Annotated in this window: 104 protein-coding genes and 1 tRNA gene; 73 read left to right on the top strand and 32 right to left on the bottom strand. The window is 44.3% G+C overall.

Annotated elements, in window-relative coordinates; all coding sequences use genetic code 11:
- The first annotated feature begins 316 nt into the window (after positions 1–316).
- The 3 genes from B5G33_RS12920 to B5G33_RS21140 all read left to right on the top strand — a co-directional run bounded on the left by B5G33_RS12920 (position 317) and on the right by B5G33_RS21140 (position 5,702).
- Positions 317–4,000 carry an ABC transporter permease gene (locus B5G33_RS12920; protein ID WP_087417918.1) on the top strand — a complete coding sequence of 1,228 codons (3,684 nt, stop codon included), beginning with the start codon at positions 317–319 and terminating at the stop codon, positions 3,998–4,000.
- A gap of 320 nt (positions 4,001–4,320) precedes the next feature.
- Positions 4,321–5,541, top strand: coding sequence for a polysaccharide deacetylase family protein (locus B5G33_RS12915; RefSeq protein ID WP_242974699.1), 1,221 nt, complete (start codon positions 4,321–4,323; stop codon positions 5,539–5,541).
- Between the two features lie 11 nt (positions 5,542–5,552).
- Positions 5,553–5,702 carry an ATP-binding protein gene (locus B5G33_RS21140; RefSeq protein WP_162614063.1) on the top strand — a complete coding sequence of 50 codons (150 nt, stop codon included), beginning with the start codon at positions 5,553–5,555 and terminating at the stop codon, positions 5,700–5,702.
- Between the two features lie 259 nt (positions 5,703–5,961).
- Here B5G33_RS21140 and B5G33_RS12910 read toward each other — a convergent pair whose 3' ends face one another.
- Positions 5,962–6,567, bottom strand: a complete 606-nt coding sequence (locus tag B5G33_RS12910; RefSeq protein ID WP_087417917.1) for a helix-turn-helix domain-containing protein — start codon at positions 6,565–6,567, stop codon at positions 5,962–5,964.
- Positions 6,568–6,725: 158 nt separating this feature from the next.
- On the opposite strand from B5G33_RS12910, the gene B5G33_RS21370 reads away from it, so the two are divergent.
- The 7 genes from B5G33_RS21370 (at position 6,726) to B5G33_RS12880 (ending at position 11,434) form a co-directional block, all read left to right on the top strand.
- Complete coding sequence (locus B5G33_RS21370; RefSeq protein ID WP_158229619.1) at positions 6,726–6,971, top strand: hypothetical protein; 246 nt, start codon at positions 6,726–6,728, stop codon at positions 6,969–6,971.
- 413 nt (positions 6,972–7,384) lie between these two features.
- Positions 7,385–8,116 (top strand): histidine phosphatase family protein, encoded by a 732-nt coding sequence (locus B5G33_RS12905; RefSeq protein ID WP_087417916.1) that lies wholly within the window; start codon positions 7,385–7,387, stop codon positions 8,114–8,116.
- On the top strand, positions 8,109–9,173 hold the full coding sequence (locus B5G33_RS12900; RefSeq protein ID WP_204247389.1) for a DUF3878 family protein: 1,065 nt from the start codon (positions 8,109–8,111) through the stop codon (positions 9,171–9,173). The genes B5G33_RS12905 and B5G33_RS12900 overlap by 8 nt, the downstream gene beginning before the upstream one ends.
- A gap of 312 nt (positions 9,174–9,485) precedes the next feature.
- A complete protein-coding gene (locus B5G33_RS21695; protein ID WP_204247388.1) occupies positions 9,486–9,629 on the top strand; it encodes a hypothetical protein in 144 nt (47 codons plus the stop codon).
- A gap of 202 nt (positions 9,630–9,831) precedes the next feature.
- A complete protein-coding gene (locus tag B5G33_RS12890; protein ID WP_242974698.1) occupies positions 9,832–10,335 on the top strand; it encodes an RNA polymerase sigma factor in 504 nt (167 codons plus the stop codon).
- Entirely contained in the window at positions 10,328–10,888 is a 561-nt protein-coding gene (locus B5G33_RS12885; protein ID WP_087417913.1) for a hypothetical protein, read from the top strand. The genes B5G33_RS12890 and B5G33_RS12885 overlap by 8 nt, the downstream gene beginning before the upstream one ends.
- Positions 10,889–10,999: 111 nt before the next feature.
- Complete coding sequence (locus tag B5G33_RS12880) at positions 11,000–11,434, top strand: hypothetical protein (protein ID WP_242974697.1); 435 nt, start codon at positions 11,000–11,002, stop codon at positions 11,432–11,434.
- Between the two features lie 19 nt (positions 11,435–11,453).
- Here the strand turns inward: B5G33_RS12880 and B5G33_RS12875 are convergent, their stop codons facing one another.
- On the bottom strand, positions 11,454–11,813 hold the full coding sequence (locus tag B5G33_RS12875) for a helix-turn-helix domain-containing protein (protein ID WP_087269287.1): 360 nt from the start codon (positions 11,811–11,813) through the stop codon (positions 11,454–11,456).
- 192 nt (positions 11,814–12,005) lie between these two features.
- On the opposite strand from B5G33_RS12875, the gene recQ reads away from it, so the two are divergent.
- The 19 genes from recQ (at position 12,006) to B5G33_RS12780 (ending at position 31,520) form a co-directional block, all read left to right on the top strand.
- Complete coding sequence (recQ, locus tag B5G33_RS12870) at positions 12,006–13,856, top strand: DNA helicase RecQ (RefSeq protein ID WP_087417912.1); 1,851 nt, start codon at positions 12,006–12,008, stop codon at positions 13,854–13,856.
- A 56-nt stretch (positions 13,857–13,912) separates the two neighbouring features.
- Entirely contained in the window at positions 13,913–15,253 is a 1,341-nt protein-coding gene (locus tag B5G33_RS12865; RefSeq protein ID WP_087269293.1) for an MATE family efflux transporter, read from the top strand.
- A gap of 6 nt (positions 15,254–15,259) precedes the next feature.
- Positions 15,260–16,075: a DNA-3-methyladenine glycosylase family protein gene (locus B5G33_RS12860; protein ID WP_087269296.1), complete on the top strand. Its 816-nt coding sequence runs from the start codon at positions 15,260–15,262 to the stop codon at positions 16,073–16,075.
- A 40-nt stretch (positions 16,076–16,115) separates the two neighbouring features.
- On the top strand, positions 16,116–18,770 hold the full coding sequence (gene mgtA, locus B5G33_RS12855) for a magnesium-translocating P-type ATPase (RefSeq protein ID WP_087417911.1): 2,655 nt from the start codon (positions 16,116–16,118) through the stop codon (positions 18,768–18,770).
- 18 nt (positions 18,771–18,788) lie between these two features.
- Positions 18,789–19,286 (top strand): winged helix-turn-helix domain-containing protein, encoded by a 498-nt coding sequence (locus B5G33_RS12850; RefSeq protein WP_087269302.1) that lies wholly within the window; start codon positions 18,789–18,791, stop codon positions 19,284–19,286.
- A 109-nt stretch (positions 19,287–19,395) separates the two neighbouring features.
- Entirely contained in the window at positions 19,396–22,164 is a 2,769-nt protein-coding gene (gene mgtA / locus B5G33_RS12845) for a magnesium-translocating P-type ATPase (protein WP_087417910.1), read from the top strand.
- A 62-nt stretch (positions 22,165–22,226) separates the two neighbouring features.
- The gene (locus B5G33_RS12840) at positions 22,227–22,757 is read left to right on the top strand and encodes a spore maturation protein (protein WP_087417909.1); all 531 of its coding nucleotides are present in this window, start codon (positions 22,227–22,229) and stop codon (positions 22,755–22,757) included.
- A 191-nt stretch (positions 22,758–22,948) separates the two neighbouring features.
- Positions 22,949–24,166, top strand: a complete 1,218-nt coding sequence (hisZ, locus tag B5G33_RS12835) for an ATP phosphoribosyltransferase regulatory subunit (RefSeq protein WP_087417908.1) — start codon at positions 22,949–22,951, stop codon at positions 24,164–24,166.
- Complete coding sequence (gene hisG, locus B5G33_RS12830; RefSeq protein ID WP_087269314.1) at positions 24,153–24,797, top strand: ATP phosphoribosyltransferase; 645 nt, start codon at positions 24,153–24,155, stop codon at positions 24,795–24,797. Before hisZ ends, hisG begins: the two co-directional genes overlap by 14 nt.
- Before the next feature lie 14 nt (positions 24,798–24,811).
- A complete protein-coding gene (locus B5G33_RS12825) occupies positions 24,812–25,864 on the top strand; it encodes a pyridoxal phosphate-dependent aminotransferase (RefSeq protein ID WP_087417907.1) in 1,053 nt (350 codons plus the stop codon).
- 21 nt (positions 25,865–25,885) lie between these two features.
- A complete protein-coding gene (gene hisB / locus B5G33_RS12820) occupies positions 25,886–26,464 on the top strand; it encodes an imidazoleglycerol-phosphate dehydratase HisB (protein WP_087269320.1) in 579 nt (192 codons plus the stop codon).
- On the top strand, positions 26,464–27,069 hold the full coding sequence (gene hisH, locus B5G33_RS12815) for an imidazole glycerol phosphate synthase subunit HisH (RefSeq protein ID WP_087269323.1): 606 nt from the start codon (positions 26,464–26,466) through the stop codon (positions 27,067–27,069). Before hisB ends, hisH begins: the two co-directional genes overlap by 1 nt.
- Positions 27,066–27,785 carry a 1-(5-phosphoribosyl)-5-[(5-phosphoribosylamino)methylideneamino]imidazole-4-carboxamide isomerase gene (hisA, locus tag B5G33_RS12810; protein WP_087269326.1) on the top strand — a complete coding sequence of 240 codons (720 nt, stop codon included), beginning with the start codon at positions 27,066–27,068 and terminating at the stop codon, positions 27,783–27,785. Before hisH ends, hisA begins: the two co-directional genes overlap by 4 nt.
- Positions 27,785–28,546, top strand: a complete 762-nt coding sequence (gene hisF, locus B5G33_RS12805; RefSeq protein WP_087269330.1) for an imidazole glycerol phosphate synthase subunit HisF — start codon at positions 27,785–27,787, stop codon at positions 28,544–28,546. The genes hisA and hisF overlap by 1 nt, the downstream gene beginning before the upstream one ends.
- A gap of 2 nt (positions 28,547–28,548) precedes the next feature.
- The gene (gene hisI / locus B5G33_RS12800; RefSeq protein ID WP_087417906.1) at positions 28,549–28,881 is read left to right on the top strand and encodes a phosphoribosyl-AMP cyclohydrolase; all 333 of its coding nucleotides are present in this window, start codon (positions 28,549–28,551) and stop codon (positions 28,879–28,881) included.
- Positions 28,878–29,204, top strand: a complete 327-nt coding sequence (gene hisE, locus B5G33_RS12795; RefSeq protein ID WP_191385956.1) for a phosphoribosyl-ATP diphosphatase — start codon at positions 28,878–28,880, stop codon at positions 29,202–29,204. The genes hisI and hisE overlap by 4 nt, the downstream gene beginning before the upstream one ends.
- Before the next feature lie 103 nt (positions 29,205–29,307).
- Positions 29,308–29,985: a hypothetical protein gene (locus tag B5G33_RS12790; protein ID WP_242974696.1), complete on the top strand. Its 678-nt coding sequence runs from the start codon at positions 29,308–29,310 to the stop codon at positions 29,983–29,985.
- Between the two features lie 181 nt (positions 29,986–30,166).
- Positions 30,167–30,739: a PduL/EutD family phosphate acyltransferase gene (locus tag B5G33_RS12785; protein ID WP_087269335.1), complete on the top strand. Its 573-nt coding sequence runs from the start codon at positions 30,167–30,169 to the stop codon at positions 30,737–30,739.
- Positions 30,740–31,082: 343 nt separating this feature from the next.
- Positions 31,083–31,520 (top strand): MarR family winged helix-turn-helix transcriptional regulator, encoded by a 438-nt coding sequence (locus tag B5G33_RS12780; RefSeq protein ID WP_087417905.1) that lies wholly within the window; start codon positions 31,083–31,085, stop codon positions 31,518–31,520.
- A 78-nt stretch (positions 31,521–31,598) separates the two neighbouring features.
- Here B5G33_RS12780 and B5G33_RS12775 read toward each other — a convergent pair whose 3' ends face one another.
- Positions 31,599–33,374 carry a DUF885 domain-containing protein gene (locus B5G33_RS12775; RefSeq protein WP_087417904.1) on the bottom strand — a complete coding sequence of 592 codons (1,776 nt, stop codon included), beginning with the start codon at positions 33,372–33,374 and terminating at the stop codon, positions 31,599–31,601.
- 124 nt (positions 33,375–33,498) lie between these two features.
- Between B5G33_RS12775 and B5G33_RS12770 the strand changes: the two genes are divergently transcribed.
- From B5G33_RS12770 to B5G33_RS12760, 3 genes are all read left to right on the top strand, one after another.
- Complete coding sequence (locus B5G33_RS12770) at positions 33,499–34,779, top strand: galactokinase (RefSeq protein WP_087269344.1); 1,281 nt, start codon at positions 33,499–33,501, stop codon at positions 34,777–34,779.
- A gap of 123 nt (positions 34,780–34,902) precedes the next feature.
- Positions 34,903–35,151 (top strand): hypothetical protein, encoded by a 249-nt coding sequence (locus B5G33_RS12765; RefSeq protein ID WP_087269346.1) that lies wholly within the window; start codon positions 34,903–34,905, stop codon positions 35,149–35,151.
- A 254-nt stretch (positions 35,152–35,405) separates the two neighbouring features.
- Complete coding sequence (locus B5G33_RS12760) at positions 35,406–37,634, top strand: alpha-galactosidase (protein WP_087417903.1); 2,229 nt, start codon at positions 35,406–35,408, stop codon at positions 37,632–37,634.
- Positions 37,635–37,703: 69 nt separating this feature from the next.
- Here the strand turns inward: B5G33_RS12760 and B5G33_RS12755 are convergent, their stop codons facing one another.
- Positions 37,704–38,336: a YesL family protein gene (locus tag B5G33_RS12755; protein WP_087417902.1), complete on the bottom strand. Its 633-nt coding sequence runs from the start codon at positions 38,334–38,336 to the stop codon at positions 37,704–37,706.
- Positions 38,337–38,742: 406 nt separating this feature from the next.
- On the opposite strand from B5G33_RS12755, the gene B5G33_RS12750 reads away from it, so the two are divergent.
- The 11 genes from B5G33_RS12750 (at position 38,743) to B5G33_RS12700 (ending at position 49,188) form a co-directional block, all read left to right on the top strand.
- Complete coding sequence (locus tag B5G33_RS12750; RefSeq protein ID WP_087417901.1) at positions 38,743–40,029, top strand: ABC transporter substrate-binding protein; 1,287 nt, start codon at positions 38,743–38,745, stop codon at positions 40,027–40,029.
- Positions 40,030–40,089: 60 nt separating this feature from the next.
- Positions 40,090–40,986 carry a carbohydrate ABC transporter permease gene (locus B5G33_RS12745; RefSeq protein WP_087417900.1) on the top strand — a complete coding sequence of 299 codons (897 nt, stop codon included), beginning with the start codon at positions 40,090–40,092 and terminating at the stop codon, positions 40,984–40,986.
- 14 nt (positions 40,987–41,000) lie between these two features.
- Entirely contained in the window at positions 41,001–41,831 is an 831-nt protein-coding gene (locus B5G33_RS12740; RefSeq protein WP_087417899.1) for a carbohydrate ABC transporter permease, read from the top strand.
- A 108-nt stretch (positions 41,832–41,939) separates the two neighbouring features.
- Positions 41,940–42,836, top strand: a complete 897-nt coding sequence (locus tag B5G33_RS12735; RefSeq protein WP_242974700.1) for an AraC family transcriptional regulator — start codon at positions 41,940–41,942, stop codon at positions 42,834–42,836.
- A gap of 12 nt (positions 42,837–42,848) precedes the next feature.
- Positions 42,849–44,171: an alpha-glucosidase/alpha-galactosidase gene (locus B5G33_RS12730; protein ID WP_087417897.1), complete on the top strand. Its 1,323-nt coding sequence runs from the start codon at positions 42,849–42,851 to the stop codon at positions 44,169–44,171.
- Between the two features lie 501 nt (positions 44,172–44,672).
- Entirely contained in the window at positions 44,673–44,894 is a 222-nt protein-coding gene (locus tag B5G33_RS22755) for a glycosyltransferase (RefSeq protein WP_087417896.1), read from the top strand.
- A complete protein-coding gene (locus B5G33_RS12720) occupies positions 44,818–45,081 on the top strand; it encodes a glycosyltransferase family 4 protein (RefSeq protein ID WP_330396694.1) in 264 nt (87 codons plus the stop codon). The genes B5G33_RS22755 and B5G33_RS12720 overlap by 77 nt, the downstream gene beginning before the upstream one ends.
- 70 nt (positions 45,082–45,151) lie before the next feature.
- Positions 45,152–45,955, top strand: coding sequence for an ABC transporter ATP-binding protein (locus B5G33_RS12715; RefSeq protein WP_087417894.1), 804 nt, complete (start codon positions 45,152–45,154; stop codon positions 45,953–45,955).
- Positions 45,955–46,743 carry an ABC transporter permease gene (locus B5G33_RS12710; RefSeq protein ID WP_087417893.1) on the top strand — a complete coding sequence of 263 codons (789 nt, stop codon included), beginning with the start codon at positions 45,955–45,957 and terminating at the stop codon, positions 46,741–46,743. Before B5G33_RS12715 ends, B5G33_RS12710 begins: the two co-directional genes overlap by 1 nt.
- Positions 46,744–46,745: 2 nt before the next feature.
- Positions 46,746–47,549, top strand: a complete 804-nt coding sequence (locus B5G33_RS12705; protein WP_087417892.1) for an ABC transporter permease — start codon at positions 46,746–46,748, stop codon at positions 47,547–47,549.
- A 19-nt stretch (positions 47,550–47,568) separates the two neighbouring features.
- Positions 47,569–49,188: an alpha-galactosidase gene (locus tag B5G33_RS12700; RefSeq protein WP_087417921.1), complete on the top strand. Its 1,620-nt coding sequence runs from the start codon at positions 47,569–47,571 to the stop codon at positions 49,186–49,188.
- A gap of 166 nt (positions 49,189–49,354) precedes the next feature.
- On the opposite strand, the gene B5G33_RS12695 is transcribed toward B5G33_RS12700, so the two are convergent.
- A complete protein-coding gene (locus B5G33_RS12695; RefSeq protein ID WP_087417891.1) occupies positions 49,355–50,041 on the bottom strand; it encodes a YczE/YyaS/YitT family protein in 687 nt (228 codons plus the stop codon).
- 147 nt (positions 50,042–50,188) lie between these two features.
- Between B5G33_RS12695 and B5G33_RS12690 the strand changes: the two genes are divergently transcribed.
- From B5G33_RS12690 to B5G33_RS12625, 14 genes are all read left to right on the top strand, one after another.
- Positions 50,189–51,094 carry an AraC family transcriptional regulator gene (locus B5G33_RS12690; protein ID WP_087417890.1) on the top strand — a complete coding sequence of 302 codons (906 nt, stop codon included), beginning with the start codon at positions 50,189–50,191 and terminating at the stop codon, positions 51,092–51,094.
- 259 nt (positions 51,095–51,353) lie between these two features.
- Positions 51,354–52,298, top strand: coding sequence for a substrate-binding domain-containing protein (locus B5G33_RS12685; RefSeq protein WP_204247387.1), 945 nt, complete (start codon positions 51,354–51,356; stop codon positions 52,296–52,298).
- Between the two features lie 37 nt (positions 52,299–52,335).
- On the top strand, positions 52,336–53,208 hold the full coding sequence (gene pstC / locus B5G33_RS12680; protein WP_087269386.1) for a phosphate ABC transporter permease subunit PstC: 873 nt from the start codon (positions 52,336–52,338) through the stop codon (positions 53,206–53,208).
- Positions 53,201–54,079 (top strand): phosphate ABC transporter permease PstA, encoded by an 879-nt coding sequence (pstA, locus tag B5G33_RS12675; RefSeq protein WP_087417888.1) that lies wholly within the window; start codon positions 53,201–53,203, stop codon positions 54,077–54,079. The genes pstC and pstA overlap by 8 nt, the downstream gene beginning before the upstream one ends.
- A 9-nt stretch (positions 54,080–54,088) precedes the next feature.
- Positions 54,089–54,850 (top strand): phosphate ABC transporter ATP-binding protein PstB, encoded by a 762-nt coding sequence (pstB, locus tag B5G33_RS12670; protein ID WP_087417887.1) that lies wholly within the window; start codon positions 54,089–54,091, stop codon positions 54,848–54,850.
- Complete coding sequence (phoU, locus tag B5G33_RS12665) at positions 54,850–55,506, top strand: phosphate signaling complex protein PhoU (protein WP_087269394.1); 657 nt, start codon at positions 54,850–54,852, stop codon at positions 55,504–55,506. Before pstB ends, phoU begins: the two co-directional genes overlap by 1 nt.
- A gap of 7 nt (positions 55,507–55,513) precedes the next feature.
- Positions 55,514–56,191 (top strand): winged helix-turn-helix domain-containing protein, encoded by a 678-nt coding sequence (locus B5G33_RS12660; protein ID WP_087269397.1) that lies wholly within the window; start codon positions 55,514–55,516, stop codon positions 56,189–56,191.
- Entirely contained in the window at positions 56,188–57,843 is a 1,656-nt protein-coding gene (locus B5G33_RS12655) for a sensor histidine kinase (RefSeq protein ID WP_087269400.1), read from the top strand. Before B5G33_RS12660 ends, B5G33_RS12655 begins: the two co-directional genes overlap by 4 nt.
- Positions 57,844–58,093: 250 nt before the next feature.
- Positions 58,094–58,930: a cell division protein FtsQ gene (locus B5G33_RS12650; protein ID WP_087417886.1), complete on the top strand. Its 837-nt coding sequence runs from the start codon at positions 58,094–58,096 to the stop codon at positions 58,928–58,930.
- An 11-nt stretch (positions 58,931–58,941) separates the two neighbouring features.
- Positions 58,942–60,633, top strand: a complete 1,692-nt coding sequence (locus B5G33_RS12645) for an ABC transporter ATP-binding protein (RefSeq protein ID WP_087269406.1) — start codon at positions 58,942–58,944, stop codon at positions 60,631–60,633.
- A gap of 4 nt (positions 60,634–60,637) precedes the next feature.
- Positions 60,638–61,474: an energy-coupling factor transporter transmembrane component T family protein gene (locus B5G33_RS12640; RefSeq protein ID WP_087417885.1), complete on the top strand. Its 837-nt coding sequence runs from the start codon at positions 60,638–60,640 to the stop codon at positions 61,472–61,474.
- A 14-nt stretch (positions 61,475–61,488) separates the two neighbouring features.
- Complete coding sequence (locus B5G33_RS12635) at positions 61,489–62,277, top strand: PHP domain-containing protein (RefSeq protein WP_087269411.1); 789 nt, start codon at positions 61,489–61,491, stop codon at positions 62,275–62,277.
- 73 nt (positions 62,278–62,350) lie between these two features.
- Positions 62,351–63,109 carry an inositol monophosphatase family protein gene (locus B5G33_RS12630; RefSeq protein WP_158229616.1) on the top strand — a complete coding sequence of 253 codons (759 nt, stop codon included), beginning with the start codon at positions 62,351–62,353 and terminating at the stop codon, positions 63,107–63,109.
- On the top strand, positions 63,106–63,933 hold the full coding sequence (locus B5G33_RS12625; protein ID WP_087417883.1) for a MurR/RpiR family transcriptional regulator: 828 nt from the start codon (positions 63,106–63,108) through the stop codon (positions 63,931–63,933). Before B5G33_RS12630 ends, B5G33_RS12625 begins: the two co-directional genes overlap by 4 nt.
- A gap of 221 nt (positions 63,934–64,154) precedes the next feature.
- Here the strand turns inward: B5G33_RS12625 and B5G33_RS12620 are convergent, their stop codons facing one another.
- Genes B5G33_RS12620 through B5G33_RS12580 form a run of 9 tightly spaced genes read right to left on the bottom strand, consistent with a single transcriptional unit; the run spans position 64,155 to position 72,708 of the window.
- Positions 64,155–64,772: a V-type ATP synthase subunit D gene (locus B5G33_RS12620; protein WP_087269421.1), complete on the bottom strand. Its 618-nt coding sequence runs from the start codon at positions 64,770–64,772 to the stop codon at positions 64,155–64,157.
- Positions 64,773–64,802: 30 nt separating this feature from the next.
- The gene (locus B5G33_RS12615; protein WP_087417882.1) at positions 64,803–66,188 is read right to left on the bottom strand and encodes a V-type ATP synthase subunit B; all 1,386 of its coding nucleotides are present in this window, start codon (positions 66,186–66,188) and stop codon (positions 64,803–64,805) included.
- 13 nt (positions 66,189–66,201) lie between these two features.
- Entirely contained in the window at positions 66,202–67,968 is a 1,767-nt protein-coding gene (locus tag B5G33_RS12610) for a V-type ATP synthase subunit A (RefSeq protein WP_087417881.1), read from the bottom strand.
- Positions 67,961–68,548, bottom strand: a complete 588-nt coding sequence (locus B5G33_RS12605; protein WP_087269430.1) for a V-type ATP synthase subunit E — start codon at positions 68,546–68,548, stop codon at positions 67,961–67,963. The genes B5G33_RS12610 and B5G33_RS12605 overlap by 8 nt, the downstream gene beginning before the upstream one ends.
- A 16-nt stretch (positions 68,549–68,564) precedes the next feature.
- Entirely contained in the window at positions 68,565–68,873 is a 309-nt protein-coding gene (locus B5G33_RS12600; RefSeq protein ID WP_087417880.1) for a V-type ATP synthase subunit F, read from the bottom strand.
- Between the two features lie 23 nt (positions 68,874–68,896).
- Positions 68,897–69,334 (bottom strand): ATP synthase subunit C, encoded by a 438-nt coding sequence (locus tag B5G33_RS12595; RefSeq protein ID WP_087269436.1) that lies wholly within the window; start codon positions 69,332–69,334, stop codon positions 68,897–68,899.
- Positions 69,335–69,374: 40 nt separating this feature from the next.
- On the bottom strand, positions 69,375–71,333 hold the full coding sequence (locus B5G33_RS12590; RefSeq protein ID WP_087417879.1) for a V-type ATP synthase subunit I: 1,959 nt from the start codon (positions 71,331–71,333) through the stop codon (positions 69,375–69,377).
- A gap of 18 nt (positions 71,334–71,351) precedes the next feature.
- A complete protein-coding gene (locus tag B5G33_RS12585) occupies positions 71,352–72,392 on the bottom strand; it encodes a V0D/AC39 family V-type ATPase subunit (RefSeq protein WP_087417878.1) in 1,041 nt (346 codons plus the stop codon).
- A 4-nt stretch (positions 72,393–72,396) separates the two neighbouring features.
- Positions 72,397–72,708, bottom strand: coding sequence for a hypothetical protein (locus B5G33_RS12580; RefSeq protein WP_087269445.1), 312 nt, complete (start codon positions 72,706–72,708; stop codon positions 72,397–72,399).
- 213 nt (positions 72,709–72,921) lie between these two features.
- Between B5G33_RS12580 and trmB the strand changes: the two genes are divergently transcribed.
- The 7 genes from trmB (at position 72,922) to B5G33_RS12555 (ending at position 76,768) form a co-directional block, all read left to right on the top strand.
- Positions 72,922–73,575: a tRNA (guanosine(46)-N7)-methyltransferase TrmB gene (gene trmB, locus B5G33_RS12575; protein ID WP_087269448.1), complete on the top strand. Its 654-nt coding sequence runs from the start codon at positions 72,922–72,924 to the stop codon at positions 73,573–73,575.
- Positions 73,576–73,687: 112 nt separating this feature from the next.
- The gene (locus tag B5G33_RS21690) at positions 73,688–73,837 is read left to right on the top strand and encodes a hypothetical protein (RefSeq protein ID WP_164496686.1); all 150 of its coding nucleotides are present in this window, start codon (positions 73,688–73,690) and stop codon (positions 73,835–73,837) included.
- 100 nt (positions 73,838–73,937) lie between these two features.
- Positions 73,938–74,010: transfer RNA gene (locus B5G33_RS12570), tRNA-Lys, on the top strand.
- A gap of 240 nt (positions 74,011–74,250) precedes the next feature.
- Positions 74,251–74,382 carry a hypothetical protein gene (locus B5G33_RS22225; RefSeq protein WP_275532362.1) on the top strand — a complete coding sequence of 44 codons (132 nt, stop codon included), beginning with the start codon at positions 74,251–74,253 and terminating at the stop codon, positions 74,380–74,382.
- 286 nt (positions 74,383–74,668) lie between these two features.
- Positions 74,669–75,463 (top strand): SagB/ThcOx family dehydrogenase, encoded by a 795-nt coding sequence (locus tag B5G33_RS12565; protein WP_087269451.1) that lies wholly within the window; start codon positions 74,669–74,671, stop codon positions 75,461–75,463.
- Positions 75,460–76,125, top strand: coding sequence for a cytochrome c biogenesis CcdA family protein (locus tag B5G33_RS12560; protein WP_087417877.1), 666 nt, complete (start codon positions 75,460–75,462; stop codon positions 76,123–76,125). Before B5G33_RS12565 ends, B5G33_RS12560 begins: the two co-directional genes overlap by 4 nt.
- A gap of 13 nt (positions 76,126–76,138) precedes the next feature.
- Positions 76,139–76,768 carry a TlpA family protein disulfide reductase gene (locus B5G33_RS12555; protein WP_087417876.1) on the top strand — a complete coding sequence of 210 codons (630 nt, stop codon included), beginning with the start codon at positions 76,139–76,141 and terminating at the stop codon, positions 76,766–76,768.
- 183 nt (positions 76,769–76,951) lie between these two features.
- Here the strand turns inward: B5G33_RS12555 and B5G33_RS12550 are convergent, their stop codons facing one another.
- Together B5G33_RS12550 and B5G33_RS12545 are read right to left on the bottom strand one after the other, a co-directional pair.
- Complete coding sequence (locus B5G33_RS12550; protein ID WP_087269460.1) at positions 76,952–77,398, bottom strand: GatB/YqeY domain-containing protein; 447 nt, start codon at positions 77,396–77,398, stop codon at positions 76,952–76,954.
- A gap of 77 nt (positions 77,399–77,475) precedes the next feature.
- Positions 77,476–78,114: a trimeric intracellular cation channel family protein gene (locus B5G33_RS12545; RefSeq protein WP_087417875.1), complete on the bottom strand. Its 639-nt coding sequence runs from the start codon at positions 78,112–78,114 to the stop codon at positions 77,476–77,478.
- Positions 78,115–78,311: 197 nt separating this feature from the next.
- Between B5G33_RS12545 and B5G33_RS21365 the strand changes: the two genes are divergently transcribed.
- Entirely contained in the window at positions 78,312–78,488 is a 177-nt protein-coding gene (locus B5G33_RS21365; RefSeq protein ID WP_158229615.1) for a hypothetical protein, read from the top strand.
- Between the two features lie 60 nt (positions 78,489–78,548).
- Here B5G33_RS21365 and B5G33_RS12535 read toward each other — a convergent pair whose 3' ends face one another.
- Positions 78,549–79,556 carry an acyltransferase family protein gene (locus tag B5G33_RS12535; RefSeq protein ID WP_087417873.1) on the bottom strand — a complete coding sequence of 336 codons (1,008 nt, stop codon included), beginning with the start codon at positions 79,554–79,556 and terminating at the stop codon, positions 78,549–78,551.
- 183 nt (positions 79,557–79,739) lie between these two features.
- On the opposite strand from B5G33_RS12535, the gene B5G33_RS12530 reads away from it, so the two are divergent.
- Entirely contained in the window at positions 79,740–81,326 is a 1,587-nt protein-coding gene (locus B5G33_RS12530) for a CapA family protein (protein ID WP_087417872.1), read from the top strand.
- A 136-nt stretch (positions 81,327–81,462) separates the two neighbouring features.
- On the opposite strand, the gene B5G33_RS12525 is transcribed toward B5G33_RS12530, so the two are convergent.
- Entirely contained in the window at positions 81,463–81,663 is a 201-nt protein-coding gene (locus B5G33_RS12525; RefSeq protein WP_087269472.1) for a GTPase, read from the bottom strand.
- Between the two features lie 77 nt (positions 81,664–81,740).
- On the opposite strand from B5G33_RS12525, the gene ybaK reads away from it, so the two are divergent.
- A complete protein-coding gene (gene ybaK, locus B5G33_RS12520; protein WP_087269475.1) occupies positions 81,741–82,229 on the top strand; it encodes a Cys-tRNA(Pro) deacylase in 489 nt (162 codons plus the stop codon).
- A gap of 13 nt (positions 82,230–82,242) precedes the next feature.
- Here the strand turns inward: ybaK and B5G33_RS12515 are convergent, their stop codons facing one another.
- From B5G33_RS12515 to B5G33_RS12460, 12 genes are all read right to left on the bottom strand, one after another.
- Positions 82,243–82,857, bottom strand: a complete 615-nt coding sequence (locus B5G33_RS12515) for an SGNH/GDSL hydrolase family protein (protein WP_087417871.1) — start codon at positions 82,855–82,857, stop codon at positions 82,243–82,245.
- 80 nt (positions 82,858–82,937) lie between these two features.
- Entirely contained in the window at positions 82,938–84,317 is a 1,380-nt protein-coding gene (locus tag B5G33_RS12510) for a DUF6382 domain-containing protein (RefSeq protein ID WP_158229614.1), read from the bottom strand.
- A 17-nt stretch (positions 84,318–84,334) separates the two neighbouring features.
- The gene (locus tag B5G33_RS12505) at positions 84,335–84,760 is read right to left on the bottom strand and encodes a hypothetical protein (protein WP_242974695.1); all 426 of its coding nucleotides are present in this window, start codon (positions 84,758–84,760) and stop codon (positions 84,335–84,337) included.
- The gene (locus B5G33_RS12500; RefSeq protein ID WP_087417869.1) at positions 84,745–85,194 is read right to left on the bottom strand and encodes a prepilin peptidase; all 450 of its coding nucleotides are present in this window, start codon (positions 85,192–85,194) and stop codon (positions 84,745–84,747) included. The genes B5G33_RS12505 and B5G33_RS12500 overlap by 16 nt, the downstream gene beginning before the upstream one ends.
- A gap of 13 nt (positions 85,195–85,207) precedes the next feature.
- On the bottom strand, positions 85,208–86,038 hold the full coding sequence (locus B5G33_RS12495; RefSeq protein ID WP_087417868.1) for a hypothetical protein: 831 nt from the start codon (positions 86,036–86,038) through the stop codon (positions 85,208–85,210).
- A gap of 13 nt (positions 86,039–86,051) precedes the next feature.
- The gene (locus B5G33_RS12490; RefSeq protein ID WP_087417867.1) at positions 86,052–87,422 is read right to left on the bottom strand and encodes a DUF5702 domain-containing protein; all 1,371 of its coding nucleotides are present in this window, start codon (positions 87,420–87,422) and stop codon (positions 86,052–86,054) included.
- A 33-nt stretch (positions 87,423–87,455) separates the two neighbouring features.
- Entirely contained in the window at positions 87,456–87,623 is a 168-nt protein-coding gene (locus tag B5G33_RS12485; protein ID WP_087269495.1) for a Flp1 family type IVb pilin, read from the bottom strand.
- A gap of 28 nt (positions 87,624–87,651) precedes the next feature.
- The gene (locus B5G33_RS12480) at positions 87,652–88,875 is read right to left on the bottom strand and encodes a type II secretion protein F (protein WP_242974694.1); all 1,224 of its coding nucleotides are present in this window, start codon (positions 88,873–88,875) and stop codon (positions 87,652–87,654) included.
- Positions 88,865–89,605: a type II secretion system F family protein gene (locus B5G33_RS12475; RefSeq protein ID WP_087417866.1), complete on the bottom strand. Its 741-nt coding sequence runs from the start codon at positions 89,603–89,605 to the stop codon at positions 88,865–88,867. The genes B5G33_RS12480 and B5G33_RS12475 overlap by 11 nt, the downstream gene beginning before the upstream one ends.
- Positions 89,592–90,791 (bottom strand): CpaF family protein, encoded by a 1,200-nt coding sequence (locus tag B5G33_RS12470; RefSeq protein WP_087269501.1) that lies wholly within the window; start codon positions 90,789–90,791, stop codon positions 89,592–89,594. Before B5G33_RS12470 ends, B5G33_RS12475 begins: the two co-directional genes overlap by 14 nt.
- Entirely contained in the window at positions 90,784–91,785 is a 1,002-nt protein-coding gene (locus tag B5G33_RS12465) for a hypothetical protein (protein ID WP_087417865.1), read from the bottom strand. Before B5G33_RS12465 ends, B5G33_RS12470 begins: the two co-directional genes overlap by 8 nt.
- Positions 91,782–92,291 (bottom strand): A24 family peptidase, encoded by a 510-nt coding sequence (locus B5G33_RS12460; protein ID WP_275532363.1) that lies wholly within the window; start codon positions 92,289–92,291, stop codon positions 91,782–91,784. The genes B5G33_RS12465 and B5G33_RS12460 overlap by 4 nt, the downstream gene beginning before the upstream one ends.
- 346 nt (positions 92,292–92,637) lie before the next feature.
- Here B5G33_RS12460 and B5G33_RS12455 point away from each other — a divergent pair, with 346 nt between their 5' ends.
- Positions 92,638–93,198 (top strand): rhomboid family intramembrane serine protease, encoded by a 561-nt coding sequence (locus tag B5G33_RS12455; protein ID WP_242974693.1) that lies wholly within the window; start codon positions 92,638–92,640, stop codon positions 93,196–93,198.
- Here B5G33_RS12455 and B5G33_RS12450 read toward each other — a convergent pair.
- Positions 93,191–93,919, bottom strand: coding sequence for a sensor histidine kinase (locus B5G33_RS12450; protein ID WP_087269511.1), 729 nt, complete (start codon positions 93,917–93,919; stop codon positions 93,191–93,193). The two genes, B5G33_RS12455 and B5G33_RS12450, sit on opposite strands and share 8 nt — an antisense overlap.
- Before the next feature lie 154 nt (positions 93,920–94,073).
- Here B5G33_RS12450 and B5G33_RS12445 point away from each other — a divergent pair, with 154 nt between their 5' ends.
- A complete protein-coding gene (locus tag B5G33_RS12445; RefSeq protein WP_087269514.1) occupies positions 94,074–94,481 on the top strand; it encodes an HIT family protein in 408 nt (135 codons plus the stop codon).
- 18 nt (positions 94,482–94,499) lie between these two features.
- The gene (locus B5G33_RS12440; protein WP_087269517.1) at positions 94,500–95,057 is read left to right on the top strand and encodes an RNA polymerase sigma factor; all 558 of its coding nucleotides are present in this window, start codon (positions 94,500–94,502) and stop codon (positions 95,055–95,057) included.
- Here the strand turns inward: B5G33_RS12440 and B5G33_RS12435 are convergent, their stop codons facing one another.
- The gene (locus tag B5G33_RS12435) at positions 95,058–96,122 is read right to left on the bottom strand and encodes an undecaprenyldiphospho-muramoylpentapeptide beta-N-acetylglucosaminyltransferase (protein WP_087269520.1); all 1,065 of its coding nucleotides are present in this window, start codon (positions 96,120–96,122) and stop codon (positions 95,058–95,060) included.
- Positions 96,123–96,204: 82 nt separating this feature from the next.
- On the opposite strand from B5G33_RS12435, the gene B5G33_RS12430 reads away from it, so the two are divergent.
- From B5G33_RS12430 to B5G33_RS12420, 3 genes are all read left to right on the top strand, one after another.
- A complete protein-coding gene (locus B5G33_RS12430; protein ID WP_087417863.1) occupies positions 96,205–97,173 on the top strand; it encodes a DUF4367 domain-containing protein in 969 nt (322 codons plus the stop codon).
- Positions 97,174–97,186: 13 nt separating this feature from the next.
- Positions 97,187–97,678, top strand: coding sequence for a DUF6147 family protein (locus tag B5G33_RS12425; protein ID WP_087417862.1), 492 nt, complete (start codon positions 97,187–97,189; stop codon positions 97,676–97,678).
- 138 nt (positions 97,679–97,816) lie between these two features.
- The coding region (locus tag B5G33_RS12420; RefSeq protein ID WP_204247386.1) for a transposase at positions 97,817–98,032 on the top strand (216 nt) is incomplete at its 3' end.

The following is a 98,032-nucleotide window of genomic DNA, read 5'->3' as shown; positions in this document are numbered from 1 at the left end:
TACTGCTGTCAGAAGGAGAGATAACCATACCACGGATGTATGAAAGAGTAAATATCAACTGTGCAGGAGTAAACTCTACACCCCATTAAGGGAGTGGAATTTAAAATTTCATTTTAGGATTATAAAAATTTTATAGTTCTTTACTCGACAAAAAGGGAAAAAAAGTTTAAAATTTTAATATAGATAATATATCTTAACAGGCATAAAAATGTAATAAATGTAAAATACAGGGGGCAGTAAAGTATATATTAAATTTATCATTTATATAACTTTATAGGGCCCCTTTTACTATGATAGCGGGAAGGAAGGATGGCGGGTGAGAAAGAAAGCATTACATAAAGATATACGCCAGGAAATCAAAAGGACTTTACCCAGGTTCCTTTCCCTGTTCCTTATGTCGGCGCTGGGAGTGTCCTTTTTTTCAGGGGTGAGGGCCTCCATGCCGGATATGCTCAGCACTACAGACGGATATCTGGATGATACGGGATTATTTGATCTCCAGGCAGTAAGTACCATGGGCCTTCAGGAGGAAGATCTGGAGGCTGTGCTGGACACAGAAGGAGTGCAGGAAGCAGAACTGTCTTATTCCTCGGACTATCTGTGCGACAGTGAAGGAGAACAGTATGTAGTCCATCTGATGGCTCAGAGTGATATGGCAAAGTGCCAGGCAGAGGAAGGCAGGCTGCCGGAAAAGGCAGACGAAATATTTTTGGATACGGAACTTGCCCAGGCCCTTGGCTGTCAGATCGGAGACAAAATCACTCTTTATGAGGAAGAGCAGGAGGGAGATAAACCGGAAGGGCTGGCATATGGGGAGTTTGAGATCACCGGTATAGGGTCCAGCCCTATGTATCTCTCAATAAACAGGGGCAGCGCCTCTGTAGGAAATGGCCAGGTCACCGGATTTGCCGTGGTTCTGCCGGAGGCCTTTGATATGGAGGTCTATACCCAGATGAATATCCGGCTGGAAGGCGCAGGAACCCTGGAATGTTACTCCGATGAATACAAGGAGCTGGTGAGCAGCGTCCAGGATACTCTGGAAGGGACGGCAGGGGTCCAGTGCCAGTGGAGATATGACCAGATTTATGATGAGGCACAGGGTGAGCTTGCGGATGCCAGAGCCGAGCTGGAAGATGGAAGGGCTACTGCCCAGCAGGAGCTTGCAGATGCCAGAAAGACCCTGGATGATGGCTGGGCCAAGGTCAATGATGGAGAGAAGCAGCTGGCAGATGGAAAACAGCAGCTGGCAGACAGCGAAGCTCAGCTGAACCAGAGCCAGCAGGAGATTAACGATGCAAAAGCCCAGATGGAATCAGCCAAAGCCCAGGCGGAAGAAGGTGCAGCTCAGGTAAGGGCCGGGTGGGCAGAGATTGAGGCAAATGAAGCCCAGCTTAATGATTCAGAACAGCTGCTGTCAGAGAAAAAGGCTGAACTGGAACAGGGAGCGGCAGAATTAGAGGCCGGGAAGGCCCAGCTGTCTGCCCAGGAGGAGGTCTTAAATCAGTCTCAGTCAGAACTGGAAGCCGGAAAGACTCAGCTTGCACAGATGGAAGGGGCACTGGAAACTCTCAGAACAGCAGTGTCAGAACAGGAAGAGGCTATAGGAGGACTGGAAAGCCAGGCGGCGGCTATCCAGGGGCAGATCGATCAGCTTCAGGCATCTCTTGGAACCTCTTCAGACCCTGAAAATCCAGATGGAGAAAGCTCAAATGATGAAGAAATCTTGGCTCAGATTGGAGAACTGGAAGCACAGAAAGCTGCTCTGGAGACAGAAATTCAGAATCTTACAGTGTCTTTGGAAGAGACAAGAGCCCAGCTGTCTGCCCAGGAGACTGCTCTGACTCCCCAGATACAGCAGATTCAGCAGGTAATCGCCCAGGGGGAAGCCCAGCTGTCAGAAGGAAGGAATCAGTTGGAGACAGCCAGGGCTCAGCTGGAGGAAAGCGAAGCTCAGATTACTGCCGGCAGGGAAGAGATTGCTCAGGGCGAGGCAGCGATTGCCCAGGGACGCCAGGAACTGGAGGCTGCTAAGGCCCAGCTGCAGGCGGCCCAGGCTGAAGTAGACAGCGGCCAGGCTCAGATTGCAGCCTATGAACAGCAGATTGCAGATGGAGAGGCCCAGATTGCTTCCGGCAGAGCCCAGCTTGAAGAAGCCAGGGCTCAGCTCCCTGAACAGGAACAGGAGCTGGCAGATGCCAGAAAAGAGCTGGAAGATGGAGAGGCGGATTATTTAGAAGGAAAAGAAGAAGCAGAGGCCCAGATTGCTGATGGAGAACAGCAGATTGCTGATGCAGAGGCAGAGCTGGCAGACCTGGAACAGCCGGAATGGTATCTGAATACCAGAGATGACGTGGTGGAAGATTATGGTGAAATGGAGGACAATGCAGCTCAGATCGGTGCAATCGGCAGGGTCTTCCCGCTGATGTTTTTCCTGGTGGCAGCCCTGGTAAGTCTTACTACTATGACCAGAATGGTAGAAGAGCAGCGGGGCCATATCGGAACTATGAAGGCCCTTGGATACTCCAAAAAAGATATCGCCATGAAATATCTCTTTTATGCAGGCAGCGCTACTTTAAGCGGCGGCGCTGTGGGGATCCTGGTGGGACAGAAGCTGTTTCCTTATGTTATCCAGGTCAGCTATGGAATTATGTATGACTGTCTGAAACAGCCGGATATTCCATACCGTCCGGTGTTTGCTATTCAGGCCATGTTAATATCCTTTGTCTGCATTATGCTGGCAACAGGCTTATCTTGCATGAATGAACTGAGAGAGAGCCCGGCAGAACTTATGCGTCCGGCAGCTCCAAAGGTAGGAAAGCGGGTACTGCTGGAGTACATACCACTTATCTGGAAACGGCTGAATTTTACTACAAAGTCTACTTTCCGGAATATTTTCCGGTATAAAAAACGGCTGTTTATGACAATCTTTGGAATCTCTGCCACTATGGCTCTGCTGGTCACCGGATTTGGCCTGCGGGATTCCATAATCGATCTGGCCGAAATTCAATACGATAATATCCAGCTTTACGATGCAATGATAACTTTCAGCGGTACGGATGAAGAAAAAGAAGACCTGGGACATTGGCTGGAAGATGAGAAAGATGTGGCGGCATCTACTATGGTCCATATGGAAATGGTGGATGTAAGTACGGAAGAAGGAAATGGAGAAGTCTATCTTTGTGTTCCGGAAAATAAGGAAGACTTCCAGACCATGACAGTCTTGCAGAACAGGACCTCAGAGGAAGTCTACACCCTGGACGGCGAAGGAATCCTTCTTACAGAATGGATGGCAGATACCCTGGGGGTAAGTGCAGGAGACAGTATTACCATGGAAAAAGAGGACGGCAGCAGCAGTCAGGAAGTACAGGTCGTGGGCGTGGTAGAAAATTACATTATGAACTATGCATACATGTCGCCCCAATACTATGAGAAAATCTATGGAGAACCGGCTGAGTTTGAGGTAATGTATGCAGAGTTTACTTCGGAGGGGCAGGAGAGAGAGAATGAGCTTGGCTCAGAAATCCTTCAGCAGCCAGGTGTGTATAATGTAAGTTATACTTCTGATACCAAAAGAGAGATTAACGATATGCTTCAGGCCCTGGTGCTGGTAATTATTGTACTGATCGTAACAGCAGCCCTTCTGGCCTTTGTGGTACTGTATAACCTGAACAATGTAAATATTACGGAGCGGCGCCGGGAACTGGCCACATTAAAAGTCCTGGGCTTTTATGATCAGGAAGTGGCGGCTTATGTGTACCATGAGAATATTATCCTTACTCTCATGGGCATTGTGGTGGGTGTAGGACTGGGAACTCTCCTTCACCAGTATATCATTCATACTATCCGGGTGGATATGGTTATGTTTGGTCAGCATGTATCCCTGGTCAGCTTCCTGATCAGCGCAGTGCTAACGGCTGTATTCTCAGCTTTTGTAAACTTTGTTATGTATTTTAAACTGAAAGAAATCAATATGGTAGAGTCACTGAAGAGTGTGGAATAGAAGCCGGACAGAAAATAAAGAAGATGGGGCTGTCGCATTAATCATATGTCATGAATATTTATACATTTTATGCGAATTTGTCGAGCATAGCTTTGAGACCATAGGCTCAAAGCGGCACAGACTGAGCAATAAGATGTATAAATATTCTCGATTTCGATTAATGCGACAGCCCCATTTTCTTAGAAAAACAAAATGCTTACTAAAGCATTTGGAAACTTTTGTAAAGAAAGAATAAATTCTAAGAGGGCTGCGTATACAAGCCATGATGTGTTGTGTATAATGAGGAAAAATTACGAAGAAAGGAAATTACTGAAACTACTATGAACAAAAGAAGAACTTCTGAAAGTCCCAGAAACTCCAGATCTACCAGGGCTTCCCAGCAGGTCAGAAAATCAAGAACACAGTATAGTTCAGGAAATCCTGGAAGTTTCCGAGATTCCAGAGGCTCTCGCTGCAGCGGTTCATTGCAGAAGCCCATGAACAAAAGACGCCAGGAAAAATTAAGACGGCAGAGAAGAAAACGCAACTTGTGTTATGGAATTTTGGCGGCGATAACGCTCCTTGTGTTTTCGTTGACAGTTCTTGGGATCAGCAGGCTGCTGCCGGATAGAGTCCGTGACGGGGCGGAACAGGTCAGTGAAGATTCAGGAACACAGGTGACGACAACTTTAAGCCAGCCGGAGATGAACGCCTCCGGCACGAAGGATTTTTTCAAAGAAATCACGTTAAGAGGCTGGCAGTCGGATTCCCAAGGCATTAGGTACATTGCTGCAGACGGAACTTCTTATGGGAAGGGCTGGCATGATATTGACGGAAGTCAATATTACTTTGATGAAAATGGTTATGTAAAGACAGGCTGGCATGTTATTGATGGAAAAGATTGCTATTTCGATGAAAGCGGAAAATACGACAGTGAGAAAGTAAGGCCCATGATTGCGCTGACTTTTGACGACGGACCGGGGAAGTATACGGAAGAATTATTGGAATGTCTGGAAGAGAACAATGCTAAAGCCACGTTTTTCATGCTGGGCCAGAATGCAGAACGATATCCGAATACGGTCAAACATATGGAGAAACTGGGAATGGAACTGGCAAATCATACTTATGACCATCCGATTCTCACCAACCTTTCCAGTACCCAGGTCTCAAATGAGATTGAGAAGACAAGTAGAATTATTGAGAGGATAGCGGGAAAGGCGCCTGCAAGCATGAGACCTCCGGGAGGCGCTTTTAATCATACAGTAAGGTCAGTCTCCGGCCTTCCTATTATCATGTGGAGCATTGATACGAAAGACTGGAAAACTAAGAGTGAGGATATGACCTATCGATGCGTTATGGATAATGCCAGGGATGGTTCCGTGGTATTGATGCATGACATTCACCAATGGTCTGCAAAAGCAGCCATCCGCATGATACCAGAGCTGGTGGCAAAGGGTTTCAAGCTGGTGACCGTAGAGGAACTTGCCAGGGCAAAGGGAATTACTCTGGAGAATGGAAAAGCATATTACTATTTCGGCGAGGGAACACAGCAGGTAGAATAAAAAAGCTTTATATGGGCGATAAAAGCAGAAGTTCCAAACAGCATTATGGAATGGGATTGTATATTGCAAATACTATTGTGAAACAGCATAAGGGAACACTGACCCTGGGAAATTCCAGGAAAACCGGGGGAGCAGAGGTGGTAATAAAGATACCGCTGTGAGAGGCCTCTGTCGCTGAAAAGCAAATATGCCGGGAAAGGAGAGGCCTGTGCTGCTTACCGAAAGAGGAAATCTTCCTTACCAGCGGGATAACCTTATATAATTACAAAAAGATTAAAGGGGCAAATTATATGTCAGGAACCTTTATACATTTTATGCGAATTTGCCGAGCATAGCTTTGAGACCATAGGCTCAAAGCAGCACAGACTGAGGAGTAAAATGTATAAAGGTTCCTGGTTTTGATTAATGCGTCAGCTTCTTTTATGAAAAAGCAACGAATGTTGTAATGCATAACAGAAGGAATAAGCCGCCCAGAAGCAGCAGTGTGCTGATACCCATCAGGTACAGGAAGACCAGGGTAACGCCTGTGCCTAGGAGCATAAGGATGCCATAGGCTTTCCGGCTGGTATTGTCTTTTCTGTCCAGGACAAAAAGGACCAGCCCCACCACAGCAAGGGCTGTGAGACCGCCTAAAAGAAGTCCGGCCAGCAGACTTCCGTGTCCCGTGAATCTTGTCAGAAATGCAGTGATAAGGGCCACAGGGACTGGGATCCAAGTGATAAGACGATCATCTCTCTGGTTTTTCTTTTCTATTGCAGCAACATGGATTACCATGTCTTTGATACTTTCTTCTGAAAAATCTTCCATTCTTTTTTCCCTCCTTTCGGAATTCATAAGTTCTAAAACCGTAATATCCAAAGCTTCAGCCAGTGGGACAAGAAGGCTGATATCCGGAAAGCCTTTGCCCCTTTCCCAGCGGCTTACGGCTTTATCCGTAACCTTTAATTCCTGAGCCAGCTCCAGCTGAGTCATATTTTTTTCTTTGCGGCAGAGAGCCACAAAAGCGCCGAATTTTTCCGGGTCCATTTCGTCACCTCCCGGAATAAGGATACCGCAAAACCGTGATTTTTAAAACCGACGGATCGTTTACCTGGGGTTTTTTCGTGTCTAATTCAGAAAAAAATGCTGTATTCCACTTATTATCGACCAACCGCTGGTGAAAATTCTTCCGGGTGTACGCAGGTGTGGCAAATCTACAATTTTTGAAATGCCTGTGGAGGAACTTAGGAACCGGGGAATTTCAGATGACCACATTATCCAGAATCGGTACACAGAAATGGATCAGTCGGCAGGACCTTTTTGAACGTGTTGTAAAATATATCATTGAGAATATGGGAAAAACTTTTTCCGCCAGTTCTATTGCCAAGTTTTTGAAAAACGAGCACCGTAACCGGAAAATACTGGACGGCGTATTGGAGAATCTAGGGTAATGAGTATAATTACTTTTAGTTTTTGCAGCAGTATGCTATAATTTTCAGGAAATCATACGAACTTGAAAAACATCTTTTGGTGACATCATGTTCAATGATTTCCTAACATAACGAGCAAAGTATAGAAATGGATTAAAATACGGTTACCGAGAAAAGCTCGGTAACTGCATTAGATGATAAAAGGCTTTGTGATGGAAGATGGGTGTTTGAAGGAGTTCATTCTATCCGTGAAAGTGAGAAAAATATCAAATTCTCTGCTAAATTGATATGGAGAGAAAGAACAATGGAATTTAAAGTTTTCATGCAGGCGGTATATGCCAGGGATTACCAGTCGGCCAGCACAGAGCATTTAAGAAAAAGATAGACATATTTTTGTAAAACGTAATAGGTACAGACAGAGAAAGGAACAAAAAATGGAATTATTGATCATCAGACACGGAGATCCGGATTACAAGATAGATTCTCTTACAAAAAAGGGATGGAAGGAAGCTGAGTATCTTTCCGAAAAACTGGTAAAAATGGACATTCAGGATTTTTATGTGTCTCCCCTTGGAAGGGCCAGGGATACCGCTTCCTGCACGTTGAAAAAATTAAACAGAGAGGCTGTTGTCTGCCCATGGCTGCGGGAATTTAGCCCCAGGATCAACAGACCGGATGTAACGGAGAAGAAAATGATCTCCTGGGACTGGCTGCCTCAGGACTGGACGAAGAATCCGGAATTTTATGACTATGATAACTGGTGGAAGGCACCGGTATTTCAGGAGGAAGATGTTAAAGCTGAGTATGACTGGGTAACAGAAAATTTTGACAAGCTATTAAAGGAACACGGTTATGTGAGAGAAGAAAATTATTACAGGGTTGAAAGGGCTAATAAGGATAAGCTGGCTTTCTTTTGTCACTTTGGTCTGGGATGCGTACTTTTAAGTCACCTTTTGCATATTTCTCCGATGATCCTGTGGCACCATTTCGTGGCGGCACCCAGTTCTGTAACGTCGGTGATCACTGAGGAAAGACGGGAGGGAATTGCATTATTCCGTATGAGGTCCTACGGGGATGTATCTCATCTCTATGCAAAGGGGGAAGAACCGGCTTTTGCCGCCCGGTTCTGCGAAACCTTCGATGATCCTTTCCAGCGCCATGACTGAAAGGAAAGATAGGGATATGACAGACAGCATGGAAAAACTTGCCGGAGTTACTCCGGACATGGAGGAAGGATTTCAAAAGCTGAAAGAAATCTTTGATAAAGAGGTATTTGAGCTTTATATCCGCCAGGGGCAGGGGTATGTCCCCTATATGATGAACGATGCTCTGGAATGTTATCTGGTCCTTACAGACTGCAGATGTACCGGAGAATATCTCACCGGATATGAGTCATGTACTGTGGGATATCTTTCTTTTAAGGAAGAGGAGAAAGTTCTGGTGGTACATCAGGGAGAAGAAAATATTTTTACCCTCTGGTTTCGGGAAATCCAGGTAAAACTGGAAGGATACCAATACCATCAGATCGGACATTTCTGGCTGAAGGAAAAGGGTCAGGAGCAGTGGCGGCAGCTGGTCTATATGCTGGGAACAGTCTATGATAAATATGAGTATTTTGGGGAAGCCATGTGTACCTCAAGGGAACAGGAACTGATGCGGCTTATGGAATTCCGGCCTTTTCGGTATTGGAGTCCTATAAAAGAATCTCTGGATCCTTATTATCCAGATACTGTCCAGGGAGCAGCAGAGATGAGGAGAATCGCCGGTCTGGCGGGAGACAAAGCTATGGCATTTCTGGCAGGAATCTATGAGAAAGTGCCCCTGATTTTCCTGGAAAAGGTGATTATCTACAGAATGGAAAGTCCCTGCAGCCAGAAGCTTTATGAAAAGATCAGAGAGCTGGTCTGTCAAGAATCCATCCAGTACAAAAAGCGGGATTATGGAAAAGAAATGAATGAACGGATAGAAAAGGAACGGCTCCATGTGGAAGATGAGCTGTACCGCCGGGGATTTCGGGGAAAATACCCCAGATTTTCCAAGGAAGGCATGGAGATCCTGGCAGTGGAGGAACATCCCTTTACAGTAGGATTTATGGAGTGGGAGAAATTTGATTTCAGGATCCAGCTTATGGTCAGTGAAGACTTTTCAGGAAAGAAAAAGAGCCTGGGACTGAATGGAGGATTCTTCAAAGGTAAAGGGAGACAAGGACGGATAGAGAGGTAGAAACTTTAGCTGCTGTGGCCTAGAATGAGAAAACATGATTTATTCCCAGAGAAGATCATACCCCCATTTACAGAGGAGATAAAGTATTTGTATGGAAGTATTCTGGATTATAATTTTGGTATTGATAATATATGTTCCAGTGATTACACTAATTTCATTTGTACGGGCGCTTTTTTGCCTAAGAAGGGGAAAAACATATGCCAAAGAAAAACTCAAGGATACTTTCCTGCATTTTTTCTTTGAACTGTTGAATCCTTTTAACTGGTTCCTGTAAAATACATAGGAATCCTAATTTGCAAAGGAGGACTTACTATGAAAAAGATAGGATTAGGCATTGCGATATTACTCTTTGCTATCGTAATTTCTCTTTCTTCATCAGGAATGGGATTGCTTACTATGGGAATAGGCGTTGTGGGATTGATTTTTTCATTCATTGGCTTTATAGAACGTGAGTAAAGCAACTTCCAGTTTTTACAGCAAAATGACAGGATTAAAAAATACAGAGAGCCTCAGGGTGAGAGTAACCTTGCCGGGGGTTCTTTTTCTGTCTGAAAAACTTTTCTGGAAAAAGTGAGATTTTTTCCTGGCCTTTCGGGTATTATAGGTGAAAGGCTTTTCACAATAGGAAAAGAACAGGGCGCCTGCGAGGTATGAAACAGTGGAAGAAATCAGATATATTGAAATTGTGGCTCAGTATCAGGATATGGTTTACCGGATTGCTCTCCATGACTGCAGAAACAGTCATGACGCAGAAGATATTATGCAGACAGTTTTTATGAAGCTCTATCAGAAAAATCCGGAATTTGACAGCCAAGAGCATCTGAAGCACTGGCTGGTCCATGTTACAGTGAATGAATGTAAAAGGCTGATTGCCTCTCCATGGAAAAAGCGAATGGAGTTTGTCCAGGAGAAAGAGAAAAAAGAACAAGGACAGGCCGGAGCAGAAGGATATGAAAGAATAAGGGAAAAAGAGCTTCTGGAGCAGATTTTCCGGCTGCCCAGAAAATACCGGGTTCCCATCTATCTGTATTATTATGAAGAATATTCCGTGGCAGACATTGGGGATATGCTGGGAAAAAGTCCTTCCACCATTCAGACCTGGCTTTCCAGAGCACGTAAAAAGTTGAAAAAACTGCTGGAGGAGGTTAAATATTATGAATGAAGAGTTTCCAAAAAAAATTTATCAAAAGGCCTGCGGCCACCTGACACCTTCCAGTGGAGCTGTGAAGGAGGTTTATAAAATGACAAAGCCGAAAAAATATCCAAGATTGAAAAGAAAAGCATTTGCAGGTGCAGCAGCAGCTGTGGTGCTGACCTGTTCTTTATCTGTAGGAGTTCTGGCGGCTTCTGATACAGATGTCCGACAGCTGGCAGGGGAAGCGGCCCAGCAGATTGCTATGGTGTTTAAGAATCTGACGGTAGACAAAGAGGCTTCCACTCCCTATGAGACGGTGCTTCACGCCGAGGACGGCACCCAGATCACTGTGGTCCATGAATATGGTGAAGATGGAGAATATTATGTGACGCTGGTCTATCATGAAGACAGCGGACGGCTGGGCCTGAACATAGGTGATACGGAGATTGATATTACAGATCAGCTCAGGGAAAACGGAATTTATACCCAGGACTATACCTTTGAGGGGCAAGAGAGAAGACTAACCGTCACCGGAACTCCGGAAGAGCCTCAGTTGGAAACAGAGATATTGGTTAAGTAATAAAGGGGGATTCTTTGGGGAATACTGTTTTTACAGGCGGCATCAGGCTATACACAGGGCTGTCATGACCTGGCCGATGCTGTAAAAAGAGAAAACAGGAAAGAAGGGATTATGATGGACGCACAGACCAGAGGACTTCTGCGGGAGTGCAGCCTGGGCTGCAAAATGGCCATCAACAGTTTTGACCAGATGAGAGATTATGTGAAGAACGAAGAGCTGAAAGAACTGATGGATACTTATGACAAGAAGCACAAGGCTTATGAAGAAAAGGCGGCGAAAATGCTCATGGAAGACGGCAGCAAGGAAAAAGAGCCGGGAATGATGGCATCCGCATTTTCTAAAATGACCACGGAGATGAAACTGATGATGAAGGACGACAGCAGCCAGGTGGCAAAACTGGTCATGGACGGCTGCAATATGGGAATCCAGACTCTGGGAGGCTATATCAATGAATACAAAAATGCCTCGGGACAGAGCATGAACCTGGCAAAGGATATTGTGCGTACAGAGGAATCTTTAATGAAGGATATGCAGAAGTTTCTGTGATCAGTGCAGGGCGCTATTTCTAGCGCCCTGTAAACATTTCCATATCTTGTATAAGGTTTTTCAGATTGGTTTTCAAAACTTTGACGATTTCCAGAATAATATATTTTTCCTGAGGAGAACAGTCTTCTAAAAGCTCTTGGATCTCCTTGTCCAAAATTACAGAAGAAGCGGATACATTTCCGCATACCAGTTCGTCTATAGATATTTGAAGCGCATTGGCAATGGAAAGGATACATTGCAGACTAGGCTTTGTCTGGGCATTTTCCACTTTGCTGATATGCTGAGGGGAATAATGGCTGGCTTCCCCCAGGTTTTCCTGAGTCATTTCCGCAGCCTCTCGATATTTTTTGATTCGTTTGCCAATCTTTTCATAATCCATCTTTTGCAACCCTGGGAGTTTTTTATATTATATGCATAAATTCTTCTTATGGTGAATGTACTATAAGGAGAGATTTTCTATATAGTTTAAAAAAGGGATAAAAATAGAATTTCAGCTTTTCTATTCTTTAAGGGATTTTTCTGCTACAATAGGATTTGTACATGATGCGTTTGGAGATATCTAAGGAGGATTATGAATAAATTTGAAATACTAAAACAGATTTTTGGATATGATACTTTCCGGGAAGGGCAGGAAACTTTGGTAGACAGTACCCTTTCCGGACGGGATGTGCTGGGGATCATGCCTACGGGAGCAGGCAAGTCCCTTTGCTTTCAGGTGCCGGCTCTTCTTTTTCCGGGCATTACTGTTGTGGTCTCGCCCCTGATTTCCCTGATGAAGGACCAGGTGTCTGCCCTGAATGCGGCAGGAGTCCATGCAGCTTACATAAACAGCTCCCTTACAGAAGGACAGTACAGGAAAGCTATGGAGCTGGCCAGACAGGGCAGATATAAGATCATCTATGTGGCCCCGGAGCGGCTGATGACAGAGTCTTTTCTTTCTCTGATCCAGGCAGTGGAGATTTCCATGGTGGCAGTAGACGAGGCTCACTGTATTTCCCAGTGGGGTCAGGATTTTCGCCCAAGCTATTTAAAAATTGTGGATTTTATCAGCCAGCTTCCCCGTCGCCCGGTAATCGGGGCTTACACAGCCACGGCTACGAAAGCAGTAAGAGAAGATATTCTCTGTATCCTGGGCCTCCAAAATCCCAAGGTTATGGTTACGGGCTATGACAGGAAGAACCTGTATTTTGCGGTGGAAAAGCCTAAAGATAAAATGAATGCCCTGCTGGAATATCTGAGGAAAAATCCGGAGAAAAGCGGCATTATCTACTGTAATACCAGGAAGACAGTGGAAGAAGTACAGGAAGCCCTTCTTGGGGCAGGTTACTCGGCAGTACGTTATCACGCAGGGCTTTCTGACAGGGAAAAGAAGGAAAACCAGGAGGAGTTTATCTATGACAGAAAGCCCATCATGGTGGCTACCAATGCCTTTGGCATGGGAATTGACAAATCAAATGTCCGGTTTGTGATCCATTATAATATGCCTAAGGATATTGAGAGCTATTACCAGGAAGCAGGCAGGGCCGGGCGGGATGGAGAGCCTGGAGAATGTATCCTTTACTATAAAGCTCAGGACGTAAAGATGAATGAATTTCTGATCCAGCAGCAGGGAAATGAAGAACTGGATTTTGAAGAACAGGCTCTTATCCGGGAGCGAAATATGGAGAGGCTGCGGAAAATGACTTTTTACTGCTTCACCAATGAATGTCTCAGAGAATACATCCTCCGATACTTCGGAGAATACGGAGGCAATTACTGCGGAAATTGTAAGAACTGCCTTACGGAATTTGAAGATCTGGATGTGACGGAAGAGACAAGAAGTATCCTGGGGCTTGTAAAATCTACAGGAGAGCGGTATGGGATCGTGGCCGTCTGCGATGGAGTACGCGGGGCCAGGACAGAGAAAGTCCGGCAGTTTGGACTGGAGGAAAATCTACATTACGGGGAACTGAATAAAACAACTAACGCCCGTATCCGCCAGATCATCAATGATCTGCTGGTGAAAGATTATCTGGTTCTTACTTCAGGAGATTATCCAGTGCTGAAATTGGGAGAAAAGGGAAGGGATTTCCTGAAAGGGGAGAAGCCGGAAACAGTAGTCTTGAAACTTCCCAGGCAGCAGGAAAAAGAAGAGAGCAGACCGAAAAAACAGAAGGCAAAGAGAAACGAAGAAACCAAATATCCTCAGCTCTTTGAAATGCTGCGGCAAAAACGGTATCAGATGGCCCAGGAGGCTCATATACCGCCTTATATTATTTTCTCCGATAAGACTCTTCGGGAAATGAGCTCCTATCTTCCCGTAACAAGAGAAGAGATGTTAGAGATCAATGGCGTGGGAAATAATAAATACCAGAAGTATGGCAAAGTATTTTCTGATATTATTAAAGAATTTATAGAAGAAAACCATATTGAAAAAGAGTAGCGGATATAGAAGTTTATTCCCGCGAGGTTTTTGACTACAAGGAACAGGAGATAAAAATGGAAAAGGAATATCTGATTCGGGAGAAGCCTTTAAAAGCTTTGTTATTTTTTGCTTTTCCTATGATCATAGGAAATTTGTTTCAGCAGTTTTACACCATGGTGGACTCTGTTGTGGTGGGAAGGTTTGTGGGGGAGAATGCCCTGGCGGCAGTGGGAGCCTCTTACTCTCTGACTAATGTGTTTATATCCATTGCCATTGGCGGCGGAATGGGGGCTTCGGTGCTGACCAGCCGGTATTTCGGCGGCAGAAACTATAAAAGAATGAAGACTTCTGTGAGCACGGCACTGCTTTCTTTTCTGGCGGTGAGCATTGTGCTGGGAGGAGCGGGACTTCTCTTGGGAAAAGAGATCATGGAACTTCTGAACACGCCGGAGAATATTATGGAGGATGCCACGGAATATCTGAATATTTATTTTATTGGGCTGCCTTTCCTGTTTATGTATAATGTGCTGGCATCTATGTTCAACGCTCTGGGAAAATCCAGGATTCCGCTGTATCTGCTTATTTTTTCCTCGGTGTTTAATGTAGTGCTGGATGTGATCATGGTGTGCAGCTTTCACATGGGGGTGGCAGGTGTGGCCTGGGCAACTCTGATCGCTCAGGGAATCTCTGCGGTTATGGCTTTTTTGATTTTTGCAGGGGAAATGAAAAGCTATGAAGGGGGAGAGCAAAGCCAATGGTTTGACAAAAGGGAATTGGGAGAAATGTGCAGGATTGCCCTTCCCTCCATCCTCCAGCAGTCTACAGTCTCTATCGGCATGATGCTGGTCCAGTCTGTGGTGAATAGTTTTGGGGCCCAGATGCTGGCAGGATACTCTGCGGGAATGCGGATTGAAAGCATCTGTATCGTACCCATGGCCGCCATGGGAAATGTGATGTCTTCCTATACTGCCCAGAACCTGGGGGCAGGGAAACAGGAACGGGCAGTGAAAGGGTATCATACGGCTTATGGGATTGTTTTTGGATTTGGAATCCTTCTCTGTGTGATCCTGGAACTATTCTACAGACCTCTTATAGCCATGTTTCTGGGAGAAGAGGGAACGGTCCTTGCCATGAACACCGGTATGTCCTATATGCGGTTTATTGGATTTTTCTTCAGCTTTATCGGTCTGAAGATGATTACAGATGGTCTTTTAAGAGGTGCAGGAGATATGAAGGTGTTTACCATTGCCAACATGGTGAATCTCTGCATCCGGGTAGTGGTGGCGGTAACCATGGCCCCCAGATTCGGTATTGCTTTTGTGTGGTATGCGGTTCCTATGGGATGGCTGGCAAATTATCTCATATCTTTTGCCAGGTACCGGACAGGAAAGTGGAAAACAACAGGAAGAGGATAGAAAATAATGGAGCAGAAGATAAAAATACAGCTGGAAAATTTTGAGATTGCTCAGATCCACCGTTCAGGACAGTGTTTCCGCATGGAAGATCTGGGAGAGGAAAGGTTCGGGATTCTGGCGGCAGAAAAGTATCTGGAAATCTGCCAGCATGGACAGGAATGTGAATTTTACTGTTCCCGGGAGGATATGGAAGGATTCTGGAAGGACTATTTTGACTTGCAAACAGACTATGGAAAGTTTATACGGGAGATTGACGAAAAAGATCAGTATCTTGCAAAGGCGGCCCGGCTGGGACAGGGCATCCGTATTCTTCACCAGGACCTGTGGGAGATGATCGTGTCATTTCTTATTTCCCAGCAGAACAATATCCCCCGGATACGCAGGTGCATTGCCAATATCTGCGAAAGATACGGGGAGAGGCGGCAGAACAGTCAGGGGAGAACTTATGATACATTCCCCAGGCCGGAAGCCCTGGCAGAGGCCAGGGAAGAGGATCTGAGGGACTGTAATCTGGGATATCGGAGCCGGTATATAAAGAAAACAGCCAGAATGGTCATGGACGGAGAAATTTCTCTGGAGGCAGTCCGGAATATGAAGTATCCGGAAGCCAGAGAAGAACTGCTGAAACTTTACGGAGTGGGAGAGAAGGTGGCAGACTGTATCTGCCTCTTTGCCCTTCATCAGATGGAGGCTTTTCCTGTAGATACCCATATACGTCAGGCCCTGGAAAAACACTATCCCCAGGGATTTCCTTTTGACAGATACAAAGACTGCAGCGGCGTGATGCAGCAATACATATTTTATTATGAACTTTTTCAGTAGACATAAAAGAGGACCAGAAAAATATTTGGAGGCGAGAGAGATGAAAAATGACAGGTCGATCCACCGACGGGTTTTTCACTATGCACATACAGGAATCGATATATTATATCGTGATCTTCAAATTTCCGGGAAGGGATATGACACTGAGCAGATTGAAAAAAGACGCCGTCAGTATGGCAGTAATCTGTTAGCAGGACGAGCCAGGGACTCTGTTTTATATCGACTGAAGAGAGCCTTTATCAATCCGTTTACAATTATTTTATTTATCTTAGCGGTTATTTCATTTATAACAGATGTGATTCTTGCATCAAATTTCAGCCGGGATCTGACTACAGTTATGATAATCCTGTCTATGCTGCTGGTCAGCGGAATAATGCGCTTTATCCAGGAAATGCGTGCAAAACGTATTGCAGATCATCTGACAAGTCTGCTCCATTCTACTGTGACTGTACGCAGAGATGGAGAATGGAAGGAGATTTCTTCTTCAGAGCTGGTGGTGGGAGATGTAGTCCGTCTTTTTGCCGGAGACCGTATTCCGGCAGATATACGTCTGACATGGACAAAGGATTTGTTTGTCTCACAATCGGTTATTACAGGAGAAAGCGCCATACTGGAAAAAGATGCCGGTATCCTGCCCATGGAAAGATCAAAAACTTATAACCAATACAGCAATATTGGATTCATGGGCTCCTCTGTGACTGGGGGAGCGGCAGAGGGGGTGGTACTGGCAGTAGGACAGGATACGGTTTACGGAGGTTTCTCCGGGGAAGAATCAAATCGAAAAAACAGATTTGACCAGGGCGCTAACTCTATTGCATGGGTACTGATCCGCTTTATGGCAGTATTGGTCCCGGTTGTTTTCGCAGCCTGGGGACTGACAAAAGGAAATTGGTTTTCTGCATTCTTGTTCGGGCTGTCTGCAGCGGTGGGACTGACGCCAGAATTGCTGCCTATGGTTATTAATGCCTGTCTTGCAAAGGGCTGTGCTGCCATGGGACAAAAACAGACTGTAGTGAAAAACATCAATGCCATGCAGGGATTCGGCAGCATGGATGTACTTTGTGTAGATAAGACAGGTACCTTGACAGGTGACAGGATTTTGCTGGAATACTATATGGATATTCTGGGAAATGAAAGTGAAATGGTGCTGGACTATGGTTACCTGAACAGTCTGTATCATACTGGAGTGGCCAACCATCTGGATACCGCCGTCCTCAGATGCCGGGAGATGCCAGAGCATGAAACTCATTTTGCTGAACTTGCCCGACAGTATCTGAAACTGGATGAGCAGCCATTTGATTATGATAGAAAGTTTGCCAGTGTCCTTGTAAAGCACAAAGGTCAGAACCTGCTGATCGTCAAAGGGAGTATAGATGATGTATGCAGACGCTGCCGTTATATTGAGTACAAGGGAAAACGAAGCCTGATGGAAACGGACGGTTTTTCCAGTATCCATGCCATTGTGGATGAAATGCTGGAGGACGGCATGAAGGTTCTGGCAGTGGCTTATAAGAAAACAGATAGAGAAGAAATGGATGCAGGAGATGAACAGGAACTGACTCTTTTGGGGTATCTGGCATTTTTTGACGCGCCTAAAAAAACAGCCACTGACGCAATCCAAAAGCTGAAAAACCTTCATGTGGAAATCAAAGTACTGACGGGAGACCAGAAGGATGTTACGGCGTCTGTCTGCCGGCGTCTGGGAATCCAGGAGGGACAGATCCTGACTGGCAGGGAAATGGATACCCTGTCAGAAGACGAAAAGATGATCCGCATTGAAAATACAGCGGTTTTTGCAGAACTGTCTCCGAAACAAAAGGTCACAATCCTCCAAGTCTTGCAGGAAAACGGACATACCATCGGATTTTTGGGAGATGGAATGAATGACCTGCCTGCGATAGTGGAATCAGATGTGGGAATTTCTGTAGATACGGCGGCAGAAGCTGTTAAAGAGAGTGCAGATGTAATTTTATTGAAGAAGGATCTGAATGTATTGGAGGAGGGGATTTTGGAAGGACGAAAGGCCTTTTCCAATATGTCCAAATATATCAGGATTACGGCCTCTTCCAACTTTGGCAATATTTTATCCATTGTAGCTGCAGGCATATTGCTGCCCTTTTTTCCAATGACTTCTGTGCAGCTTCTGCTCCTGAATCTTCTTTACGATACCCTTTGTCTTGTCCTTCCCTGGGATCATGTGGACCAGGATGCCTGCTCAAAGCCCTTAGAGTGGTCCGGACGGACTTTAGGGCGTTTTATGAGATTTTTTGGCCCTATCAGTACGATCTTTGACCTTCTGACTTTTGTATTCCTGTTTTTCGTCTGCTGTCCTGCAGTATGCGGCGGCAGTTACTGGTCATTATCCGGGACTGCTGAACAGGCCAGATTTATAGCTCTTTTTCAGACCGGATGGTTTTTGGAATCTATGTGGTCTCAGACCCTGATCCTGCATTTGCTGCGGACGAAAAAAATACCTCTGTTCCAAAGTAAGCCCTCCCCTCCCATGATGCTGGTCACTACACTGGGAATCCTGCTTTTTACTGTTTTGACCTTTACCCCTCTGGGAGAGCTGATCGGTCTGACAGCTTTGCCGCTTTTCTATTTTGGCTTTCTGATAGGGGCCGTACTTTTGTATTTACTGCTGGTTACTCTGGCAAAAGGCTGGTATGTAAAAAAATACCATGAACTGTGTTAAGGAAAGGAGGAGTCTCACATGAAAAAGAACATTGGCCTGATCAGTCTGGATTCCTCCCTGCTTAAATGGCTTCATGAAAAACTGCGGATTTCCGCACCAGATATTCAGGGGAAAGAAGAACTGGCAGAAGGGATTGAAGACTTACTGAGCGGAGCCTCCAGCTCCCTTATGCTGGAACTGGGAGATGGAGAAACGCCACTGCCTGTAAATGATGTCATCCAATGCGGAAATCTGGCCATTTATGCAAGATCTCGAAAGGTAACCCGGGATAACGGGGAAATATCACTGACACCTAAGGAATTTGATATTTTATATTTTCTGGCCCGGAACCGGGGAGAGGTTTTTACAAAAGAGCAGATATATCAGGCAGTATGGGAAAGCAGTTACCTGCTGGATGACAGCAATATTATGGCGTTTATCCGAAAACTCAGGAAAAAGATTGAACCAAATCCAGACGCTCCCGAGTATATTTTGACCATCTGGGGCATAGGATATAAATTCAACGACAGGCTTTAAACTTTAATTCTTAACAAATCGCAAGGAAATCGCAAGATTTTAGTCATGTGATCTTCCCTGCGTTTTTTTTATACTATTTTCAGATAATAGGGGAAGGAGGTAAGAACCAATGAATATGAAAAAAAATCCTCAGGCTGCTGACATGACCTTAGAAAAAGTAATCCTGGACAGAGAAGAAAATCGCTGCATTCAGACTGCAGCCATGAGCTCTGTTAAGGCAGTGCTGAAAAATCTGCATACCACGCTGCGGGGACTGGATGAGGAGGAGGCAGCCGCCAGCCGCAGTAAATATGGGACGAACAGGGTGACCCACGAAAAGAAAAAATCTCTGCCAAAACGCCTGGCCGGTGCGTTTCTGAATCCATTTACGGCTATTTTACTCTGTCTGGCAGCGGTATCGGCTATTACGGATATGATATTTCCCTGGTTTTCTATGTTTGGCAATACGCCGGCAGATTTTGACTGTCTGACGGTAGTCATTATTCTCACAATGGTATTGATTTCCGGTACTCTTCGATTTATTCAGGAATCCAGAAGCGGCAGCGCTGCTGAAAAGCTGCTGGCTATGATTACCACTACTTGTACGGTCAGCCGCAAAGGAGAAAAAGCAATGGAAATTCCTATGGATGACCTGGTAGTCGGTGATATTGTACACTTGTCAGTAGGAGATATGATCCCTGCAGATATAAGGATTTTGGATGCAAAAGACTTATTTGTCAGTCAGGCAAGTCTTACCGGCGAAAGTGAACCTGTTGAGAAAACGCCTGAAATAATGCAAACGGAGCAGGACGCCATTACAGACTACAGCAATATAGCCTTTATGGGGAGCAACGTTATTTCCGGCAGCGCAACGGCAGTTGTCGTCCGTGTAGGGGACCATACCCTCTTTGGGACAATGGCTTCTGCAGTAGCTGAAGAGGCAGTAGAAACCAGTTTTACCAAAGGGGTTAATGCAGTTTCCTGGGTACTGATCCGTTTTATGATGGTCATGGTCCCTCTGGTGTTTTTTGTTAATGGCATAACAAAAGGAGACTGGCTGGAAGCCTTCCTGTTTGGCATTTCTATTGCAGTTGGCCTGACACCGGAAATGCTCCCCATGATCGTGACCACCTGCCTGGCTAAGGGAGCCGTATCTATGAGCAAGAAACAGACGATTGTCAAAAACCTTAATTCTATCCAGAATTTCGGTGCCATAGACATTCTCTGTACAGATAAAACCGGAACTCTGACCCAGGATCAGGTTGTGCTGGAATACCATTGGAACGTAGACGGAAAAGATGATGCAAGGGTACTGCGCCATGCTTACCTGAACAGCTATTTTCAGACAGGATATAAAAACCTGATGGACCTGGCGATCATCCGCAAGACTGAAGAAGAGGAATCTGAAAATCCCCAGCTTGCAGATCTGTCTGAAACCTATGTGAAAGTGGATGAAATCCCTTTTGACTTCAACCGCCGCCGTCTGAGCACTGTGGTACAGGATAAAAAAGGAAAGACACAGATGGTTACTAAGGGTGCAGTAGAAGAAATGCTTTCTATCTGTACATTTGCAGAACGGGGAGGACAGGTAAGGCCCTTGACGGATGAAATCCGCAGAAGGATTCTAAGAACAGTAGATGATCTGAATGATAATGGATTCCGTGTTTTAGCCATTGCGCAGAAGAGCAATCCTTCTCCGGTGGGAGTATTGGGCGTCAAGGATGAATGTGATATGGTATTGCTTGGCTACCTGGCTTTCCTTGACCCTCCTAAGGAATCCACAGCAGATGCGATCAGGGCTCTCAAAGAGTATGGCGTCACAACAAAGATCCTGACAGGAGATAATGATAAAGTCACCCGCACGATCTGTAAACAGGTAGGTCTAAAAGTCCGTAACATGCTTCTTGGCCCGGATATAGACAATATGAAAGACGAAGAGCTTGCGAGAGCAGCAGAATCAACAGATGTATTTGCAAAACTGACGCCAGATCAGAAAGTCCGGGTGGTTTCCATCCTCCGGGAAAGCGGGCATACCGTAGGCTATATGGGAGACGGAGTGAATGATGCAGCCGCTATGAAATCAGCGGATATCGGTATTTCCGTTGATACTGCCGTAGACGTAGCAAAAGAATCGGCAGACATTATTTTGCTGGAGAAAGACCTGATGGTCCTGGAGCAGGGAATTATCGAGGGTCGAAAAACCTATGCAAACATGATCAAGTACATTAAGATGACAGCCTCTTCAAATTTCGGAAATATGTTTTCTGTTCTGGCAGCGTCAGCGCTGCTGCCGTTTCTTCCCATGATGAGCGTGCAGCTGATTTTCCTCAATCTGATCTATGATCTGTCCTGCACGGCAATTCCCTGGGATAATGTAGATGAAGAGTTCCTGCGTATACCTCGTAAATGGGACGCTTCTTCTGTGGGCAGTTTTATGGCCTGGATCGGGCCTGCCAGCTCTATCTTTGACTTTACAACTTATATTTTCATGTACTTTATATTCTGCCCATTGTTTGTGTCCGGAGGTGTTTTGTATAACAACCTGGAAAATCATTTCAGCGGTGCCGAATTGACTCAAATGCAGACTGCTTACGCTGCTATGTTTCAGGCTGGATGGTTTGTGGAATCTATGTGGAGCCAGACACTGGTTATCCATATGATCCGTACACCCAAGATTCCTTTTATACAGAGCAGAGCTTCTGTTCCTTTGACTATGCTTACCTGTGCGGGAATTGCAGTGCTTACAATCATTCCATTTACAGTTTTTGGCACTTTGCTGGGATTTGCACCCCTGCCCATAAGCTATTTTGCTTATCTGCTCCCGTGTATCCTGCTGTATATAGCATTGGCGACCAGCCTGAAGAAGGCATATGTACGGCGCTATGGTGAACTGCTTTAAGAAATAGAGGATAAAATATGGTCTTTCCGCGTAAAATAAAAGAAAAGGCCGGAAGGTGAAACATGAAGATTTTAGTTTTCCTTTCCCAGATCAGTATCCCTCTGGTAATTTTTTACATTGTGTCCTATGGACTGCTGAATAAATGCAAAGTATATGAGGAATTTGTAAAAGGAGCGAAAGATGGGCTGAAAACAGTAGTGGGAATCCTTCCTACCCTGATCGGGCTCATGGTGGCCGTGGGAGTCCTCAGGGCTTCCGGATTTCTGGATCTCATAGGAGAGGGAATCGGGAAGATCACAGAATATGCTGGTTTTCCAGGAGAACTGGTGCCTCTGACTATCGTACGGATGTTTTCTTCCAGTGCAGCTACCGGCCTGGTCCTGGACATTTTTAAGGAGTTTGGAACCGACTCCCGGATAGGCCTCATCGCTTCGATCATGATGTCATGTACAGAAACTATTTTTTATACAGTTTCTGTATACTTTATCGCAGCCAGAGTGAATAAGACCAGATATACCATAGCAGGGGCCCTATTGGCTACTTTTGGAGGAATTGCAGCCAGTGTGGTCCTGGCGGGGCTGATGCTCAGGTAAACAGATCAGAGATATAAAAACTGAGAGACAGGTGGATTCCTGGCTCTCAGTTTTTTGCTATACAATAAAATCTGATTCTGCTATAATAAAAACATAGTTGTGCCGCGTTAACATAGTAAAAATGAAAAATATTGACATAAAAACTCTATAATGATAATATGGTAGCACGTTAAAGTGAAGGGGACAAAATCATGAGATATTATGACAAAATAACACCAGACGGAACCAGGGACCTTCTTTTTGGAGAGTGTGACCAGCGTTCTCAGGTGACAAAAACATTAAAAGACCTGTTTGTGGCTCAGGGTTATCGCAGAGTAATGACGCCGGCCCTTGAGTTCTATGATGTCTTTGGGAAAGCGGCGAAATACCTGCCCAAGGAATCCATGTATAAGCTGACAGACGCCAAAGGAAGACTGATGGTGCTCTGCCCGGACTGTACGGCTCCGGTAGCCAGACTGACAGCTACAAGGCTGAAAGGACTGCCGAAACCGCTGAGACTTTACTATAACCATAATATATACCGGGGATTTCCTGAGAGAAAAAGCAAGAGCGTAGAGATTAACCAGGTGGGGATCGAACTTATCGGCGGCTCGCCTCTGCGGGGAGACCTGGAGGTGGTAGAGCTGGCGGCCAGAAGTCTGGATAAAGTCAGCGAAGGAAGATACCGTCTGGAGCTTTGCCATATCGGATATTTTAAGGCTATCATGGACAGCCTGGATGCTGACGACGATACCAAAGAAGAAATCCGCCAGCTGGTGGAGCAGAAGAACTATGCAGCTCTGTCAGATATTCTCGGAAAAGCCAAAGATAACAAGGCGGCCAGAGCTCTCAGAAGGCTGCCAAGACTTTTCGGAGGAGCAGAGGTTTTCCAGGAAGCCTACGAACTATTTGACGAAAACGGCGCCAGAGAAAGCCTGGATTACTTAAAGCAGATTTACGAATACCTTCAGGAACTGGGACTGGGTGACAAGGTACTGATTGACCTGGGTCTGGTAAATCTGGCAGAGTACTATACAGGGATCATATTCCGGGGATATTTCCGGGGACTGGGAGAACAGGTTCTGTCAGGAGGCAGATATGATACACTCCTGGGACAGTTTGGAGAAGACCACTGTGCCATTGGATTTGGTTTTAATGTGGATCTTGCCAGCCAGGGAAAAGAGCCGGAACCGGAGCCTGTGCCGAAAATCCTGGTCTTTACCCAGGATCTGAAGTATATTCCAGCCAGCGTTCAGTACCGGAAAGAACTGGAGGAGAAGGGGATCATGGCGGAAAACAGTGTCTTTGACACATTGGAGGAAACTCTGGAATACGCCAGAAAAAGAGGAATCCTCCGTGTCCATCTGGTAGGGGAGAAGATTGAAGAATATCAGATGGAGAAAGGAACCGGGGAAAATGAGACCAATTAGAATCGCACTGACAAAAGGACGTTTGGAAGATAAAACTGTAGAGATGCTGGAGCGTCTGGGATATGACTGTACCAATGTGAGAGAAAAAGGAAGAAAACTGATCATGCCTGTAGGGGACGGTTCCCTGGAGATCGTGCTTGCAAAGGCAGCGGACGTAGTGACCTATGTGGAGACGGGAGTCTGCGATATGGGCGTGGTGGGAAAAGATACCATTATGGAAAAGGGAGGCACCTTTTATGAGGTAGCGGATCTGGGATTCGGAAGATGCCGTTTTGCTCTGGCCGCATTAAAAGGAACTGATATTTACCAGGGGTACCGGACCAGGACTATTGCCAGCAAATATATGAATGTGGCAAAAAGTTTTTTTGAAGGGAAAAATATGGACGTGGACCTTGTGAAGATTGAAGGCTCTGTAGAGCTGGCCCCTGTCCTTGGTCTGGCCGATGCCATTGTAGACATTGTGGAGACGGGAACCACATTGAGAGAAAATGGATTGGAAGTTATTGAGGACATCTGTCAGGTCAGCGCCAGACTGATCGTAAATATTGCCAGTATGAAACTGCGGAAGAAAGAAATCGAAGAACTGATCGGCAAGGTGGAAAAAGATATAAAAGCAAAAGAAAAAAATTGAAAGGAGATAGTCCCATGAGCTATGAATTGCCTGAAAAGCTGAAGAATCTGCCAAAATATGACCCGGTGACAGAGATTTACCGGGTGCGGCTGGATGCCAATGAAAGCTTTTTGGAAATGCCGGAAAATATAAAACAGGAAATCCTGAAGGCGGTTTCTGAAGTGGAGTTTAACCGCTATCCGGATCCCAATGCTACAGAACTGTGCCGAAAATTCGGAGAGCTGTTTCATGTTAAGCCGGAACTGCTCACAGCAGGAAATGGTTCAGACGAGCTGATCTCCATTATAGTTCCAAATTTTCTGGGAGAGGGAGACTGTATGCTGACCATCCTTCCGGATTTCAGTATGTATACTTTTTATACCCGTATGGTGGGGGCCAGAGCAGAAGCTCTGAACAAAGATGAAAATATGGAAGTGACCCCAGAAGAAATTATCGAAAAAGCGGCTCAGTGCAATGCTAAGCTTCTGGTATTTTCAAATCCCTGCAATCCCACAGCGGTGACCATGAACAGAGAAGATATCCTGAAGATCGTAGGCGCCGTAGACGCCATGGTAGTGGTGGATGAAGCCTACATGGAATTCTCAGAGGGTTCTGTACTGGATGAGATTGAAAACTATGAGAATTTGATCGTACTGAAGACCTGTTCCAAGGCCTTTGGAATGGCGGCTATCCGTCTGGGATTCGCTGGGGCAAATGCCAGAATAACAAATATCCTGAAAACTTTGAAGGCGCCTTATAATGTAAATTCCATGACTCAGGCTGCGGGCTCTGTGATTCTGGGGCATAAAGAGTACTTAGAGAACTGTACCGCTCAGATAAAGGCCTCTGCCCAGGAACTTTATCAGGCTATGAAAGTTCTGGCAGAGAAAAAACAGGATATCCAGAAGCTGTACCCTACAGCTACCAATTTTCTGTATATAAAAACAGACCGGAGCAGCGAAATCTATGAAGCCCTGAAAAAAGAAGGCATCTCTATCCGGAACATGAAGGGTTATCTGCGTATATCTGCCGGATCCAGGGCAGAAAACCAGGAACTGGTCCAGGCCTTAGACAGACTGCTTGCATAGAGAAGAAAGGAGTGGAGTGCCGTGAGAGTGGGAAAGATACAGCGGAATACCCGGGAGACCCAGATATCCCTGAGCTGGGACCTGGATGGAGAGGGAGTCTATAAGGGGAGCTGCGGCGTGGGATTTTTTGACCATATGATGCAGGCTTTGTGTGTCCATGGCGGTTTTGACATTGAACTTGCCATGAAGGGAGATCTGGAGGTGGACTGTCACCACAGCATTGAAGATCTGGGGATTGTTCTTGGAATGGCTTTAAAGGAAGCCCTGAAGGATAAAGGGGGCATCCGGAGATACGGCAGCTTCTACATACCTATGGACGAAGCCCTTGGATTTTGTGCCCTGGATGTCAGCGGAAGAGCCTTTCTGGTCTTTGACGCCAGCTTTGAGAATCCTTCTGTGGGAACTCTGGACTGCTGCATGGTCAAAGAATTTTTCCGGGCTCTGGCTTTCCAGGCGGGGATTACTCTTCATCTGAAAGTGTTGTATGGAGAAAATGACCATCATAAAATAGAAGCCATATTTAAAGCCTTTGCCCATGCCCTGAGGGAAGCGGTAACAGAGACAGACAAAGGCGTGCTTTCTTCAAAGGGAGTGTTGTGATGATAGGAATCATAGATTATGGAGCAGGGAATCTGTTCAGCGTAAAAAATGCTCTGGACTATCTGGGTGTGGAAAACTGTGTCACAGGTGACAGAGAAGAAATTGAAAAAGCGGATGGGCTGATCCTTCCCGGGGTGGGAGCCTTCCCTGACGCTATGGAGATGCTGGAGAAAAAGGGACTGGCAGAAGTAATTTCCAGGGAGGCCTTAAAGAAACCTCTTCTGGGAATCTGTCTGGGCATGCAGCTTCTTTTTGAAAAGAGCTGCGAGTTTAAAGAGACGAAGGGCCTGGGACTGATACCCGGACAGGTAATCCAGATTGAGGCTAAGGGGCTGAAAATCCCCCATATGGGCTGGAACGACCTGCAGGTGCTGAATCCCTGTGCGATGACCGAAGATATGGAGAAAAATCCTTATGTATATTTTGTCCACTCCTTCCGGGCAGACACAGCAGATGAAAATATATCCTGCTATACAGTATATGGAGAAAAGATCCCGGCTTTAGTGCACCGGGGAATGGTTTACGGAGCTCAGTTTCATCCGGAGAAAAGCGGAAAGACGGGACTCAGAATGTTAGAAAATTTTGCAAGGCTGGTGAGAGTATGATAGTATTACCTGCAATTGATATTAAAGATAAGACCTGTGTCCGTTTGCTTAAAGGTGACTACGGCACAGCCCAGAAAGTAGCGGAAGATCCTTTTGAAACAGCCAGGAAGTTTGCCCGTGAAGGGGCCAAGTGGGTACATATGGTTGATTTAAACGGCGCCAAAGACGCCTATCCGGTAAACCGGGATATTTTCCTGAGGATTGCCAAAGAAACCGGCATGAATACAGAGCTGGGCGGCGGGATCAGAGATATGAAGACCATAGAATCCTACCTGGAAGAGGGAATTTCCAGGATAATCCTGGGTTCTGCGGCAGTGAAAAATCCCGGACTGGTGGCAGAGGCGGTGAAAGAATTCGGAGATAAGATTGCCGTGGGAATTGATGCCAGAGACGGCATGGTGGCCACAGAAGGCTGGATGGAGACCAGTGCCGTATGCTACCTGGAGCTGGCTATGGCTATGGAACAGATGGGAGTTAAGACTTTGATCTACACGGATATTTCCAGAGACGGAACCCTTACCGGGGTAAACCTGGATCATCTGGAACAGTTAAATGATGCGGTGTCCTGCCGGGTTATCGCCAGCGGCGGAGTCCGGTCTATAGAAGATATTGAAAACTGTGCGAAACTGGGGCTGTATGGCTGTATCTGTGGAAAATCCATTTATTCCGGCGCTATTAACCTGAAAGAAGCCATTGAGAAGGCAGGTGAATTCTGATGCTGGCCAAAAGAATCATTCCCTGCCTGGATGTCAGGGACGGAAAAGTAGTAAAAGGTGTAAACTTTGTGGGGATAAAAGAAGTAGGAGACCCAGTGGAGTGCGCTATAGAATATGACAAACAGGGAGCAGACGAAATCTGCTTTCTGGATATTACTGCTACTCATGAGGGAAGAAAGACCATGACCGATGTGGTCAGAAAAACTGCCCAGCATGTGTTTGTTCCCCTTACTGTAGGGGGAGGAATCCGCACAGTGGACGATTTCCGGGAAATCCTTCGGGCAGGTGCAGACAAGGTTTCTGTAAACTCTGCGGCGGTAAAGAACCCGCAGCTTATTGCTGATGCGGCAAAAATCTTTGGAAGTCAGTGTGTGGTAGCAGCCATTGATGCCAGAAGAGATGAAGATGGCGTCTTTCGTGTGGTGGTCCATGGCGGAAGAAAAGATACGGGACTGGATGCTCTGGAATGGGCGAAAAGGTGCCAGGAACTGGGAGCAGGAGAGATTCTGCTGACCTCTATGGATACAGATGGATGCCGGGATGGCTTCGACCTGGAACTGACCCAGGCAGTCTGTGACCGGGTTTCGATTCCCGTGATCGCCAGCGGCGGCTGCGGAAAGCTGGAACATTTTTCAGAGGTTTTTGAGAAAACCGGAGCAGATGCGGCTCTGGCGGCTTCCCTGTTCCATTTCCGGGAACTGACTGTAGAGCAGGTAAAAGAACATTTGAGAGAGCAGGATATCCCTGTGAGAAGGAATTGAACATGATAGATATGGAAAATTATTTTAAGAAAAGTGAGCTTCTCCCGGCTATTATTCAGGAAAAGGATACGGGAGAAGTGTTGATGCTGGCTTATATGAACCGGGAGAGTCTGAAGAAAACTCTGGAAACCGGCTACACCTGGTTTTACAGCCGTTCCAGACAAGAGCTGTGGAATAAAGGGGCTACATCCGGCCATGTCCAGAAGGTGGTTGACATAAAAGGTGACTGCGATGAGGATACGCTGCTGGTTACAGTAATCCAGACAGGGGCGGCCTGCCATACCGGAGCTCACAGCTGCTTTTTCAGAGAATTATGGGAGGAAGAGAAAAAATGATGGATGTTATGGAAGGGCTGTATCAGGTAGTCCAGGAAAGAAAAGAAGAAAAAAGAGAAGGATCCTATACCTGCTATCTTTTTGAACAGGGGCTGGACAAAATCTTGAAAAAATGCGGCGAGGAGTGCAGTGAAGTTATTATCGCAGCAAAAAACGGGAAAAATGAAGATACGGCAAATGAAATCTGCGATCTTATCTATCATCTCCTTGTTATGATGGTGGAGTCTGGCATCCCTCTGGAAGATGTGGAAAAAATCCTGGCAGAGAGACGGCAGAAAATCGGAAATCTGAAAAAATTTCATGTAAGTGATCACAATACCTGAGATTTGAATCAAGAAATTTATTTTGTTAAAAATTTGTCCTGTGAAAATCATGCCAGATATGGTAAACTAATCCTGTAGAGAAAATCGCCCTGTAGGGCGGATTATGAATGTTTTTAGAAATGCAGGTAAAAAGATGGAGAAGATTGACGGCAGACGTATACTAAAGATTTTACTGATCATTTTAAAGGTGATTCTTGCGATTCCTCTGGCAGCAGCTTTTATTCTGATTCGCTGTGTACAGTACTTTCTAAAAATTTCCGGAACCGTGGTTTCTTTTGTTTGCATACTATCCTCAGTAGTAGTATCTTTGGCAGCATTGATGGAAATTTTCCTTCAGATTCAGGGAAACGGCCCTGGCGTTGCTGCTATTGTTCTGACAATCTGTGTGGCAGGAGGCCTGATTTATGTTCCTGTTGCCGGCGTAGGTCTGGTAATGGTAGTCCTGGAGGCAGCCTGCAGCTGGATATGGCGGTTTTATATGGGAAATTTTAAGAACTGGAAGGCCTTTTACAAAAGACCAGATTTTCAGTGGTCCACATTTGACGGCGGATACAAAGGAAAAGACACGGAGGAAAGCGAGGCAGGAGGCCGTTATTTCAAGGGACTGAAGACAGTGGAAGAGCTGGATAAAAGATATTTCGCTCTGCTTCGGATCTATCATCCTGATGATGAACAGGAGGAAGACGAGATTACCAGAGGTATTGTGGAAGAGTATCAGTATCTGAAAAACAAATTTACAGAAAATGAAAAAGAGAAAGAACCAGAAGCGGGAGCTGACTGAAAAGGGCAGCGGGACTTCTGGTTTTTCTGCTCTCAGGCAGAAATATCAGAGCACCATGTATCCTGAAAAATGCAAAAAACCAAGGAAGAAATCCCCCTATATGCGTTGACAAGCTTATGGAAAAAGCTATAATTATAGGTAATGAATGATTATTTACAATTATCAAGTGGAGGATTTCAAAATGAAAGTATTAGTAGAAACATCTGCAAGACACGTACATTTATCACAGGAGCATCTGGAAATTCTGTTCGGCAAAGGCCATGAACTGACAGTGAAAAAAATGTTAAGCCAGCCGGGACAGTTTGCCTGTGAAGAAAAGGTAGAGGTAGTAGGAACAAAGGGAAGCCAGAAAATGTCTGTTCTGGGTCCTGTAAGAAAAGATACACAGGTAGAGGTTTCTCTTACTGATGCAAGAAGTCTTGGCGTTACAGCTCCTATCCGTGAGTCTGGCGACATTGCTGGTTCCGGCGCATGTAAGCTGGTTGGCCCTGCAGGAGAAGTAGAGCTGACAGAAGGCGTTATCGCTGCAAAACGTCATGTGCATATGACACCAGAAGATGCTGAAGCAGCAGGCGTAAAGGACAAACAGATCGTAAGCCTTGAAATCGAATCTCCTAACGGACGTTCTTTAACATTTGGAGACGTAGTTGTACGTGTAAGCGCATCTTACGCTACAGCAGCTCATATTGACACAGATGAGTCTAATGCTCTGGCTCCTGGAAAAGAATGCTACGGTGAAATGATCGTGAAATAATTTATAGAGGCGGCTGACCTTTATATTTAGGAAAACAGGGAACTTCTTATGTAAAGTAAGAGGGATCCCTGTTTTTTTCTATGGCGTTGTTGCATTAGTCATATATCCGGAATATTTATACATTTTATGCGAATTTGTCGAGCATAGCTTTGAGACTATAGGCTCAAAGCGGCACAGACTGAGCAATAAGATGTATAAATATTCTTGATTTTGATTCACGAGCTAACGTCATAGAATAAAAATATTTTGATTATCAAAAAATTTGATTGTAATTGATACTTGAATCGGATATAATAAAACCATCAATGAAAAGCGTGGGGAAATGGCTGGAAGGAGTGATGGCATGAGTAATTATGAAGTGCTGCATGACATCCTTGTGAAACTTTTCCAGGAAATCCTGGATATAGAGAGCAAGGCACTGATTACTTCAGAGTTCAAAGATATTTCTGTTAATGATATGCATATTATTGAAGCGATTGGAGAGAGAGAACCCAAGAATATGTCTTCTGTGGCAAAGATCATGTCGGTTACAGTGGGAACTCTTACCATTGCTATTAATAGTCTGGTGAAGAAGGGGTATGTACACAGGGAAAGAAGTGAGGAGGACCGGCGTGTAGTCCTTATTTCCCTGACAAAGAAAGGTAAGAAAGCCAATGCCCATCATATGAAATTCCACGATGGGATGATACAGGCTGTGCTGAAGGACCTGAATGAAGAGCAGCAGGAAGTCCTGGTAAAAGCATTGATGAATCTGAGAACTTTTTTTGACTCTTACAGATGAGCATAAAAATGAGAAGAAAAAGCCGTTTGGGAAAGGCGATAGAGAAGACAGCCTTTCCAGAACGGCTTTTTCAGCACCTTATTTATATTCTGCAAGAAGATATTTTTCTACAACGGGAAAGGGAGCCGGACCGATATCCAGAAGGTTTTTGTGAAATTCTTTCAGATTAAAGCTGCTGCCTGTTTCCGTCTGGACAGTATCTTTTAAGGAAATAAAATTCAGATATCCCAGATAGTATTTCAGGTAGTTGGCGGGATTTTCTATGATGTACTGGAAAATTTCCTGGCAGGTCTCCTGGTCTGTAATTCCGAATACTGCCAGGGTATCGGCTGTGGTATCCATGTTCCAGCCCTGATAATGAATGCCCAGATCTAAAATGGAGTAAAGGCATAGGCTGATGGAACGATTCAGACATAGAAAATCCATGATATCCTGGTCGATAGCAAGGAAAGGAGAGGCATAGCCATAGGCCAGAGATTCTACATAAGTGGCCCATCCTTCTATATAGCCGCTGCAGCTTAAAAGTTCCCGTATAGGATGATGATCCTGGCCGGCAAAATATACGGTCTGATATAAATGTCCGGGAAAACCCTCATGGGTCAGGGTGGTAAAAAGTTCTGCCTGAGATACCTGACTGGACTGATTGATATAGATGGTATTAGGCGTAAGGGTATCCATGGGGGGAGTCAGGTAAAAAGCAGGACTTGAAAATTCTTCCATGGATTCCGGTACATATTTCACCTCATATTCCTTTACTTCCAGCTCAGGAAAGTCATCTGTGATAATATGCTGGAGATAATCCAGCATCTGCTCTGGGGAAAGACCAGAGGAGGGAAGACTGTATGCGCTGGAGATAATCGCAGGATTTTCTGTAAGAAGTTTCTGAACTTTGCTGTAATCTTCCTGAAGCTGGAGAAGGAGGCTTTGGAGGATTTCATCTAAGGAGCGGTAGTCTCCTACCGTACTCTGAACCAAATATTTATAATAATCTTTTCCACCGTCCAGATAAGCCAGACCGCCGGTGTTTTTTCCCCTTCCTTTTAGTTCTTCCAGTCCTTGGGAGAGGGAGAGATAAGCAGGAAAAACAAACTGGCCCATGAGTTTGTCATGCATTTCAATAAAAGAGTCTGCCTGGTGCCGGGAAATCCTCCTGGAGTTTAAGAGTTCCTCTACTCTTTGATTGAACATGGAATACAGGTAATTCTCTGTACCTGTTTCCATAAAGCTCTGGCACTGCTGAATGATTCTGTCTGCACTGACATCACTCATAAACAGCCCTTCTTCAGCCTTCTTTTCTTCAAATTCCAGGATACTCTGGAAGTATTCCGGAATATCTGCCAGAAGAGAAAAATAATCCTTGATATCTGAAGAAGTGCGGAAGGTATATTCTGCCAGAAGTATGGGAAGCTGGGCCTGGATGCCCAGATTTGGCCCAAGGGGTTCCTGGAGAAGATAGGAACTGCCCAGAGAAAGCTGGGAGGAAAATTCAAGGGAAAGGATGTCGTAGATAATCTGATTTTCTTCCGAAAGCTGGGAGAGATCAAACTTTTCTAATTCTCTTTGGAGTTTTTCTGCCTCTTTCTGATTTTTTTCCAGAGCATCCGGCTCCATGGTTCCCAGAGTGACCTGGTATTCATCGATGCCGTAATCCTCCGGATAGGCCAGGGTATAGTGAAGATTCAGGGTATTTGTTTTCATTTCCTGCTGGAAAATATCTTCTATGTAGCTTTCAAACTCCTTATTTTCAGAAGAGGGAAGGCAGGTTTTCAGGAAAAAGAAAGCTGCGCCGGATACCAGTAGAAGGGCTGCTGCGCAGATGAAATACTTTCGCTTCAGAGATAAAATTTTTTTCAAGGGTATTTCCTCATAAAAGGGATACTTCTTTACAGTTTATGAAAAAAGAAAAAGGGTATGTATATTTTCTTGGAAAAATATGCTATGATAAATACGATAATGCAGAAAAACAGGAGGGAAAAAGATGAAGGACTCCAGAATATTAAAAGAGGAACTTTTACAGGGAAATTATGAAGAACTTTTCCGGGAGATCTATCAGGATGATTCCGAAGCCAAGAGGCAGAATGCCAGATACGCACAGGCTGTAGAAAAATTTGAAGAGCTGTTTGGTGAAAAACAGGTGGAGATTTACAGCGCTCCGGGAAGAAGTGAAGTAGGAGGAAACCATACAGATCATCAGCATGGTATGGTGTTGGCAACGTCTATTAATCTGGATGCTGTTGCAGTGGTCAGTCCAGTGGACTCCCCTGTGATCCAGCTTGTATCAGAAGGTTACGACATGGTAGAAGTAGACACCAGAGACCTTGAAGAAAAATATGAAGAAGAGGGCACCACAACAGCTCTTATCCGTGGCGCTGCGGCTGCTCTTACAGAAAAGGGATATAAAATAGGCGGCTTTCAGGCCTATATTACCAGTGACGTGCTGATTGGAGCGGGACTGTCGTCTTCAGCAGCTTTTGAGGTAATTGTAGGAACGATTCTTTCAGGGCTTTTCAATAATATGGAGATTGACCCGGTGGAAATCGCCAAAGCCGGTCAGTATGCGGAAAATGTATATTTCGGCAAACCCTGCGGCCTGATGGACCAGATGGCCAGTGCAGTAGGAGGACTGATCCATATTGATTTCCAGGACCCACAGACACCGTCAGTAAAAAAAGTACCTTCTGATTTCCAGGCTTACCAGTACAGTCTCTGTATTGTAGACACCAAAGCTTCACATGCGAATCTGACAGATGACTATGCAAAGATTCCGGAAGAGATGAAGAAAGTTGCAGCCTTCTTTAAGAAAAAAGTCCTCAGAGAAGTGGACGAGCAGGAATTCTTTGAGCAGATTCCAGGCCTGAGAAGTATCCTGGGAGACCGTCCGGTGCTTCGTGCCCTGCACTTCTTCGAGGAAGAAAAGCGAGTGGAAAAACAGGTGGAGGCTCTGGAACAGGGAGACTTCAGAAGATTTCTGGAGCTGGTGAAGGAGTCAGGAAATTCTTCTTTCAAATACCTTCAGAATATTTACATAAACAGAGATGAGCAGAACCAGGCTATGTCTGTTGCTCTGGGAGCCAGTGAAAGCATTCTTCAGAATCATGGTGTCAGCCGTGTTCACGGAGGGGGCTTTGCAGGAACAATCCAGGTATTTGTAGAAAACAGTTATGTGGAAGAATACAGGAAGAAAATTGACCATATCTTCGGAAAGGATTCCTGCCATGTTCTGAAAGTACGTCAGCTGGGTGGAATTAAAGTAATCTAATAAAAGGGCAAAAAGCAACAAAAAGATGCTGTATGTGATGACAGAAGCTGTGGTCACATGCAGCATTTTTAAATTTACATAATTGTGAGGCCTGGATTTATATGTTGTCGAGGACAGAATTCCTTGGAAAAGTTCAGAAATTTACCTTTAAATTTTCAGAATATTCACGATTGTAAAATATATACAAAGATTGTCGAAGGCTGGGAAGTTTCCCACATTTTATCCTCAAAGTTATACACATTGAAAATAGTGGAAAACCTTGAGAAAGTGGAGTTATACACCGAGTTATCCACATTGTCCACAAAAATCACTGTGGATTTCTTTGATTTACATAATGAAATAAAGAACATAGGTTTTGTGAAGTTGTTATAAAATGGGATTTTTTGAAGAAAAAAGTGGAAAAAGGGTTGACATTTTTGAAATCAAATATTGGTCTGAAGCAGGAAGAATTTGACAAAACCAGACAAAAATTAAACAAATTATCTGAAAATAATGGTTTACAATAATATCGCATGAGTATGCAACAAATCAACAATTAAAAAAAACAAATGAGATAGAATCTTTCAAAAGGGGAGGATATAATAGGACACAGAAATCAAGGAATGAAATGAACAAAGGAGGACGTTATGCCGATTATTTATCATGAACAAGCTAAAGAGTTTCACCTGTTTAACGATGAAGTAAGCTATATCATTGGAATTATGGAAAACGGGCAGATGGAGAATCTGTATTATGGGAAGGCTCTCCGGGACAGAGAAGACTTTTCTCATTTTCATGAAGAAACTATGAGATCTCAGATGTCCATCTGTGTTCCGGAACCGGGATTGCTGTCTATGCATTATACCAGACAGGAATATCCTGTTTATGGAACGGGAGATTATAAGAGCCCTGCTCTGTGCATTCGTCAGGAGGATGGAAGCAGGATTACAAATTTTGTCTATAAAGATTACAAGATCCTGAAGGGGAAACCATCCCTGGCTCCTCTGCCGGCTACTTATGTAGAAGATGACGGCGAAGGAGATACCCTGGAGATTACCCTCCATGACGATAAAATCAATACAGATATGGTACTGTCTTATACAATCTATAAAGACTATCCGGTAATCACCAGAAATACCAGATTTCTGCACAAAGGAGAGAGCTCTATCGTACTGGAGAAAGCTATGAGCGCATGTGTGGAATTTCTGGATATGGACTTTGAGATGGTACAGCTTTCCGGAGCCTGGGCAAGAGAGCGATATGTAAAAAGCCGCAGACTGGAGATGGGAATCCAGTCTATATATGGCATGAACGGTACCTGCGGCGGAGCAGAGCATAATCCATTTATGGCCCTGAAAAGACCAGATGCAGGGGAATACAACGGGGAAGTTTACGGATTCAGCTTTGTATACAGCGGTAATTTCCTTATTCAGGCAGAAGTCTCTACCTTTGATATGACAAGAGTTACGGCAGGTATTCATCCGGAGAGTTTTTCCTGGGTGCTCCAGAAAGGAGAAAGCTTCCAGACTCCTGAAACTGTCATGGTGTACAGCGACCAGGGTTTGAATAAAATGAGCCAGACATATCACAGGCTTTACAGGAAGCGCCTCATGAGAGGCACATGGAGGGATAAAGCTCGTCCTATCCTTTTAAATAACTGGGAGGCCACATATTTTGATTTTAATGAAGAAAAAATACTGAACATTGCCAAAAAGGCAAAGGAAGCCGGAGTGGAACTGTTTGTTCTGGATGACGGATGGTTCGGGGCCAGAAATGATGATTACAGAGGCCTGGGCGACTGGTATGCAAATCTGGAAAAACTCCCTGAGGGAATTTCCGGATTGTCCAGAAAAATAGAAGATATGGGATTAAAGTTCGGACTGTGGGTAGAGCTGGAAATGGTAAACAAGGACAGCGACCTTTATCGTCAGCATCCAGACTGGCTTGTTGCAGCTCCCGGCAGATTTGAGTCCCATGCCAGACATCAGCATGTTCTGGACTTTTCCAGAAAAGAAGTGGTGGACTATATCTATGAGATGATAGCAAAAATTCTCCGTGAGTCCTCTATTTCCTATATCAAATGGGATATGAACCGGTATATGACAGAGCCTTACAGCAGAACGGCAGAGCCGGCCCGTCAGGGAGAGGTTATGCACAGATACATCCTGGGAGTTTATGACCTTTATACCCGCCTGACTGAAGAATTTCCGGAGATTCTCTTTGAATCCTGTGCCAGCGGCGGCGCCAGATTTGACCCGGGTATGCTGTACTTTGCTCCCCAGACATGGACCAGTGATGACACAGATGCCAATGAGAGAACAAAAATCCAGTACGGAACTTCCTATGTGTATCCAATCGTAGCTATGGGCTCTCATGTGTCTGCAGTGCCTAATCATCAGGTGTTCAGAAAGACTCCTATCAGTACAAGAGCCAATATTGCATATTTCGGTACCTTTGGATATGAATTGGACCTGAATCTTCTTTCTGACCAGGAAATGGAAGAGGTGAAGAAACAGGTAGCATTTATGAAAGAGTACAGAGAGCTTATCCAGGTTGACGGGGATTTCTTCCGCCTGTTAAGTCCCTTTGAGGGTAATGATACTGCATGGCAGGTGGTATCTCAGGATAAGAAACAGTCAGTTGCCATGTTCTATCAGAAACTGAACAAGGTAAATGCTTCCTGGCTCCGGCTGAAAGTAAAAGGACTTCAGGAAGACGGCCTGTATCAGGTGATCCTGGCCGATGAACCTGCAAAGACCTATGAGGCTTATGGCGATGAGCTGATGTATGGGGGAATTCCCATTGACAGAATGGAACTGAACAGAAGAGGCGGAGATTTTGCCTCACTGCTGTTTGTGATAAAGAAGGTAAATTAAGAAAAATGAAAAGCCCTGTTCTGCGGCGTGCTCGGATGAGTTACACTGCGGGACAGGGCTTTTTTAGCTTTAAGGATTTTCATCGCCCAGATAATTTTTAAAGAAGCGGTATAAAATATGAGCATTTATCAGGGCAGTAAGGCCGAAGCCGAAGAAAAACCAGCAGCAGGCATATAAAGGCAGGAGAGTGAGGTCCTGATAAGTCATAAACATAGGAAGGATCGTGATCACAGCCAGCAGCAGGGTGGAAGGAAAATGCATAAAAGCAAAAATATAAGAATTTTTCACCAGATTTTTCAGCGTATTCGAGAAGGCGGCGATTACCGGGAAGATATAAAGACCTCCGATCACCAGAAGAACCGCTGCGCCTTCAGAAAGATAAAGAAGAACCTGGGAGATATCCTTACCCTGGAGAGACAGGAAGCGGATATTCAGCAGCAATATGAGCAGCAGAAGGAGAAAAAGCAGCCAGGCGGCCAGGGATTGGAGGAAATTCTCCTTAAAAGCACGGAAAAAGGTCTTGGCGGCTCCGTTGAGATTCCCTTTGACGCTGCGCAGCATACAGTGGTACAGAGCAGTCAGCGCCGGGCCGATGGTGAAAACTGGAATGCAGCAGAGTACAAAGAGAAGATTGCATACGATCACATCTCCGATCTTATTTAAGCCGATATTTAGAAGGTTATTTTCATTAAAGAGATTCATAGCCGGTTTCCTTTCTATACATCATGTGATATTTTCCGCGAGGGTCTAATGCAGCATATATAGTAAAGGGTAACATTGAATATGGAAAATTACTATGGAGAAATTAAAAAAAATAAGGAAACTATGAAAAAATAATACGGATAACAGTAAAAATAGAAGGGAAAACAGGGAAAAAATTAAAAAAAACAGGAAGAATGAAGAGGGAAAAATAAAAAAATATTGTTAAATTGTCCATTGATAAAGGGAAATTCGATGCTTTTTACATGCATTTAAACGGAAAAGCGACATTATGACATATAGTAAAAACATAACTCCATTTATCATTTTTCCATGTGAAATTATAATAAACAATACATTGATGATTAAAGCAATGAAAGCAAAATGACGAATTAAAGGAGGAGAGACTATGAAATTGAAGAGAGTTGTAGCATTAGCTTTGGCAGGGGTTATGGTATTTTCGTTAGGCGCCTGCGGAGGCGGCGGTAATGAAGGCGGCGGAGAAAGCGGCGGAGGCGGCGGAGACCTGTCTGTCATGATCTGGGATACCTACCAGGAAGCCGGACTGAAAGAAATCCTGGCAGATTTCACAGAGGAGACAGGCATTGGTGCAGAAATCCAGGTAGTGCCATGGAACGAGTACTGGACCCTTCTTGAAGCCGGAGCTCAGGGCGGCGATATGCCGGACGTATTCTGGATGCATTCTAATGAGTCCGAGAGATATATGTCAAACGATATGCTCCTGGATCTTACAGATAAGATCGCAGAAAGTGATCTTGTGGATATGAGCAAGTATCCGGAAGATATTAAGAATCTGTATACATATGAAGACAAGGTATATGCAGTTCCCAAGGATGTAGATACCATCGCTCTCTGGTACAATAAGACCATGTTTGACGAAGCCGGAATTCCTTATCCAGATGAGACCTGGACCTGGGACAAGCTGGTAGAGGTTGCAAAACAGCTGACAAAGCCGGACGGCAGCCAGTATGGATTTGCCATGAGAAATGATACCAACCAGGAAGGTTACTACAATATCGTATACGATATGGGCGGACAGATCATTTCTGACGATAAGACAACTTCCGGATATGACGATCCAAACACTATCAAAGCTATGCAGGTGGTTGAGCAGCTGATCAAAGACGGCTCTATGCCTTCTATCGAGACCATGTCTGAGAACGGACCGGACGTGCTTCTGAAATCCGGAAAGACAGCGATGTCCTTCCACGGTTCCTGGATGATCTCTTCCTTCAAGGAAGAAGATTATATTAAAGAAAACTGTGACTGTGCAGTAATGCCTATGGATGCAGAGAGCGGAAGACGTGTCTCCATCTACAATGGCCTTGGCTGGGCGGCAGCAGCAAACGGCGACAATACAGAAAATGCATGGAAACTGATCGAATATCTGGGTTCCGAAGCAGCTCAGACAAAACAGGCAGAATTAGGCGTTACCATGTCTGCATGGGACGGAACTTCTGAAGCATGGGTAAACTGTGCACCGGAATTTAACTTACAGGCTTATCTGGATATGCGCGATGACATGGTAATCAGACCATACTCCAGAAATACCGTTACATGGGAAAACAGAGCCAGCGAGCTTCTGAAAGAGGCCTGGGCCGGAAATATGACCATGGAAGATACCTGCAAGCAGATTGCAGAAGAGATGAACGCTACGCTGGCGGAAGAGCAGTAACATAAGGTGAAAGGACAGCCGTTTTGGCGGCTGTCCCCATAAGAAAAAGGAGTGACACATATGGCAAAGCCGAAAAAGAAAGTAACAAGCCGTGAGCGCAGCGAATTCAGATGGGGCTGGGCGTTTATCATTCCTACGATGCTGGGACTTATTATTTTGAATATTATACCGATTTTCCAGACAATCTATAAGAGCTTCTTTAAGACCGGAGACTTCGGCAGGGGAAATATCTTTGTGGGACTGGAAAATTATCAGACAATGTTTGCAGATTCTCAGGTATGGCAGGCGCTGATCAATACGATCAAATATGCAATCGTAGAGGTGCCGTTTTCCATTGCCATCTCTCTGGTGCTGGCAGTCCTTTTGAACAGGAAGATGAAGGGCAGAAGCGTATACCGTACCATTTTCTTCCTGCCTATGGTAGCGGCTCCGGCAGCGGTAGCTATGGTTTGGAGATGGTTGTTTAACGCAGACTTCGGTCTGATCAACCATGTTTTCGGAGTACATGTAAACTGGGTGTCCGACCCGAATATCGCGATCTTTTCCATTGCAGTGATCGGTATCTGGTCCATCATTGGTTATAACATGGTACTTTTCCTTGCCGGTCTCCAGGAAGTGCCGGGAGATTATTATGAAGCGGCGGACATTGACGGAGCCAGCGGCGTACGTCAGTTCTTCAGCATTACGCTGCCTCTGATCTCTCCCACTATCTTTTTCGTACTGGTTACCCGTGTGATCGGCGCCCTTCAGGTATTCGACCTGATCTTCATGGTAATGGATAAATCCAACCCGGCGCTTATCAAGACTCAGTCTCTGGTATATCTGTTCTATGAATATTCCTTCCGTCAGAAGAATCAGGGCTATGGTTCTGCCATCGTGGTTCTGCTGCTGGTTGTGATCATGATCGTTACGGTATTCCAGATGATCGGACAGAAAAAATGGGTTTACTATAATTAAAAGGGGGTACTGGTATGGAAGCGAGAAGAAAAATAATGTCAGTGATCATACATATTGTATTGATCCTTATGTCAATTACTATGCTGGTTCCCTTTTTGTGGATGATACTTACAGCATTTAAGTCTGTGTCAGAGGCTACCCAGGTAAATCCTTTTCTGATTTTCCCTACGGTATGGAGGACAGAGTCCTTTACGGAAGTTATGGAGAATATGAACTTTATCCTGCTGTATAAGAATACGCTCCTCATGATCTTTTTCCGCGTGCTGTGTGCAGTTCTTACAGCAACCACGGCCGGATATGCTTTTGCCCGTCTGAACTTTAAGGGAAGAGATTTTATGTTCTCCTTGGTACTGTTCCAGATGATGATCCCTTCACAGATCTTTATCATCCCTCAGTACCTGATGGTCAGCGGACTTGGTGCTTTAAATACCATTTTCGGCTTGGTATTCCCTGGTATTGTCACAGCTTTCGGTACTTTCCTGCTGAGACAGGCCTATATGACCCTTCCAAAAGATATGGAAGAAGCGGCCAGACTGGATGGCTGCAATATCGGCCAGACTTTCCTGTTTATCATGGCGCCTCTTACCCGTTCCAGCATGGTCGCCCTGGGAATCTTTACAGCAGTGTTTGCTTTTAAAGACCTGATGTGGCCAATGATCGTTAATACGGATAAGAACATGCTGACACTTTCTGCGGCGCTTGCAAAGATGCAGGGACAGTATGCATCCAATTTCCCGCAGTTGATGGCTGCATCACTGATCGCATGTCTGCCGATGATCGTTATCTACGTGATCTTTCAGAAACAGTTTATTGAAGGTATCGCTACCAGCGGTGGAAAATTATAAGAGATTTAATAGAAACAGACTGGCTTTGAAAATGGGCTGCTGCATAAAAAAAACGGTGCAGCGGCCTGGTTTCGTTTAGAGACACATGGAGGGAATGACTTGAATAGAATGACAGGATACACCAGCTCTGCGAAATATAAATCATTGGAGGATATCCAAAGAGACTCCTCGGAACTATGCCTGTGCTATTGCGGTTGGGAACAATGTGAGCCGGGACACCGTTATGGTCCTAACAGAAGAAGAAATTATGTGCTTCATTTTGTCAGCGAGGGAAGCGGGACGCTTGAAGTCAACGGAAATCAATACAATATAAAAAAGGGAGAGGCCTTTTTACTTCCGCCTGCCACAGAGGCCTGGTATGAAGCTGATAAAGAGGATCCCTGGTTCTACAGCTGGGTGGGGTTTAGTGGGGCGAAAGCAAAAGCCTGCGTAGATAACGCCGGTTTTTCTATGAAAAAACCGGTGCGCAGCATTGCCTGCCTTCCCCACATCCAGGAACTGATTGAAAAAATCCTGGAAGAATATCAGTTGTCTTTTAAATGTGAACTGAGGAGAAATGCTTATCTGTTGGAAATTCTGGCAGATCTGGTAGAAGAATATATGAGCGACGCTCCGGGTATGGTACATTTTTACCCGGGAACTGTGTATGCACGCCATGCTATTGACTACATTAACCAGCATTATAATGAGAAGCTTCGTATCTCGGAACTGGCTACTTATATTGGCGTGAACAGAAGTTATCTGACCAGCAGCTTCAAAAAGGTTACCGGTTATTCGCCCCAGGAGTATTTGATACTGCTGCGTATGGATAAAGCGGCTTCTATGCTGAGAAAAACGGATATGTCAGTCAATGCTGTAGCGGCAGCTGTGGGATACAGCGATCAGCTTGCTTTTTCAAAAATCTTTAAACAATATTATGGGATAAGTCCCAAAGCTTTTCGGGAGAGTGAAGAGCAGCTGGTGCTGTGTACCCATAAGGGAGAATTTCAGACAAAATTTTTTTAGGAGGAAATTTGTATGGCAAAAATAACTTTTATGGGAGCGGGAAGCACCGTATTTGCAAGAAATGTATTGGGAGACTGTATGTGTTCTCCGTCTCTGTGCGACAGCGAAATCGCACTGTATGATATTAATGGACAGAGACTGGAAGATTCTCAGGTGATACTAAGTGCTATTAACCAGAATGTAAATCAGGGAAGGGCGAAAATCAAAACTTATCTGGGAGAGGAAAACCGAAAAGAGGCATTAAAAGGTGCGGATTTTGTAGTAAATGCCATCCAGGTAGGGGGCTACGATCCCTGCACCATTACAGACTTTGAAATTCCGAAAAAATATGGTCTTCGTCAGACTATTGCAGACAGTCTGGGTATCGGCGGCATTATGAGAGGCCTCCGTACCATTCCAGTATTAGAAGGCTTTGCCAGAGATATGGAAGAGGCATGCCCTGACGCATGGTTTTTAAATTATACCAATCCTATGGGTATTCTTTCTGGATACATGCAGCGGTATACAGGAGTGAAAACTGTAGGGCTGTGCCACAGTGTACAGGTCTGCTCTAAGACGCTTTTGGAAGAACTGGGAATGGAAGACAAACTGGAAGGCCGTGTGGAGACCATTGCAGGAATCAATCATATGGCCTGGCTGCTGAAAATCCAGGACAAAGAAGGAAAGGATCTGTATCCGGAAATCAGAAAAAGAGCTGCTGAAAAAAATGCAAATGAAAAGCACACGGATATGGTACGTTTCGAGTATATACGGAGACTGGGATATTACTGTACAGAATCCAGCGAACATAATGCAGAGTACAATCCTTTCTTTATTAAAAATAAATATCCGGAACTGATTGACCAGTATAATATTCCTCTGGATGAATACCCCAGAAGATGTATTAAGCAGATAGCAGAATGGGAAGAGGAGAAAAAGAATATCCTCAATAACGGTGAGATCACTCATGAGAGAAGCCGGGAATATGCTTCTTATATTATGGAATCAATGGTAACAAACGAGCCTTATAAGATTGGAGGAAATGTGATCAATAAAGGTCTCATTGAGAACCTTCCTTCTGATGCCTGTGTGGAGGTTCCCTGCCTTATCGATGGCAGCGGTGTGACTCCCTGCAGAGTAGGAAAACTTCCTGTACAGCTTGCAGCTATGAATATGACAAATATTAATACCCAGCTTCTGACGATTGAGGCTGCCCGCACAAAGAAAAAAGAGGCCATTTATCAGGCGGCTATGCTGGATCCTCATACAGCGGCAGAACTGAGCATTGATGACATTGTAAAGATGTGTGATGAACTGATAGAAGCCCATGGGGATTATATGAAGATGTATAAATAAAGCTTCTTATCAATCTGAAATTTTTGGTATATGAGAGAATGGGAATCACTAAAGGTATTGAATAATAGAAAGTAAGTATTGTACAATGATCATGAGCATTGACTCCTTTTGATATATTGGATTTTGGTCGAAGATATCAGAAAAGGGAGTCAATGATTTTTGTTCTACCGATTACTATATATTATTGCCTGGAGGTCCATCTTTTTTGTGCATAATATATTTTTTGAGTGTTTATTTCGGATGCATATTTAGTTTTATGTACAAAACTTATATCATCACCACATATTTATCTATCATTTTGCTATATACCAGGCTATATTTTAGCGTTAAGATAGTTTATAAATAATTTGACATGTACTTAACAAAGGAAGCATATCTATGATTTGCAAATTACCTACAAAAAATTGTTCTAAATTTAAACCTATGGATAAAATAAGAACTTATAATTGATTGTTTGCTTCGGTATAGAGAAAAAATGTTTGTTCTAATAATAAATAAGTAATTTATAATGGTATTTCAATAAAATCTTCCGGTATAAATCAAAATCCGGAACAAATATTTACTTTTTGTGCAAGATTGCACTATAGCAAAGGGTGTGATATCTTACTTAATGCTTTTAAGATATTCTTAGAGATGAAAGAAAGCTATAAAAATTTTAAGCTATATATTATGGGAGAAGGCGAAGAAAGAGATAATCTTCAAAATATTATTAAAAAAATATAATTTGAAAAATAATGTAATTATGCTAGGCTATGTAGATAATTGCAAAGCACGTTATGTTTATATTTTGCCTAGTTTATTTGAGGGTTTTCCACTTTCTCTACTAGAAGCATTAGCAGAAGGAACATGCGTAATAGCTTCCAATGTAGGTGGCATCAAAGAAATTATTAGGATAGAAGAAATTTATTAGAATACGATTAAAAATAATATAGTCCCATCAGAAGAAATTTCTGGAAATTTTGACGAAACGGGAGGGATCTATGAATCACATAGAAGTTGACAGGCTGAGTAAAAGCTATCACATCGCTAAAAGAGAAGAAGGATTTCTGGGTGCTGTGAAGCACCTGGTGTCCCCTCAGTATGAAGAGAAACAGGCAGTAAAAGGTATAACCTTCTCAATCCAGGAAGGAGAAAGTGTAGCATTTCTCGGTGCAAACGGGGCGGGGAAATCCACGACTATCAAAATGCTTACAGGGATCCTAAAGTCGACTTCCGGGACGGTCCGTGTTCTTGGCCGGGATCCCTTTAAGGAGCGTATGACAAATGCCAAAAATATCGGTGTGGTTTTTGGACAGAAAACACAGTTATGGTGGGATATCCCTATTATAGACACCTTTCGTCTGCTAAAGGATATTTATGAGATACCGGAAGCTGTATACCGGAAAAATATGGAGCTGTTTATGGAAATCCTGGGATTAGAAGAGTTTCTGCAGCAGCCGGCGCGCAGGCTTTCTCTTGGACAGAGAGTACGGGCGGATATGGCGGCGGCAATCCTTCATGAACCTTCCGTTTTATTTTTAGACGAACCTACCATTGGCCTGGATGTTGCGGTGAAACAGAAAGTATATGAATTTCTCCGCTATATCAATAAAGAAAAAAGAATTACGATCCTCCTGACAAGTCATGATCTGAATGATTTGGAATCCTTATGTCAGCGGCTGATCATTCTGGAAGCCGGGAATATACTGTTTGATGATGGATTGAAGAAAATCTACGATCTGTATCCCAAAGCGGAAACCCTGGAAGAAATTGTGATCGGTCTTTTTAACCGGAGGGCCCATTGATGAAAAAATATTTTACATTAATGAAATGTGGAATGTCGGAAGGCATCATGTACAGAAGCAATTTTCTGACCAGCATGTTAGCGAACTTCATTCAGGTTGCGGTTCTGTTTTTTGTATGGAAGAGCATTTTTGCCTATCAGCCGGTGGTTAGCGGCTATACCTGGGAGATGATGAGAAAATATGTATTTGTCTCTTTTTTGTGCAACAGCGCCCTCTCCTTCGGATTTGAGATGCAGGCCGCAGATAAAATCATAAGCGGCGATATGGTATTGGATCTTTTGAAGCCTGTCAGTTACCGTTCGATTGTGTTTTGCCGGGCGGCGGGAACTGCACTGATAGAATTTTTCTTTACCCTGGTTTTGGTAGGGGCGGTTTATCTGGCTGTAAATGGCGCCGCAGGCATAACTCCGATCAGGCTACTGCTTTTTCTGATATCTTTAGTGCTGGGCCAGGGAATTAAACTGCAAATCCAGTATTTTTTCTCGCTGATATGCTTTTATACAGATAATGCCTATGGAGTATTAAAGGGAAGAGAGATCCTGACGAATTTTTTCTCCGGTGCCCTGATCCCTCTTGCAATGTTTCCGGACTTTATAAGAACGGTGATTGACCGCTTGCCTTTTTCGGGGATCGTCTATGTTCCATGCAGTATTTTTATAGGAACTTTTCCAATGAGAGAATGTTTTGAAGCTCTGTTTTTTCAGATTCTCTGGAATGTGCTGTTGTTTTTGGCAGGCAGTATTTTCTGGAAAAAGGCTTCATCGGTGATATCTGTATATGGGGGATAGAAATGATAAAAAGATGGAAACGCTATTTTGTTATTTACTGGAAAATACAATTACAGAATATAAAATCCCTGGAACAGTACCGGGCGGATTTTTTCATGATGCTGTTTTTTACAACCTTATCTCAGGCCTGCAATTTGTCTGTGATCGGCATTATCTATAGTAATATTCCTTCTGTCGGCGGCTGGAATATGTGGGAGATTCTGATCCTGTACGGTTATCTTTTATTCTCAGAGGGAAGTGTTAATTTCTTTTTTCAGGGAGCATGGAAGATTACGCAGATGTTGAATAAAGCGGAAATTGACCGCTTCCTGGTCCGGCCCCTGCCTGTGGGCCTGCAGCTGATCACTGCGAAGATTGACTTTGACGGCCTGAATAAAATGTTCCTTGCCAGCGTGATATTTTTTCTGGGATTTTCCCATTGCAGGATAAACTGGAGGGCTGTGAAGGTTCTTTATTTTGTTATCACACTGGTTATCGCCTGTATCATACGGTTCTGTATGATCTGGATCGCCAGCTGCACTTCTTTCTGGCTTGGGGGGATTAAAAATTCATTGAACTATTTTACCCTGACCATAGGGGAAATGGCGAAGTACCCGCTGACTATTTATCCGGCAGTTTTAAATATGGTATTTGCCTACATCATACCCTATGCCTTTATCAGCTATTTCCCGGCCAGCTATCTGCTGGGTAAGAGCGGCTGCCTCTGGCAGAATCTTATGATCCCGGCTGTCTGCGGAATCATGCTCTTTATAGCCGGGCAGGTGCTGCGGCGGGGACTGAGAAGATATGAAAGTAATGGAAATTAGAAGGGAAAAGGAGAATGTTATGCAAAAAACAATTTTTAAGCTGGGATTTCCTGATTATGTCACTATTGAGACAGAAGAATGGCAGGAAATCCTGAAAGGAGAAAATCTCTCTGCATGGGATGTGTCGGTAGAGATTAAAGAGGAGGGGGAGGCGATGAGCATTGCCGTCACCGCTGAAACTTCCAGGGTCAGAAGCCTGAAACTTCGATGGAACTCTCCTCTTGACAAAAGCTCCCGACTTCTGGGAAGCAGCTGGGAAAGGACTTTTGGAGACGCTCAGTGGAAAGGAATAAGCGGAAGAGCTTTTATGCCCTGGTATTTCCTTGCCTCCTGTCAGGGAAAAACCAGAGGGTATGGGGTAAAGGTAAGACCCTCAGCTATGTGTTTCTGGCAGGCAGATACCAGAGGCATCACCCTGGTTCTGGATACCAGATGCGGGGGAAGTGGCGTAGAATTAAATGGAAGAAAACTGGAGGCAGCAGAAATTATCTGTATGGAGGCAGAGGACTGTACTTCTTTCCAGGCAGCCCAGGCTTTTTGCAGAGAGATGTGTACGGACCCTATCCTGCCGCCCTATCCTGTATATGGAAGCAATAACTGGTATTATGCCTATGGGGACAGCTCAGAGAAAGAAATCCTTCAGGATACAGAATATCTTATGGAGCTGACAAAAGGGGCAAAAAATCCTCCATACATGGTAATTGACGACTGTTGGCAGGAGCATCATCGCCTGAATGAGTATAATGGAGGCCCCTGGAGAAAGGGAAATGAAAAATTCCCGGATATGGCCGGGCTGGCAGAGAAGATAAAGGAAAAGGGAGCCAGGGCAGGTATCTGGGTACGGCTGCTGCTGAACGAAGATGAGAAAATCCCTGAAAAATGGAGAATATCTCATAATGGATGCCTGGACCCCTCCCATCCGGAGGCATTGGCCTATATCCAGGAAGATGTAGAAAACATCTGCAAATGGGGCTATACCCTGATTAAGCATGATTTTTCCACCTATGACATTTTCGGAAGATGGGGATTTGAGATGAACCCATATCCCACCCAGGATGGATGGAGCTTTTATGATAAGGGAATGACCAGTGCGGAAGTGGTGAAACTGCTGTATGGAAAAATTTATGAGACAGCAGCTAAATATGATACACTGATCTTAGGCTGCAATACCATAGGTCATCTGGGAGCCGGTCTGATGCATATGCAGAGGAGCGGAGACGATACCAGCGGTATTACCTGGGAGAGAACCCGGGTTATGGGTGTGAATACCCTTGCCTTCTGTCTGCCCCAGCACGGAGCTTTCTATGAAATCGATGCAGACTGCGTGGGAATTATGGGAAATATTCCATGGAGCCTGAATCGCCAGTGGGCAGAGGCTGTGGCCAAATCTGGCACGCCTTTGTTTGTATCGGCTAAGCCGGGTCTGCTCAGTGAAGAAGAGAAGGAAGAGCTTCATCAGATTATGCTGGAGGCCTCTGAACAGGAAGCTCATTATATTCCCCTGGACTGGGAGTATACAGACTGCCCGGAAATCTGGGGAGATGGTAGGGAAAAAATAGAGTACAACTGGTACGAAGAGGCAGGAACCTGCGCAAAGGGAAATACTTTGAAGTATTTTGCCTATATTCCTCTGTACTGAGAGACAAAAAGGCAGGACTTATACGAGGTTTCTTACCGGGCTTGCCAATGAAAAAAGTGAACAGCCATGGAGCAGACAGATAACGCTCCATGGCTGTTTTTGTACCGAACCAGGCTGGCGGCAGATTTTGCGGATCGGTTTCGCTTTTTAGTGTACGATATTTTAGTTATCTTTTCTTCAGAGCCTTTTTAACACTGAGATACAGCTTCCGTATACTGTAAGCCACAGGATTACGTCCCCGGATAAGGGGGATTGCCAGTGTCTCCTGGAAAATATGAATAAGAGGTCCCGTGAAAAACATGGTGATAATGGTTCCCAGGCCTACCTGAGCGCCGAAGAAGAAACCAACGGCAACACAGATAACATCACTGCCCATACGGCAGAACTGGAATTTAATAGGTGTGCGTTCAGAAAGGCATAGGGCTACAGCGTCATAAACAGATACGCCCATATTGGCGGTAAAATACAGTGCAGCCGCCAGACACATAATCGTAATGCCAATGATCAGCATGATCAGCCGGAGGAATAAGCCGCCATCAGGGAAAAGCCGGGCCAAAAGCCAGGAGAAAAATTCTGTGATATATCCCAGCAGGAACATATTGATAACAGTTCCAAGGCCAATCTTTTTTCTGTCTGCCATGAATACGAAGATAAAAAGAATAAGGCTGAAAATGGTATAAAAAGTACCATAACTCAGAGGAGTAAGATTCCACAGTCCATGAGCCAGCACCTGAAAAGGATCCATGCCGAAGGCCGAATAATTAAAAAAGCCTACTGCAATGCCGCTGGCGCTTACCCCTGCTACAGTCATGACAATTCGCCTTAATCTGTCGGATTTTGATTTCGCTGACATAATAACATCCCTCAAAATAAATTTATTTGCTGCACAGATTTCTATGTTTTTATTTTCTGTGCTAAAATAGATTAAAGAAAAAAAACCAAAAAAACTATCATTATTCTTTCAGAAAATATAAGAATAGTCCCAAAGGAGGAGAGAAAGATGCTGCTGACTAAACCAAACCGGCTTTCTGTAAACGATTCTATGCGGGAAATCCAGGTCCATGGAACGAAAGCCTTTCCCTTTCAGGGATATTTAAATGGAGTAAAAAATGTAGAAGGAGAAGGATGGCACTGGCATTCAGAAGCAGAGCTGGTGCTGGTTCTGGAAGACAGAGTTCAGTGCGGTGTAAATGGAGAGCAGTTTGAGATTAAGAAAGGGGAAGGGCTCTTTATTAACAGCGGCTCTCTTCACATGGCGGGAATACATATGGGAAACTATAAAGGACAGTCCGTTTCCTTTGTGTTTTTGCCGGAATTCATCTCAGGAGACCATATGGGACTGCTGTATCGGAAATATGTAGAGCCAGTTACAGGCAATTCGGATTTTAAAGGATGCCTGCTGAAAAGGGATATCCCCTGGCAAAGAGAGATACTGGAATGTTTAGAGAGGATATATGATTATTGTAAAGAGAATAGATGGACAAGGGAAATGCAGGTGAGAAATGAACTGAGCTATGCCTGGACACTGCTGGCAGAAAGAGAGAGACCGGAAAATGGTATTTATATAGAAGAACCTGGAAACACAAAGCAGGAGAAAAGGGTGAAAGAGATACTGGAATACATGAAAAGCCGATATGCCGATTCCATTACTATAGAAGATATTGCACGGGAAGTAAATATCAGCCGGACAGAATGTTTCCGGTGCTTTCAAAAGATAACAGGTCAGTCGCCTATGGAATATCTGACCTTTTACCGGCTCCAGCAGGCAGCCCATAAATTGCGGAATACAGACAGCAGCATTACGGAAATTTGTATTAGCAGTGGATTTAATCATCCAAGTTATTTCGGAAAGAAGTTTCGGGAAATGTATGGTGTTTCTCCAGCTCAGTATAGAAAAACAATATAATGAAAAACTCGCTGTGCTTTTTACTTTTTACTTCTGAAGCGAGTATGCTGATACTCTAAATAGTACATAATTTAGGAAAGAACGGGAAATGTTAAGTTTGTGATGAGGAATGTAAAATCCCTAATGTGAAATGTAAAATATGGATTTTACATACATTTAACAGAAAGAAGATTGGTGATTTTACAAAACTTCTTTATATTTAATCCTGTCAAAAATAAATCAAGAAAGCAAAAAGCAAACACAAGGAGCGAGTATAATAATGAAGAAGAAAGTATTAGCAGCAGTATTAATGGGAGCAATGGTATTCAGCATGGCAGCCTGCGGTTCAAACGATTCAGGCAGCAGTTCCGACAGCACAGCAACAGAAGACAGCGCATCTTCCGACAGCAGCTCAGACAGCAGCAGTTCAGATGCTTCCGCACCAAGCGGAACAATTTCCGTACTTTCCCGTGAGGAAGGTTCCGGTACAAGAGGAGCTTTTGTAGAACTGTTCGGTGTAGAGGAAGAGAATGCTGATGGGGAAAAAGTAGATAACACTACCGTAGACGCCCAGGTAACAAACAGCACCGCCGTTATGATGACAGGCGTTGCTCAGGATCCTCAGGCTATCGGCTATATTTCCCTTGGTTCCTTAGATGACAGCGTAAAAGCTCTGAAAGTAGATGGAGCTGAAGCATCTGCTGAGAATGTAAAGAACGGTACATACAAAGTATCCCGTCCTTTCAATATTGTAACAGGTGACAGTCTCAGCGATGTGGCTCAGGATTTTGTTGATTATATCCTCAGCTCTGACGGACAGGCTATTGTAGGAGAAGATTATATTCCTGTAGATGATGCGGCAGAAGCTTATGCAGGAACATCACCGGAAGGCAGCGTAGTAGTTGCAGGATCCTCTTCTGTATCTCCTGTAATGGAAAAACTGAAAGAAGGATATGAAGCTGTAAATCCAAACGCTTCTATCGAGATCCAGACAAGCGATTCTACAACTGGTGTAGAATCTACTATCAGCGGTATCTGTGATATCGGTATGGCTTCCAGAGAACTGAAAGATACAGAGACATCTGAAGGCGTTACAGGAACTCAGATCGCTATTGACGGTATCGCAATTATCGTAAACAATGAAAACAGCATGACAGATATTACATCTGACCAGGTAAAACAGATTTATACGGGTGAGGTTACAAACTGGGAAGATCTTCAGTAATCGTAATCTGAAAAAAGAGGAGTAGGAGCAAAGTACAATGAAAGACGTTAAAGAAACAGTTATGAAATATGTGTTTCTGGTATGTGCATGCGCTTCCATCCTGGCAGTAATTTTGATTTGTGCATTCCTATTTGCCAATGGCGTACCTGCCATTGGCAAAATAGGAGTTTTTAATTTTCTGCTGGGGGAGACATGGAAACCGGGAAATGATCTGTATGGAATCCTTCCCTTTATTCTGGGAAGTATTTATGTAACGGCAGGAGCCATCGTCATCGGTGTTCCTATCGGACTTCTGACGGCTATTTTTATGGCAAGATTCTGTCCAAAATCTATTTACAGATTTATGAAGCCTGCAGTTGACCTGCTGGCAGGTATTCCTTCAGTTGTATATGGTTTCTTTGGTATGGTGGTGCTGGTACCTTTTGTCCGGAATTTCTTCGGACAGACTCTGGGATTCGGAGGAAACGGATCCAGCATGTTTACAGCTTCCGTAATGCTGGGGATCATGATCCTTCCTACTATCATCAGCGTGGGCGAATCTTCTATCCGTGCGGTGCCAGACAGCTATTATGAAGGTTCTCTGGCTCTGGGGGCCACCCATGAGAGAAGTGTGTTCTGCACCATCGTACCTGCAGCAAAATCAGGTATCATGGCCGGGATCATTCTGGGAATCGGAAGAGCTATCGGCGAGACCATGGCAGTTATCATGATCGCCGGAAACCAGCCACGTATGCCAAAGGGAATTTTTGAAGGCGTCCGTACCCTGACTTCTAATATCGTTATGGAGATGGGATATGCCACAGACCTTCACAGAGAGGCCCTGATCGCTACAGCGGTTGTACTCTTTGTATTTATTCTGATCATTAACCTGTTATTCTCACTGGTGAAGAGGAGGAGCGCAAATGGATGAGGCAATAAGACCAATTAATGTGCAGACTACAAAGCAGCGTATCAAATCTTATTCCAGCAATCCCGGCTCTCTGATCCTTGCCGTGCTGGTGGGACTTGCTGCACTGATCACTTTCTTGACTTTAGTATTTATTATCGGATATATTCTGGTTATGGGAATCCCGAACCTGAAACCCAGCTTATTCCAGCTGGAGTATAATTCAGACAATGTTTCTATGCTGCCTTCGATTATCAATACCGTTGGTATGACCCTGCTGTCTCTGGTGATCGCAGGACCTCTGGGAATCCTGGCAGCTGTATACCTGGTAGAGTATGCGAAAAAGGGCAACAAACTGGTAAGCGTTGTCCGTGTGACTGCTGAAACCCTGACAGGTATTCCTTCTATCGTATATGGACTTTTCGGTATGCTGTTCTTTGTAACTGCATTGAAGTGGGGCTATTCTATGTTGGCAGGCGCCTTTACCCTGGCGATCATGGTCCTTCCGGTTATCATGAGGACCACAGAGGAAGCTCTGCTGGCAGTACCGGATATGTATCGGGAAGCCAGTTTTGGACTGGGAGCCGGAAGACTTAGAACTATTTTCGTAGTGATCCTTCCTTCCGCTGTACCGGGAATCCTTTCCGGTGTTATCCTGGCTATCGGACGTATCGTGGGCGAGACTGCAGCCCTTATGTATACGGCAGGTACCGTTGCGGAAATGCCTAAGAGCGTTATGTCTTCTACAAGAACACTTTCCGTGCACATGTATACCCTGGCAAGTGAAGGTCTTCATATTGATGCAGCCTATGCCACAGCAGTAGTCCTTCTGATAGTGGTACTCTTTATCAACTGGGTATCCGGAAGAGTGGCCAAAATGATAGAGAAAGGATAATTAAGAAACATGAGCAAGAGTAAATTTTCGATTTCCAACTTGGATCTTTATTATGATAACGGAGCCTTTAAGGCCTTAAAAAATATTAACCTGGAGATTCAGCCTAACGAGATTACTGCATTTATCGGTCCTTCCGGATGTGGTAAATCCACACTGCTGAAATCCCTGAACCGTATGAACGACCTGGTAGAGGGATGCAAGATCACCGGACAGATTCTTCTGGACGGAGAGGATATTTATGGTAATATGAATGTAAACCTTCTGAGAAAAAGAGTAGGTATGGTATTCCAGAAGCCTAATCCTTTCCCAATGAGCATTTATGACAACATTGCTTACGGACCCAGAACCCACGGCATCCGTTCTAAAGTAAAACTGGATGATATCGTAGAGCGTTCTTTAAGAGGCGCAGCCATCTGGGATGAAGTAAAAGACAGACTGAAATTAAGTGCTCTGGGAATGTCCGGCGGACAGCAGCAGCGTCTCTGCATCGCCAGAGCTCTGGCCGTAGAACCGGAAGTCCTTCTTATGGACGAGCCTACTTCCGCTCTTGACCCGATTTCTACTTCTAAGATCGAGGAACTTGCAGTAGAGTTAAAGAAGAATTATACTATTGTCATGGTTACTCATAATATGCAGCAGGCAGCCAGAATTTCTGACAAGACCGCATTCTTCCTTCTTGGAGAAGTTATTGAATACGGTGAGACTGAGCAGATCTTCTCTATGCCGAAGAATAAGAAAACTGAGGAATATATTACAGGGAGGTTTGGCTGATGAGACCAAGATTCGACCAGCAGCTTGAAGAATTAAATCTGGAACTGATTAAGATGGGTTCTCTCTGTGAGAGAGGGATCCGCAAAGCGGTAGATCTTCTTATGGAAGAGAATACAAATGCCAGCATTAAAGATGTGGATATTATAGAAGAAGAGATCAATCAGAAGGAGAGAGATATTGAAACTCTCTGTATGCGCCTTCTCCTTCAGCAGCAGCCAGTGGCAACAGATCTGCGGAATATTTCTTCTGCTTTAAAGATGATCTCAGATATGGAAAGAATCGGAGACCAGGCCCAGGATATCGCGAATATGGCAGAGTTTGTGAAAGTACAGGAGATCGCTCATAAGATTCATATCGGGGAGATGGCAGAAGCTGCTATCAAGATGGTAACCGGAAGTATAGATTCTTTTGTAAAGAGAGATTTAGAGGCTGCCAAAGAAGTAGTGAAATCTGACGATATTGTAGATAATCTGTTCCTTAAAGTAAAAGGAGAACTTCCTGAACTTATGCAGAAGGATGCTAAGAACGCTGAATACTATATTGACCTGATTATGATCGCAAAATATTTAGAGCGTATCGGTGACCATGCAGAGAATATTGCCCAGTGGGTGGAATATTCCATAACAGGGGTACATGAGGCTCTTGGACAGGAGTAGAGGATACATGATTTATTTAGTAGAAGATGATGAGAGCATCCGGGAACTGGTAGTCTATACCCTGAACAGTCAGGGTATGGAGGCAGAAGGTTTCGGAACACCCTCCGACTTCTGGAAAGCTTTAGACAATAAAGTGCCGGATCTGATCCTTCTGGACATTATGCTTCCAGAGGAAGACGGACTGGATATTCTGGCGAAACTGAGAAAAAGAGGAGATACGAAAAATCTTCCCATTGCCATGCTGACTGCAAAGGGCAGCGAATATGATACGGTAAAAGGGTTGGACAGCGGTGCAGATGACTATATACCTAAGCCTTTCCGTATGATGGAACTGGTCTCCAGGATCAAAGCTCTTCTCAGAAGAAGCGGTAAGACAGGGCAGACAGATAAAGAATACACTATAGACGGTCTGTACGTGTCTCAGAAAAAACATCAGGTAAAAGTAGGAGACCGGGAGGTTGTCCTTACTTTAAAGGAATTTGAGCTTTTGCTTTTGCTGCTTTCTAATCCTGGTATAGTATTTACCAGAGCACAGCTCCTGGATAAAATATGGGGATATCAGTTTGACGGTGAAAGCAGAACCGTGGATGTGCATATCCGTACTCTCCGGCAGAAGCTGGGAGAGGCGGGACACTATATTGAGACAGTAAGAGGTATGGGCTATAAGATAGGAGGACCTTCATGACAAAAAGGATTTTTAAATCTATAATCCTGGCGTCTGTGATCGTGCTTCTGGCCAGCGGAGGGCTGACCATAGGTGTACTGTATAACCATTTTGGAAATCAGCTGGAGGAGGAACTCCGCACAGAGGCGGAGTTCCTTTCTATTGCTGTAGAGGACGAGGGCATGAACGCTTTTGACTCTATTCCTTCAGAGGCAGAGAGGATCACCTACATTGACACAGACGGCACTGTACTTTTTGATAATCGTTCAGATGCAGCAGATATGGAAAACCATATGGACAGAGAAGAAATCCAGGAAGCTATGGAAGAGGGAAGCGGAATGGCAGTAAGGGAATCGGACACCCTTTCCCGCAGGACCCTGTACTATGCTGTACGTCTCAGTGACGGCACAGTGCTTCGAGTTTCCAGTGTGCAGTATAACCTGACTGGACTTTTAGGGGGTATGATCCAGCCCCTGTTGATCATTCTGATCCTTGCATTGGTTCTGGCAGGAGTGCTGGCGTCCAGACTGGCAAAACAGATCGTAAATCCGTTAAATGGGCTGGATCTGGACCATCCGGAGGAGAACCAGACTTATGAAGAGGTGGCCCCTCTCCTTTCAAGGATTAATCGGCAGCAGAAATCCCTTCAGGCAGAGATTACTGAGGCAAAGCGTCAGCAGGAAGAATTTTCCATGATCACCGACAACATGGAAGAGGGATTTCTGGTCATAGATTCTCACACAGAAGTTCTGTCTTATAATTCTAGTGCATTGAGGCTTCTGGGAGCTAAAGACAAGGATGCCAGACAGAGTGTATTGGCACTGAATAGAAGCGAAAATTTTCAGAAGACAGTGGAAAAGGTACTGAGTGGACAGCATGTGATATCCTATCAGGAATTCCAGGGCATCACCTGCCAGGTAGCTGCCAATCCCGTGTTCCAGGATGAAAAAGTCACCGGGGCAGTGATTTTGATTCTGGATGTGACAGAAAAGATGAAAGGGGAGCAGATGCGCAGGGAGTTTACAGCAAATGTATCCCATGAGCTGAAGACCCCTCTTACTTCAATCTCAGGTTTTGCTGAGATTATAAGCGACGGTTTTGTAAAACCAGAAGATACGAAAAAGTTTGCGGGACGTATCTTTAAAGAAGCTCAGCGGTTGATCGTTCTGGTCAATGATGTGATCAAGATTTCTCAGCTGGACGAGGGAAAACTTCCTTATGAAAAAGAGAGTGTGGACTTGTACGAAATGGTAAGAGAGATTTTTGTGCGGATGGAAGACCATGCTAAGGCAGAAGGCGTCCACTGCTATCTCTATGGCCCGCATATTAAGGCAGATACGGTAAAAACGATACTGGATGAGATTATTTATAATCTCTGCGATAATGGAATCAAATATAATAAGAAAGGTGGAAGCCTCACCGTAACCATATCTCAGGATGGAGAGCGTCCTGTGATTACTGTGGAAGATACGGGAATCGGAGTTTCCGAGGAAGATCAGAAACGAATCTTCGAAAGATTCTACCGGGTAGATAAGAGCCATTCCAAAGCTATCGGCGGAACTGGACTGGGACTTTCCATTGTAAAACATGGTGCAATGTTCCTGGGAGCAGATATAAAAGTAGAGAGTACCCTGGGAGAAGGCAGCAAGTTTATCCTTACACTGCCGGAATAGCACTAATAGATGCTGAGAAAAAATAGTATCCTGTAAAATCCAGGCTTTATAGACCAGGATTCTACAGGATACTATTTTTTTCATTTCAATATTCTCAAGTAAAATTTTAAAATGAAAATTAAATTTTATAAAAGCAGAATTAAGAAAATTAAATTACATTTTACAAAAACATGCTATCAGATTTAAACTGCCGTTGCTATCATATTCCTGTAAAAAAGAAAATCATTATTTTTCAGGAGGAGTAACGACAATGAAAACACAAAGACTGACGCAGTCGCAGAAATTAATGGTATTTGTACTTACCATGTCTCTTTATGGATTAGCAACGCTGTTTACAGAACTGATCCCTTCCTTCCAGGTGGGAATTGTAGAATTTTCTGTAGAATATTTCCTGTTTATCCCCTTAGTGCTGGCAATGCTTTTTGATCCTATGTCAGCGGCTCTGGGAGCAGCTACAGGAGAACTGGTCTTCAGTGAGATCATGCTGGGTCAGTTTGGCGGACTTGGAGAACTGGAAAAATTCATTACAGTTACCATCGGCGTATATATTGCAGGCCGTCTGGTGAGAAACCCGAAGAACCGGAAAATGGTAGGGATCGCCGCTATCAGCGGTGTAGCCATTCAGCAGATCCTGGGTATGATCGTGGATATCCTGAAAGTTCAGTTTGCAGTACAGGATTTTGAAGCGGTTCCCGGACTTCCCCAGAGTGTGTTTGCCACAGAAGGCTTTGCCTGCCTCAATGATATCATATTTTCAGGAATCCTGTTTTGTATGCTTCCTACCCTTTTCCTGGTGCCGAAGCTTTATGGAAAAATCGAGCCGCTTCTGGGAATGGAGCCAAGAACCGAGAAGACAGCCCTGGCCCCTATCGGGCTGAAGGTACTGGTCTGTTCACTGGCTGCCTTTGCAGTGGCTATTGCATCGGAGATGCTGGCAGAAAGCGGCATGTCTCTCATCGATTGGGAAGCAAGCTGGGCCGAAAGCGGTACAGCAATGGCGGCAGGAATAGCAGTGGCTGCTGCCGTGGCTATTATAGCGATTCTGGTTATCAAGAAAAAAGCAGACAGTGCTGCTGAGCGTGCATAGAGAGTGTGATTATGAACAGTATAGAAATAAAAAATCTTACCTATTCTTATCCGGGGGCCCAGGCCCCTACTTTAAAAGATGTAAATTTAGAGATTGAAAAAGGGGACTTTCTGGCTATCGTGGGTAATAATGGCTGCGGAAAGTCCACTCTTTGTAAAGTTATGAATGGGCTGATCCCCCATTTTATTACCGGTGATTTCCAGGGGGAAGTGCTGGTGGGAGGAATCTCTACGCTGGAGGCAGATATCGGAACGCTGGCTCAGAAAGCAGGCTATGTATATCAGGATTTCGAGAATCAGATCGTTCGTCCGACAGTTTTGGATGACGCCTCTTATGCATGCATGAACTACGGCATGAAGGATTATAAGGAGAGAGGTCTGGAGGCCCTGGATCTCTGCGGTCTTACAGGGAGAGAAAATGATTATGTGTTCCAGTTGTCCGGGGGCCAGACCCATCTTCTGGCTTTGGCGGGAGCGGTTTCCCTCCAGCCGGAGGTTCTGATCCTGGACGAACCTATTGCTCAGCTGGATCCCCACCATGCAGACAGGATCTATGAGATCCTGCGGGAATTAAACGAGAAGCAGGGAAAAACGATTATTGTCATTGAGCATCATACAGAATATATTGCAGACTACTGTAAACATGTGATGCTTTTGAAGGACGGGCATGTGGAATGGAAACTTCCGGCTAAGGAAGCTTTGAGCAGGGTAGAAGAGCTTCAGGCCTGCAATATCTTTCCGCCTCAGGTAACTCTGGCAGCCTATGGGCTGGAGAAAAAAGGGGCCATACCCCATGAAAAGGAATACCCTTCTACTGTAGAAGACGGGAAAAAGGCTTTTCAGAATCTGACTTTTGATAAACGCTATATGGAGTTTCGAATCAGACAGAAGCAGACAGAGCCTTCTGTGGAATACCGGCATGCGGCAGTTTCCTACCGGTCTGTGAAAGGAGAACCCAGAAAGATCTTTGAGGATCTGGATCTGGAAATCTGCCGGGGGGAGAAGATCGCTCTCATAGGTTCCAATGGAGCGGGAAAGTCCACATTAATGAAAATGATGACAGGGCTTTTAAAGCCCTCGTCCGGTGATGTGTTTATCAAGGATATCAACACCAGAAAGGCTAAGCCGGAAAATCTTTCCAAATATGTGTCTCTGGTATATCAGAATCCGGAGGATATGTTTATCAAGGACTCTATAGAAAATGACATTTCCTTTGCCATGAAGGTCCGGGGAGTGAAAGACTGGGAGGAGAGGACAGGAAAGCTTCTGGAACGGTTCCGCCTTACTTCCCTGAAAGACCGGGATGGCCGTCTCCTTTCCGGAGGGCAGATGCGCAGAGCCAGCCTGGCCATCGGCATTGCTCTGGATCCGGAGATCCTTCTCCTGGACGAGCCTACGGCAAATCTGGACATTGCCACCAGAAAGGAGATCATGAGAACACTGAATGATATGAAAGACATTACAGAAACGGTTATGATCGCCACCCATGACATGCAGCTGGTATGTGAATGGGCCCAGAGGATCATTGTTCTTTCTCAGGGAAAGATCATCGCAGACGGAACCAGAGACGAGATCTTCGGCAATGAGGAAGCGGTCCGCAGAGCCGGGATCCGTCCGCCGGAAATCTTTACTATGGGACAGGCCCTTGATAAGGAAGCTTATTGCTACACGGTGGATGAGTTTGTAAAGGGATTTGGAGGTTGAGAAAATGGAAAAAGTAATGAAAAAGCTGACAGACAGCGTAGTAGATAAAATTTCCATGGATTTCCTGCGGAACCAGGTGCTGAAAAACGCCTATGGGAATGATGATACGGTCATTGCCATGCTGGACCCCAGGATACTCCTGGTATGGTACGTGTTTTTTGCCCTGGCGCCCTGGTTTGTCAATGATCTGGTATTCCTGCTGGGATGCTTTCTCCTGGTGGCAGTGACCACCATTATGGCAAGGGTGGCAGGACTTGTCCTTTTCCTGTTTATCCTGGGGGTGTTTTCCCAGACCGGCTATCTCTTTGTGGTATCCCTGCTTTTCGGAGGAAATGCAGAGACGATCCTGCCTCTTCTGATCCTTACCCTGAAGGTGGCAACCGTATCCCTGGCTTCCATTACAGTGTTTTCCGGCCTGGATCCGGATCGGCTTTCTAACGGTCTGATGTGGTACGGCTGTCCGGAAAAACTTTCTTTTTCCATCTCCTATGCGTATCGTATGCTCCCTATGCTTATGGAGGAGTTTCAGAACGTGCTTCTGTCTTACAGGCTGAGAGGAAATGCGCCGGATACAGACACATTTATAGGAAAAATCCGGTATCTGATCTACCAGATCAAGATGATCATCCATTCTTTTTATCCTCTTATGCTGAATACGGCCAAGCGGTCCCGGACAACAGTGGAAGCCCTGGAGATCAAAGGCTACCGTTATGGAGCGGCCAATAAGGAAGTTAAAAAAATGAAGCTTTCCGGACTGAAGGTCACCTACAACGACCTGCTGTTTCTGGCAGTGTCCTTTTTGTGGGTTTCCCTGACAGTTCTGGCAGCCACAATACTTTAGGAGGTAAACAGAATATGTATATGGATTTTCATACACACGGGAAGCTGGCAAAGCGGCTTCCTTTCTCCACTGTGTATACAGACTGGCTTTTTGGAGAAGCGAAAGGAGCAGGGCTGGATGCTTTGTGCCTGACAGAGCATTTTAATACTTTGGGATTTGATCAGGTTTACGGATATCTTCTGGATAAATACCACAGAGATGGAGACACCCTGCTTACAGACCAGGGACTGCGGATCTTCGCTGGAATGGAGACTGACATTGCAGAGGGAGGCCATATCCTCTGTATGGGTGTGCCGGAGGAAATTCTGGAATTAAATAAACGTCTGGAGCCCCACAAGGAAAAAGATACCTTCCTCCCTTTTGAGAAACTTCGGGATCTTTTTGATGAGTATCATGTGATCGTAGGCGCAGGCCACCCTTTCCGGGAAGGAGGCCACATTCCCCAGCTGCCTCTGGAACAGCTGAGACGTCTGGACTTTCTGGATCTCAACGGCAAAGACATTGCCGCAGACCGGGCAGCCACTGAAAAGAAAACCGGAGAACTGGGAAAATTGCTGGACATTCCCGTAGTGGCAGGCAGCGACACCCACCAGGCTGTCCAGTATGGCTGTATCCGGACCGATTTTACAAAAGAAACCAATCGTGTGGCAGACCTGTACGAAGAAATGAAAGCAGGAAGATACAGCATTAAAATCTCCGACTACGCCGGTTTTCAGGTGAAAACCGCCGGCCTCTTGAAAAAAGCTCTGAAAGAAATCCACGCCATCGGCGGAGATTACGTCTCTGTATTGATCAGCCAATAAGAGACAGTACACTAGGGAGAAAGTCTGTGGTATTATATAAGGAAAGGGAAAATGCAGGAGCGGAGGGATGAAGATGGATTTATTCAGTGAAGCAATTAAGATCGTTCTGGAAGCCGGAAGGCAGCTGACAGAGCGGAAGGGCATTGATGATATTTCAGAAAAGGGCCCTACAGATTATGTGACGGCAGTGGATATCCGGGTGCAGAAAATGATTTTTGAGAAACTGTCCCAGATAGATCCGGATGTCCAGTTTTTAGGGGAAGAAAAAGATAATGAAGAGATCGATCCTCAGGGGAAGATCTGGATTCTGGATCCGGTGGATGGGACCACAAATCTCATTCATGATTTTCAGCATAGTGTGATCTCTCTTGCCTATCAAGAGGCAGGAGAAGTCCAGTTCGGGATTGTTTACAATCCCTTTTCCCGTGAACTTTTCTCCGGAAAAAAGGGCTCCGGAGCGTTTTTAAATGACAGGAGGATTTCTGTCAGCAATGTCCGGTCTCTTTCCCAGAGCCTGATCAGTATAGGGACGGCCCCTGGCAGCAGAGAAGACGCAGACCGGGCTTTTGCCCGTATGCGGAGGATCTATGACCGCTGCCAGGACATCCGGAGAGTGGGAACGGCGGCCCTGGAGCTGGCCTATGTAGCCTGCGGCAGATTAGACGGATTTTATGAAGGGCATTTGCATATCTGGGACTATGGGGCAGGGAAGCTTCTTGTGGAAGAAGCCGGAGGAATCGTACTTGCTGATCAGGAAAGAGTTTTTGCATCAGCACCGGGAATCGCAGAAGAGTTCCGCTGTATTGCGGAAGAAGAGGAGAATGTTCTATGACCATCACGGTACCGGGGAGAGAAGGGAAATATACAAAGTCAGACGAGAAGATCCTGGAGTTTATGGAGTCTCATACAGATGAGTTTCTGTTTATGAGTATCGGAGAAGTGGCAAAGCGTCTGGAAGTATCAGAAGCTACGATTTCCAGAGCAGCCAGACATCTGGGATACCGGGACTTTAAGGAAATGAAAAATGAGATCATCGGACAGAAGACCGGAAAAGGAGCTGCAGGGAAAATTGCAGGGACTCTCCTGAAGACTCAGGGATTTGATATAGGAAAATGGTTTGCCATGCAGCAGGAATGTTTGAGCAGTACTCTGGAAAATTTTGATCAGAAGGAATTTTCCAGGTCAGTTTCCCAGATCCAGAGCGCCAGGAATATTTATATCCATGGGAAAAATGCTTCGGCATCCTCCGCCCAGCTTCTTTTTTTCCGCCTGCGGAGATTGGGGTATAAAGTATTTATGGTGCCCTCGGGAGGCTCAGAAGTCATCGAAGGGATTGTCCATGCGGGAGAAGGAGACCTGGTGATCATTTTCAGCTATTCAAAAGTTTCTGTAGAAGGAAAAATGATCCTGGAGTATGCTAAAACAGCAGGATACACCACTATGGCCTTTACCAGCCGCCTGTACGCTCCCCAGGAGCAGCGGGCAGATATTAATCTGTATGTATACAGAGGAGAGAAAGAAGAATTTCATTCCATGACGGCTCCGGCGGCCATGATTGACGCCCTGATTCTGGCCCTTTCCGAAAAAGACCAGGGCGATACCGCCCAGAATCTTCTGAAGATACAGAAACTGAAAGAGAAGTTTAAGCAGAAGTAAAGGAGTTCCTTTGACAGAAAATTATTTTGCGTTTCAATACGGTTGCTAAACAGCCGAAACTTATAAAGTAAAATTGTTTTTTAGACTTTGGATTCGGATTTGGCAAATGGAACGGTTAAAAAAGAAGACTCTACTAAAATAACCGTCCCTCCGGTATATCTAATGCCCGGAGAGGACGGTTATCAGATTTATTCTTTATGGAAAGTTTTTCAGTTACTCAGTTACCCGCTCTGCATCCTCTTAATGACTTTCAGACGGGTGAATTCTTCCCTTTCTTTCTCTTCCAGAGCATTGGAAATGCTCTTTGTAAGAGCCTCGAATTTGGGAATAGTAATGTTTTTCAAAGCATTTGCCCGTTTCTGGGTTTTCTTGATATTTACCGCCAGCCGGTAGGCAGAATTTTCTACCATAGACAGACGGATAGTCAGCTCCTTCACCTTTTCAAAGGCAGCCTTGGCCTCATCCAGAGAGGCTTTTGTGCCGTAGTAGGCATAGGTGGGAGCTCCCGAGTCCGGTTCATAGCGGACCAGGGGGATTTCTGTTCCCATAACGCTTCGGGTTTTGATCTCAATAGAATTCTCTATGGGAACTGTCCGGGAGATTTCCTGTACATTGCTGATGCCAATTTCCATATTTGCTTTTTGAAGAGCGGCGTAGGCAGTACGGAAAGTAATATCAATCTGAGACTGGATATCTTTGGCCTGATCGATAAGCTCCATGAGCTCCCGGATAAGAATATTCCTTTTTTTATCCATGAGGTCGAAGCCCTGCCTGGAAAGAGCCAGGGAATTCTTTGCCAATATCAGGTTTCCTTTAGTGGGAAAGGTATTGGGATCCATATCATCACCTCTCTTTTGGGAAACATTTACTTATTCTTCCTGTGTGGGTTTGTAGTATTTGTCCAGTATCTTAGTATCGATTCTGTCCAGTTCTTCTTTTGGTATCATGCCCAGCAGTTTCCAGCCTTTGTCCAGAGTTTCGGTGATGCTCCTGTTCTCATCGGCACGCTGGCCTACAAATTCGTGTTCAAAGGCCTCTCCAAATTTCAGATAGATCTTATCTATAGGGGAGAGCTCATCTTCGCCGATTACAGAGGCCAGGGCTCTGGCGTCTCCTACCTTTGCATAACAGGAGAAAAGCTGGTTGGCCACATCCTGATGATCTTCTCTTGTAAAGCCTTCTCCAATACCATCCTTCATCAGACGGGAAAGAGAGGGCAGTACGTTAATAGGGGGATAGATAGCCTGTCCATGGAGCTGACGCTCCAGAACAATCTGTCCCTCGGTAATATATCCTGTCAGGTCCGGGATAGGATGAGTAATATCGTCGTTAGGCATGGTCAGAATAGGAATCTGGGTAACAGAACCTGTTCCCCCTCTTACGATGCCGGCTCTTTCGTACAGAGTGGCAAGCTCGCTGTAAAGATATCCGGGATAACCCTTTCTGGAGGGAATCTCTCCTTTTGAGGAGGATACCTCACGCATTGCCTCACAGAAGGAAGTGATATCTGTCAGGATTACCAGGATATGCATGCCCTTCTCAAAAGCCAGATATTCTGCGGCAGTGAGAGCTACCTTTGGAGTGATCAGTCTTTCCACCACCGGGTCGTTGGCAAGGTTGAGATACATGACTACATGGTCAGATACGCCGCTTTCCTCAAAGGTCCGGCGGAAAAATTCCGCTACGTCGTATTTTACACCCATTGCCGCAAAGACAATGGCGAAGTTTTCATCACTGTCCCCTCCCAGAGAAGCCTGCTGTACGATCTGGGCCGCCAGCTGGTCATGGGGAAGGCCGTTGCCGGAGAAAATAGGCAGCTTCTGTCCGCGGATCAGAGTGGTCAGTCCGTCGATGGCAGAAATACCGGTCTGGATAAAGTTTCTGGGGTATTCTCTGGTCACCGGATTCAGAGGCAGGCCGTTAATATTCAGACGGGCCTCGGCGGCTACTGGTCCCAGGCCGTCTATGGGCCTTCCGATGCCATCAAAGGTACGGCCCAGGATTTCCGGAGAAAGATCGATTTCCATAGGCCGTCCGCTGAGTCTTGTGTGGGTATTCATAAGGGACATGTTCTCTGTGCCCTCGAATACCTGGATAACTGCTTTATCCTCGTAAATCTCTACGATACGTCCCAGCTTTCTGCTTCCGTCATCAACACGGAATTCTACGATTTCATCATAGGAGGCGTCCCTTATTCCTTCCAGAACAACAAGAGGGCCGTTGATCTCGCTTAATCCTAAATATTCTATTGCCATTTCCAGTCCCTCCTTAACCGTTCTTTTCCATTACTGTATTATAAAAATCGTCAATGGCTTTCATATAATCATCCATCATTTCCAGATGATCGTTGGGAACATCATATTTAATGGAGATTACTTTTTCAAAAATGTTCTCCCGTTTCAGCACCGATACGGGCATTCCCATGCCCACCAGGATCTTGCATTTCTGGTTCAGATAGAGGATGACCTCCATCATTTTAAACTGCTTCTCCAGGGAAACGCAGGTGTCGTCAGGATGGAAGGCGTTCTGCTGGAGAAAGCCCAGGCGGATCACTCTGGCGATTTCCAGAGTAAGTTTCTGGTCATCAGGGAGCACGTCGCTTCCGATGAGTTTTACAATCTCCATAAGGCTGCTCTCGGAATTCAGAATAGCCATAAGCTGATTCCGGTCTTCCACAAATTTGGGAGAAACGTTTTCACTGTACCAGTGAGCCAGGTCTCCCAGATATTCGCTGTAGCTGGTAAGCCAGTGAATAGCGGGAAAGTGCCGGGCATAGGCCAGAGACTTATCCAGTCCCCAGAAGCAGCGGACGAAACGTTTGGTGTTCTGGGTAACAGGCTCAGAGAAATCTCCTCCCTGAGGAGATACAGCTCCAATAATGGATACAGAGCCTTCTGTGCCGTTTAAATTCTGCATCATTCCAGCTCTTTCGTAAAAACCAGAGAGACGGGAGGCCAGATAGGCGGGAAAACCTTCTTCAGCAGGCATCTCTTCCAGACGTCCGGAAAGCTCTCTTAAAGCTTCGGCCCAGCGGGAAGTTGAGTCAGCCATGATAGCCACGTCATATCCCATATCCCTGTAATATTCTGCCAGAGTAATGCCGGTATAGATAGAAGCCTCACGGGCAGCCACAGGCATGTTGGAAGTATTGGCGATCAGGGCTGTACGGGCCATAAGGGGATTTCCTGTTTTCGGGTCATGGAGCTTGGAGAAATCCTCCAGTACCTGAGTCATTTCATTGCCGCGCTCGCCGCAGCCGATATATACGATAATATCTGCATCAGACCACTTGGCGATCTGATGCTGGGTCATAGTCTTTCCAGTTCCGAAACCTCCGGGTACAGCAGCTGTGCCTCCCTTGGCAATAGGAAACAGAGTATCCAGGATACGCTGTCCGGTGACCAGGGGCACAGAGGCCGGATAGCGGCGGCTGGTAGGCCGGGGAACGCGGATCGGCCATTTCTGGGCCAGCTTTAATTCGTAATCACTGCCGTCTGCCAGGGTCAGCACTCCTATGGTCTGGGTAATATTGTATTTACCATCGGGAACTACAGATTTTACAATTCCATGGATATTTGGAGGAACCATGGATTTGTGGACAATAGAAGAGGTTTCAGGAACCTCGGCTATAATGGTTCCGCCGTAGACCTCCATTCCCGGAGAAATGGTCATGTGTACATCCCAGAGTTTTTCCGTATCCAGGGAATCTACCTGTACACCTCTGGAAATATATTTTCCGGACCTTCTGGCAATTTCAGAAAGAGGCCTCTGTATACCGTCGAAAATATTGTCCAGGATTCCAGGCCCCAGGGTTACGGAAATGGCATCTCCTGTGGCAGTAACGGTCTCTCCTGGTTTCAGGCCGCTGGTCTCCTCGAAGACCTGTACCGTAGTGGTATCCTTTTTCAGAGAAATGACCTCCCCTACCAGGTGTTCCTTACCCACATGGACCATTTCGGACATCTTAAACCCGGTATTTCCTTTTAGATAGATGACAGGGCCATTGATGCCGTAAATAATACCAGTTCTACTCATATTTCAGCCCTCCGTCAAAATTAAAGTTTTCCTTCTCCCCTTCCAGCAGGGTCAGGAGCGTGTAGTCAATAAGAATATTTTTTTCGGGGATTACTGCCCGGATACCTCCCAGGAAAGAAGTCTGGGAGATCAGAGGACAGATTCCTGTGCGTTTTTCAAGTTCCTCTGCCAGAGCCTGGTCACCTGCAGAAAGATAGATTTCCATCTGGTCCTCTCCAGCAGCCTCAAGGGCTCTTTTTATTTTGTCTTCCAGCCAGTCTGTATACTGGGGAGTGGCAATGAAGGCCCGGAGCATGTCTTCTACTTCATCGAAAAGCTTTTCTTCAAGTTCCTGATGCTTTTTGGAAAGACGACGCTTAATATGGAGATGCTCTGAAGAGAGGGCTTTGTTAATCTCTCTGGCAGCATTTTCCGATTCTATTTTAAACTGATTTTCCGAAGCCGCTTTCTTTTCTTTTTTATGCTTTTCCAGGTTTTCCTCCAGAGAAGCACGGTATTCAGAAATGGCTTTAGACGCCTCCTCTTTGGCGCTTTCTATGGAAACTGCGTAAAAGTGCTGCAGTTTTTCTTCCGTTGTCATACCTATCACCTTCCTGTCATAATTTTAGTCCGATAGCTTCATTTACATAGGAAGTAATGAAGTCGGGGGCCCGTCCGGTTCCGTGGCGGTCAGGAATCTCTATAAGAAGAGGAAGGCTGTGATTCAGCCGGACATCGTCTATGATATCCGGAAATTCCTTTCCAAATTTTTCTGTGAGAAGGATCACACCATTTTCCTTGTCGGCGATGGCGTCCTCCAGAGCTTTTTTAAGCTCCTCTCTTTCATGGACAACTACGCCTTCCACCCCGGCCAGACGCATGCCGGTGTAAGTATCAATATTGTCACTGATCAAAAACATTTTCATAGGAAATCATCCTTCCATATATGTCAGCCTAATCTTCCCAGGATCATAAAGGAAATGATCAGACCATAGAGAGCAATACCTTCTGCCATGGCAACGAAGATCATAGACTTACCAAACAGAGAGCCGTCTTCGCTGATCGCACCCAGAGCTGCACTTGCAGAGCTGGCAACGGCGATACCAGAGCCGATGCCGGAAAGACCTGTAACCAGAGCAGCGCCCAGATATCCAAGGCCTTCTGCCAGACCGGAACCTGCAGCGTCTGTAGCAGCCTGAGCGCTTACAGTTCCGCCGAACATAACGATAGTGCCCACCAGAAGGGTTCCGAAAAAGAAGAAGCAGTTGGCTGCCAGAGATTTTTTGTAACGTTTTTTGTTTTTCTCTCCCAGGAAAAATGCTCCAAAGGGAACGATGATGCTTAAGATCAAAGCTGCTGCAATAGTGATTTGGATAATAGTTGTCATAATATAAATCCTCCTAATATTTTCTGTTTTCTATTGAGACCTATGCCTGGTCTGATGAACCTTTGCGGTTTACACGTTTTAAGAAAGGACGGAATTCCTTTCCGCTGCCCTTGTAGAAGCGGCTGAACATTTCGTAGTATTCCAGACGGAGTACCTGGATTCCTACGATCAGGCCCTCCATAGCGCATACAAAAAGATTTCCCAGAACGATGATGAGCCAGTTTGTACTGCCGCCCCCTTCTGCGCCAGCCAGCATAAGGACAACTCCCATCATGGCTGCGTGGCTTACGGCGAAAGCTCCGATACGCACAAAGGAAAGAGTATTCGAAAGAAAACTCAGCATAATTTCAAAAAGTTCAAAGAAACTCTGCACAAAGAACATAGGCTTGCTGCCTTCAATGGAAGGAGTTTTCTTCTCTGCCAGCCGGGTAATGGGCTCCTTCAGCATGATTATGATCAGAGGAACCGCGAAAAGCACCACCAGCACTGCAGCTGCAGGAAGTGGATTTCCTGTGAGCAGCAGGATTGCAGAAACGGTCAGAGTTCCGTAGAATATCAGCCCGCACACCGCATTCTGGTCAAACCAGGTACCTTCCACATCTTTAGCCTTAACAGCATTTATAATGTGGAAGACCATAGTCAGCAGGATCAGGAACATACCAAAGATAATGGCTGCCACAAAGATAGTGTTCATATTTCCAAGTCCCGGGACCAGGGTCATGGCCTCTGCAGGCCTTAGCCATAGGGCGTCTATGATATCCTCGAATCCAAAGACGCTGCCGAACATAAATCCGAAAAAGGTGGAAAAGATACCGGCGGTACCGATAATAGCTGCCAGATCTAAATGTTTCTTCTTATATAACAGGAATCCTCCGATTGCTAAAAGAAGGCCCTGGCCCACATCCCCAAACATAACGCCGAAGATAAAGGAATAAGTGATCGCCACAAAAACAGTAGGATCTAATTCATGATAATCAGGAAGTCCATACATCTTCACATACATTTCAAAAGGCTTGAAGACTTTAGGGTTTTTCAGCTTTGTGGGGGGCTTGCAGCTTATTTTGTTTTTATCATCTTCTACCACGCAGAAAAGGTTAGGGTCATCTTCAATATCCTTCATAAAGGCAGAGGCATCTTTTTCTGTCATCCATCCGCATAATATATAGAAGGTTTCCTGATGCTCTTTTACACAGGCGGCTACTTTCCGCACGTCAAAGTTTGTGGATAGAGCATTTAAGGCTGCCTGGGCGGAAAGGATCTTTGAAGCGTCTCTTTCCAGAAGCTTTTGAATCTCATCCTGCCGGCTGTCGTACTCTCTGCGGAGATTTTCCAGTTTTTTCTCATACTCCGCGCAGAGAGCCTGAGGCGTACCATGATAGTAATCTTTCTTTAAATAGGTACGCTCAAAGTGCATGGAAGAGAATACGGCGTCTACTTTTTCCATTTTGGTCCAGAGAACGAAATACAATCCCCAGACATAATCGGAATCTTCCCTGCAGGGATAGAACATGGTGTCCAGGTCGTCATATACATAGGTTTTGAATTTCTCATAATATTCCCTTTGGATTCTTCCAAACCGTACCTGGACGAAACGATAATGGACCAGTTTATCCACATCTTCAGGCAGAGAAGAAAAAGGGGAGAGTCGGTTCAGATCCTCAGCAATAGAGGAACGCTCCGCCATAATGGCATCACATTCCTGACGCAGCTTTGAAATCCTTTCTCCCAGGGAGTCCAGCAGGGGCTGGATTTCTTCCAGAGAAATATCCTGAATAGGGATATTTTTTGTGCTTCCCAGCAGGCTGGCAAATTCATTTACCTTTGCCAGCAGATCTCTGTAGGGATTGATCTGGATATAGGGAGATAAATGCTGGACCTGAGTAAGCTGGGCCATGGCGTTTTCCAGATGGATCTCATATTTGGAAAGATAATCGTTTACCACCCGGTCAATATCCGTCTTAGGTCCCGTGATACTCAGGAACTTCATCTTCTCGATCATGTAATCACCTCCGAGTTCTTACGTTTTATGAATATAATCCAGTGTCTCAGCAGGCGAAAGTCCATAACGGACACATTCTATGGCCGTGGTCAGCCTGTCTACTTCGTGTTCCTTGTGATAAAGATAAGAATATATCACAATTACTGAGTGTGGATAATTCCTTGCCTCTTTTTCTATAATTGTTTTCAGATTCAGATTATAGAATTCTTCCAGTTTTTCCGGGGCAAGTTCGGGAAAACGTTTTTTGTAATAAGTGGTATCCAGGGCCCGGCGGAATTCTTCCAGGTCGGAAGCCTCCACCAAAGCAGTAATGTCATTTTTTGAGAGCCGGTAGTGCACCGGAATCAGCAGTGCATAGATATCTGCCGGCGACATATGATAATATTTTTTTGAGCGGTAGATCCACTGAAGATTCAGCATGTCAAATTTATTGCCGTAGGCAGTGGTAATCTCCGCAAGATCCCTTTTTTTGAACAGCTTCTCCTTTACCGACCAGATATTGGCAAAGTAGTATTGATCCAGAGCCATACCATAGTCAAAGAGAGAAGGGGTGAAATCATTGCTCAGCTTTTTTAAAGGGGCATAGTATTCTGTACCCTTCAGCTCTTCTACAAAGCTCTCTATGGCAGGGGCTTCGCTAAGCCTTTCGATATTCAGCTTCGAGTGCTGGTCAAAAAAGGATTTAAAAATAGAGAGATCCAGCTCGCCCCGTCCTTCATCGAATACCTTCCGCAGACAGTCTTTCATAATAGCAATCTCGTATCTTTTAAAATAGAGTTTCATGAAAGTCCTCTGTTCAGGATTAGCAAAACGGTATAGTTTGGCAAAATTTTGATGGACGGTGTGAAGGAGGAGCTTTTCAATGTCTCCTCTGTGAAGGCTGTTCTCATCTAAATCTGCCCATAAATCGGAAAATCCAGGCTGCTTTTTCAGATAGGCCATTACCTGGGGAACAGAGTCCATCTGAGCGATTTCCTGAAACTGGGACTCGCCGACAAGCTTGCTCTGCATGGCCCGGATTTTAGTGGACAGACCGCTGTAAGAAAGCAGATTTCCCATAGTCTCACATCCTTAATATTCGGTTATATATTTGAGCAGCCAGGTCTTTATGGTGTTCCTCATAGTGGTCCTCCATCTGCTTCAGTGTACGGGCTGTTTCAGATTCCTGATGAGAAAGCTTTTCCTTCATCCGGACTTCCAGCTCTTTCCTGATACTGGCTGTCTTTTTTTGGGTTTCTTCGTCTATGGCCCGGTCAAAATCCTGAACTGCCTGGTCATATTCCAAAGCCAGCTGTTTCTTCTGTTCCGACACATCATCCATGATGTGAGAGGCAGCAGCTTCTATTTCAGCCAGTTTGTTGATGATGTCTTCCATAGAATTTCCTCCTCGTAAATTACTACCACTTATCATACACCATTTTTAGAGAAAAGTCATATAAAATCCAAGGAAAAAACAGGAAAAAACATAAAATTGCATCAACAAATCAGAAAAGAAAAGGGGTAAGGCAGGAATTCGGGAAATGTACTTGAAATACCCATGGAAAATCATGTATACTCTTTTTTGTAAATCAGGAAAGGCAGGAATACCATGAGATTAAGAAACATACCGGGAGCGAAAGAAACCATTGAAAATAATAGATTTGTAGTTCATGAGCTTCAGGAAAAGAGGGGAAACTGGAAAGAGGTTTTTGGGAACAGCAATCCCATACATATAGAGGTTGGAATGGGAAAGGGCCGATTTCTTATGGAAATGGCGGATTTGAATCCAGAAATCAATTATCTGGGGATCGAGATGTATGACAGTGTTCTTCTCAGGGCTGTTCAGAAAATGGAAGAAAAGGCGGAGGAGGGAACTGCTCCGGAAAATCTCCGTTTTATCCGGATGGACGCCAGGGAACTCCCGCTGATATTTGATAAGAATGAAATAGATAGAATTTATTTAAACTTTTCTGATCCCTGGCCTAAGGAACGCCACGCTAAGAGGCGGCTTACTTCCCGGCAGTTTTTTCAGCGGTATGACCAGATTTTGGCTCCCCGTGGGGTAGTGGAATTTAAGACAGATAACCGTCCTCTCTTTGAGTTTTCTCTGGAAGAAACAGAGGAAGCAGGATGGAAACTTATGGCCCATACCTTTGACCTTCATCACGACCCGTCTATGAATGAAGGAAATGTAATGACAGAATATGAAGAGAAATTTTCCTCTATGGGGAACCCTATCTATAAAATGATCGCCGGGCGTTGATACGCTGGGCGATTATTTTCCGATACAGCGTCCCAGATGAGCAGGTCAGATATCCAGGACCTTTCTTCCTATGACATCATATATTATATAGAAGATTTTTTGGGGGGAATTTATGGGGAAAAAGAAAGGCGGGCTGGAGAATGCCCTGTTTCAGTGGGCTTACCAGAACCGGAAGGCTGGTACAAGAGCAGCAGAAATCCTCAAATCTATAGAAGAGACAGAAAAGATTTTAGAAAGTGTAAAATTCAAAAAAAGAGGATGAAAATAAAAAATTAAAAAAATATAAAAAAAAGCTTGCATTTTGTAAAAGCCTGAGTTATAATATCTCTTGCGTTAAGGAAAACGCAAAAAACATAAGAGATGCGCCTTTAGCTCAGTTGGTAGAGCAGTAGACTCTTAATCTATTTGTCCAGGGTTCGAGTCCCTGAAGGCGCAGTTAAAGCACTGTTTTTGAGGCCGTAGAGCTTCGGGGACGGTGTTTTTTTGTTTTGAATTTACATAGATTTGAAAGAACCATAATATGTTTCAAACATTCTTGTGCTATCATAAATATGCAGCCACAGAATCAATGTCTGCAGGCCGTAGGAAAAACAAAGATCCGGCAGGCCTGCAGGCAGAAAAAAGGCATAAAACAGGCTGTGTCTATTCTATAAAGAAAACAGCGAGGTGTTTGAAATGAGAAAAGAAAGAAGAAACCGGAAGCAGATGAAATATGATCTTATGCGCAGCTATTCAGGAATGGAAGCTAAAGTCAGCCAGAAGGCAAAAGATATTTTCAAAAGAAAACCCTACGCTGTTGCCCATTAGACTCAGCTTAGTTTTTGGCTGGGAAAATTAAAATAAGAATATAAGGGAGTGTGCCCTATTAGGCAAAGACAAAAGGTATGCTTTGCGAGGGCCGCTCCTTTTTTATTCCCGCGAGCAACGAGCCAAGCGGGCATGCTCGCATGTCCATTTGGCGACTGCCGCGAGGGTCTTTGACTATATAAAAGTCCTTGGCGCCAGATGAGCATAAATGCTCGCCTGGCTTTCTACTTTATGGTATAATAACATCTACTCTGGGTGGGGAGAAGGGGAAAGGAGGATTTTTACCATGAATGAAAAGACAAAATATCAGCTTATGAAAAACAGAGAGCTATTAAAGGGATATCAGAAAAGTGATGCAGGAGAGGAGCCTACAGATCAGCAGCAGAAACTGCCTGGGCCCAGGCCTTTAAAGGAAAAACTGGGGCGGGGAGAGATATCTTTGCCAAAGGACTTTGGAGAACTTTCCATAAACGGGAATTTTTTGGAACTTGTCACAGGGAGAAAGAGCAGAAGACAGTACAGGGAAGAGACTCTTACTCTTCTGGAACTGTCTTACCTTCTGTGGACAACCCAGGGCGTCCGGAATATGGCGGGACATAAAAATCCGGTAACTTTCCGGAACGTACCCTCTGCAGGCTCCAGACATCCTTTTGAAACCTACCTGTTTGTCAGCAGTGTAGAGGGGCTGAAAAAAGGAATTTATCATTACCTTCCGGAAAACCACCGGCTGGAACTTTGGGAAGACCGGCAAGATTATGAGACAGAGCTGACTCAGGCACTATGTGGACAGTTTTTTGCAGCTTCCGCCCCTGTGGTTTTTGTCTGGAGCGCCCTTCCTTACAGGACCGAATGGCGTTATGGACAAAAAGCGGCAAAATATATTCTTCTGGATGCAGGCCACATATGCCAGAACCTATACCTTGCCTGTGAGTCTATTGGATGCGGTACCTGTGCCATAGGCGCTTACGACCAGGAGTGCCTGGATGAGCTTTTGGGTTTTGCACCAGGACCCTCAGGGGAAAAAGACTATGAATGTACTGTCTATGCGGCGCCAGTAGGCAGGAGAAAGGAAGAAGAATGACTTATTTGATTACTTTTTTAGAAGGTCTGATTACATTTATATCACCGTGTCTCCTTCCAATGTTTCCGGTATATGTGGCATATTTTGCCGGGGGGAGAAGCGGACAGGAGAAACGCTCTCCCTTTTGGAAAGCCCTGGCTTTTGTGCTGGGCTTTACAGTAACTTTCGGAGTATTGGGAGCGTTTGCAGGAACAATAGGAGGCCTCCTCAGGAGATATCAGACAGAGGTGAATCTGGTCTGCGGATTGATGGTAATTATTTTTGGCCTGAACTTTCTGGGTGCGCTCAAACTGAATCTTTTTAAAGGGACTGGCGGTATGGGACAGAATACAGAGATGGGGATAGTCTCTACAGTCCTTTTTGGTATTGTATTCGGCCTGGGATGGACACCTTGTATTGGGGCATTTCTGGGCTCGGCGCTGATGCTGGCATCTTCACAGGCCTCCTGGGGACAAGGAATTTTGCTGCTTTTATGCTATTCGGCAGGTCTTGGAATTCCTTTCCTCATCAGTGCAGTGCTGATACAGAAGTTAAAGACTACTTTTGACTGGATAAAAAGCCATTATGGAATAATCAATAAAATTTCAGGAGGTCTTTTAATCCTGGTGGGAATACTTATGATGACCGGGCTGATGAATCAGTATCTGGCTTTGGTAAGCTGAGGAAGGAGCGGTTATGAACGCAAAACAGAAATGGATAATGGGAGCAGTGGCTTTTTTTCTGCTGCTGGTGATCGGGGCATTTGGCTATCAGGAACTTCAAAAGGAAGCAGAGCGTCAGCGGGAAATGGAACTGGCCAAGCAGGAAGAGGATATGAGTGCAGAAGACACTTCGGGAGAAACAACAGAAGATGAAAACCAGTCTCAGGAGGAAACTGCAGAATACGCAGACGCGCCGGATTTTACAGTGTGGGATCAGGAAGGAACTCAGATCAGTCTGAAAGAAATTTTAGAAGGAAAACCGGCAGTGATCAACTTCTGGACCAGTAAATGTCCGCCCTGCCGGGAAGAAATGCCAGATTTTGAAGAGTTGTACCAGGAACTGAAAGATCAGGTCCAGTTTATTATGGTAGATGGAATAGGCTGTATGGGCGAAACAGAGGAATCTGGCCGAGCCTATGTAGAAGAACAGGGATTTTCCTTTCCGGTATATTATGACAAGGAAATGGATGCAGTGATAACCTACGGAATCCAGGCTTTCCCTACGACCTATATTCTTAACAGCAACGGAGAACTGGTGACCGGAGGAAGCGGTATGATATCCAAAGCCACACTGCAGGAACTCTTAAATGAAGTAGTGGAATAAAACAGAAAAAGGATAAACAAAAAGAAAGAGCTGGAACATTAATCAAAATCGAGGATATTTATACATTATTCCTGATATAGGATCAATGTGCCAGCTCTTTCTTTTGGCTGTGGTATCTGAAAAATCTGCTGTAAACAGCAGGATATCGTGTTTTTTCTGATACAGAGAATACTTCCAGGATTTTTACTGGAGCATAGAGGCCAGTACCTGGTTTACTACTTTCCCTTCAGCGATTCCTTTGACCTTAGGCATAAGAACTTTCATAATCTTGCCTTTGTCTTTTGCGGTAGGAGTCTCAATGGAAAGTTCCGCCAGAACGCCCTGGATGACTTCTCTGATTTCTTCTTCACTGAGCATTTTAGGAGCAAACTCTTCATAGACAGCAATACGTTTTGAGCATTCTTCTATAATGTCTGTTCTGTCTGCAGGTGTCATTTCCAGAGTTTCTTTTGTCTGCTTGATTTCTTTTAACACAACTTCATTTTCTTCTGCCTCGGTAAGGTCTTCCCTCTTGTCAATGGCTTTGTTCTTCAGGGCTGCCAGCAGCATGGACAGGGAATCCTTCCGGTCTTTATCCTTGGCTTTCATGGCTTCAACCATGGCTTTTCTTACATCATCAATTTTACTCATATCTGAACATCTCCTTTTTTCTAACTGATTATAAGTATACCATTTCTTCGGAACGAGTCAATGGATGGAGAAAAATTCTACTTGATGCGGAGAAGATTCCAATGAAAATAAGCAGCCAGAGAGCGGACAACTACAGTGACAGCCATTCCAAGGACAGTTCCTGCGGCCTCTCCCATGGAATTGCTGCATACCACACAGGTAATGCCTCCGGCAATGGCAGCACTGGCATAAATTTCTCTAACCAGTATATAAGGAGTTTCTCCAGCCATAATATCTCGCAAAACACCGCCTCCTACACCGGTAAGTACGCCAATGAAAATAAAGAAAAAAGCATTATCCTGAGAGATTATCCGGGATGCAGTCTGAATTCCTACCACGGTAAAAATGCCCAGCCCTACAGTATCGCACCAAAGCATGATTTTGTCATAGTACCGGTTTTTAATTCTGGATTGTAAAATTTCCGGATTCGTATAGACGATGGCAAAAAGCATAGTAGAGGTCAAGATAGAGAAAAGGATATATACTGGCTGGGAGAAGGCGGCAGGAGGAGTTACTCCTAATATGATATCCCGCATCATTCCGCCGCCTACGGCAGTGGTAGCGCCGAGAACATTTACTCCGAAAATATCCATTTTTTTCTCAATGGCAGTCATGGCTCCTGAGGAGGCAAAGGCTATCGTGCCAATGATTTCCAGAACAAATATAAATGTATCCATAAAAAAGCTCCTTTTGTCAAAGCAATATATTACACCGCGGACCATTATATCATATAGGATAGGCAGGATTCAATTTATGATTGTATTTGGAAAGGAAAAAAATGTAATTATGATACATATAGATCAGAATTGCGAAAAAGAAGAAAGGATGTTATGATAGACCATAAAGCCGGTTTGGAATAAGATGAGGTGGAAATATGGGAGAGAAATATGTCAGAGAGTATACGATATACTGCCCAAGAACACAGCAGCGGGGAACTCACAAGGTAGAGTATGCAAAAGCTACCTGTACAAGGGTTCCAGACACAATGCTGCATTTTTTGTGCAGCGTAAATGGTAAGTGCAAGGACTGTGAGGGAGACTATCAGGATTAAGAAAGGCTGCAGTATGAAATTCTGGCAGAAAGAGACGGAGGAGCCCCGCTGTGCAGAAGATCATACTGCAGTTTTTTTTGACCTGGAGAAGCTTTTTGGCAGTCTGACGGGAAAGGAAGATATCCAAGTCGTAAATTTGTAGGGGAGTTCTGTGGCCAGGGCAAAGGTAAGCAGAACACAGAATCCCAGCAGCAGGCCTGTCTCTACAGGGAAATCCACTTTTTCCAGAATACGGCTGTCTTTTAAAATGCTGTATACAAGGCCGTGAAACAGATAAATCGGCATTGTACGGACGCCCAGGATGGAATAAAAATGCTGCTTCCTGGGGATGAAGGCACAGAGGGCAAAAATCGCCAGAAAAGAAATTCCATAGCAGACCAGACGGATGAGAAGTCCCCAGCCATTAGTCAGCCCCATGTCTTCGTAGGAATATCTTCCATAGAAAATAAAAGGAGTCAGTTCCTGACCTGTAATCAGGACCCAGCCGCCCAGAAGTCCGGCCAATGAGGCAAGGCCTACAGTAAAAGCTTTCCAGTGTCTGCGAATGGATTCAAACCAGCTTTCCTGAAAATAATATCCTGCCAGAAAAAAAGGATAGAAAAATAAGGTCCTGGGAATGCTGAAAAAGTTTCCCAGCTGAGTAAATCCAATGAGCAGCCCCCCAGTAATGGCAATGAACAGGTTTCCGGGAATCTTTTTAACATAAGGAGTGGCAATTCTCCAGAAGAACAAAGCCATCAGATACCAGAGGGAAAATTTAGGACGGTTAAAGTACAGGCCAGTTTCTTTGTGAATGACAAATACATATAAAAAATAATAGAGCAATTCAAAAACAAAGTAAGGAATTACCAATTTTTGTATGAGCTTTTCCAATCCCATATCTTTTTTGGAAAAATAGCCGGATATAAAAATAAAGGCTGGCATATGGAAAGAAAAAATAAACCATTTTAAAACAGTAAGAAATAAAGTGTTTGTATAACAGGGCTCAATGAAATGGCCAATGACTACCAGCAGAATAAGAAAAGCTTTATAATTATCTAAAAAGTAATTACGGGATTTTGTTGACATAATCTTCACTTTCATATTATTATATTGAATATTATATTTAACAAATATGAAATTAATTAGTAATTTTTTCTTCTGATTTCGGAAGTATCATACACCGTTTTTATGGAGAACGCAAATAGAAAAAAAGTCTGAAATCCCAGGTGATTTTAGGTGAATTTTCACATATTAGGAAAGGAGGAAATTATGAGCGAACGCCGCAGAAGCAGCCAGAGAAGAAGGAGGCAGATGGAGGAAGAAAGACTCAGAGAAGAGGAAAGGCGAAGGAGGATTGCCAGAGCAAGAAGACGCCGACAGGTTATTCGCCGCCGTCGGATGATGGCGCTTGGAGGAGTGCTGCTGCTTTTGATTATTATCGTGGCAGCGGCTGTTACTATAAATAGAAGGAACCAGGAAAGAAAACAACAGGAGGAAATCGAGAGACAGAAGCAGGAAGAAGCAGCGGCTCAGGCTGAGGAGGAGAATAATACTCTTCATATCACAGCTGTGGGAGATAATCTGATCCATGAGGCTTTTATTGAAGCAGGAAGAGACAATGACTGGAATTTTGATTTCCTATATGAAAATATCAAGGATGACATTTCCTCTGCGGATCTGGCTTCTGTTAATCAGGAAACACCTTTGACAACAGATCACGAAAATGCAGCAGGATATCCGGACTTTAATACGCCGTCTGAAGTGGCAGATGCTTTGGCAGATGCTGGATTTGATATTGTTACTCAGGCGACGGAGCATGCTTTTGACCAGGAGGAGACAGGGATTGAAGATACGATTTCTTACTGGGAAGATAATCATGAGGATATAACGCTGCTGGGAATACATAACAGTGAAAATGACTCCAGATATCAGATTATCCAGGAGAAAAACTTTAAAATTGCTGTTATGAACTATAGCACCATGTTAAGTGAGAATCACTCTATCCCTGAAGAATCTTCACATATGGTTGATATTTATTCGGAAGAAAATGCTCAGGCGGACCTGGAGGCTGCAAAGGAAGAGGCAGATGTGGCGATTGTATATCTCCATGGAGGCCAGGATGAGTCAGCGGAGCCGGAAGAAAGACTTAAAGAGAGAGTACAGTTCCTGGCTGAGCAGGGTGCGGATGTGATTATCTGCTCCCATCCTCATATTTTAAAGGGATACGAAAAAATAGAGAAACCTGACGGGTCAGAAACTCTGGTATACTATTCTCTTGGAAATTTCGTCAGCGATCAGGCTAGCCTGGATAACCTTCTGGGAGGAATGGCAGACTTTACCTTGAAGAAAAACGGTGACGAGATAACTATTGAAAGTTATACAATGATTCCTCTGGTCATGCATTATAATTCGGATTATACAGAGTGTACCGTATATAAGCTGGAAGATTATACAGAAGAGCTTGCCCAGGAACATGGTATTCATGAGGAAGATCCAGAAGCAGAATTTACGGTTTCTGCTTTGGAAGAAGCCGCAGATGAAGCCGGGGAACTTCAGACAGAATGGGATTTCCAGACAGACAGTTCTGACGGGGAAGACAGCAGCGGCTCAGACAGCAGTTCAGACAATAGCTCAGGAAGCAATTCTACAGATAACACGGACAGTACTTCTGGCAGATATAATACAGAGGAGAGTAACAGCGGCAGTACTTCCGGAGGATATAATACAGAAGAGAGCGACAGCGACAGTACTTCTGGAGGAGACAGTACAGAAGAGAGCGACAGCGGCAGTACTTCCAGTGGATATAATACAGAAGACAGTGGTACTAACAGTAATTCTGAGGAAGACAATACATAAGAGAGCGACACCAGCAGCCCCAAAAAGAGCTAACGTCAGACTGGTATAAAAACAGAGGCCTTTCCGGAAACACAAAAAGATACGTTCCGGGAGGGCCTCTGTCTCAGAATTGCCCTGTACGTGTGGACATGCAGAGTCAGGACTTTTTAGAAGAGTCTTTGGCAATGCAGTCAGGAGAAAATGGCAGAATAGATTTGTAAGAATCCAGCTGTCCCCTGGATTGAGGGAGAGAAGGGATAAGACCTGTTGCCTCGGTAGTCCCGCATCCGTCCAGGTCTCTGGCGGAAGTTGCTTCTACGTTGTATTTATCTTCCTCAGGGCGAGATTTTTCTTTCATGAAATGGACCTCCTTTTGTGAAATAAGCTTATTTTAGGATTTCCATAAGAAAAAAATATATACAGGAGAAATGAAACATGGGAAAACATAAAGAAAAAGAAATCAAGACAAACGCCATGAGAATTTTGGAAAAAAACAAGATTCCATACGAAACCATACAATATGAGTGTGAGGAATTTATAGACGGGCTTCATACAGCCCAAAAGACAGGAGCTCCTGTAGAGCAGTCTTTCAAAACCCTGGTGGTACAGGGAAAAAGTAAAGAGTACTATGTTCTGGTGATCCCTATTGCAGAAGAGATCGATCTGAAAAAAGCGGCCAGAGTGCTGAAAGAAAAATCTATCGAAATGATACATGTGAAAGATATCACCAATGTAACAGGGTATGTAAGAGGCGGCTGCAGTCCCTTGGGGATGAAAAAGCAATATCCGACGGTTATCCACCAGTCTGCCCTGAAATACGGAGAAATCTATATCAGCGGAGGCCGGATAGGCACTACTTTAAAATTGAACCCGGAAGCTCTCGGCAAAGCAGTAAGGGCAATCTTTGAAGACATCATTGTCTGAGGCGGGAAAAGGGTTAAAGCTGGAAGGATTCTTTTATAATCTCAGCCAGGAACTGATGACCAAGCTGGGTGAGATGGATTCCATCTGTAGTAACCGCGTCGTAACCAAGTTCTTCAATTTTCTGATTTAAAGGCTCCTGGGTAGGGATAAAGCGGGCACCGTAATTCTTCGCCAGTTTATGAATGTTTTTTGCCATTTTTTTCTGCCAGGGAATCCAATCCTGGTACTTGTCGTCCTTGGAAAAAACGAAAGGTTCCAGGGTGATGACCTTTGCTGTAGTTTCTCTGGACAGATCGAAAAGCATTTCATGATAGGAACGAATACTGTCCTCCAGAAGATATAGCTTATCCTGCCAGGAAGCCTGAGAATGGACGATCATGCCAATATCATTAATCCCTACTAAAATACTTACATAGTCCGGACGCAGAGAGATACAGTCATGATGTAAGGTCCGCGCCACCCGTTCGGTTATATAACCGTCTACGCCACGATTTACAATATTCCAGTCTGTATCTGAATCCTTTATTGCCTCTGCAAGTATATTTACATATCCATACCCCAGCTGATTTGGGGAGGCCTTTCTCTCGGCATCTGTAATACTGTCACCTAAAAACACAATGATTCCCATAACATACTCCTCTTTATCCTCAGAAAGGATAGCATACTCCTTTCACCTATTTTAACTGAAAATTCCCAGTATTGCAAACGCTAATTTTCAGCAGGCTCTGGAGAAAGTGGAAAACCAGGTGTTGTATAGCGAAATTCTTCTTTTGCAAAGGCAATGATATCGTTATTTTTCAGAAGTTTTCTTTCTTCAGGGGCCAGAGAAACGCCGTTAATCCGGGTCCCATTTTTGGAATTTAAATCAACCACATAGCAGTTCATTCCTTCTCTTAGGATTTTGGCATGTATTCTGCTGACGGTAGCCTCATCCAGAAAGATATCCGCAGAATCACTCCATTTTCCCACAAGAAGGCTGTTTTTTTTCAGCATAAAGGTTTTTCCAGCGTTTTTTCCTGTTCCGACGAGAGAGGGATAGAGGGAAACTTGATTTTCCAGCAGAACTGTGGGAGACTCCCAGACGGTTTTCTCCGGCTGCTCCAGATTTCTTCCTTTTTCAGCTTTTAAAGGAGGAAAAGCTGAAGTCGGGAATTCCTCTATTTCTTTTTCTATAGAATGTTCAGAAGATTTTTGTAGGCTCTTAATTTTTAGGGGAGTTTTTGATAATGGTTCGGGTGTTCCTTTTTTTCTAAGCAGCAAAAAATAGATAAGTATCCCAAGTCCAATACTGGCTGACAGAGTTAAGAGAAGAATAATAATCCAGAAAAGAGGCAGAAGACGGAAATGCCAGAGAAAGAAAATGAGTATACACAGAAAGAGTATGCCGCACACAGCGGCAAATATCCTATGGGAAGCAGATTCTTCTTCCTCTTCATTATAGAAATCGTCTAACAGTTTTTTGCGGATTCGTTGGGTTTCTTCGTCTGCTTCTGTTTCAGCAGAAGGAATTTGAGGCTCAGGAGATTCTTTCTCCGGATTTGATGGAGATGAATCATATAGAAGTTCTTTTATTGTACGGGGATAGATGTTGTCTTCTGCAGCCTCTTTGTAGACTCCGTAGCCCAGGGAGACTGCACTTTTATCGCTGTGATTGATTTTAGGGAGCAGATATTCAGCCAAAAGTTCAAATCCATATTTTTCCCTGGCTACCTGGAATGGAAACCAGATGAACTGATAGTCACCTGTATGCATATTTCTGTAAATATAAGAAGGAGCCAGAAGAAGATAGTCCATATCTAGAAGATATTCATCCAGAGCGTCACAAACTCTGAGCCAATTCTCCAGGAGCTTTTCCAAGTCCTTATGGGAAAACTTCTCTTTCATAAAAAGATTTTCCAGAGATTGGCAGCCGGTGATATCATAAGAGAAATGTTCTTCTCCGTTTAGCCGCTGTACTTTACAGGGAATCAGTCCAGGAATGGAATTTTCAAGAAAGATGGTTTTCTGATAACTTTGGCCTGCTGTTTGGGAATCTTCCAGAAGAACCAGACAACTGATCCCACGGCTTCTTTTGTAGCTTACATCCATAGTCATCACACTCCTTCTTAGGGGGCTTTTACCGCTTCTATAATATTTCTGGCTTTTTCTACTTTTTCAATAAATAATACAGGCCGGATGACCTTGCTTTTTAGAACCTCATTTTGCTGCCATCTGAGATTCCGGAAAGGAAGTTTTACGGTATGAGAAAAGCTCGCTGTAATTTCCCGTTTACTTCCAGTAACAGAAAAGTAGTTTCCTTGGTTCCTGAGTCGTTGGGCCGCTGCTTGAACACCGTCTCCCGTTTTGTATACAGCAGAGGCACTGCCATATGCGGATGCCTCTGCCAATGCTGCAGTATCCCGTACCCGGCTGTAAGTGCCTATAATGAGGAAAAGAGAAGAAAAAATTACCAGCAGCCAGACTCCGCTGAGAAGAGCCATTTCTACAGTAAAACTGCCACTATATTTCTTTTTTATTATTTTTCCAGCCAAAAATATCCACCTGCCATTCCTGTAAATAAAAAGGGGATAAAAGGAATTCGAAAGCCTTTCTTTCTCCCACAGCAGAAAAAAACTAAAACGGATGTTAAAAATACCCCCAGCAGTCCTGTAAACAATACGCCCAGAGATTCCCAGAAACCCAGAGATATTCCTATGAACAGAAGGATTAGGCCGTCTCCATAACCAATAGCTTCTTTTGTAACTTTTGCTATAAAAAGAAGAAATAATCCAGGTATCAGTCCAAGAAGACTTTTTTCAATGAGAGAAAATGTATCCTTTTCAATAGTTAAGATATCCCATAAACAGACTGCCAGAGACAGAAAACCATAAATTTTCAGCTTCCATAGAGAAACCTCTTTTTCTTTTATGTCCTGTATGCTGCAGAAAGCAAGCATAGTCATATTTATCATCCAGCCTAAATTCATATGATCCTCCTTTTCAGTTCTGAGAACTGCATCTGGTGCAGATATTCAGACCCTGTGCCTCTGATTCTTTTACTGCAGTTATGATTCTGGTCAGACCGCTGCAGTTTTTTGTGCTGTGATAGCGGTTTCCCGTTCTTGTGATATAGACGAAATTCTGAGAGGAAGTGCTTTCCATGCATTTTTCGCAGGGATGATAATGTTCTCCGTATTGATTTGCCCTTTCCTCAATCCCTTTCTTATCCACGCGGCTTATGGAAAGTGCAAGATGGGTACAGGCAGGAGAAGTGTGATAAACGCTTTCCCACTGTGTGATATAGACCAGATTTTCTGAAGAAACAGGCATTCCAGGATTTCCGTGATATCCGGTCCAGGCCTGAGCCTGAGCTTCTACATGGATTTTCACAGGGAAAAACCTGAAAAAGCCCCCTGGACCGGAATAGAAAAAGAAGGCTTTCAGAGTAACGGTTTCATTTTGAAATCCTGATCCCAGAAGATAGATGCCGTTTACGCCGCCTTGGATTCCAGGAAGAGCTTCTCCTTTTAACACATTTCTTACTTTTTCTGTGCCATAAGCCATACAGACAGCATCTGTCACAGCGCCTACAGGTGAACTGCTGTCCTCTTCTGTACAGTAAGCGTACATCCCCAGTTCCTTTGCTCCTTCGCAGAGGGCTGTCTGTATCAGCATATTAATCCTGTATAGATCCAGGATACATGCCAGCAAGGTAATAGTAAGGAAAAAGAAAGGCAGAACAAAAGCACTTTCTGCTGTTAAACTTCCTTTATACCGAAGAGAGCTGCCCTCCTTTCTGTTTTTATACTTTCTTTTTGACAGAATGTCCATGTTCTCCCTCCTTTTACATATCGTAAGTGTAGAATCGTTCTCCCTGCCACTGCTGTCCTTCGGGCCCGGAAATCAGAAAATTCATGGACACAGCATCAAGGCAGGCATCAAAGGAAAAATTTGCCCGTCCCTCTTTGGCACGGATATTTTGTTCCATCATATCCATGCATCGGAAAGTCAGTCTATCTTCAGAAGAGAAGGATAGGAGAAGAAAGAGATAGTCTCGGTAATCCAGACCGGCAGAAGCAGAAGAAGCATCTTCTGTGCTTAGATGATTCAGGTGGGTTTTCCAGGAACCATTGTCTTTAGTCAGAGGAACCTTGCCGCCTGACAGCAGGGTTTTTACATCACAGATGCTTTCAATATAGGCCCACCCTGCGGCAAGGACACCCTGTACCAGAGTCATACCTTCAGGAATCAGCAGGAGGAGAGAAAGGGCAGAGGCACAGGCCTGAAGTTCTGCCCGCTTCTGGGGATCTGTATAGAGAAAGGCAATATTCGAAGCTTCTCTTATGAGCAGCAGCCGATTTACCACGTATTGGAGATTTTCACGGTCAGTATCTTTCCCGCCCAGCACATATTCCACCTGGTATTCCAGGGGGCCTGGATGTGATTCCTGGGTGTAAAAACTGAGACTGTCCAAAATATATTCCTGTATAAGCAGTTTATCGGTTACGGCACTTTTCCCCTGAGACAGGGGAAGAGCCCCCATGCCCTGTTCCAGCTCTCTGAAGGACAGAAGAGATTCTGTCTCCACAGATTTTTCTGAAACAGTTCCTCCGTCAGGAAGAACAAGCCCCAGGAATCCGTGGCTGCGGATATTTTCTATTATTTCCAGAGGATTATTGGAAGGAGAAATGTCTTCCATGGGAACTTCTTCCTCAATGGGAGCTTCTTCCAGTCCTCCTTCTTGAATTTTCTCCTGTTCTTCCATAGCTTCCACATTTTGATTAAACCTGTCTTTTATAAGCTGTATCCCTTTAGTCCCCAGATTATCTTTCATATAGCGGAGAATCTGAGCCTTTACAGCTTCTCCTTTGCCGTCAGAGGCAAGGCGGAAACCAGTTATACCGCATGTATCCAGCTCACAATTTGTGAGACCAGAGGAGAGTATAGGCAGGGCAAAAGTTTCTGTCTGTGCGATGACCTGTGCAAGATTAGGGCGGCTATCCCCATAACCGGAGTCAAGGAAAAACAGATGATAATCTTCTAAAAGATCCCGGTCATACTGAGCGAAAAGAGAATACATGGCAGCACCCATGGCGTTTGCAGCCTGGGCTCTGGCACAGGAAACTCTGGAAGACTGGATACATGCGGCCAGAAGAGAAATGATTACCAGGAGCAGAAGGCTCATGGCACAGGTCATACTGCCTTTTGTTTTCATAGATATGTCTTTCACCCCTTGTCTGTAAATTGGCTAAATACTGTTGCTCTGACTTGTGATCTTTGAAAGAATATTTTCTACCAGACTGGTGAGCTGTTCCTTGAAAATAATCACAAGACCAATTAAAACCACCAATATCAAGATGATTTCCACAACGCCTACAGCGTCTTCGTCTTTCCATAAATTTTTCAACAGAGTCATTGTGTATACACCTCCTCAGATTTATGATTTAAAAGAAATTTAGAAATGCTGGTATCATCAGTATGATGAGAACCACTATAAGCTGAAGAATCATAGGGAGAAGCAGTTTAGTAGAAGCCTCTTCTCCCTGTATCCTGGCTCTTCGGAGACGATCCTCTCCTGCGGAAACGGCTTCTCTTTCCAGAAGCTCCAGAATACTCTGATTCCCTTTTTTCAAATTCTGCACCAACAGAACAGACAGAACTTTATACTCTGCAAGGCCGCAGCGCCTGCCTAATCTTTCATATGCATCTTTTTCATATATCCCTCCTTTCAGTTCCCGGCAGGTTTTTACAAGCTCTTCATATGCCCAGCGGGTTTCTGTAAGGGAGGCTTCTTTTCTTTTCATATAATCCGCAGCAAGCTTTTCAACGGACATTCGTATACTGAGCCCAGCTTTAAGATAAAGAATCATTTTTTGAATAATATCAGGATAGTCCCGCTGCATTTGCTGTGTCTTTTTGAGCTGTGTTTGCTTTTCACGCTCTTTAGACAGAGGAAAAATTCCAAGGCCCAGGAGAAGAGATAAAATCCATATCAGCCAGCTGTCCCGGCTTTCCAGGCGCTGATATGAAACCTCCTGTCCCTGCACAACCGATGGAAGAAGAAGTTCCTTCTCAGAGCTGCCGCTGATATTTTCAGCCTCCTGCTGGACAGCCTTTTCTAATTCTTCAGCAGGGGAAAGGGCAGGAGGAAAAACCAGGACAGACTGTTCCCAGACGTTTTCAGTTTCACCCAGAGAAAGGGTACACCGAATAGTTACCGGGCTGCCTTTGGGAGAAATATGTTCTCCCAGATGTCCGTTCCAGGAAAGCAGATCTGGAGAATTGGTGCTCCAGAAAAGCTGTACAGGATTTTCTGGGATTTCTGAGGGAAATAGCAGGTCTTCCCCTATGCTGCCTTCAGAACCGGTATTTTCTTGAAACCATTGGGACAGAAAAGAATAGGCCTCTTTCAGAAAGGTTTCCACTTGAATCTGGGTATACTTCTGCTCTTCGACGGTTACCTGTATTTCTTCGGTACCTTGAGGCGTATGTATTTTTAAAGTTTCCTCATAAGCGCCTTCTCCCCAGCCCTTCCGGGGAAGTGAATGGGTATCAGTTTCCCTGTTTTCCTGCAGGAACATTCCAAGGCCTATAAGACCGCCGGAAAAAATAGTCAAAAAAGACAGGATGAGTTCTTTTTTTCTTTTTTTCGGAAATTTAAACTTCAATATCCACCAGCCTTTCTCCCCACCGATAAGCCAGGAGATAAATTCCAAGACAGAGGGTCATGATACAGATACCTGCCGGATTTCCATAAAGAACAGACAAAAGAGAAGGGGAGGTAAACTGCATATAAAGGATAATTCCAATAGGGATTAGGCTCATGACTTTTTGCTCTAATATTCTAGAAGCAAGCATGGACTGGATTTCTTTTTTTACATCCATCTGCTCTTCCAGGGAAGAGATACAGTTCTGGAGGACTTTTCGCATATTTCCGCCCATTTTTCTGGATTGAAGAAGGATTTGAGAGAAGTTCTGGATATCTTCAATGCCGGTTCGGATGCCTAAATCTGTCAAAAGCTTATCGATAGATGCCCCATGTTCCAACTGGACTTCCATATAGTAAAATTCCAAAGTCATTTCCCCTTTCTTTCCGTAAATCTTTTCCAGATCCTTTCGAGCTTCTTTTATGGAATTTTCGATAGAATAACCGGCGGAAATACTTACCTGGAGAGCAGCCAGAGCATCTCGGAACTGAATCTGAAGATGCTTTTTCTGCTTCTTTTGCTCCTGCTTTTTCCGCCCCTTGATATACCACAGACAAAGAGGCCAGAGGAAGAGAAATGCCAGGAGATTCTTATAAAACAGATAGTTGACCCCCAGGCAGAGAAGCAGAGACTCGCCTGCAAAGCGCAGCCATTTCTGCCATGAAAATTTAGAGTAATCAGATTTCTTCATAAATAATGCCCGCCTTTTCAAATTTTTCCCGGTGAAGAAGACTACCTGTTCTAATCAGCTCTTCATTCCTTATAAAGAGGGGGTTCAGCTCTACTTCTTCGCCTGCCATGCCTTTTACCTCGGCAATCTCCAGTACCTTACGGCTTTTATCCTTCAGTCTTCCCAGATGGACAAAAAGGTCGAATCCAGAGACGATCTGCCTGCGGATTACGGGAATAGGAAGCTGGATTCCCATTAACGCCATAGTTTCCAGTCTGCTGACCATGTCCCAACAGGTATTGGCATGGAGTGTGGAGAGACTTCCGTCATTGCCTATATTTACAGCTTGGAGAAGCTGGGCGGCTTCTCCGGAACGGACTTCTCCCACTATGAGCCTGCTGGGGCGCATGCGGAGACATGTTTTCAGAAGATCTGCAATGGTTATTTCCTGAGACTTTTCAATATTTGCCTGTCTGCATTCCAGTCTGACCAGATTAGGGATTCCCTGTATCTGCAGCTCTGCGTTGTCTTCAATAGTTATGACTCTTTCATCATTAGGGATATATTGAGACAGTGCATTCAGAAAGGTAGTTTTTCCGGAACCGGTGCCTCCCCCTATCAGTATGGTGTATCCAGCTGTGACTGCTTTCTCCAGAAAACACGCAGCCTCTGGTGTAATACTGCCTAAATTTAAGAGTTTTTCCATGGTTATAGGCTCCTTTGGGAATTTGCGGATGGTCAGAACAGGTCCGTCAAGGGCAACCGGAGATATAACTGCGTTGACACGTTCGCCTCCTGGAAGCCTGGCATCTACTACGGGCTGAAGAGTATTGATCACCCGGTTGCATCTGGAAGCAATCTGACTAATAACATCTTCCAGTTTTTCGGGGGAGGTAAAAGTTTTGGGCCAGAGAATCAGATGGCCTTCCCGCTCGATAAAAATCTGATCCCAGCGGTTCACCATGATTTCAGTGATCGTATCATCTTCCAGCAGCTCTTCCAGCACGTCCATTTTTCTCAGAGAACGGAACAGTTCTTTTCTCAGTTCTTCCATACGCTTGAGAGAAAGATAGAATTTTTTCCGCTCCTCCAGCAACAGCTCATCAATAATATTCAGGACTTCCTGATCTGAGGTTTCCCATGTATTTTCCAGCTTTCGGGCCAAATCTGACCGGATTTTGGAAAAAAGCTTTTCAGATTTATCCAAGGGGCCCTTTCACCTCCAGTATTCTTCGCACTTCTGCACCCCATTTTCCATGGAGGAGACTTTTGGGAAAATCCGGATTTTTTTCTGCGCAGGGAGCAAAAGAAAGATGGAGTTCCGTGATTTTTTCCAATAAACTGTCCGATAATACTTCTGCCATATTCTTGAATTGCTGTATTTTATACTGTGATATCCAATCCTCTAAAACCGGCATATAAATTTTGTCGCAGAGCTCCAGCATTGAGAATAGCTGATCTGCACCGTTTCCTATATCCAGTACCAGCTGTTGGTAACTGCTTTCCTTTTCCAGGAATTCAAAAAGTGCTGTCCACTCCTGGAAACTTATACCTCTGAGATCCTCAAAAGAGGAGACTGGTGAGAAGTAGTCCAGGTTTCCCCAGCTGTGAATAAGAGTATCCAGAGCAGGTTTTTCTCTGCCTGTACGAAGGCAGTAGAAGAAATCGCTGAGATTTTCACAGTCTGCTTCATGAATAGATTTCTGCCAGCCAGAAAAATCTTCCATGTTGATATACAGGGTATTTTTCTGCTCTCCCAGAATTTGGCCCACGGTAAGGGCAAAGAGTGTTTTTCCACATCTTCCCAGAGGAGAATATATTCCTGCCATCCCAAGCTTCTTTTTATATCCCAGCTCAAGTTCGGTGGGAGGGGATTCCTGACAGTATGTCATTACTTCACGGACAAGGCTTTCGGCAGACTGATATTTATATACATATCTGTCTTCTCCAGCTTCAGATTCTTTTTCTGAGGAGAGTATGATCATATGAGGAATCTGAAGTTTTTGCACCTGATCAGTTAAATTTTCCTCTGCGATCAATAAAAATCTGGGACGGTTTTTTTCAGCATATTGACACAGCTTTTCAGAATCAGTAAAAGCCTCTGCCCGAAAGGGGAATTTTTTTCTGGCGTTTAAATAGTCTGCAAAATTTCCAGCGTATCCCGCTTCAGAATCACAGACAGCAATCATATCTTTTTTCAATAGCAGCCTCCTACAAATAAGATGATTCCCGTAAAAATAGGAACAGTGAAATGGTAATTTTCAGGCCTCGGCCCTTTCTTTCTGTAATTTTCTCTAACTCTTTTTGTCCTGTATCCGGAGAAGTAAGAAATAAAATAAGAAATGCGTTCTTTCAGATTCCCACAGAGGATAAGAAATGCCAGAGAAAGGATACCTCCGGTAAGAAATGTAAAAAACAGAAGCTTCACAACTGCAGGATAACCCAGGATGCCGCCCAGAACAGACAGAAGCTTTATATCTCCGCCGCCGAGCATGCCAAAATAATGCAGAGGAAGGAGACAGATTAGAGGAAAAAGGAAACCGGAAAGAAAGTCCAAGATTCCCCCTGGGCCAGAGTGGAAAATCCAGAAGAAAAGACCTGTGCCAAATCCCAGGCAGATCAGCCGGTTATCCACCTTTTCCTGTAATACGTCCATAAATACCCCTCCGCCGGCAATGGTTATAAGCAATATATCCCGGACGGGCACTTTATCACCTCTTTTCTTTTATATCAGTCAAACTGGAGTCATGGACCGACAGGCCCGCAGAATAAAAAGATACTTGAGATTCTCCTGTGTGGAGAAGAGAACATCTGTTGATGTAAGTCAGATTATACCCTTACAAAAGAACTCTGTAAAGGAAAATAATGCACAAAAAGAGTTTTTAGAAGTTCTGCATAAATTTACAGAACAGTATTGACTCTATATTGCATAAGTATGCAAAAAGTTTTATAATACAATTAAATTAGAAAATTTAGAAAGATATAGAAAATTGAACGAATTCAAGTCAGCTGTGGCCTTTTGGAAAAAGGCGCCTGTTAATCATACGATTATTTTGTTAAATATTCTAATATTTATTCTTGTAGAAATTACCGGGTCCTGCGAAGACATAAGACATATGCTCCGGTGGGGAGCAGCAGGAACTCTGGATATTGCCCAGGATCATGAATACTACCGGCTGATCACTGCCATGTTTCTCCATTTCAGTCTCCAGCATCTGGGAAATAATATGCTGGTGCTTTTATTCATCGGAGATTGTCTGGAGAGAAATCTAGGGAAAGTCAGATATGCACTTATCTACTTTCTGGGCGGAGCCGGAGCAAATCTGCTCTCTGTTTTCCATGAAGTATATGTGAATGAATATGTGGTGTCTGCTGGGGCGTCCGGAGGAGTTTTTGCAGCTATAGGCGGGCTGCTTTATGTGGTAGTGAGAAATAAAGGTCATATAGAGAACTTTACCTCACGTCAGCTTCTTATTCTGGCTTTCCTTTCTCTTTACCATGGCCTGACCAGTACCGGAGTAAACAATATGGCTCACCTGGGAGGACTGGTCCTGGGCTTCCTTTTTGCCCTGCTCTTTTATCACAGGAGAAAGTCCTCGATCCCAGTCAGGTGATTGGCAGAACAACTGTAAAGGAAGTATCCTCTCCAGCGGAAGAACGAAAGAAAATCTGACCGCCGTGGGCGGAAATGATTCTTTTACAAATGGCCAGTCCAAGGCCGGTACCACCCTGCTTATAGGTGACAAAAGGTTCAAAAATATCTTTTTGATGGCTGACAGGGATACCGCTTCCTGTGTCTTTTACACACAAATAGATATTTTCTCCGTCACAGCTGAGAGAACAGCGGATCAGACCCTGGCGTCCAATGGCTTCTCTGGCATTTGTGAGGAGATTCAGCAGTACTTGACGTATTTTTGTAGGGTCTGCTGAAATCAGAGGGACTGCAGTTTCTTTTTCATAGAGAAGAGAGATTTCCAGAGTCTGGCAGAGCGGAGTCAGAGATTCTACAGTTTCCCGGAAAATGCTGTCCAGATTTATTTCTTGAAGGTGGAGTTTGGCAGAGTTATTGAAAGAAGAGAACTCTTCCAGCAGAGCTCTGAGAAAACTCATGTTTTCCATGATCTTTTCCCAATAGTCATCTTCTTTGATTTCTGGATGGTGGCTTTCAAATAACTGAAGAAAGCTGTTGATGAGAGTTACCGGGTTGCGGATTTCATGAGAAATCTGAGACAGCAGAAACTGCTGTTTTACCTGTAATTCCTGATAAAGGGTTTTATAGTCAGGATTGCTGTTTCCTGAAAGCTGAAAGACAGAAGATCCTGTTTGCGATTCCATAATATTCCTCCCAATTTGTTTTTCGTAGATAGTTTAGCACTGAAATTTTTAAATGGCAAATAAATTTGTTTTACAAAAAATACCAAATTTCGACAAAAGTGTCACAAATGCCGAATTAAATTCGGATATATTATGAAAGGAAAGGAGAAAAAATATGAAAGAATGTATTTTTTGCAAAATCGCCAATGGAGAAATTCCATCGGCAACACTTTATGAGGATGAGAAATTCAGGGTAATCCTGGACCTTGGGCCTGCAACGAAAGGTCATGCCCTGATTCTTCCAAAGTCACATTATGAAAATCTTTATGAATTACCCGAGGGGTTGGCAGGAGATGCAATGGTGCTGGCAAAAAAAGTCATAACGGAAATGAAAGAGGTTTTGAAATGCGACGGATATAACGTAGTACAAAATAATGGAGAAGCAGCAGGACAAACGGTATTTCATTTTCATATGCATCTGATACCGAGAAGAGACGGTGACAATGCCGGTATCTCCTGGAATCCAGGCACACTTACGCCAGAAGACAAAGAGGAGATTCTTTCAAAATTTTCTTTAAAATAATAGAAATGGATACAAAAGATGAACGATGAGCGGTTTCGTGAAATTTATCAGCAATACTATGGTTTAGTAAAGAAAACGGCGTTCAGTGTTTTGAAAGACTATGATTTTTCAGAAGATGTGGCTCAGGAAGTATTTCTTTTATTTTCGTTGAAAGAACATACTTTAAAGGAAGAATATTATCGTCAGTGGCTCCTTGTAAATGCCAGAAGAAAAGCCATTGACTTTTGCAGGAAAGCCTATCAGGTCCATGAGGTTACGGCCTCTATGTCTCCTGATGAGGATGAAACGAACCAGGATAATGCAACAGAGTGGATTTACGGCCAAAGACAAGATTTCTTTGAGGATGAGATTGCACATAAGATTATGTTGAGAGAATTGACAGGAAAATTATTTCAGGATTTGGCAAACAGAAACAGTGAATGGTATGAAATCATGATGAGAACAGTTGTAGAAGGCGAAAGCCCGGAAGAGACGGCTCGTGCTCTTGGCATCTCAGTAGAAAATCTGAGAGCCAAGAAACATCGAATGAAAGAGTGGATAAAAGAGCACTACAGAGATGACTTTGAAAGAGCCTGATTATTTTACCGCTTTTTCAATAAGCTGCACAATCAATTCAATAGAGTTTTTGTGCTTGCTGGAAGACATTGCGGTAATGTAAGATTCTCTGTGCTCGTAAAGGTCATAGACAGCAGTCAGCAGGGATTCATTTGTAAGTTCTTCTTCTTCCAGAACCTTACTGTATCCCAGATGTTCGAAAGAACGGGCATTGAGTATCTGGTCACCTCTGCTTGCACGGGCAGAAAGAGGAATCAGGAGATTCGGCTTGTTTAAAGCGCTGAGTTCGCAGATAGCATTGGCGCCGGCTCTTGAGATCACAACATCTGCCAGAGCAAAAAGATCTGCAAGTTCTTTTTTGATATATTCATACTGAACATACCCTGGGGTGCCTTCCAGGCTGTCATCTATTTTGCCTTTGCCGCAGAGATGGATGACTTGGAAATCCTGGAGGAGTTCCGGAAGGACTGCTCTTACCGCCTGATTTACGGCAGCGGCACCAAGACTTCCTCCGATGATAAGGATAACTGGTTTATCAGGTGAGAAACCTGTAAATTCCAACCCTTTTTCTCTGCTTCCAGTGAGAAGCTCCTGGCGGATAGGCGTTCCGGTGAGAACAGCCTTTTCTTCAGGAAGATGGGAAACAGTTTCGGGAAAGTTGCAGCACACTTTTGTGGCAAAGGGTATACATATTTTGTTGGCCAGACCGGGAGTCATATCTGACTCATGGATAAAAGTAGGGATTTTCTTCCTGCTGGCGGCGATTACAACAGGAACTGTTACAAAACCGCCTTTGGAGAATACTACATCAGGCTTCAGATCTTTCATGAGTTTTTTGGCTTCCATAAAACCTTTCACAACCCGGAAAGGATCTGTAAAGTTTTTGACATCAAAGTAACGCCTTAATTTTCCAGAGGAAATCCCATAATAGGGAATTCCCAGCTCCTCAATGAGTTTTTTCTCAATTCCTTCATAGGAACCAATATAAGAGATTTTATATCCCAGTTCTTTTAAACGGGGTATCATTGCAATATTTGGGGTTACATGGCCGGCAGTACCTCCGCCGGTAAGAACGATATGCTTCATGGTGTTCCTCCTGATTCTAAAATGTAACTATAAGATAATATGATACACTTGCGGGGAAAAGTCAAGAAAAGATAGGAGTTTCATGGGTAAAATAGAAGAAAAGAACGGCGGTGCAGGGCTTCAGTCTGCTGAAGAAGCGAGAGACAGGGAGTTTGAACAGTGGGTACAGCAGCAGTTTTTGAAGGAAGCGGCGGCTATCGAGAAAGAAATTGACGAGATTCCCGATTCTGAAAACTGGAAACCCACAGAAGAAAGTTTCCAGAAGCTTTTGCAGAAGGCAAAGGAGCAGGGCTCTGTTCAGTCTGCACCGGATTCTGTACAAACTACAGTAAGCGAAGATAAATTCAAAGATAAAGAAAACAAAGATACAAAAGAAGAAATTGTAAGCGAAAAACTGAATAAAGAAAAATTAAATAGTGAAACGAAAAAAATCCTTAATAAAGACACAGGTAGACATAAGTTCGCAGATATTAGAGAGAAGGTGATAAAGTGGGCCGCTGTTGCGGCGGTAACTGTATTTGGAATCTTTGGGGTTTCCATGAGCAGTGAGGCGAACAGGGCGTATATAATGGAAAGAGTAGATAGTATGATGGGGAATGATGTAGGGACAACAATGGATAATGAAGAAACATTGCAAGGAGAAGTAACAGAAGAAGAAGCAAAAGCAGAGATAGAAGAAGTATTAGCGGCGGAGCTTCCAGACTTTTTTTATTTTCCTAAAAATTTACTTTTTAGTACTTATGAAGTAGACAGTGAAGCAAAAATAGGCTACCTACAATATATATCAGATGAAAATTTAGTTGTGTTAACAGCATTTATAAATGACAAAAACGCTTCAGCATTTGCATTAAGTGATTCTGGAGAAATGCTTGGTAATATAACTAGTCAGATTTTTAGCCCGGTTCAATCTACACTTTGGAAGGTGGAGAATGAAGACGATGAAAGACCTACATATATTCTTCAATGGGATTATAAAAATATATATTATGAGTTGACAGGAAAAATAGAAGAAGAAGAAATGAGAAGTATTGCAGAAAATATTATGTATTAGGAGGAAATTATTTATGAAGAAAAAGATAAAGAAGATGGTAGGATTGTGCTTAACTACTGCACTTTTGTTGGGAATGTCTATACCTACATATGCAGAGACAATACCACCAGAATTAGGAAAAGTTGTGGAAGGCTCTACATTGATAGAGGACAATGTTTCTGAAGTTACTTTATATAATCGGGCTAGAGGGAACATCTTGAATAGAGGAGTTGCTCGGGTGTCAGATAATGATGATGGAACAGTCAATGCCTATGGTTCTGTGATTGGTGCGGTAATATGTGATAGAATGGATTTGACATTAGTCTTGCAAAGATATGATGGAAAATACTGGAATGACGTTGCCACAAAGTCATACAGTGCTTCCAATATAGGTGTACTTTCTCGAAGCTTTAATACATCTGTCTCCAGAGGTTATTACTATCGTGTCAAAGCAGCATGTGTAGCAACAGATGGAGGAACAGTTGAGAGTCAAATGCCAGTTACAAATGGTATTTGGGTAGATTAAAAGTGCAATAAACTGTCTACATTTTTGGTGAAATTAATCTATTAGGTAGTGTAAAAAACTTTGTGGCTTTGGTAAAAAATGGCTCCTTTTTGGTAAGAATTACAGATATGACAATTCTTATCGAAAAGGAGTTTATTTATGGCAGTAGCAAAAGACCAAATCCGACAGATTATTACAGAAAACAACATTACCAGTGTGGCTGATGTTTACGCCCTTCTTAAAGACAGCTTCAAAGATATCCTGCAGGAGCTTCTGGAAGCCGAGATGGATGCAACTCTGGGCTATGAAAAAAATTGTAAAGGTGATCTGAAGAGCGATAATAAAAGGAATGGACATTCTTCCAAAACACTCAAA

The organism is Blautia sp. An81 (genome assembly GCF_002161285.1).
Taxonomy (GTDB): domain Bacteria; phylum Bacillota; class Clostridia; order Lachnospirales; family Lachnospiraceae; genus Blautia; species Blautia ornithocaccae.
This window is presented reverse-complemented; position numbering and strand designations above follow the sequence as displayed.

Coding starts and splice junctions, on each gene's coding strand:
- B5G33_RS12750 (WP_087417901.1), top strand. CDS start 38,743: ATGAAATTGAAGAGAGTTGTAGCATTAGCTTTGGCAGGGGTTATGGTA.
- B5G33_RS12625 (WP_087417883.1), top strand. CDS start 63,106: ATGACCATCACGGTACCGGGGAGAGAAGGGAAATATACAAAGTCAGAC.
- B5G33_RS12435 (WP_087269520.1), bottom strand. CDS start 96,122: ATGAAGCATATCGTTCTTACCGGCGGAGGTACTGCCGGCCATGTAACC.
- B5G33_RS12425 (WP_087417862.1), top strand. CDS start 97,187: ATGAAGAAAAAGATAAAGAAGATGGTAGGATTGTGCTTAACTACTGCA.
- B5G33_RS12900 (WP_204247389.1), top strand. CDS start 8,109: ATGACTGAAAGGAAAGATAGGGATATGACAGACAGCATGGAAAAACTT.
- B5G33_RS12880 (WP_242974697.1), top strand. CDS start 11,000: ATGATGGACGCACAGACCAGAGGACTTCTGCGGGAGTGCAGCCTGGGC.
- B5G33_RS12825 (WP_087417907.1), top strand. CDS start 24,812: ATGAGCTATGAATTGCCTGAAAAGCTGAAGAATCTGCCAAAATATGAC.
- B5G33_RS12885 (WP_087417913.1), top strand. CDS start 10,328: ATGAATGAAGAGTTTCCAAAAAAAATTTATCAAAAGGCCTGCGGCCAC.
- B5G33_RS12700 (WP_087417921.1), top strand. CDS start 47,569: ATGCAAAAAACAATTTTTAAGCTGGGATTTCCTGATTATGTCACTATT.
- B5G33_RS12730 (WP_087417897.1), top strand. CDS start 42,849: ATGGCAAAAATAACTTTTATGGGAGCGGGAAGCACCGTATTTGCAAGA.
- B5G33_RS12535 (WP_087417873.1), bottom strand. CDS start 79,556: ATGTCAACAAAATCCCGTAATTACTTTTTAGATAATTATAAAGCTTTT.
- B5G33_RS12560 (WP_087417877.1), top strand. CDS start 75,460: ATGACTTATTTGATTACTTTTTTAGAAGGTCTGATTACATTTATATCA.
- B5G33_RS21695 (WP_204247388.1), top strand. CDS start 9,486: ATGAAAAAGATAGGATTAGGCATTGCGATATTACTCTTTGCTATCGTA.
- mgtA (WP_087417911.1), top strand. CDS start 16,116: ATGAAAAATGACAGGTCGATCCACCGACGGGTTTTTCACTATGCACAT.
- B5G33_RS21365 (WP_158229615.1), top strand. CDS start 78,312: ATGGGAGAGAAATATGTCAGAGAGTATACGATATACTGCCCAAGAACA.
- B5G33_RS12650 (WP_087417886.1), top strand. CDS start 58,094: ATGAAAACACAAAGACTGACGCAGTCGCAGAAATTAATGGTATTTGTA.
- B5G33_RS12710 (WP_087417893.1), top strand. CDS start 45,955: ATGAAAAAATATTTTACATTAATGAAATGTGGAATGTCGGAAGGCATC.
- B5G33_RS12875 (WP_087269287.1), bottom strand. CDS start 11,813: ATGGATTATGAAAAGATTGGCAAACGAATCAAAAAATATCGAGAGGCT.
- B5G33_RS12865 (WP_087269293.1), top strand. CDS start 13,913: ATGGAAAAGGAATATCTGATTCGGGAGAAGCCTTTAAAAGCTTTGTTA.
- B5G33_RS12450 (WP_087269511.1), bottom strand. CDS start 93,919: ATGGAATCGCAAACAGGATCTTCTGTCTTTCAGCTTTCAGGAAACAGC.
- trmB (WP_087269448.1), top strand. CDS start 72,922: ATGAGATTAAGAAACATACCGGGAGCGAAAGAAACCATTGAAAATAAT.
- B5G33_RS12745 (WP_087417900.1), top strand. CDS start 40,090: ATGGCAAAGCCGAAAAAGAAAGTAACAAGCCGTGAGCGCAGCGAATTC.
- B5G33_RS12860 (WP_087269296.1), top strand. CDS start 15,260: ATGGAGCAGAAGATAAAAATACAGCTGGAAAATTTTGAGATTGCTCAG.
- hisF (WP_087269330.1), top strand. CDS start 27,785: ATGCTGGCCAAAAGAATCATTCCCTGCCTGGATGTCAGGGACGGAAAA.
- B5G33_RS12705 (WP_087417892.1), top strand. CDS start 46,746: ATGATAAAAAGATGGAAACGCTATTTTGTTATTTACTGGAAAATACAA.
- B5G33_RS22225 (WP_275532362.1), top strand. CDS start 74,251: ATGAGAAAAGAAAGAAGAAACCGGAAGCAGATGAAATATGATCTTATG.
- B5G33_RS12595 (WP_087269436.1), bottom strand. CDS start 69,334: ATGACAACTATTATCCAAATCACTATTGCAGCAGCTTTGATCTTAAGC.
- hisA (WP_087269326.1), top strand. CDS start 27,066: ATGATAGTATTACCTGCAATTGATATTAAAGATAAGACCTGTGTCCGT.
- B5G33_RS12785 (WP_087269335.1), top strand. CDS start 30,167: ATGAAAGTATTAGTAGAAACATCTGCAAGACACGTACATTTATCACAG.
- B5G33_RS12620 (WP_087269421.1), bottom strand. CDS start 64,772: ATGGATCCCAATACCTTTCCCACTAAAGGAAACCTGATATTGGCAAAG.
- B5G33_RS12840 (WP_087417909.1), top strand. CDS start 22,227: ATGAAGATTTTAGTTTTCCTTTCCCAGATCAGTATCCCTCTGGTAATT.
- B5G33_RS12640 (WP_087417885.1), top strand. CDS start 60,638: ATGGAAAAAGTAATGAAAAAGCTGACAGACAGCGTAGTAGATAAAATT.
- hisH (WP_087269323.1), top strand. CDS start 26,464: ATGATAGGAATCATAGATTATGGAGCAGGGAATCTGTTCAGCGTAAAA.
- phoU (WP_087269394.1), top strand. CDS start 54,850: ATGAGACCAAGATTCGACCAGCAGCTTGAAGAATTAAATCTGGAACTG.
- hisZ (WP_087417908.1), top strand. CDS start 22,949: ATGAGATATTATGACAAAATAACACCAGACGGAACCAGGGACCTTCTT.
- B5G33_RS12770 (WP_087269344.1), top strand. CDS start 33,499: ATGAAGGACTCCAGAATATTAAAAGAGGAACTTTTACAGGGAAATTAT.
- B5G33_RS12515 (WP_087417871.1), bottom strand. CDS start 82,857: ATGGGAATCATTGTGTTTTTAGGTGACAGTATTACAGATGCCGAGAGA.
- B5G33_RS12495 (WP_087417868.1), bottom strand. CDS start 86,038: ATGGACATTCTGTCAAAAAGAAAGTATAAAAACAGAAAGGAGGGCAGC.
- ybaK (WP_087269475.1), top strand. CDS start 81,741: ATGGGAAAACATAAAGAAAAAGAAATCAAGACAAACGCCATGAGAATT.
- B5G33_RS12715 (WP_087417894.1), top strand. CDS start 45,152: ATGAATCACATAGAAGTTGACAGGCTGAGTAAAAGCTATCACATCGCT.
- B5G33_RS12690 (WP_087417890.1), top strand. CDS start 50,189: ATGCTGCTGACTAAACCAAACCGGCTTTCTGTAAACGATTCTATGCGG.
- B5G33_RS12555 (WP_087417876.1), top strand. CDS start 76,139: ATGAACGCAAAACAGAAATGGATAATGGGAGCAGTGGCTTTTTTTCTG.
- B5G33_RS12735 (WP_242974700.1), top strand. CDS start 41,940: ATGACAGGATACACCAGCTCTGCGAAATATAAATCATTGGAGGATATC.
- B5G33_RS12850 (WP_087269302.1), top strand. CDS start 18,789: ATGAAAAAGAACATTGGCCTGATCAGTCTGGATTCCTCCCTGCTTAAA.
- B5G33_RS12685 (WP_204247387.1), top strand. CDS start 51,354: ATGAAGAAGAAAGTATTAGCAGCAGTATTAATGGGAGCAATGGTATTC.
- B5G33_RS12645 (WP_087269406.1), top strand. CDS start 58,942: ATGAACAGTATAGAAATAAAAAATCTTACCTATTCTTATCCGGGGGCC.
- B5G33_RS12915 (WP_242974699.1), top strand. CDS start 4,321: ATGAACAAAAGAAGAACTTCTGAAAGTCCCAGAAACTCCAGATCTACC.
- B5G33_RS12485 (WP_087269495.1), bottom strand. CDS start 87,623: ATGACTCTGTTGAAAAATTTATGGAAAGACGAAGACGCTGTAGGCGTT.
- mgtA (WP_087417910.1), top strand. CDS start 19,396: ATGAATATGAAAAAAAATCCTCAGGCTGCTGACATGACCTTAGAAAAA.
- B5G33_RS12910 (WP_087417917.1), bottom strand. CDS start 6,567: ATGGACCCGGAAAAATTCGGCGCTTTTGTGGCTCTCTGCCGCAAAGAA.
- B5G33_RS12695 (WP_087417891.1), bottom strand. CDS start 50,041: ATGTCAGCGAAATCAAAATCCGACAGATTAAGGCGAATTGTCATGACT.
- B5G33_RS12630 (WP_158229616.1), top strand. CDS start 62,351: ATGGATTTATTCAGTGAAGCAATTAAGATCGTTCTGGAAGCCGGAAGG.
- B5G33_RS12525 (WP_087269472.1), bottom strand. CDS start 81,663: ATGAAAGAAAAATCTCGCCCTGAGGAAGATAAATACAACGTAGAAGCA.
- hisI (WP_087417906.1), top strand. CDS start 28,549: ATGATAGATATGGAAAATTATTTTAAGAAAAGTGAGCTTCTCCCGGCT.
- B5G33_RS12610 (WP_087417881.1), bottom strand. CDS start 67,968: ATGAGTAGAACTGGTATTATTTACGGCATCAATGGCCCTGTCATCTAT.
- B5G33_RS12440 (WP_087269517.1), top strand. CDS start 94,500: ATGAACGATGAGCGGTTTCGTGAAATTTATCAGCAATACTATGGTTTA.
- B5G33_RS12615 (WP_087417882.1), bottom strand. CDS start 66,188: ATGGCAATAGAATATTTAGGATTAAGCGAGATCAACGGCCCTCTTGTT.
- hisE (WP_191385956.1), top strand. CDS start 28,878: ATGATGGATGTTATGGAAGGGCTGTATCAGGTAGTCCAGGAAAGAAAA.
- pstB (WP_087417887.1), top strand. CDS start 54,089: ATGAGCAAGAGTAAATTTTCGATTTCCAACTTGGATCTTTATTATGAT.
- B5G33_RS12585 (WP_087417878.1), bottom strand. CDS start 72,392: ATGGGAAATCTGCTTTCTTACAGCGGTCTGTCCACTAAAATCCGGGCC.
- B5G33_RS12580 (WP_087269445.1), bottom strand. CDS start 72,708: ATGGAAGACATCATCAACAAACTGGCTGAAATAGAAGCTGCTGCCTCT.
- B5G33_RS12660 (WP_087269397.1), top strand. CDS start 55,514: ATGATTTATTTAGTAGAAGATGATGAGAGCATCCGGGAACTGGTAGTC.
- B5G33_RS12655 (WP_087269400.1), top strand. CDS start 56,188: ATGACAAAAAGGATTTTTAAATCTATAATCCTGGCGTCTGTGATCGTG.
- B5G33_RS12445 (WP_087269514.1), top strand. CDS start 94,074: ATGAAAGAATGTATTTTTTGCAAAATCGCCAATGGAGAAATTCCATCG.
- B5G33_RS12905 (WP_087417916.1), top strand. CDS start 7,385: ATGGAATTATTGATCATCAGACACGGAGATCCGGATTACAAGATAGAT.
- B5G33_RS12545 (WP_087417875.1), bottom strand. CDS start 78,114: ATGGATACATTTATATTTGTTCTGGAAATCATTGGCACGATAGCCTTT.
- B5G33_RS12490 (WP_087417867.1), bottom strand. CDS start 87,422: ATGAAAACAAAAGGCAGTATGACCTGTGCCATGAGCCTTCTGCTCCTG.
- B5G33_RS12780 (WP_087417905.1), top strand. CDS start 31,083: ATGAGTAATTATGAAGTGCTGCATGACATCCTTGTGAAACTTTTCCAG.
- B5G33_RS12740 (WP_087417899.1), top strand. CDS start 41,001: ATGGAAGCGAGAAGAAAAATAATGTCAGTGATCATACATATTGTATTG.
- B5G33_RS12605 (WP_087269430.1), bottom strand. CDS start 68,548: ATGACAACGGAAGAAAAACTGCAGCACTTTTACGCAGTTTCCATAGAA.
- B5G33_RS12600 (WP_087417880.1), bottom strand. CDS start 68,873: ATGAAAATGTTTTTGATCAGTGACAATATTGATACTTACACCGGCATG.
- B5G33_RS12530 (WP_087417872.1), top strand. CDS start 79,740: ATGAGCGAACGCCGCAGAAGCAGCCAGAGAAGAAGGAGGCAGATGGAG.
- B5G33_RS12550 (WP_087269460.1), bottom strand. CDS start 77,398: ATGAGTAAAATTGATGATGTAAGAAAAGCCATGGTTGAAGCCATGAAA.
- B5G33_RS12430 (WP_087417863.1), top strand. CDS start 96,205: ATGGGTAAAATAGAAGAAAAGAACGGCGGTGCAGGGCTTCAGTCTGCT.
- B5G33_RS12760 (WP_087417903.1), top strand. CDS start 35,406: ATGCCGATTATTTATCATGAACAAGCTAAAGAGTTTCACCTGTTTAAC.
- B5G33_RS12755 (WP_087417902.1), bottom strand. CDS start 38,336: ATGAATCTCTTTAATGAAAATAACCTTCTAAATATCGGCTTAAATAAG.
- B5G33_RS12590 (WP_087417879.1), bottom strand. CDS start 71,333: ATGATCGAGAAGATGAAGTTCCTGAGTATCACGGGACCTAAGACGGAT.
- B5G33_RS12475 (WP_087417866.1), bottom strand. CDS start 89,605: ATGAAGAAATCTGATTACTCTAAATTTTCATGGCAGAAATGGCTGCGC.
- B5G33_RS21140 (WP_162614063.1), top strand. CDS start 5,553: ATGGGCGATAAAAGCAGAAGTTCCAAACAGCATTATGGAATGGGATTG.
- B5G33_RS12635 (WP_087269411.1), top strand. CDS start 61,489: ATGTATATGGATTTTCATACACACGGGAAGCTGGCAAAGCGGCTTCCT.
- B5G33_RS12500 (WP_087417869.1), bottom strand. CDS start 85,194: ATGAATTTAGGCTGGATGATAAATATGACTATGCTTGCTTTCTGCAGC.
- pstA (WP_087417888.1), top strand. CDS start 53,201: ATGGATGAGGCAATAAGACCAATTAATGTGCAGACTACAAAGCAGCGT.
- recQ (WP_087417912.1), top strand. CDS start 12,006: ATGAATAAATTTGAAATACTAAAACAGATTTTTGGATATGATACTTTC.
- B5G33_RS12510 (WP_158229614.1), bottom strand. CDS start 84,317: ATGGATGTAAGCTACAAAAGAAGCCGTGGGATCAGTTGTCTGGTTCTT.
- B5G33_RS12790 (WP_242974696.1), top strand. CDS start 29,308: ATGAATGTTTTTAGAAATGCAGGTAAAAAGATGGAGAAGATTGACGGC.
- pstC (WP_087269386.1), top strand. CDS start 52,336: ATGAAAGACGTTAAAGAAACAGTTATGAAATATGTGTTTCTGGTATGT.
- B5G33_RS12565 (WP_087269451.1), top strand. CDS start 74,669: ATGAATGAAAAGACAAAATATCAGCTTATGAAAAACAGAGAGCTATTA.
- hisG (WP_087269314.1), top strand. CDS start 24,153: ATGAGACCAATTAGAATCGCACTGACAAAAGGACGTTTGGAAGATAAA.
- B5G33_RS21690 (WP_164496686.1), top strand. CDS start 73,688: ATGGGGAAAAAGAAAGGCGGGCTGGAGAATGCCCTGTTTCAGTGGGCT.